The organism is Nocardioides sp. BGA-UO-ETr-FS32, assembly GCF_059567905.1.
Window position 1 is genome coordinate 956723 of the sequence record NZ_JCAQOX010000017.1, and the last position, 112624, is coordinate 1069346.

General features: G+C 73.2%; 106 protein-coding genes and 1 tRNA gene (2 of these 107 cut by a window edge). 56 read left to right on the forward strand and 51 right to left on the reverse strand.

Annotated elements, in window-relative coordinates; all coding sequences use genetic code 11:
* From AC57BS_RS24740 to AC57BS_RS24765, 6 genes are all read left to right on the forward strand, one after another.
* On the forward strand, positions 1-112 hold the final stretch of the coding sequence (locus AC57BS_RS24740) for a coiled-coil domain-containing protein (protein WP_496414100.1). 1367 nt of this gene lie to the left of the window's left edge; the window shows 112 of its 1479 coding nt (coding positions 1368-1479); its start codon lies beyond the left edge, outside the window; the stop codon is at positions 110-112.
* Positions 105-1127, forward strand: coding sequence for a DivIVA domain-containing protein (locus tag AC57BS_RS24745; protein ID WP_496414101.1), 1023 nt, complete (start codon positions 105-107; stop codon positions 1125-1127). Before AC57BS_RS24740 ends, AC57BS_RS24745 begins: the two co-directional genes overlap by 8 nt.
* Before the next feature lie 165 nt (positions 1128-1292).
* The gene (locus tag AC57BS_RS24750) at positions 1293-6221 is read left to right on the forward strand and encodes an nSTAND1 domain-containing NTPase (protein WP_496414102.1); all 4929 of its coding nucleotides are present in this window, start codon (positions 1293-1295) and stop codon (positions 6219-6221) included.
* 169 nt (positions 6222-6390) lie between these two features.
* On the forward strand, positions 6391-6909 hold the full coding sequence (locus AC57BS_RS24755) for a hypothetical protein (RefSeq protein WP_496414103.1): 519 nt from the start codon (positions 6391-6393) through the stop codon (positions 6907-6909).
* 183 nt (positions 6910-7092) lie between these two features.
* Positions 7093-7749, forward strand: coding sequence for a BTAD domain-containing putative transcriptional regulator (locus tag AC57BS_RS24760; RefSeq protein ID WP_496414104.1), 657 nt, complete (start codon positions 7093-7095; stop codon positions 7747-7749).
* Positions 7750-7761: 12 nt separating this feature from the next.
* Positions 7762-9159, forward strand: coding sequence for a hypothetical protein (locus tag AC57BS_RS24765; protein ID WP_496414105.1), 1398 nt, complete (start codon positions 7762-7764; stop codon positions 9157-9159).
* 81 nt (positions 9160-9240) lie between these two features.
* On the opposite strand, the gene AC57BS_RS24770 is transcribed toward AC57BS_RS24765, so the two are convergent.
* From AC57BS_RS24770 to AC57BS_RS24780, 3 genes are read right to left on the reverse strand one after another with little or no spacing between them, the layout of a single operon-like run.
* Positions 9241-10713 carry a carboxyl transferase domain-containing protein gene (locus AC57BS_RS24770; protein WP_496414106.1) on the reverse strand — a complete coding sequence of 491 codons (1473 nt, stop codon included), beginning with the start codon at positions 10711-10713 and terminating at the stop codon, positions 9241-9243.
* Between the two features lie 18 nt (positions 10714-10731).
* Complete coding sequence (locus AC57BS_RS24775; RefSeq protein ID WP_496414107.1) at positions 10732-12246, reverse strand: M1 family metallopeptidase; 1515 nt, start codon at positions 12244-12246, stop codon at positions 10732-10734.
* Entirely contained in the window at positions 12243-12821 is a 579-nt protein-coding gene (locus AC57BS_RS24780; RefSeq protein WP_496414108.1) for an RNA polymerase sigma factor, read from the reverse strand. The genes AC57BS_RS24775 and AC57BS_RS24780 overlap by 4 nt, the downstream gene beginning before the upstream one ends.
* A gap of 20 nt (positions 12822-12841) precedes the next feature.
* On the opposite strand from AC57BS_RS24780, the gene AC57BS_RS24785 reads away from it, so the two are divergent.
* Positions 12842-14338 carry a serine/threonine-protein kinase gene (locus AC57BS_RS24785; RefSeq protein ID WP_496414109.1) on the forward strand — a complete coding sequence of 499 codons (1497 nt, stop codon included), beginning with the start codon at positions 12842-12844 and terminating at the stop codon, positions 14336-14338.
* A gap of 7 nt (positions 14339-14345) precedes the next feature.
* On the opposite strand, the gene AC57BS_RS24790 is transcribed toward AC57BS_RS24785, so the two are convergent.
* Both AC57BS_RS24790 and AC57BS_RS24795 read right to left on the reverse strand, forming a co-directional pair.
* A complete protein-coding gene (locus tag AC57BS_RS24790; protein WP_496414110.1) occupies positions 14346-14969 on the reverse strand; it encodes a hypothetical protein in 624 nt (207 codons plus the stop codon).
* Between the two features lie 59 nt (positions 14970-15028).
* Positions 15029-15679, reverse strand: a complete 651-nt coding sequence (locus AC57BS_RS24795; protein ID WP_496414111.1) for a hypothetical protein — start codon at positions 15677-15679, stop codon at positions 15029-15031.
* 86 nt (positions 15680-15765) lie between these two features.
* Between AC57BS_RS24795 and AC57BS_RS24800 the strand changes: the two genes are divergently transcribed.
* Complete coding sequence (locus AC57BS_RS24800; RefSeq protein WP_496414112.1) at positions 15766-17007, forward strand: amidohydrolase family protein; 1242 nt, start codon at positions 15766-15768, stop codon at positions 17005-17007.
* Between the two features lie 23 nt (positions 17008-17030).
* Complete coding sequence (locus tag AC57BS_RS24805) at positions 17031-18521, forward strand: amidohydrolase (RefSeq protein WP_496414113.1); 1491 nt, start codon at positions 17031-17033, stop codon at positions 18519-18521.
* Between the two features lie 241 nt (positions 18522-18762).
* Here the strand turns inward: AC57BS_RS24805 and AC57BS_RS24810 are convergent, their stop codons facing one another.
* Positions 18763-19941 (reverse strand): RsbRD N-terminal domain-containing protein, encoded by a 1179-nt coding sequence (locus AC57BS_RS24810; protein WP_496414114.1) that lies wholly within the window; start codon positions 19939-19941, stop codon positions 18763-18765.
* Positions 19942-20044: 103 nt separating this feature from the next.
* On the opposite strand from AC57BS_RS24810, the gene AC57BS_RS24815 reads away from it, so the two are divergent.
* From AC57BS_RS24815 to AC57BS_RS24830, 4 genes are all read left to right on the forward strand, one after another.
* Positions 20045-21175: a ferredoxin reductase gene (locus AC57BS_RS24815; protein ID WP_496414115.1), complete on the forward strand. Its 1131-nt coding sequence runs from the start codon at positions 20045-20047 to the stop codon at positions 21173-21175.
* A gap of 35 nt (positions 21176-21210) precedes the next feature.
* A complete protein-coding gene (locus AC57BS_RS24820; protein WP_496414116.1) occupies positions 21211-22440 on the forward strand; it encodes a fatty acid desaturase family protein in 1230 nt (409 codons plus the stop codon).
* Between the two features lie 529 nt (positions 22441-22969).
* On the forward strand, positions 22970-23236 hold the full coding sequence (locus tag AC57BS_RS24825) for a hypothetical protein (RefSeq protein ID WP_496414117.1): 267 nt from the start codon (positions 22970-22972) through the stop codon (positions 23234-23236).
* Between the two features lie 105 nt (positions 23237-23341).
* Positions 23342-24844 carry a hypothetical protein gene (locus tag AC57BS_RS24830; protein WP_496414118.1) on the forward strand — a complete coding sequence of 501 codons (1503 nt, stop codon included), beginning with the start codon at positions 23342-23344 and terminating at the stop codon, positions 24842-24844.
* 1 nt (position 24845) lies between these two features.
* On the opposite strand, the gene AC57BS_RS24835 is transcribed toward AC57BS_RS24830, so the two are convergent.
* Both AC57BS_RS24835 and AC57BS_RS24840 read right to left on the reverse strand, forming a co-directional pair.
* Entirely contained in the window at positions 24846-25790 is a 945-nt protein-coding gene (locus tag AC57BS_RS24835) for an oxidoreductase (RefSeq protein WP_496414119.1), read from the reverse strand.
* A complete protein-coding gene (locus AC57BS_RS24840; protein WP_496414120.1) occupies positions 25787-26605 on the reverse strand; it encodes a maleylpyruvate isomerase family mycothiol-dependent enzyme in 819 nt (272 codons plus the stop codon). The genes AC57BS_RS24835 and AC57BS_RS24840 overlap by 4 nt, the downstream gene beginning before the upstream one ends.
* A gap of 143 nt (positions 26606-26748) precedes the next feature.
* On the opposite strand from AC57BS_RS24840, the gene AC57BS_RS24845 reads away from it, so the two are divergent.
* Positions 26749-26961, forward strand: coding sequence for a DUF6458 family protein (locus AC57BS_RS24845; protein WP_496414121.1), 213 nt, complete (start codon positions 26749-26751; stop codon positions 26959-26961).
* A 182-nt stretch (positions 26962-27143) separates the two neighbouring features.
* Positions 27144-28445: a hypothetical protein gene (locus tag AC57BS_RS24850; protein ID WP_496414122.1), complete on the forward strand. Its 1302-nt coding sequence runs from the start codon at positions 27144-27146 to the stop codon at positions 28443-28445.
* A 19-nt stretch (positions 28446-28464) separates the two neighbouring features.
* On the opposite strand, the gene AC57BS_RS24855 is transcribed toward AC57BS_RS24850, so the two are convergent.
* The 3 genes from AC57BS_RS24855 to AC57BS_RS24865 all read right to left on the reverse strand — a co-directional run bounded on the left by AC57BS_RS24855 (position 28465) and on the right by AC57BS_RS24865 (position 32272).
* The gene (locus AC57BS_RS24855; RefSeq protein WP_496414123.1) at positions 28465-29070 is read right to left on the reverse strand and encodes a response regulator transcription factor; all 606 of its coding nucleotides are present in this window, start codon (positions 29068-29070) and stop codon (positions 28465-28467) included.
* Complete coding sequence (locus AC57BS_RS24860; protein ID WP_496414124.1) at positions 29067-30185, reverse strand: sensor histidine kinase; 1119 nt, start codon at positions 30183-30185, stop codon at positions 29067-29069. Before AC57BS_RS24860 ends, AC57BS_RS24855 begins: the two co-directional genes overlap by 4 nt.
* 212 nt (positions 30186-30397) lie before the next feature.
* The gene (locus AC57BS_RS24865; RefSeq protein ID WP_496414125.1) at positions 30398-32272 is read right to left on the reverse strand and encodes an acyl-CoA dehydrogenase; all 1875 of its coding nucleotides are present in this window, start codon (positions 32270-32272) and stop codon (positions 30398-30400) included.
* A 228-nt stretch (positions 32273-32500) separates the two neighbouring features.
* On the opposite strand from AC57BS_RS24865, the gene AC57BS_RS24870 reads away from it, so the two are divergent.
* Positions 32501-32959: an RrF2 family transcriptional regulator gene (locus AC57BS_RS24870; protein WP_496414126.1), complete on the forward strand. Its 459-nt coding sequence runs from the start codon at positions 32501-32503 to the stop codon at positions 32957-32959.
* Positions 32960-32965: 6 nt separating this feature from the next.
* Here the strand turns inward: AC57BS_RS24870 and AC57BS_RS24875 are convergent, their stop codons facing one another.
* The 6 genes from AC57BS_RS24875 to AC57BS_RS24900 form a co-directional block, all read right to left on the reverse strand.
* The gene (locus AC57BS_RS24875) at positions 32966-33502 is read right to left on the reverse strand and encodes a hypothetical protein (protein ID WP_496414127.1); all 537 of its coding nucleotides are present in this window, start codon (positions 33500-33502) and stop codon (positions 32966-32968) included.
* 73 nt (positions 33503-33575) lie between these two features.
* Complete coding sequence (locus AC57BS_RS24880; RefSeq protein ID WP_496414128.1) at positions 33576-34208, reverse strand: DUF2461 domain-containing protein; 633 nt, start codon at positions 34206-34208, stop codon at positions 33576-33578.
* Position 34209: 1 nt separating this feature from the next.
* The gene (locus AC57BS_RS24885; RefSeq protein ID WP_496414129.1) at positions 34210-35310 is read right to left on the reverse strand and encodes a hypothetical protein; all 1101 of its coding nucleotides are present in this window, start codon (positions 35308-35310) and stop codon (positions 34210-34212) included.
* Position 35311: 1 nt separating this feature from the next.
* Complete coding sequence (locus AC57BS_RS24890; RefSeq protein ID WP_496414130.1) at positions 35312-36553, reverse strand: C39 family peptidase; 1242 nt, start codon at positions 36551-36553, stop codon at positions 35312-35314.
* Between the two features lie 220 nt (positions 36554-36773).
* Positions 36774-36849: transfer RNA gene (locus tag AC57BS_RS24895), tRNA-Gly, on the reverse strand.
* A gap of 43 nt (positions 36850-36892) precedes the next feature.
* Positions 36893-37654: an SGNH/GDSL hydrolase family protein gene (locus AC57BS_RS24900; RefSeq protein WP_496414131.1), complete on the reverse strand. Its 762-nt coding sequence runs from the start codon at positions 37652-37654 to the stop codon at positions 36893-36895.
* 55 nt (positions 37655-37709) lie between these two features.
* Here AC57BS_RS24900 and dcd point away from each other — a divergent pair, with 55 nt between their 5' ends.
* From dcd to AC57BS_RS24930, 6 genes are all read left to right on the forward strand, one after another.
* The gene (gene dcd, locus AC57BS_RS24905) at positions 37710-38285 is read left to right on the forward strand and encodes a dCTP deaminase (RefSeq protein ID WP_496414132.1); all 576 of its coding nucleotides are present in this window, start codon (positions 37710-37712) and stop codon (positions 38283-38285) included.
* 113 nt (positions 38286-38398) lie between these two features.
* On the forward strand, positions 38399-39448 hold the full coding sequence (locus tag AC57BS_RS24910) for an iron-siderophore ABC transporter substrate-binding protein (protein WP_496414133.1): 1050 nt from the start codon (positions 38399-38401) through the stop codon (positions 39446-39448).
* Positions 39448-40482: a FecCD family ABC transporter permease gene (locus tag AC57BS_RS24915; RefSeq protein ID WP_496414134.1), complete on the forward strand. Its 1035-nt coding sequence runs from the start codon at positions 39448-39450 to the stop codon at positions 40480-40482. The genes AC57BS_RS24910 and AC57BS_RS24915 overlap by 1 nt, the downstream gene beginning before the upstream one ends.
* Positions 40479-41555 (forward strand): FecCD family ABC transporter permease, encoded by a 1077-nt coding sequence (locus AC57BS_RS24920; RefSeq protein ID WP_496414135.1) that lies wholly within the window; start codon positions 40479-40481, stop codon positions 41553-41555. Before AC57BS_RS24915 ends, AC57BS_RS24920 begins: the two co-directional genes overlap by 4 nt.
* A complete protein-coding gene (locus AC57BS_RS24925; RefSeq protein WP_496414136.1) occupies positions 41552-42421 on the forward strand; it encodes an ABC transporter ATP-binding protein in 870 nt (289 codons plus the stop codon). The genes AC57BS_RS24920 and AC57BS_RS24925 overlap by 4 nt, the downstream gene beginning before the upstream one ends.
* A complete protein-coding gene (locus AC57BS_RS24930) occupies positions 42418-43383 on the forward strand; it encodes a siderophore-interacting protein (protein WP_496414137.1) in 966 nt (321 codons plus the stop codon). Before AC57BS_RS24925 ends, AC57BS_RS24930 begins: the two co-directional genes overlap by 4 nt.
* 147 nt (positions 43384-43530) lie before the next feature.
* Here AC57BS_RS24930 and AC57BS_RS24935 read toward each other — a convergent pair whose 3' ends face one another.
* From AC57BS_RS24935 to AC57BS_RS24955, 5 genes are all read right to left on the reverse strand, one after another.
* Positions 43531-44364: a DUF4097 family beta strand repeat-containing protein gene (locus AC57BS_RS24935; RefSeq protein ID WP_496414138.1), complete on the reverse strand. Its 834-nt coding sequence runs from the start codon at positions 44362-44364 to the stop codon at positions 43531-43533.
* 192 nt (positions 44365-44556) lie between these two features.
* The gene (locus tag AC57BS_RS24940; protein ID WP_496414139.1) at positions 44557-45099 is read right to left on the reverse strand and encodes a toxin-antitoxin system HicB family antitoxin; all 543 of its coding nucleotides are present in this window, start codon (positions 45097-45099) and stop codon (positions 44557-44559) included.
* A 211-nt stretch (positions 45100-45310) separates the two neighbouring features.
* Positions 45311-48883 (reverse strand): heterodisulfide reductase-related iron-sulfur binding cluster, encoded by a 3573-nt coding sequence (locus AC57BS_RS24945; protein WP_496414140.1) that lies wholly within the window; start codon positions 48881-48883, stop codon positions 45311-45313.
* 128 nt (positions 48884-49011) lie between these two features.
* Positions 49012-49308 carry a WXG100 family type VII secretion target gene (locus tag AC57BS_RS24950; RefSeq protein ID WP_496414141.1) on the reverse strand — a complete coding sequence of 99 codons (297 nt, stop codon included), beginning with the start codon at positions 49306-49308 and terminating at the stop codon, positions 49012-49014.
* Entirely contained in the window at positions 49305-49625 is a 321-nt protein-coding gene (locus AC57BS_RS24955) for a WXG100 family type VII secretion target (protein WP_496414142.1), read from the reverse strand. Before AC57BS_RS24955 ends, AC57BS_RS24950 begins: the two co-directional genes overlap by 4 nt.
* A gap of 121 nt (positions 49626-49746) precedes the next feature.
* Here AC57BS_RS24955 and AC57BS_RS24960 point away from each other — a divergent pair, with 121 nt between their 5' ends.
* From AC57BS_RS24960 to AC57BS_RS24980, 5 genes are read left to right on the forward strand one after another with little or no spacing between them, the layout of a single operon-like run.
* Positions 49747-50070 carry a hypothetical protein gene (locus AC57BS_RS24960; RefSeq protein WP_496414143.1) on the forward strand — a complete coding sequence of 108 codons (324 nt, stop codon included), beginning with the start codon at positions 49747-49749 and terminating at the stop codon, positions 50068-50070.
* Between the two features lies 1 nt (position 50071).
* Positions 50072-51703, forward strand: coding sequence for a putative T7SS-secreted protein (locus tag AC57BS_RS24965; RefSeq protein WP_496414144.1), 1632 nt, complete (start codon positions 50072-50074; stop codon positions 51701-51703).
* On the forward strand, positions 51700-52152 hold the full coding sequence (locus tag AC57BS_RS24970; RefSeq protein WP_496414145.1) for a hypothetical protein: 453 nt from the start codon (positions 51700-51702) through the stop codon (positions 52150-52152). Before AC57BS_RS24965 ends, AC57BS_RS24970 begins: the two co-directional genes overlap by 4 nt.
* Positions 52149-52631, forward strand: a complete 483-nt coding sequence (locus tag AC57BS_RS24975; protein WP_496414146.1) for an ADP-ribosyltransferase domain-containing protein — start codon at positions 52149-52151, stop codon at positions 52629-52631. The genes AC57BS_RS24970 and AC57BS_RS24975 overlap by 4 nt, the downstream gene beginning before the upstream one ends.
* Positions 52628-53647: an ADP-ribosylglycohydrolase family protein gene (locus tag AC57BS_RS24980; protein WP_496414147.1), complete on the forward strand. Its 1020-nt coding sequence runs from the start codon at positions 52628-52630 to the stop codon at positions 53645-53647. The genes AC57BS_RS24975 and AC57BS_RS24980 overlap by 4 nt, the downstream gene beginning before the upstream one ends.
* 4 nt (positions 53648-53651) lie before the next feature.
* Here AC57BS_RS24980 and AC57BS_RS24985 read toward each other — a convergent pair whose 3' ends face one another.
* Positions 53652-56189, reverse strand: coding sequence for an amidohydrolase family protein (locus tag AC57BS_RS24985; protein WP_496414148.1), 2538 nt, complete (start codon positions 56187-56189; stop codon positions 53652-53654).
* Positions 56190-56418: 229 nt separating this feature from the next.
* Between AC57BS_RS24985 and AC57BS_RS24990 the strand changes: the two genes are divergently transcribed.
* Positions 56419-56940, forward strand: coding sequence for a class F sortase (locus AC57BS_RS24990; protein WP_496414149.1), 522 nt, complete (start codon positions 56419-56421; stop codon positions 56938-56940).
* Here AC57BS_RS24990 and AC57BS_RS24995 read toward each other — a convergent pair.
* From AC57BS_RS24995 to AC57BS_RS25015, 5 genes are all read right to left on the reverse strand, one after another.
* Positions 56912-57679 carry an IclR family transcriptional regulator gene (locus AC57BS_RS24995; RefSeq protein WP_496414150.1) on the reverse strand — a complete coding sequence of 256 codons (768 nt, stop codon included), beginning with the start codon at positions 57677-57679 and terminating at the stop codon, positions 56912-56914. The two genes, AC57BS_RS24990 and AC57BS_RS24995, sit on opposite strands and share 29 nt — an antisense overlap.
* Positions 57680-57692: 13 nt before the next feature.
* Positions 57693-58292, reverse strand: a complete 600-nt coding sequence (locus AC57BS_RS25000) for a hypothetical protein (protein ID WP_496414151.1) — start codon at positions 58290-58292, stop codon at positions 57693-57695.
* Between the two features lie 86 nt (positions 58293-58378).
* On the reverse strand, positions 58379-58810 hold the full coding sequence (locus tag AC57BS_RS25005) for a hypothetical protein (protein WP_496414152.1): 432 nt from the start codon (positions 58808-58810) through the stop codon (positions 58379-58381).
* A 356-nt stretch (positions 58811-59166) separates the two neighbouring features.
* Positions 59167-60438 carry a vanadium-dependent haloperoxidase gene (locus tag AC57BS_RS25010; RefSeq protein WP_496414153.1) on the reverse strand — a complete coding sequence of 424 codons (1272 nt, stop codon included), beginning with the start codon at positions 60436-60438 and terminating at the stop codon, positions 59167-59169.
* Between the two features lie 96 nt (positions 60439-60534).
* Positions 60535-61140 carry a response regulator transcription factor gene (locus AC57BS_RS25015; protein ID WP_496414154.1) on the reverse strand — a complete coding sequence of 202 codons (606 nt, stop codon included), beginning with the start codon at positions 61138-61140 and terminating at the stop codon, positions 60535-60537.
* 128 nt (positions 61141-61268) lie between these two features.
* On the opposite strand from AC57BS_RS25015, the gene hutH reads away from it, so the two are divergent.
* The 3 genes from hutH to AC57BS_RS25030 all read left to right on the forward strand — a co-directional run bounded on the left by hutH (position 61269) and on the right by AC57BS_RS25030 (position 65260).
* Positions 61269-62825, forward strand: a complete 1557-nt coding sequence (hutH, locus tag AC57BS_RS25020; RefSeq protein ID WP_496414155.1) for a histidine ammonia-lyase — start codon at positions 61269-61271, stop codon at positions 62823-62825.
* Positions 62826-62890: 65 nt separating this feature from the next.
* Positions 62891-64576, forward strand: a complete 1686-nt coding sequence (gene hutU / locus AC57BS_RS25025; protein ID WP_496414156.1) for a urocanate hydratase — start codon at positions 62891-62893, stop codon at positions 64574-64576.
* A 96-nt stretch (positions 64577-64672) separates the two neighbouring features.
* Positions 64673-65260 (forward strand): DinB family protein, encoded by a 588-nt coding sequence (locus AC57BS_RS25030; protein WP_496414157.1) that lies wholly within the window; start codon positions 64673-64675, stop codon positions 65258-65260.
* A gap of 59 nt (positions 65261-65319) precedes the next feature.
* Here the strand turns inward: AC57BS_RS25030 and AC57BS_RS25035 are convergent, their stop codons facing one another.
* On the reverse strand, positions 65320-66621 hold the full coding sequence (locus AC57BS_RS25035) for a hypothetical protein (protein ID WP_496414158.1): 1302 nt from the start codon (positions 66619-66621) through the stop codon (positions 65320-65322).
* A gap of 100 nt (positions 66622-66721) precedes the next feature.
* Here AC57BS_RS25035 and AC57BS_RS25040 point away from each other — a divergent pair, with 100 nt between their 5' ends.
* The gene (locus tag AC57BS_RS25040; RefSeq protein WP_496414159.1) at positions 66722-67750 is read left to right on the forward strand and encodes a M48 family metallopeptidase; all 1029 of its coding nucleotides are present in this window, start codon (positions 66722-66724) and stop codon (positions 67748-67750) included.
* A gap of 34 nt (positions 67751-67784) precedes the next feature.
* Here AC57BS_RS25040 and AC57BS_RS25045 read toward each other — a convergent pair whose 3' ends face one another.
* From AC57BS_RS25045 to AC57BS_RS25070, 6 genes are all read right to left on the reverse strand, one after another.
* A complete protein-coding gene (locus tag AC57BS_RS25045; RefSeq protein WP_496414160.1) occupies positions 67785-68585 on the reverse strand; it encodes an SGNH/GDSL hydrolase family protein in 801 nt (266 codons plus the stop codon).
* 135 nt (positions 68586-68720) lie between these two features.
* Complete coding sequence (locus tag AC57BS_RS25050; RefSeq protein ID WP_165355940.1) at positions 68721-68864, reverse strand: hypothetical protein; 144 nt, start codon at positions 68862-68864, stop codon at positions 68721-68723.
* 156 nt (positions 68865-69020) lie between these two features.
* On the reverse strand, positions 69021-69905 hold the full coding sequence (locus tag AC57BS_RS25055; protein WP_496414161.1) for an HpcH/HpaI aldolase/citrate lyase family protein: 885 nt from the start codon (positions 69903-69905) through the stop codon (positions 69021-69023).
* Between the two features lies 1 nt (position 69906).
* Positions 69907-70986, reverse strand: coding sequence for an HpcH/HpaI aldolase/citrate lyase family protein (locus AC57BS_RS25060; RefSeq protein ID WP_496414162.1), 1080 nt, complete (start codon positions 70984-70986; stop codon positions 69907-69909).
* Positions 70987-71034: 48 nt separating this feature from the next.
* Entirely contained in the window at positions 71035-71391 is a 357-nt protein-coding gene (locus AC57BS_RS25065; protein WP_496414163.1) for a hypothetical protein, read from the reverse strand.
* Between the two features lie 90 nt (positions 71392-71481).
* The gene (locus tag AC57BS_RS25070) at positions 71482-72054 is read right to left on the reverse strand and encodes a DnaJ family domain-containing protein (protein ID WP_496414164.1); all 573 of its coding nucleotides are present in this window, start codon (positions 72052-72054) and stop codon (positions 71482-71484) included.
* A gap of 66 nt (positions 72055-72120) precedes the next feature.
* Here AC57BS_RS25070 and AC57BS_RS25075 point away from each other — a divergent pair, with 66 nt between their 5' ends.
* Entirely contained in the window at positions 72121-72897 is a 777-nt protein-coding gene (locus AC57BS_RS25075) for a DUF427 domain-containing protein (RefSeq protein WP_496414165.1), read from the forward strand.
* A gap of 117 nt (positions 72898-73014) precedes the next feature.
* On the forward strand, positions 73015-73266 hold the full coding sequence (locus AC57BS_RS25080; RefSeq protein WP_496414166.1) for a PspC domain-containing protein: 252 nt from the start codon (positions 73015-73017) through the stop codon (positions 73264-73266).
* 3 nt (positions 73267-73269) lie between these two features.
* Here the strand turns inward: AC57BS_RS25080 and AC57BS_RS25085 are convergent, their stop codons facing one another.
* Genes AC57BS_RS25085 through AC57BS_RS25105 form a run of 5 tightly spaced genes read right to left on the reverse strand, consistent with a single transcriptional unit; the run spans position 73270 to position 78078 of the window.
* Entirely contained in the window at positions 73270-74211 is a 942-nt protein-coding gene (locus AC57BS_RS25085; RefSeq protein ID WP_496414167.1) for a hypothetical protein, read from the reverse strand.
* A 26-nt stretch (positions 74212-74237) separates the two neighbouring features.
* A complete protein-coding gene (locus AC57BS_RS25090; protein WP_496414168.1) occupies positions 74238-74606 on the reverse strand; it encodes a hypothetical protein in 369 nt (122 codons plus the stop codon).
* A gap of 45 nt (positions 74607-74651) precedes the next feature.
* The gene (locus AC57BS_RS25095) at positions 74652-76124 is read right to left on the reverse strand and encodes an MFS transporter (protein WP_496414169.1); all 1473 of its coding nucleotides are present in this window, start codon (positions 76122-76124) and stop codon (positions 74652-74654) included.
* The gene (locus AC57BS_RS25100; RefSeq protein WP_496414170.1) at positions 76121-77467 is read right to left on the reverse strand and encodes a M20/M25/M40 family metallo-hydrolase; all 1347 of its coding nucleotides are present in this window, start codon (positions 77465-77467) and stop codon (positions 76121-76123) included. Before AC57BS_RS25100 ends, AC57BS_RS25095 begins: the two co-directional genes overlap by 4 nt.
* Entirely contained in the window at positions 77464-78078 is a 615-nt protein-coding gene (locus AC57BS_RS25105) for a nitroreductase family protein (RefSeq protein WP_496414171.1), read from the reverse strand. Before AC57BS_RS25105 ends, AC57BS_RS25100 begins: the two co-directional genes overlap by 4 nt.
* Positions 78079-78278: 200 nt before the next feature.
* Here AC57BS_RS25105 and AC57BS_RS25110 point away from each other — a divergent pair, with 200 nt between their 5' ends.
* The 9 genes from AC57BS_RS25110 (at position 78279) to AC57BS_RS25150 (ending at position 89371) form a co-directional block, all read left to right on the forward strand.
* Entirely contained in the window at positions 78279-79490 is a 1212-nt protein-coding gene (locus AC57BS_RS25110) for an allantoate amidohydrolase (RefSeq protein WP_496414172.1), read from the forward strand.
* Positions 79487-80824 carry a formimidoylglutamate deiminase gene (locus AC57BS_RS25115; RefSeq protein WP_496414173.1) on the forward strand — a complete coding sequence of 446 codons (1338 nt, stop codon included), beginning with the start codon at positions 79487-79489 and terminating at the stop codon, positions 80822-80824. The genes AC57BS_RS25110 and AC57BS_RS25115 overlap by 4 nt, the downstream gene beginning before the upstream one ends.
* Positions 80821-82002, forward strand: coding sequence for an imidazolonepropionase (gene hutI, locus AC57BS_RS25120; RefSeq protein ID WP_496414174.1), 1182 nt, complete (start codon positions 80821-80823; stop codon positions 82000-82002). The genes AC57BS_RS25115 and hutI overlap by 4 nt, the downstream gene beginning before the upstream one ends.
* A gap of 416 nt (positions 82003-82418) precedes the next feature.
* Positions 82419-85346, forward strand: coding sequence for a helix-turn-helix transcriptional regulator (locus AC57BS_RS25125; protein ID WP_496414175.1), 2928 nt, complete (start codon positions 82419-82421; stop codon positions 85344-85346).
* Positions 85347-85383: 37 nt separating this feature from the next.
* Positions 85384-86181 (forward strand): PASTA domain-containing protein, encoded by a 798-nt coding sequence (locus AC57BS_RS25130; RefSeq protein WP_496414176.1) that lies wholly within the window; start codon positions 85384-85386, stop codon positions 86179-86181.
* Between the two features lie 23 nt (positions 86182-86204).
* A complete protein-coding gene (locus AC57BS_RS25135; RefSeq protein ID WP_496414177.1) occupies positions 86205-86972 on the forward strand; it encodes a sucrase ferredoxin in 768 nt (255 codons plus the stop codon).
* A gap of 109 nt (positions 86973-87081) precedes the next feature.
* A complete protein-coding gene (locus tag AC57BS_RS25140; protein ID WP_496414178.1) occupies positions 87082-87342 on the forward strand; it encodes a hypothetical protein in 261 nt (86 codons plus the stop codon).
* 62 nt (positions 87343-87404) lie between these two features.
* Positions 87405-88460 carry a JmjC domain-containing protein gene (locus AC57BS_RS25145; RefSeq protein WP_496414179.1) on the forward strand — a complete coding sequence of 352 codons (1056 nt, stop codon included), beginning with the start codon at positions 87405-87407 and terminating at the stop codon, positions 88458-88460.
* The gene (locus AC57BS_RS25150; protein WP_496414180.1) at positions 88457-89371 is read left to right on the forward strand and encodes a ferredoxin family protein; all 915 of its coding nucleotides are present in this window, start codon (positions 88457-88459) and stop codon (positions 89369-89371) included. Before AC57BS_RS25145 ends, AC57BS_RS25150 begins: the two co-directional genes overlap by 4 nt.
* Here the strand turns inward: AC57BS_RS25150 and AC57BS_RS25155 are convergent.
* From AC57BS_RS25155 to AC57BS_RS25165, 3 genes are all read right to left on the reverse strand, one after another.
* The gene (locus tag AC57BS_RS25155; protein WP_496414181.1) at positions 89352-90302 is read right to left on the reverse strand and encodes a hypothetical protein; all 951 of its coding nucleotides are present in this window, start codon (positions 90300-90302) and stop codon (positions 89352-89354) included. The two genes, AC57BS_RS25150 and AC57BS_RS25155, sit on opposite strands and share 20 nt — an antisense overlap.
* Positions 90299-90598: a hypothetical protein gene (locus AC57BS_RS25160; protein WP_496414182.1), complete on the reverse strand. Its 300-nt coding sequence runs from the start codon at positions 90596-90598 to the stop codon at positions 90299-90301. Before AC57BS_RS25160 ends, AC57BS_RS25155 begins: the two co-directional genes overlap by 4 nt.
* A gap of 178 nt (positions 90599-90776) precedes the next feature.
* Positions 90777-91580: a hypothetical protein gene (locus AC57BS_RS25165; protein WP_496414183.1), complete on the reverse strand. Its 804-nt coding sequence runs from the start codon at positions 91578-91580 to the stop codon at positions 90777-90779.
* Positions 91581-91705: 125 nt separating this feature from the next.
* Here AC57BS_RS25165 and AC57BS_RS25170 point away from each other — a divergent pair, with 125 nt between their 5' ends.
* Entirely contained in the window at positions 91706-92236 is a 531-nt protein-coding gene (locus tag AC57BS_RS25170; RefSeq protein WP_496414184.1) for a hypothetical protein, read from the forward strand.
* Here AC57BS_RS25170 and AC57BS_RS25175 read toward each other — a convergent pair.
* Positions 92223-93437, reverse strand: a complete 1215-nt coding sequence (locus AC57BS_RS25175; RefSeq protein WP_496414185.1) for an MFS transporter — start codon at positions 93435-93437, stop codon at positions 92223-92225. The two genes, AC57BS_RS25170 and AC57BS_RS25175, sit on opposite strands and share 14 nt — an antisense overlap.
* A 155-nt stretch (positions 93438-93592) precedes the next feature.
* The gene (locus AC57BS_RS25180) at positions 93593-94435 is read right to left on the reverse strand and encodes an aldo/keto reductase (protein WP_496414186.1); all 843 of its coding nucleotides are present in this window, start codon (positions 94433-94435) and stop codon (positions 93593-93595) included.
* 78 nt (positions 94436-94513) lie between these two features.
* Between AC57BS_RS25180 and AC57BS_RS25185 the strand changes: the two genes are divergently transcribed.
* Positions 94514-96445: a M3 family metallopeptidase gene (locus AC57BS_RS25185; protein ID WP_496414187.1), complete on the forward strand. Its 1932-nt coding sequence runs from the start codon at positions 94514-94516 to the stop codon at positions 96443-96445.
* Positions 96446-96479: 34 nt separating this feature from the next.
* Here AC57BS_RS25185 and AC57BS_RS25190 read toward each other — a convergent pair whose 3' ends face one another.
* Positions 96480-97190 (reverse strand): SGNH/GDSL hydrolase family protein, encoded by a 711-nt coding sequence (locus AC57BS_RS25190; RefSeq protein ID WP_496414188.1) that lies wholly within the window; start codon positions 97188-97190, stop codon positions 96480-96482.
* Between the two features lie 83 nt (positions 97191-97273).
* Between AC57BS_RS25190 and AC57BS_RS25195 the strand changes: the two genes are divergently transcribed.
* The gene (locus tag AC57BS_RS25195) at positions 97274-98074 is read left to right on the forward strand and encodes a GNAT family N-acetyltransferase (RefSeq protein WP_496414189.1); all 801 of its coding nucleotides are present in this window, start codon (positions 97274-97276) and stop codon (positions 98072-98074) included.
* Positions 98075-98238: 164 nt separating this feature from the next.
* Here AC57BS_RS25195 and AC57BS_RS25200 read toward each other — a convergent pair whose 3' ends face one another.
* Positions 98239-98529 carry a Dabb family protein gene (locus tag AC57BS_RS25200; RefSeq protein ID WP_496414190.1) on the reverse strand — a complete coding sequence of 97 codons (291 nt, stop codon included), beginning with the start codon at positions 98527-98529 and terminating at the stop codon, positions 98239-98241.
* A 198-nt stretch (positions 98530-98727) separates the two neighbouring features.
* Here AC57BS_RS25200 and dnaK point away from each other — a divergent pair, with 198 nt between their 5' ends.
* The 5 genes from dnaK (at position 98728) to AC57BS_RS25225 (ending at position 103232) form a co-directional block, all read left to right on the forward strand.
* Positions 98728-100596 carry a molecular chaperone DnaK gene (dnaK, locus tag AC57BS_RS25205; protein ID WP_496414191.1) on the forward strand — a complete coding sequence of 623 codons (1869 nt, stop codon included), beginning with the start codon at positions 98728-98730 and terminating at the stop codon, positions 100594-100596.
* Positions 100593-101255 (forward strand): nucleotide exchange factor GrpE, encoded by a 663-nt coding sequence (gene grpE / locus AC57BS_RS25210; RefSeq protein ID WP_496414192.1) that lies wholly within the window; start codon positions 100593-100595, stop codon positions 101253-101255. Before dnaK ends, grpE begins: the two co-directional genes overlap by 4 nt.
* A 44-nt stretch (positions 101256-101299) precedes the next feature.
* Positions 101300-102487 (forward strand): molecular chaperone DnaJ, encoded by a 1188-nt coding sequence (gene dnaJ, locus AC57BS_RS25215; protein WP_496414193.1) that lies wholly within the window; start codon positions 101300-101302, stop codon positions 102485-102487.
* Positions 102484-102900 carry a heat shock protein transcriptional repressor HspR gene (locus tag AC57BS_RS25220; protein WP_496414194.1) on the forward strand — a complete coding sequence of 139 codons (417 nt, stop codon included), beginning with the start codon at positions 102484-102486 and terminating at the stop codon, positions 102898-102900. Before dnaJ ends, AC57BS_RS25220 begins: the two co-directional genes overlap by 4 nt.
* Positions 102901-102968: 68 nt before the next feature.
* Positions 102969-103232, forward strand: a complete 264-nt coding sequence (locus AC57BS_RS25225; RefSeq protein WP_496414195.1) for a hypothetical protein — start codon at positions 102969-102971, stop codon at positions 103230-103232.
* A gap of 68 nt (positions 103233-103300) precedes the next feature.
* Here AC57BS_RS25225 and AC57BS_RS25230 read toward each other — a convergent pair whose 3' ends face one another.
* Positions 103301-104065: a lysophospholipid acyltransferase family protein gene (locus AC57BS_RS25230; RefSeq protein ID WP_496414196.1), complete on the reverse strand. Its 765-nt coding sequence runs from the start codon at positions 104063-104065 to the stop codon at positions 103301-103303.
* A 92-nt stretch (positions 104066-104157) separates the two neighbouring features.
* Between AC57BS_RS25230 and AC57BS_RS25235 the strand changes: the two genes are divergently transcribed.
* Both AC57BS_RS25235 and AC57BS_RS25240 read left to right on the forward strand, forming a co-directional pair.
* On the forward strand, positions 104158-106023 hold the full coding sequence (locus AC57BS_RS25235; protein ID WP_496414197.1) for a CRTAC1 family protein: 1866 nt from the start codon (positions 104158-104160) through the stop codon (positions 106021-106023).
* Positions 106024-106061: 38 nt separating this feature from the next.
* Positions 106062-106601 (forward strand): carboxymuconolactone decarboxylase family protein, encoded by a 540-nt coding sequence (locus AC57BS_RS25240; RefSeq protein ID WP_496414198.1) that lies wholly within the window; start codon positions 106062-106064, stop codon positions 106599-106601.
* 12 nt (positions 106602-106613) lie between these two features.
* Here AC57BS_RS25240 and AC57BS_RS25245 read toward each other — a convergent pair whose 3' ends face one another.
* Positions 106614-108083: a hypothetical protein gene (locus AC57BS_RS25245; protein WP_496414199.1), complete on the reverse strand. Its 1470-nt coding sequence runs from the start codon at positions 108081-108083 to the stop codon at positions 106614-106616.
* A 77-nt stretch (positions 108084-108160) separates the two neighbouring features.
* On the reverse strand, positions 108161-108946 hold the full coding sequence (locus AC57BS_RS25250) for a pentapeptide repeat-containing protein (protein ID WP_496414200.1): 786 nt from the start codon (positions 108944-108946) through the stop codon (positions 108161-108163).
* 243 nt (positions 108947-109189) lie between these two features.
* On the opposite strand from AC57BS_RS25250, the gene AC57BS_RS25255 reads away from it, so the two are divergent.
* From AC57BS_RS25255 to AC57BS_RS25265, 3 genes are read left to right on the forward strand one after another with little or no spacing between them, the layout of a single operon-like run.
* Positions 109190-110686 (forward strand): cobyric acid synthase, encoded by a 1497-nt coding sequence (locus tag AC57BS_RS25255; protein WP_496414201.1) that lies wholly within the window; start codon positions 109190-109192, stop codon positions 110684-110686.
* The gene (locus tag AC57BS_RS25260) at positions 110683-111417 is read left to right on the forward strand and encodes a cobalt-precorrin-6A reductase (RefSeq protein WP_496414202.1); all 735 of its coding nucleotides are present in this window, start codon (positions 110683-110685) and stop codon (positions 111415-111417) included. The genes AC57BS_RS25255 and AC57BS_RS25260 overlap by 4 nt, the downstream gene beginning before the upstream one ends.
* A 4-nt stretch (positions 111418-111421) precedes the next feature.
* On the forward strand, positions 111422-111922 hold the full coding sequence (locus AC57BS_RS25265; RefSeq protein ID WP_496414203.1) for a YflT domain-containing protein: 501 nt from the start codon (positions 111422-111424) through the stop codon (positions 111920-111922).
* 120 nt (positions 111923-112042) lie between these two features.
* Here AC57BS_RS25265 and AC57BS_RS25270 read toward each other — a convergent pair whose 3' ends face one another.
* Positions 112043-112624, reverse strand: the 3' portion of a protein-coding gene (locus tag AC57BS_RS25270; protein ID WP_496414204.1) for a cobalamin biosynthesis protein. The gene runs 363 nt beyond the window's last position; the window shows 582 of its 945 coding nt (coding positions 364-945); the start codon falls outside the window, past its right edge; its stop codon occupies positions 112043-112045.

Below are 112624 nucleotides of genomic sequence, written 5' to 3' on the forward strand. Positions count from 1 at the left end.
CGAGCGCCGCCAGGCGACCCCGGACGAGGTCCCCACCGACAGCACCACCCCATCCCCCGCAACCCCCCACCCCCACCACTCCCCGTCACCCCTGGAGAACCCCGATGCCTGAAGACATGTTCACGACCGTGCGCCGCGGCTACGACCCGAGCGAGGTCGAGCGGGCCGTCGGGCAGGCGCAGGCCGAGGTCGCCGAGCTGCGCAGGCGGCTCGAGTCCGCCGAGGCCGCCGCCGAGCAGGCCCGCAACGAGGCCGCCGCCTCCCGCGACGCCCTCGTCTCGCGCGAGGCGCAGGAGCCGGAGCTGCCGACCTACGAGCACCTCGGCGAGCGCGTCGGGCAGATCCTCTCCCTCGCCGAGACGGAGGCCGCCGAGATCCGCGACCGCGTGCTCGGAGAGGTCGAGACCCTGCGCAAGGAGGCCGAGCAGGAGGCAGGGGCGATGCGCGCCGACGCCGACCGCTACGCCGAGGAGACCCGACGCGACGCCGACGCCGACGGTGCCCGGCTGCTCGCCGACGCCCGCAAGGCCGCCGACGGTGAGCGCGACGCCGCCGAGCGCGACGCCTCCGCCCGCCGCGCCGAGGCCGAGGCCCTCCACGAGGACGCCCGCGCCAAGGCCGCCCAGTCCGCGGCCGACTTCGAGACCACGCTGGCCGAGCGGCGCCAGAAGGCGACCGCCGAGTTCCAGGCGCAGCAGGCCGCCACCCAGGCCGAGCTCGACGCGATGGCCGCGCGCAGCAAGGACACCGAGGCCGCGCTCGAGCGCAGCCGCGCCGAGGCCGAGGAGCGCATCGCGCGGATGCTCGCCGACGCCGAGGAGCGCTCCACCACGATGGTGGCCGAGGCGCGCGCCTCCGCCGACCGCGTACGCGCCGAGTCCGACCGGGAGCTCGCCGCGGCCGCCCAGCGCCGCGACAGCATCAACGCCCAGCTCTCCAACGTCCGCCAGATGCTGGCCACCCTGACCGGCACGGTGCCCGGCGTCGCCCTGCCCGGCGAGCCCGCTGCAGACGTACCTGCTGAGGAGCCCGAGGCCGTGACCGAGGCCGAGGTCGTCGAGGCCCAGGACGAGGCGGCCGCCGAGGCCGCCGAGCGCGCGGACGGGAGCGCCCCCGAGGAGCGGTGAGCCACGCAGGTTCTCGGGCTCGAGAACCTGCGTCACCCACCGCCGGGGCACGCGGTGCGGTGCGACCGCACCGCGACCGCCTCGCGACCCGGTCGCGGTCTGCTCGTCGGCAGATACCTGCCGGAAACGAGGACCGCCATGCCGTTGCACGCCTATCGTCGCGCCATGGACTTCCAGGTCCTCGGCCCCTTGCGCGCCGTCGCCAACGGGATGGACCTCGAGGTGCGCGGCCTGAAGGAGCGCATCCTGCTGATGCACCTGGTCGCGTCCGTCGGTCGTGTGGTGCCCTCCGCGGACCTCATCGACTCGCTGTGGCCACAGGACCCGCCCCGCACCGCGGCCAAGTCCCTGCAGACCTACGTCCTGCGGCTGAGGAACACCCTCGAGCCCGACCGGGACGGCGAGCCACGGCTGCTCATGACCGCGGGCGCGGGCTACCGGCTCGCTGCCACCGAGCGCGACACGGACGCCGGCCGCTTCGTCCAGCTGACCGACCTGGCGCGGAGGGCGGTCGACGGTCAGCGCTGGCAGGCGGCGCTGGACGCCGCCGAGGACGGTCTGGCCCTCTGGCGCGGGCCCGCGTACGCCGGCTGCGAGGACACTGCCTTCGGTCCGGCCGAGGCGCGGCGGCTCGGCGAGCTCCGGCTGCTGGCGGAGGAGTGCCGCCTCGAGGCCCTGCTCGCGCTCGGCCGAGAGTCCACTGCGGTCGCCGACCTCGAGCGACTGGTCACCGACCATCCGCTGCGCGAACGGCTCTGGGAGCTGCTGATGCTCGCCAGCTACCGCGCCGGCCGGCAGGGCGATGCGCTCGAGGCGTACGACCGGGTCCGCGCGCTGCTCGCCGACGAGCTCGGCGTCGACCCCGGTCCGGGTCTGCGCCAGCTCCACGCCCGGGTGCTGGCCCAGGACCCCGGCCTTCACCTGGCCCGACCCCGGGTGCAGCTGCCCGACTCGCTGCGTCGCACCGCCGCCGACGTCGTCGGCCGCGACGACGACCTCGGCGTCCTGCGCGGACTCTGGCAGCGCACCCTCGCCGGGTCGGCCACCTCGGCCCTCGTGCGGGGGCCTGCCGGGGCGGGCGCCTCGGCCCTGGCGTCCGCGCTGGCCGAGGAGGTGGCCGGCGGCGGTCACCCGGTGCTGCTCGCCGACGACCCCGTGCCGGCGTCGGGACCCTGGCTCCGGGTCGTCGAGGGCGCCCCCCACACCCCTGAGCCGGGCGCCATGCTCCTGCGGCTCGCCCGGCCCGGCACGGCGGCGCTCGACGGCGAGACCGTGCTGGACCTCGCACCGCTCGGCGCGCAGGACGTGCGTCGACTGGTGGCGGCGTACGCCGCGCCGGACGAGGTCGACGACCTGGCCGAGCAGGTGGTCCGCAGCGGCCCCGCCTGGCCCGGCCGGGTGCACAGCGAGGCGGTGCGCATCACGCGCGAGGCCGCCTCCCGGCGGCTCGGCGCCGCGGTCGGGATCGTCGAGCAGACCAGCGCCCGGCTCGCTGCAGCGCGCGCGGACGTCAGCGACAGCATCGCGCGGCTTGCGGAGTCCGAGGGTGACCGGCCGACCGAGCCGGGCGTGTGCCCCTGGCGAGGGCTGGCGGCGTACGACGTGGGCGACGCACCGTGGTTCGCCGGTCGGGAGCACCTGGTCGCCGAGCTGCTGAGCCGGCTGGCCTCGACCCGGGTGCTGGCACTGGTGGGCGCGTCGGGGTCGGGCAAGTCGTCCGCCCTCCGGGCCGGCGTGCTGGCGGCCCTCGCCGGCGACGCCCTGCCGGGCAGCTCGGCGTGGCGCCAGGTCGTGATGCGGCCGGGTCGGCACCCGATGCGGGAGCTCGCCCGGGCGGCGGTGGGCACCCAGGGAGGCGACGTGGGCGACCTGCTGGCCCGGATGCTCCAGTCCGACGAGGAGCCGCCCCGCACCCTGGTCGTCGTCGACCAGATGGAGGAGGTGTGGACCGCGTGCAGCGACGAGGGCGAGCGGCACGCCTTCCTCGACACGCTCACCGAGCTCGTGTCGGACCCCCGCTCGGCCACGTCGGTGGTCGTGGCGCTGCGGGCGGACTACGTCGGCGATGCCGCCGAGCACGCCGGCCTGGCCGCGCTCCTCGCCGACGGCACCGTGCTCGTGGGATCACCGACGAGCGCCGAGGTGCGGCGTGCGATCACCCGCCCGGCGGCGCGCGCCGGCCTCCACCTCGAGGAGGGGCTCGCCGACACCGTGGTCAGCGACGCCGGCGACGAGCCCGGCCTGCTGCCGCTGCTCTCGGTGGCGCTGACACAGGTCTGGGCGCAACGCGAGGACGACCGGTTGACCTTCTCCGGCTACGTCGCCACGGGCGGCCTGCGCGGCGCCGTCGCCACGCTGGCCGAGGACGTCTGGGCCGGGCTCGACCCCGCAGAGCAGGCGGCCGCGCGGCTCCTGCTGCTGCGACTCTCCGGCCCGGGAGAGGGCGCCGGTGTCGTACGTCGCCGCGTGCCGCTGGCCGAGGTCGAAGCGCTCGGCCAGCCGGGCATGCGGCGGGTGCTCGACCGGCTCGCCGGGGCGAGGCTCCTCTCGGTCGGCGACGGGCACGTGGAGGTCGCCCACGAGGCCCTCTTCCGCGAGTGGCCACGCCTGCGTGGCTGGCTCACCGACGACGCGGCCGGCCGGGCGGTCCAGCGGCGACTCGCGCTCGCCGCGTCCGAGTGGGACGCCGAGGGTCGCGAACCCACCGCCCTGTGGCGCGGCACCCGGCTGCAGTCGGGGCTCGAGGTGGCGGCCACGAGACCCGACGAGCTCACCCACGTCGAGGCCGACTTCCTGGAGGAAGGTCGCCTGGCGCTCGACGCCGAGGAGCAGGCGGCGCAGCTGAGGGCCGCTGCGACGGCCCGGCAGAACAGGCGGCTGCGGTGGCTGCTCGTCGGGGCCGCGGTCTTCCTGGTGCTCGCCCTGGTGGCCGGTGTGGTGGCGCTCGCGGCGCGCACCGAGGCCGAGGACTCCGCCGACGAGGCGCGCGCCTCGGCCCTCGCGGCCGACGCCAAACGGCTCGCCGCCGACGCCCTCAACGAGGACCGCCCCGCCCTTGCCCTCCTGCAGGCGGTGGAGGCGACCCGGCGCGACCAGGGCCCCGAGACCTACGGCGCGCTGCTGACCTTGCTCACCCGCGGGCAGGACGGCTACACCCGGGTCCGGATCGAGGACCGGTTCCTGCGCATCGCCTCCTCGGCCGACGGGGCGACGGTCTACCTGGCGGACAACACCAGCGCGCTCTACGCCGTGGACACGGTCTCCGCAGAGGTGCTGTGGACGGTGGACACCCCGGGCGAGGAGGGTCAGTGGGGAGATCCCGTCGCTGATCCGCGCGGCAGGTGGGTGGCGGTCCCGATGTTCGTCGCCGAACCCGCCGTGGCGATCCTCGACCCGAGCACGGGGAAGATCCTGCGGCAGGTCACGTCCGCGGACCTGAGCACCGCAGAGCCCGACACCTCGCCATGGCTCGACGAGTCCCTCCACCTGCGCGGCGGCGACCTGGTGGTCTCCACCTCGACCCACGTGTTCGTCGTTGACGCGAGGACGGGCGGCGTCGTCCGCTCGCACCCCCTGCCGACCCACGCTCCCTTCAGCCTCGCCCTCGGTGACGGGCGGGTGGCCTTCGCCGACGAGCCGGCCCACTCCCTCGTGGTGGACGCCTGGACGGGACGTACGCAGCGCAGGAACGGGTCGGTCGTCGGTGCTGCCCCTGACGGGCGCCGCGTCCTGACGATCGAGGTGATCACCACCCGGTCCGGCGTCGAGACGTCGCTGCTCCAGGTCCGGGATGCGCGCTGGCAGCCGGTCGGGCGTCCGTGGCGGGTCGTGGGCTACGTCCGTGCCGCGATCTTCCTCCCGGGTGGAGGGGAGGTAGCGGTGGCTCGCGAGGAGGAGCTCGAGATCTACGACCTGGCGACCGGTGCCCTCGTCCGTGGGATGTCGGGGCACAGCGGTGCGCTGCTCCAGATGGAGCTGGCCGGTCCCGACCGCGACCTCGTGTGGACGGCGGGACGCGACGGCAACGCGGTCGCCTTCGACCTGACCGGCACCCGCGGGGTGCTCCGCCGGCTGCCGCGCGACATCGTGGCGGACGTCGGGGCCGCCGCGTCCGGCGTGGGGGTCGTGGTCAACTACTACGACACCGAGCTCAACACGCTCAGCGTGGTCGACCTCGACGCCGGCGACGACAGGTTCGGTGAGCTGCAGCCGATCCGGTCCTGCGTCTGCCAGCCGGCCCACGCCGCGATCACCCCGGACGGACGACTCGGACTGGTCGCGATCGTCGAGTTCACCGACGACTTCGAGCCCGTCACCCACCGCGGGCGGGTGGCGGTGGTCGACACGACCGACGGGCGCGTCGTCCGCACGATCCGGACCCCGTGGGAGGCCTCGGGCCTCGCCGTCACCCCCGACGGGTCGCGGGTGCTGGTCAACGGCAGCGGCGGGTGGGCCCTCCACGAGATCGCCTCGGGAGAGGTCGTGTGGACGGTGGACGCTGCCGCCGACACGTCGTGGTTCCCCGGGGGTCCCCAGGCTGCGGTCGCCCGTGACGGGTCCCGGATGGCGCTGGGTCGGGGGGAGAGCGTGGTGGTCATCGACGCGGAGACCGGCGAGGAGCTCGTACGCCGGGAGCTGCCCGAGTCCGTCGCGCTGAGCCGCCTCGCGTTCGACGCCGGCGCGGCCACGCTAGTCGTCGGCTCGGCGAGCGGACACCTGAGGTTCCTCGACGCGTCCACGCTGGACCCCGTCGCGCCAGACCGGCTCGTGACCGCGAGCTGGGTGTTCGACCTCCAGCTGAGCCCCGACGGACGCATGCTCGCGGTGATGGGTTCCGACGGCGACGTGACGCTCTACGACACCGGCACGTGGCGGCCCTACGGCAAGCCGGTGCTGGACAAGCTCGGCTGGGGCTTCCTCGCCTTCGACGACGACCGCCTGCGGGTGTACGGCGAGCTCGGCGCCGACCACGAGATCGACACCGATCCGCAGGCATGGGTGGAGGCGGGCTGCCGGGCGGCGAACACCACGCTCACGGCCGCCGAGTCCGCGGTCATCCTGCCGGGCGAGCCCGTCGCCCCCACCTGCACCTGAGGGCCGCGGGGGGCGTACGACGGACCGCGCGCCCAGCGGTGCGACCGGGCTGCGACCGCCTGCGCGAGAGTGCGACCGGGCTGCGACCGGGGCGCGACCGGCACCGGTCAGCCTCGGTGCACCGGGGCGATCGGCGCATCCGGAGCACACCAGACCAGGAGTGATTCACATGTCCGCACGACTCGCCCGGCTCTCCGCCGTACCCGCCATCGCCCTGGCAGCGACCGCCGCCCTGGCAGGACCGGCCTCGGCCGCCGACAACACCCGCAGCTCGGTCTCGTGGCCCACGACCGACGAGATCGTGGCCGTGTGCGACGACGGTGCCGAGATCGGGCTCGGGTTCGACCTCGTCCGCAACGTCCACACCTTCGAGGACCGGGACGGCAACACCGTGCGCGAGTCGCGCAACGTCAACTACACGGGCATCTTCGAGAACTTCGCCACCGGTGAGCGCTACGAGTTCCAGGGCACCCGCATCGTCACCTTCGACTTCGTGGCCGGCACGTTCACCAGCCGCGGCAACTACCGCACGGTGACGATGCCCGGCGCGGGGGTCGTCCTGCACACGACCGGGATGTACGTCGCGGACCTGGACGTCGAAGGGCTGTTCCACCGCGAGGCCGGCCCGAGGCTCGACGAGTGGACCGAGGGTGGGACCGAGGCGGTCTGCTCGTTGTTCGGGCTCTGAGGGGCAGGGTCGTCCGGGTCGTGGCACGCAGGGGATGCCACGACCCGGACGTCGGTCAGACGTAGCGTCGCGTCCGCTCCTCCGGCGAGCCCGCGCCGGCCGCCGCCGACGTACCTGCTGGGAAGCCCGAGGCGTCGACCGCCGCGTGACCGGGATGTGACCGGTGCGAAGCACCGTGTCCGCATGGCGTTCGCGCGCGCCCGCGCGGTGCTGGCCGCCGAGCTGGGAGTCGATCCCGGGCCGGAGCTCCAGCAGCTCCACCAGCGGGTCCTGGCCCAGGACCCGCGACTCACCCGGCAACGACACCACGGTGTGCCGCCCGAGCTGCGCCGCACCGACGGCGCACTGGTGGGCCGCGAGGTGGATCTCGCGGTCCTGCGCGACCTCTGGGACGGCGTACGCCGATCCGGGACGACTCGCGTGCTGCTCCGCTCGCCCGCCGGCGGCGGCGCACTCAGGCTGGTGTCCGAGATCGCGCAGGGTGTGGCGGCGAACGGCGGCGAGGTGGTGTTCGTCGGCCGGAGTGACCCGGCCCCCGCGCTGACGACATCGTCGGCCCAGGTCCTCGTCGTCGTCGACCGGGGCGCCGAGGTGCCCGCGCTCGACGACCGTCACGGGCTCGTCCCTCCCTCGGCCGAGGCGGACCCGGGCACCGTCGCGCTCGACCTCGACCCGCTGGATCGTGAGGGCATCCGCCGGGTGAGGGGGACGACCTGGCGCCGAGGTTCGTGGACGGGCCGTAGACGTCGAGCTCGCCCGGACCGCGACCGGACCGCGACCGGGTCGCGACCGGTCGCGGTGACGCTCAGGTCACCGAGGCGATCACCGCCTCCGACCTGAGGAGCGAGGCGCATGGACGTCTTCACACGCACCCGCTGGCTGGGCGCCGTCGGGATCACCGGGGCCCTGGCAGCGTCCACGTTGGCCGTCCTGTCGATCGGCACCCCCGCCGGAGCGACGCCCGCAGACGGGCCCTGCCGCCTGGTGCAGCTGCGGGAGCCGGCACGCAGCCACGACGGCGGTGTCATGGACATCGAGGTCGTCGGCGGACGCACGGTCTACTACGGCAGCACCTACCACCGCGACAAGCAGGGCGTGGAGCGCCAGCGGGCCCTGGTCTGGGACGGCCTCGACGGTGAGCCGGTCCGGGTCGGTCCCCCCGGCTACGACGAGGACATCGCCTTCGAGCTGACCTCGTCGGGACTCGTCAACGGGCAGTCGCTGGACTGGGAGTCGGGCCGGGAGGCCGCCTGGGTCCAGGACCTCCGGACCGGCGACGTGACGATCCTGGCCACCGACTCCGGCCCCGCAGGCGCCGCGCACGGGCGTATGTGGATGAGACGCATCAACGATGGCGGCAGCGTCGTCGGCGTCGTGGGGCGCAACCAGACGGACCCGTGGACCGACGCCGTGACCTTCGACCACCCGGCCGCGTCGATGGAGCTGCTGCCGGGTGTCGCCGAGGCGGCGGACTCCCTCGCCTACGGCATCAACAACCAGTCGCAGAAGGTCGGCTACCTCTCGACCCGTGAGTACGAGGAGGCACCCGGCTGGTACGCCTTCGACCCCGTCATCTGGCAGGGCGACGGCTCGATCACACCGATGGCCGTCACCGGGGGTCTCGAGGCGATCCCGCGGGCGATCAAGGACGACGGCTCCGCTTCGGGGTCGATGCTCTACGGCGAGAGCCTCGACACCGGCCACGTCGAGCCCGCCTACTGGCCCGAGCCGTCCACGGTCGTCCCGCTCGGCGTCCTGCCGGGCGGCGGCTTCGGGGACGTCTATGGCATGGACGAGGGCGGCTGGCTGGTGGGGGCGCTCGACCGGTGGGTCAAGCGCAACGACCGCCTCGGCGAGCGCGGCACGATGAACCACGCGTTCCTCTGGACCCCCTCCGTCGGCGAGGGCAGGGTGCGCCTGCTGCCGTCCCTCTACGCCCACGCCAAGGGCGAGCAGGACTGGCGGCGCTGGCAGGGCAGCGCCGTGCACGCGGTCAACGGCGAGCTCAACCAAGCCGCGTCGGGCTCGCACGTCGAGTTCCGCCACGGCCGGGCGATCCAGGCGCCGACCGTGTGGGTGAACGCCGACAGCTGCGGCACCGAGGTCGCCACCACCCACGACCCGTTCGGCCTCCAGGCGTCCGCAGAGTCCTCGGTCTCCGCGCGCACGAGGGCCGGCACCGGTGCTCGGACGACATCACGCATGGCGGCCCGTGCTGTCCGGGCCTGGAAGCGCTCGGGCCGCCGCTGAAGCAGCGCTGCCGGGCGGTGCGATCCGGACGCCGTGGAGCGTGGCCACAGGGGAGCCACGCTCCGCGGCGTCGCGCGGCGCTCAGACGTAGCGGCGCGTCCGCTGCTCCGGCGAGCCCGGGCCGGAGGCGAGGAGCGAGCTGAGCTCGTGCTCGAGCACGGCCCCCACCCGACGGCAGAAGTCCTCCGGCTCGTCGGCGGCGTCGGGCTTCTCGGCCACGATCCGGTCGACGATCCCGCGGCGGTGGAGGTCGATCGCCCGCACCTGCTGGGCGCGCGCCATCTCCGCGGCGTGGTCGAGGTCGCGGTGCACGATCGCCGACGCGCCCTCGGGCGGCAGCGGCGAGAGCCACGCGTGCTGGGCGGCCACGACGCGGTCGGCCGGCAGGAGCGCGAGCGCCCCGCCGCCGTTGCCCTCGCCGAGCATCAGGCACAGCGTCGGCGCGTCCAGCGTGACGAGGTCGGCGAGCGAGCGGGCGATCTCCCCCGCGAGGCCGCCGTTCTCCGCGTCGGCCGACAGCGCGGCGCCCTGGGTGTCGATGACGGTCACCAGCGGCAGCCCGAGCTCGGAGGCCAGCCGCATCCCGCGCCGGGCCTCGCGCAGCGCCTCAGGCCCCAACGGGTGGTCGGTCGTCTGGCCGCGCCGGTCCTGGCCGAGGAAGACGCACGGCGCCTCGCCGAACCGCGCGAGAGCGATCAGCAGCCCGGGGTCGCGCTCACCCTGGCCGGTGCCGTTGAGAGGCACGACCTCGCTGGCGGCATAGCGCAGGAGCCGGCGTACGCCCGGCCGGTCCGGCCGCCGCGAGCGGGTCACGCAGTCCCAGGCGTCGACGTCGGGCACGTCCTCCTGGCCGGGGTCGGCGACGGGGGCGACGCCCTCCCGCGCCGCCATCAGCGTGGTGAGCGCGCGGTCGAGGATCTCGGCGATCTCCTCGGGCGGGAGGACGGCGTCGATGATGCCGTGGGCGTAGAGGTTCTCCGCGGTCTGCACGCCCTCGGGGAAGGGGCGGTCGTAGAGCGCCTCGTAGACCCGCGGGCCGAGGAAGCCGACCAGCGCGCCCGGCTCGGCGACGGTCACGTGCCCGAGCGAGCCCCACGAGGCCATCACGCCGCCGGTGGTGGGGTGGCGCAGGTAGACGAGGTAGGGCAGGCCCGCCGTACGGTGCGCCGCGACCGCGGCGGAGATGCGCACCATCTGCACGAACGCCGGGGTGCCCTCCTGCATCCGGGTCCCGCCGCTGACCGGTGCCGCGACGAGCGGCAGGCCCTCACGGGTGGCGCGCTCGATGCCGGCGACGATCCGGTCGGCGGACGCGCGCCCGATCGAGCCGGCGAGGAAGCCGAACTCGCCCACCAGGACGCCGATGCGCCGCCCGTGCAGCCGTGCCTCGCCGGTGAGGACGGACTCGTCGACGCCGGACCTCTCCGCCGCGACCGCGAGCTCGGCGGCGTACGCGTCACTGATCCCGTCGCGCGCCGGCGGGGTGTCCCACGAGGACCACGAGCCCTCGTCGAGGATCAGGTCGATCAGGTCCTGTGCGGTGAGGCGGGTCATGGGGCAGGGTAACCGCGGTCAGCCGGCGGAGGGCACGCCCGGCGCGGGGGTCCGTCGACCAGTGATCCAGCGGTCGAAGAACGTCGACAGCTCGCGCCCGGTCCCGGCCTCCCAGTGGTCGTAGATCTGCTCGCGGGAGACGGACGTGTTGTCGTTGTCGGCCAGCCACGACCGGGCGATGCGGTAGAACTCGTCCTCGCCGAGGTCGGTGCGCAGCTCGTTCCACATGAGCGCGGGCGTGTAGTAGATGTTCGAGCTGCCGAACTGGTCCGGGTCGTACGCCCCGGGCGGGCCGTACTGGTCGCGCAGCTGCTGGTCGATGCCGCGGGCGTTGCGCAGGCTCTCGCGCAGCGGCCGGATGTCGTGCTCGTCCTCGTAGATCCACTGCAGCAGCATCGTCATGCCCTCGTTGAGCCACACGTCGCGCCAGTCCGACGGCGAGACCTGGTCGCCGTACCACTGGTGCACGATCTCGTGCGCGACCACCTGCGGCGAGAGGACGTAGTCGTTGTTGCCGAGGGTGACCATCGTCTGGGTCTCCATCGCGCTCTGCGAGTCGGTGACCACGAGGCCGAGGGAGTCGAAGGGGTAGTCGCCGAGCCTGCCCTCGACCCAGTCGACGGTCGCGGCGGCGGTCTGGATCGAGTCGAGCGGTCGGGTCATGCCGCGGGGGGTCCAGTAGTCGACGCGCAGGCCGCCCGCGGAGGTGTTGCTGCTGTGGGTGTAGTCGCCGATGGCGAGGGTGACGAGGTAGGACGACGCGGGCTCGTCGAGCTGCCACGAGGTGGTCGTGCCGTCCTCGTCGGTCGCCAGCGAGGTGAGCTCGCCGTTGGCGATGCCGGTCCACTTCGGCGGCGCGTGGACGGTGATGTCGTAGAGCGCCTTGTCGGCGGGCTGGTCGTTGACGGGGTACCAGGTGTAGGCGCCGTACGGCTCCTGCATCGTCCACACCTCGCCGGCTGAGGTGATGGTGAAGCCCGTCGAGGAGAAGTCGCTGCGGGTGGTCGGTGCAGGTGCTGGCTCGGGCGTGCCGGCGTAGTCGACGGCCAGCTCGTAGCGCTGGTCCTCCTCGATCGGCGCCCGGACGACCAGGTCCTTGCCGAGCCGCGAGACCCGGACGGGCTCGCCGTCCAGCGTGATCTCCCCGATGCTGAGGGGAGCACCGAGGTCGAGCTGGAACCGCGGCGCCGTGCGGGCCGCCCGGAAGGTGAGGACCGCGCGACCGGTGAGGCGCTCGGGGCCGGGCTCCCAGGTCAGGTCGAGGTCGTAGTGCAGGGCGTCGACGCGCGGGTCGCCGACGTCGGGGTAGACGCTGTCCTCGACCGGCGTCGAGACGGCGAGGTCGAGGTCCTGCTCGACCGGCTCGGTCACGACGGGCTCGGACGCGGGCGCCGTCGTGGCGGTGTCAGCGGGCTCGGCGGCGGACGGCGGCGCCCGCAGCTCGTCAGGGCCGATGGTCGCGTCGGAGCAGCCGGCCAGCAGCGCGAGCGACAGGCCCAGGACGAGGGCCGCGGAGGCGGGCCGCGACCTCACCGGTCGCCGCGCAGCAGGGGACGCGCGAGCTTGCGGCCGTGGTGGATCTGCGCCTTGACGGTGCCGAGCGGCGCGCCGACCAGCGCGGCGATCTCGTCGTAGGGCAGGCCGTAGACGTCGCGCAGCAGCAACGGCTCGACGTACTGCGGGTGGTCCTGCTCGATCGTGTCCATCGCCTCGAGCAGGTCGAGCCGGGTCCCGGCGATCACGCTGGTCGTGCGCGGGTCCGGACGGTCGTGGGCACCGTCCTCGAAGTCGGTCGGCGTGGCGAGGTTCTTGAGCCGGCGGTAGGTCGTGCGCGCGCTGTTGACGGACACGATGTGCAGCCAGGTGGTGAACCGTCCGCGCCCGCCCCACGAGCCGATCTTGGTGGCGACGTTGAGCATCGCCTCCTGGCAGGCGTCCTCGGCGTCACCGGAGTAGGGCAGCACGCCGCGGCAGATGTTCAGCACGCGCGGGCGTACGGCGGCAAGCAGCGCCTCGAGCGCGTCGCGGTCCCCGTCGCGCGCCCGGCGCGCGAGGTCGTCGATGTCGTCCGGCGCCAGCGCGGCGCCCGGGTCCCCCGAATAGTTCACGCCTGCACGATAATGCCCGGGTGTCCGCTCCCTCACGTCTCGGTCGTTACCCGGTGCGCCGTCGCATCGGGTCGGGGGCGTTCGCGACCGTCTGGCTTGCCTACGACGAGCACCTCGACTGCCCCGTGGCGATCAAGGTCCTCGCGGACAACTGGACCGACGACCTCCACATCCGGCAGCGGTTCGTCGAGGAGGGCCGCTTCCTGCGCAAGGTCGAGTCACCCCACGTCGTGACCGTCTACGACGCGGGGGAGCTCGACGACGAGCGCCCCTACCTCGTGATGGCGTACGCCGACCAGGGCACGCTCGCCGACCGGCTCGAGCTCACCGGCCTGTCGCGGGCGCAGGCGCTCGCCGTGATCACCCAGGTCGGCCGCGGGCTGAGCGCGCTGCACGACCGCGGCGTGCTGCACCGCGACGTCAAGCCCGCCAACGTGCTGTTCCGCACGATCGAGAACGCCCGCGGCTCGAAGGTCGTGGCGATGCTCGGCGACCTCGGCCTCGGCAAGGCGATGGACATGTCGTCCCGGCTGACGATGGTCGGCGGCACCCCGACGTACGTCGCCCCCGAGCAGGCGCTGGGCGAGGCGCTCGACCCGCGGGCCGACCAGTTCTCGCTGGCCGCGCTGAGCTACTACCTCCTCGCGGGTCGTCAGCCCTTCGACCACCGGAGCCTCGCGGCGGCGGAGGATCCGTCGCCCCCGCCGCCGATGGGGATCGACAACCCCGCCGCGGAGGCGGTGGTCCTCAGGGGTCTCGCCAAGGACCGCGAGGACCGCTTCGAGGACGTCGCGGCCTTCACGGCCGCGCTGGTCGACGCGCTGGGCGGCGACGTCGAGGAGACCCCTGCGGCGTGGATCCCGGTCGACCCCGACCTCGCGACAACCCCCCGACGTCCGGCGGACACGGCCGCGGCCGACACCGCCACGAGCGGCACGGCCGGGTCTGCGGTGGTGTCGGCCGGGGCAACGACCGGGGCGGCAGGCCACCTCCGCCGCTGGCCGTGGGTGGCGGCGGCCGTGCTGACGCTGGCCGCCGGCACCGGTGCGGGCTGGGCGGCGGAGCGGGCGTCGACGGCCGAGCGGGAGGTCGCGGACTCGACGGGCACGATCTCGGTGACGGTGCCGGAGTCGTGGACCGCCCAGGTCGACCCCGAGCCGTGGACGCCGATCGAGGACAGGTCGGAGCAGCCATCCATCGCCTCGGGGAGCCGGGAGGGCTGGAACTCCGCCGACGCCCCGGCGCCGGGCGTCTTCGTCGGGATCCTGCCGGGCGAGAAGCTGCCCTCCCGGGTGCCGAGCCACCCCGAGTGCGGCCCGTCGCGCGGGCCGGTCTTCGACGAGCGCGACGGCGACGACCTCATGACGGTCTTCTTCTACGACTGCCCGGGTCTCGACGTCACGGTGGAGCGGGTCATCCGCCTCAACCAGAACCAGCTGCTGTGGATCCAGATCCGCAGCGACGACCGCGGGACCGCCAACCGCGTCCTCGACTCCGTGACGACCTTCGGCGTCTGAGCCCGGCTCAGCCCTCCCGGTCGCCCAGCTCCACACCGGCGGCGACCCGGGCGATGAGGTCCCGCATGCCGGGTACGTCGGCCTCGCGCCCGGTGACGGCGATCTCGACCTGCGCGTTGTCCGACCCGGTGGGGTCGAGCCACCGGAGGAAGCCGTGGCGCAGGTGGTTGGAGGTCACGAACGAGAAGTGCAGGCTGTCCGCGGTCTCGGTGAGGACGTCGAAGCTGCCCTCGTCCTCGCGCAGCTCGTCGATGCGCCGGTCGAGGGTCCAGTCGATGGAGCGCCGGTTGCTCAGCACCTGCTCGACGCGCAGGACGTAGCCGAAGTCGGGCTGGTCGGACGGGCGCCACTGCCACTCGTTGAGGGAGTTCTCGGAGAACGTCCAGCCCTGCGGCACCGGCACCGACATCCGGAAGCCGCCGGCCCCGACCGTCTGGCGTACGAGCGGGACCGCGCGCGCCAGCGCCGGGGTGGTCGGGTCGGGCAGCAGCTCGGGCACCGGGTCGACCGGGAGGCTCGGCGAGCTCGCCGCCACCGGTGCCGCGGCGCCCTGCCCCGCCGGGTTCTCGCCGAGCACCCAGGACGCACCGAACCCCAGCGCCGCGCCGAGCGCCAGCAGCAGTGCGAGCACGGCTGCGAGCCGCTGGGTCGAGGGACCCGGTCGATCCCGCCCCGGACCCTCGGACAGGGTCACAGGGGTCCGCCGCCCGCGCCGCTCATGCCCTCGGCCACCCGCCTGATCAGGTCACGGGCGCCGGCGACGTCGCGCTCGCGGCCGTGCACCACGATCTCCACGTCGGCCTGCCCGCTGAGGTCGAGGTCGAGCCAGCGCATGAAGCTGTGCCGGGCGTTGCCCTCGTTGCTGCGGTAGGTGTACTCGAGCGACGCGGCGCCACGGTCCAGGATCTCCACGTCCTCCTGCTCGTCGCGCAGGCGCTCGACGCGGATGTCGATCGCGTCCTCGATCGTGATGTCCTGGCTGTCGATCTGCTCGATGCGCATCACGTAGGTGTTGTTGGACGTGCCGGGCTCCTTCCACTTCCACTCGTTGCTGGCGTTGGTGTTGGTGCGCCAGCCGACCGGGGCGGGGAAGGTGATCTCGAACTTGCCCGTGCCGCGGGTGGTCGGTGCCATCTCGAGGTCGGGCTGCAGCGCCGGGTCGTCGGGATCCGGCTCGAAGGGACGCGGCGCCTCGACCGGGATCTCCGGCCGCTGGGCCGGCACCGGTTCCGCGACCCCCGAGCCGGGGCTCGCGTCGCGGCTCTGTGCGGACGCGACGTAGCCGCCCCCGGCGCCGATCGCCAGGAGCACGACCAGCACGACAGGCCCCCGCCACTCCACCTGACCCATTATGTCCGCAGCACGTGTGGTCTGGTCCAGCGGCGCGACGGGGTGCACGGATCGGTCTGCGGGCGCACCATCGGTGGATGGGTCGGGGGATGGGCGGGCGGTGGGCCGTCCGGGCGGGTCGTGCGTTCGACGGGGAGCGGTTCCTGCCGGACGGTGCGACGGTGCTCGTCGAGGGTGATCGCATCGTCGGTGTCGAGCCCGCGGCGTGCGCCCTGCCGCCCGACGTGCCGGTGACGGAGGTCGCCGGGACCCTGCTCCCGGGGCTCGTCGACTGCCACGTGCACCTCGTCGCGTCCGGCGCGTTCCCCGGTACGCCGGGCAGCCTGGAGTGGGCGGGGAACGCCACCCCCGCGGCGGTGGACGAGGTGGTGACCGCGAGCCTGAGGGCCCAGGTCGTGGCCGGCGTGACGACGGTGCGCGACCTCGGCGACGTGGCCTACCGGGTGCTCGCGCACCGGGGTCGCGAGGCCGAGGGGCTACCGCGGGTGGTGGCCGCCGGTCCGCCCGTCACGATCCCGCTCGGGCACTGCCACTTCCTCGGCGGTGAGGTCGACCCCGACGACCCGCCGACGATCGAGCGCGCACTGGCAGAGCGGGTCGAGCGGGGCGTCGACCTGGTGAAGGTGATGGCCAGCGGGGGCTTCCTGACGCCGGGCAGCGACCAGCTCGGCGCCCAGTTCGAGGTCGTCCCGCTGCGGCACATCGTCGACGCCGCCCACGCGGCGGGCCTGCGGGTCGTGGCGCACACGCACTCCGTGGCAGGGGCCGAGGTGGCGGTCGCGGCCGGCGCCGACGGGCTCGAGCACTTCACCTGCCTGGCGGAGGGCGGCGCTGCCCCGCCCCCCGCGCTGCTCGACCGGGTGGCCGCTGCCGGGATGACGGTCGACCCGACGCTGGGCAACGACCCGTCGCGGTTCCCGCCGGTCTCGGCGATGCCGCCGCACGTCCTGGAGATGCTGGAGCGCCTCGGCATCACCGACCGCGACGAGCACTTCGCGCGGGCGGCCCGCAACACCGCCCGGCTCCGCGAGCACGGGATCCGGGTGGTGTCCGGGCTCGACGCCGGGGCGATGCCCGCCAAGCCGCACGGACACCTGTGGCGCTCGGTGGCGGCGCTGGTGGACGGTGGCTGGCCGGTGGCGCAGGCGCTCGCGACCGCCACGTCGGTCGCCGCCGAGGACTGCCGCGTCGCTGCCGGCCGGCTGGCAGTGGGCAGCCTCGCCGACCTGCTCGTCGTCGTCGGCGACCTGGCCGCCGACGTCACCGCCCTCGCCCGCCCCCTCGCGGTGTGGGTGGGCGGGGTCGCGGTCGAGAGGTGAGCGTCACCTCCTACGGTGGCCCCATGCTCATCCGCAACGCCCGCCTCGTGGCCGTCACCGAGGCCGTCCCCGGGCTTGTCGACGTACGGGTGGACGGCGGGCGCGTGGGGGAGGTCGGCGCCGACCTGCCCGCCGGTGGCGACGAGGCGTACGACGCGGGCGGGCGCTGGCTGATGCCCGGCCTCTGGGACCAGCACGTCCACCTCGGCCAGTGGACCCTCGCCTCCGCGCGTCTCGACCTCGGGCCGGCCCGGTCCAGCGCCGAGGCCGTCGCGGCGGTGCGCGAGCGGCTGGCCGAGTGGCCCGACCTCCCCGTCATCGGGTGGGGGCACCGGCCGACCGCCTGGCCCGACAACCCCGCCGTCTCCGACCTCGACGCGATCGACACCGACCAGCCGATCGTGCTGATCGCCGGCGACGGCCACCACGGCTGGCTCAACACCACCGCGCTGCACATGCTCGCCCTGCCCACCCGCGACAGCGTGGTGAGCGAGGCCGAGTGGTTCATGGCCTACGGGCGCCTGGCCACCGTGCTGGGCACCGACGGCACCGGCCCGGACGCCTACCGGCGCTCGATGGAGGCGGCGGCCGCGCAGGGCGTGGTCGGGCTCGTCGACCTCGAGTTCAGCGGCGGTGTCGCCGACTGGGCGGCGCGGTGGGCCGAGGGCGCCGACCTGCTCCGGATCCGCCACGCCTGCTATGCCGACGGCCTCGACGACGTGCTCTCCAGGGGCCTGCGGTCCGGCGACCCGCTGGACGGCGACCCCCGCCTGACGATGGGACCGCTGAAGATCATCAGCGACGGGTCCCTCAACACCCGGACGGCGTGGTGCTGCGAGCCGTACGCCGAGAAGGCCGTGGCGGGTGCCGAGGAGGGCCAGCCCAACCAGACCCCGGAGGAGCTGCGCGCGCTGCTCGCGCGGGCCGCCGCCGGGGGGCTGGACGTCGCCGTGCACGCGATCGGCGACCGCGCCGTGGCCGAGGCGCTGGCCGCGTTCGAGGACACCGGCGCGCGGGGCGGCGTCGAGCACGTGCAGCTCACCACCCGCGACGACGTACGCCGGATGGCGCGCCTCGGCGTACGCGCCAGCGTGCAGCCCGCCCACCTGCTCGACGACCGCGACGTCACGGAGCGGCTCTGGCCGGGGCGAGCCGAGCGCTGCTTCCCGCTGCGGTGGATGCTCGACGACGGCGTCGACGTGGTGCTGGGCTCCGACGCCCCGGTCTCGCCGCTCGACCCGTGGCTGGCGATCGCGTCGGCGGTGCACCGCTCCGGCGACGACCGCGAGCCGTGGCACCCCGAGCAGTCGATCACCGCCCGCGAGGCGCTCGCCGCCTCGACCGACGGCTGGGGCACCGTCGCCGTCGGCCATCCCGCCGACCTCGTCCTGCTCGACGCCGACCCCCTCGAGGGCGGCTCGGACCGCGAGCACGCGGCCCGCCTGCGGGCCTTCGCCGACCAGGTCCTCGCGACCTGGGTCGCCGGCGACGTCGCGCACGCCCGCCACCCCTGAGGAGCCGGGCTCGAGCGGTGAGTGGCGCGCGTTCTGCGGGCTGGAAACCTGTCTCACCCACCGCCGCAGCCCGGGGCCGACCTCGAGCGGTGGCTCACCCACATCTCGGAGGTCAGGAGTGTGGCTGGGACACCGCTCGGGGCGTGTCGCCGTACGCCGCACCCGTCGGCGGTGCGTCAGCCACCTTCGCAGCGCTCGGAATGTGGCTGGGGCACCGCCCTCGCCCGCGCCCAACGCCCGTCTACGCCAGCGCGATCGTCGCGTCGAGCACGAACGCCGGGTCCTCGAGCCGGTCGCCGTAGACCTCGCGCAGCTGCCCCACGCGGTAGCGCACCGTCTGGGCGTGCACGAAGAGCTCCTCGGCCACCGCGTCCCGGCGCCCGTGGTGGAGCAGCCAGCTGCGGAGGGTGTCGGTGAGCTTCTCGGCGGTCGAGGGGCGCAGGTCGGCGAGCGGCGCGAGCACCCGTGCGCGGAGGTCGGCGCGGGCCTCGGCGTCGGCGGCCAGGACGAGCGCGGCGAGGTGGTCGTCGGAGTCGACGAGGCCCTCGACCCCGAGGGCGGCGCAGCGGAGCGTACGCCGGTGCGAGGCGGCTGCCTCGAGCCACGGCGTCGACGGCCCGACCACTGCGTCGGTGTCCCGGAGGGAGCGCAGGAGCGAGCGGCGGGCGCTGGTCGACCCGGTGCCGGGCACCAGCAGGGAGGCGTGGCCCTCGGGCAGGCCCGGCACGTCGTCGGTGGGCTGCAGCGTGCGGGAGTCGAGGGCGGTCAGTGCTGCCGAGACCTGCGACTCGGGCAGGACCACGGCGGTGAGGGTGGCCGGCGGCTCCCAGTCGGCCCGCTCCGCGGCGGCGGTGACCGCGTCGGCCGGCGCGCCGGTGAGCAGCGCCCGCGCGAGGCGCTCGAGGTTGCGCTGCCGGATCCGCCCGCTGCTCTCGAGCTCGTCGGTGTGGCCGGCGACCGAGGCGGCCGACAGCTCGTCGATGTAGGCGAAGACGAGCTCGGCGAACCGGGCGAGCTGGCCGGCGTCGATGCCGGCCTCGACCGCGGCGTCGGCCATGTCGCGCCACGACGTCCGGGCGCCGACACGATAGGCGGCGAGGAGCGCCTCGACCGTACGCCCGCTGCGCGCCTCGCCGCGGCCGAGCTGGTAGGCGCCCTCGATCGCGGGCGCGCGCGGCGCATCGCCCTGGCGGGTGGCGAGGGTGAGGAAGCCGCCGAGGGCGAGCTGCACCGCGTTGCGGATCACCTCGCCCATCCGGCCGGTCAGCGCGCCGGCATAGCTCGGCACCTCGTCGATGATGGCGAGGACCGAGCGGTCGGCGACCTCGGCGAGGCGCGCTCGCAGGGCCTCTGCGACCTCGGGATCGAGCCCGACGATCGTCTGCATTTGTGTGCTCGGGCGCACAGGCCGCTCATCCATCTGGTCTCCTGCCGCCGTGTTTGTTCGCAGCGAACAAGAGGCTAGCGCGGATTCACGTGCGCAGGGCAGGAAGATCCGCCCCCGATCCGCGACATTTGATGACATGAGCACGACTCTGGAGCCACCTGTGCGCGGGACCGCGCGAAGCCGACGCCTGGGCGACCACCTCGTCCGGGTGGCCGAGGCCGCCACCACGCCCTACCTCCCGGCCGACTTCATGGACCTCTTCGCACCCCTGCGCTCGGGTGCCGACCTCCGCGGTCGCATCGAGCAGGTGCTCCCCGAGACGGCCGACGCCGCCACCATCGTGATCCGCCCCGGCGCGGACTGGGCGGGCCACGTGCCCGGCCAGTACCTCCGCATCGGCATCGACGTCGACGGCGTACGCCAGTGGCGGGCCTACTCGCTCACCCACGGCCCGCGCCGCGACGGCCGCATCTCCATCACCGTCAAGGCCGTCCCCGACGGCCTGGTGAGCAACCACCTGGTGCACGAGGCCCGGCCCGGGACGCTCGTCCACCTCGAGCAGGCTGCAGGCGAGTTCGTCCTGCCGCCCGAGGGCGGCAAGTACCTCATGGTCACCGCCGGATCGGGCATCACGCCGGTGATCGGCATGCTGCGCAACCTCTTCCCGAGCACCGATGAGGGCGTCCTGCGACCCGCCCGCACCGCCGACCACGACATCGTTGTCGTCCACGTGGCGCCCAGCCACCCCCACTCGATCTTCATCCGCGACCTCGAGGCGCTCGACGCCGCCGGCGCGATCCGCCTCGTCGCGCGCTACGACGACGAGCACGGCGTCCTCGACGTCGACGACCTCGCCGACCTCGTGCCCGACCTCGCCGAGCGCCGTACGCTCGCCTGCGGTCCGGCCGGCCTGCTGGACGCGCTCGCCGCCCACCACGACACCGCCGGTCTGAGCCTGACCACCGAGCAGTTCCGCACCGCACGCGTCGAGCCCGGCGACGGCGGCACGGTGACCTTCGCCTCGGGCACCAGCCTCGACCTCGACGGCGAGACGCCGATCCTCGACGCCGCCGAGGAGGCCGGGATGCTCATGCCGAGCGGGTGCCGCATGGGCATCTGCATGGGCTGCGTCATCCCGCTGCGCGAGGGCAGCGTCCGCGACCTGCGCAACGGCGCCATCACCACCGCGGTCCCCGGCGAGACGGGCGACATCAAGGTGCAGACCTGCATCAACGCCGCCGCCGGCCCCTGCCACATCGACCACTGACCCAGACCTCCCCGACACCCTCCCAGGAGATCGACATGACCACGATCCAGAAGAAGGCCGTCCTCGGCCAGACCAACCCCATCGCACATCTCACCGACGCCGACATCGAGCAGCTCGGCATCGAGCTCGACGCGATCCGCCAGGACGTCCTCGACTCCCGCGGCGCCAGCGACGCGGCCTACATCCGGCGCGTCATCGACGCGCAGCGCAAGATCGAGCTCGGCTCGCGCGCGGTGCTGCTCTTCAGCGCGTTCCCGCCGGCGTGGATCCTCGGCACCCTCGGCCTGAGCGTCTCCAAGATCCTCGACAACATGGAGATCGGCCACAACATCCTCCACGGCCAGTGGGACTGGATGCGCGACCCCAAGATCCACTCCAGCACGTGGGAGTGGGACATGGCCTCGCCCGCCGAGCAGTGGAAGCACAGCCACAACGAGCTGCACCACACCTACACCAACGTCATCGGCAAGGACAACGACCTCGGCTACGGCATCATGCGCGTCGACGAGGACCAGCCGTGGACGCCGGCCTCGCTCGCCCAGCCGGTGTTCTGCTTCATCAACGCCGTCTTCTTCGAGTACGGCATCGCGGCCTACGACCTCGAGCTCGGCGCGGTCATCGCCAAGAAGCAGACCAAGGACCCCGACTTCCGCCGCCGCGCCAAGCAGGTCCTGAAGAAGATCCGCAAGCAGGCCACCAAGGACTACGTCGTCCACCCGGTGCTGTCGATCCCGACCGGCTCGTTCCTGCCGACCCTCGCGGCCAACTTCACCGCCAACGTCGTGCGCAACCTGTGGTCCAACTCCGTCATCCTCTGCGGCCACTTCCCCGAGGGCGTCGAGACCTTCGAGAAGCGCTCGATCGAGGGCGAGACCAAGGGCGAGTGGTACGTCCGCCAGATGCTCGGCAGCGCCAACATCTCCGGCTCCAAGGCCCTGCACCTGATGACCGGCAACCTGTCGCACCAGATCGAGCACCACCTGTTCCCCGACCTGCCGTCCAACCGCTACGCGGAGATCGCGCCGAAGGTCCAGGCCCTGTTCGACAAGTACGACCTCACCTACTGCGCGCGCCCGATGCCGCAGCAGGTCGCCTCCGCCTGGCACAAGGTCATCCGACTCTCGCTGCCCAACGGCTGGCTCGCGACGACGAACAAGAAGAACGCCCCCGAGCAGCTCGCCATCCTCTACAAGATGGCCACGGGCGACCGTCGTACGCGCCGCCTGCTGGGCCGCAAGCTCGAGAGCGAGGCCCGGGCCGCCTGATACCTCGGTGGTCGAGCAGCCGAGCGAGGGACGAGCGAGGCGTAGAGGCCCGGTGGTCTGGACCTCCGTGGAAACACGGATGTATCAGGACGGGCCCGTCCGCATCCTTCTATTCGTGACCACTCGACACGGGGGAGAAGAGATGAGCACGAGCAACACCAGGGTGAGCGGCACGTCGGGCGTGACCCGATGATCCGCATCGGCTCCGTGGGGGAGTCCGGGCACGACGGCCGCGCTGAGGGAGCGCGGCCGTCGTTGCCCCGGCAGCGTCGCGCCGTGGACGTGGGGTCCATGTCGCAGCCCGCTGCCGGCTGACACACAGACGACAGACCGGCGGCGCAGGGGACCGCCGGTCTGTTGCGTGTCCGCGTCCCGTCAAGGAAGTGCTGTCTCGACGCTCTGGTCTGGACCGTCTCCCGCAGACTTGCCGAAGGGTTCTCCAAGTCCCTGATGCGCTCCCCGGCACGCTCCTAGCCTCGTCACAGGTGGTCCGTGGGGGACCGCCTGTGGGGACAGAAGGAGTCGGCTGATGAAGCACGACCGCAACAACCAGGGGATCGACCTCACCGGGCGCATCAAGTCGCTCGAGCAGTTCACGGGGTCGTTGGTCGCACGCCATCCGGAGGCGGGCGCCGGCCACGAGGAGATCCCGATCAACGAGGCGCCGCGGACGCGCGCGCCCAACCCGCGCCCCTCACGCATCTTCCTGCGCAGCGGCGGGGGGAACGGGGGAGGGCACGGCGTGTTCGCCGACCTCACCCTCACCGCGCCGCACCCGCGCGTCGCCACGGACTGACCCGACCGGTCCGACCGGTCCGACCGGTCGCCGTGTGACGCGGCGCATCGGCCGGCCCCGATGCGCCTCCGCCGGGCGGGCGTGCTGCTCGTCTAGGGTCGCCCGGTGGTCTGGCTCGTCGGCGCGCTCCTGGTGCTGTGGTTCGCCCTGGGCCCGGTCGTCCTGGTCGTCGCCGTGGCGCTCCTGTGCGTCCCGCGCGTGCGCTGGTGGGTGCAGGACCGCACGTACGCGAGCCGTCGCGCGGCCGCCTGGCTGGCCGGTGGCGCGGCACTCGTCGCGCTCGTGGTCGTCGTGGTGCCCGACGGCTGGCTGCCGGTCCCGCCGGCGCCGGGCGCCTGGGCCGGGCCGGGGTACGTCGGGCGCCCCTCGTCGCCGCACCCCGTCGCGGTCGCCGACGTCGCCGCGAACCCCCACCGCGCGGCCGGCGACCCGGCCGACCGCCCCGGCCCGCTCGGCCACCAGCCGGAGGTGGAGACCGCCTGGTTCGGGCTCCAGCGCTGCGGCCGGCTCGAGCTCACCTCGTCCGACGCGGTCGTCGCCCTGTGCAGCAGCGGGTCCGGGCGTACGCTCCGCCTCGTCGACCGCGACTCGCTCCGGCCGGTGGCGACCGAGGACCTGCCCGACGTGCCGGACGGCACCGCCTGCGACGGCGAGGCGGTCTACCTCGACGCCGCGGACCGGGCCGTGGTCGCCACCGGGGACCGCCGGGTGCTCGCCGTCCGGACCGCCACCGACGGTGAGCCCGAGCTGGGGACCGACGCCGAGTGGGACCTCAAGCCCTACGTGCCCCACGGGGACTGCCTCGCCTCGGTCGCGCCCGACTGGTCGGGCCGGATCTGGTGGGCCTCGCACGCCGGCCTCGTCGGCACCGTGGACCCGGCGACCGGGCAGGTCGGCGTGGTCGACCTGGGCGAGGAGGTCGATCGCGACATCGCGACCGACGAGGGTGGTGCCTACGTCGTGACCGACGAGGCGCTGCACCGGCTCGCCGTCGGCGCGGACGGAACCCCGCAGCCGGTGTGGCGCACCGAGCACGCCGGGTCGAGCGGGTCGGCCCCCGTCCTCCTCGACGGCGGCGTCGTGGCGATCGCGGACGAGGTCGACGACCGGCTCGGCGTGGTCCTCCTCGCCCGCGCCGACGGCCGGCGGGTGTGCCGGCAGTCGGTGTTCGAGAAGGGCGACGGCGCCACCGACAGCGACCTGGCCCCGCTCGGGTCCGGCGTCGTCGTCACCAACAACGACGGCTACTCCTCCCCGCGCAGCACGCTGCTCGGCTTCACCTCCCAGCCGGGCATCGCCCGCGTCGACGTCGTCGACGGCGCCTGCGTGCTCGCATGGACCAGCGACGCGGTGTCACCGGCCTCGGGAGCGGTCGCCAGCCGTGCCAACGGGCTGCTCTACGCATGGACCAAGCGGCCCTCCCTGACCGGCGTCAGCGCGTGGTACCTCACCGCGATCGACGCGGACACCGGACGCAACCGGTGGGGCGTACGCACCGGCACCGGCCTGCTGGCCGGGAGCGACGGGTCGCGCATCATGCTCGACCGCGACGGGTCCGCCTGGCTCGGCACCCTGGCCGGGCTGGTCCGGGTCCGGGACCGCCGTTAGGTCACGGCTGCGGCCAGGTGAGCCCGACCGTCGCCTCGCTGGTCTCCCACAGGCGGCGCTGGGCCATCTCGTCGCGCGCGAGCGGGGTGGTGCCCACGATCCGTGGTGGGCCCGAGGTCTGGCCGGGGCCGCCCGGCCCGACGTACGTCCCGCCCGGCAGGTCCGCGGTGGCCGCCATCAGGGTCGGCCACGCGCCGGCCTCGGCCGACTGCGACACCAGCTTGACCGCGGCGTCGAGGATGGCGGCCCGACGGCCCTGCGTGGTGCCGAGCTGGCCGTTGACCGCGAGGTGCGTGCCCGCCAGTCCGGGATGGGCCGCGAGCGCGGTGACCGGGAGCCCGGCCCGGCGCAGCCGGCGGTCGAGCTCGAAGGTGAAGAGCAGGTTGGCGAGCTTGGTCTGGCCGTAGACCCCCCACCGGCTGTAGCGCCTCCGGGCCCGCGGGTCCCCGAGCGGGGCGGTGCGGGCCATCCGGTGCGCCTGCGACGACAGGGTCACGACGCGCCCCCCGCCCGACGCCACGAGCTGGTCGAGCAGCAGCCCGGTCAGCAGGAACGGGCCGAAGTGGTTGGTCGCAATCTGCGACTCCGGGCCGTCGACGGTCGAGCGGAACGGCGTGGCCATGATCCCGGCGTTGTTGACCAGCAGGTCGAGCGGTCCGAGGGCGGCCGCAGCCTCGCCCGCGGCGCGCACCGAGCCGAGGTCGGACAGGTCCACGACCAGGTGCTCCAGCCGGGCACCGGGCACCTCGGCGGTGATGGCACCGGCGGCCGCGTCGAGCTTGTCGGGCGTACGCCCCGCGAGCACCACGCGCGCGCCGTGCCGCGACAGCTCGAGCGCGGTGTGGAACCCCAACCCGCCCAGCGTCGGTCCGGTCACGACGGCAGTGCGGCCGGTCAGGTCGGGGATGTCGGCCGTCGTCCAGGTGTCCGTCGCGTCGGTGCTCACGGCGTCACGCCCATCGCGGCGAGCACGCGCTCGCCCAGCGCGGCGTCGCCGGTGAGCCGTACGTCGTCCGTCCCCGCGGCGCGTCGCCCGCCGGCCAGCACCACGAAGGTCTCCCGGTCCATCGCGAGGGTCGCCGTCGGCTCCCCGTCCTCGTCGGGCGTGGTGAGGCGCCCGCGACCGTCGTCGCCGACGACCGCGGTGACGGGGGCGTGCCCGGCCACCTCGAGGCGTACGACCGACCCGGCCGGCGACCCGGCGCGCTTGGCCACGACGAACGGCAGGCTCTCCATCAGGTAGTCGGCCGAGTGGATCGCCGCCGCCGAGTCGAGGTTGCCCGGCCTCCCGAGCGCGCGACGTACGTCCTGCTCGTGCATCCACACGTCGAGCGGCCGGTTGCGCAGCAGCAGCCCGGTCGTCCAGCCGATGGCGCCGAAGACGCCCGGGGCCGGCGCCGACGGGTCGGTCGGCGGGTCCGCCAGCAGCTGGGTGTGCCGCGCGGTCGTTGCCTCGCGGATCTCCGAGATCAGCGCGTCGCCGGACTCGGCACGCCGCACGACGACGCCCTGCTCGGTGAACTGGCCCATCATCCCGCGCGCGTGGGGCGCGTCGCCGACCTCGACGTCGTCGTGCGGCCTCCCGGCCAGCAGCGCCTCGAGGTGCGCGGTGTGGGCGGCGACGGCGTGGACGTCCCAGCCGGGGAGGTCGGTCGGTGTGGACCACTCGTCGTCACCGACGTGCTCGAGCACCCGTGTGAACGAGTCGACGGCCTCCCACCAGACGCTGACGAGTGCACTGAGTCGCTCCGCTTCGGTCATGAGGGAAGAGTAGGCGGCGACGCGCGCCACCCGCGCGGGTGAGGGTGCTCGGAATCGGGCGGCGACGGTCCTACGCTGCCGTGAAGGACCTGCTCCGAGCCGGTCGTACCCGCCCTGCGGGCCACCTCATCGAAGGAGTCGTCATGGGTATCGGAATCGGCATCCTCCTGCTCGTCATCGGCCTGATCCTGCTCTTCGCCATCAAGGAGTTCCCCGACTCGCTCCAGGAGGTCGTCGAGCCGACCACCGTCGGCTGGATCCTGGTGATCGCCGGCGTCCTCGCGCTCGTGCTCGGCCTCGTGATGAACAACCAGCGCTCGAAGACCACGCACGTGGAGGAGCGCCGCGAGATGTGAGCCGGACAGCCGACGGCGAGGGACGAGCCGTCGGGGTGGGTCCGGCCAGATCGAGTAGGCCCGCGGCTGAGGGACGAAGCCGCGTCAGGCCGTCTCGAGATCCAGCAACTTTCCGGTCGTCGCGCGCGTCACTGTCCGTGACCGGCGCGCGCGGCGCCGGCACCCCCTCCACAGGAGCTCGCGTGGTCTGCCGTCTCGCCCAGGTCGTCCTGGCGCTCACCCTCCTCGCCACCCCGGCGCTCGTCGTCGTGCCACCGGCCGCCGCGGCCGAGGGCCCCGCTGTGCGGATCGGCGCTCCCAGCCGGTTCTCGCCGGACGGTGACGGGATCAAGGACGACCTCCGGATCAGGATCCGGCTGTCGCGCACCATGCACGTCCGGCTGGAGATCGGGCCGGCCCGGCTCCGTACGGTCGACCGGCGCGTCGACCTCGGCCGGCTGCCGCGCGGCACGCACACGTGGACGTGGAACGGCCGCAACCAGTCGGGGAGGACCGTGACGGACCAGGGCTACCGCGTGCGGGTGTACGACGTGCGTGACCCCCACAGCGCCTCGTCCGTCGCGGTGGCCAGGGTCCAGGTCGACACGACCTTCAACCCGAGCCTGTCGACGGCCCGCTTCGGCGCGGACCCCGGTGCACCGGCTCGGGTCTACCCACGCACGACGGTCGTGACGGACACCCTCGACCTCCATGCGCAGGTCCCGGAGGCGAAGATCTCCTCGCTCGGGCTGGTGATCCGCAACGCGAAGGGCCGGGTCGTGCGCCGGGCCGACGTCTCACAACGGCTGGTCACCATCACGGGTGGGACGTACGCTCACGGCCGCACCGTCGAGTGGGCGGCCCTGCGCGGGGGCAAGCCGCTGCCCGCGGGGCGCTACACCGCGGTCGTGGCGGGTGCCGACCTCGCCGGCAACACCGGACGGTCGGAGCGGCTGAGGATCTGGGTGTCGGCCGACCGTCTGGTCTGGAAGGAGGCGACCACCACGGTCAGCCCCGACGCGACCGACTTCGGTCCGTGCGCGTGGACCACGGCCAACGGCTGCGGCGACTACCCCGACTGCGGCACCGTCGTCCCGAGCGCGCTCTTCGCCGGCGGGCTGAGCTATCGCGCTGCACCGTGCGCGGTCCCCGACGCCTACCGGACCGTCGCCAACGGCCGGCACCTGGTCGAGGTCCCCGAGGCGACGGGCGTGCGCGGGCTCGCCGCCGCGCGTGTCTCGTTCGCCGGCGCCCCCACGACGGCCGGTGACCCCGACACCGGCACGCTGTGGGTCTGGGGCGAGGGCGACGACGCCACCGTGACCGGCACCTCCGGGCAGTCGGGCTGGGTCGAGGACCCTTCGTGGGGAGAGGGACACACGGGCGACGAGTTCCTGCCGCAGCGGGATCCGGCCGTCGCGTGGAACTTCCTCACGCGCGGCACCGACTCCGTCGACGTCGCCAGCTTCACCGTGGACGTGCGCTACCTCGCGGTCGCCGACTGACCTGGGCCGGCTCCCCGTCTCACAGCCAGCCGCGGTCCTGGGCGATGCGCGCGGCCTCGCTGCGCGTGGTCGCGCCGGTCTTGCCGATGGCGGCGGACAGGTGGTTGCGGACCGTGCCCTCCGACAGGTGCACCCGTGCGGCGATCGTGGCGACCGGAGACCCGTCCAGGGCGTACGTCAGCAGCTCGCGCTCGCGACCGGTGAGCGGGCTCGGGCCGTCGATCAGCGACTCCGCGGCGAGGTCCGGGTCGATGACCCGCAGCCCGGAGTGGACCTGGCGCACGGCGTCGGCGAGCTGGCGGGCAGGGGTGTCCTTGACCACGAACCCCGACGCCCCGGCCTCGATGGCCCGGCGGACGTAGCCGGGCCGCCCGAACGTCGTCACGACCAGCGACCGCACGCCCGGCAGCTCCCGGCGTACGGCGGCTGCAGCGTCGATGCCGTTGAGGCCCGGCATCTCGATGTCGAGCAGGCACACCTCGGCGCCCGAGGCGCGGGCCGCCTCGACGACCTCGTCGCCGCGACCGACCTGGGCGACGACCTCGAGGTCGGACTCGAGGTCGAGCAGTGCGGCCAGCGCCCCGCGGACGAGGGCCTGGTCGTCGGCGAGCAGCAGCCTGATCACGGGAGCGCCACCTCCACCCGGGTGCCGGGTGAAGCGGCTGCGAGGCTGAGCGTGCCGCCTGCTCCGGTCACCCGCTCCCGCATGCCACGCAGCCCGTTGCCCTCGGGTCCGTCGCAGCCCGCGCCGTCGTCGGTGACGGCGATCCCGTCGGGGCCGAGCTCGATCACCACCGACCGCGCCCGCGCGTGGCGCACGACGTTGGTGACCGACTCGCGCAGCACCCAGGCCAACAAGGTGCGGTGCCGCGGGTCGGTGTCGGCGACGCTGCCCTCCACCCGCGTCGTGACGCCGGCGTCGGCGAGGACCCGGGGCGCGGCCGCGAGCTCGGCCTCGAGGTTGCCCGCGCGCAGGCCGCCGACGGTGGCCCGCACTTCAGCGAGCGCCTGGCGGGCGGTGGCCTGGATCGACTCCAGCTCCTCCTTGGCGCGGGCGGGGTCGAGGTCGATGAGGCGGGCGGCGAGCTCGGCCTTCACCGAGAGCGCCGTGAGGGAGTGCCCGAGCACGTCGTGCACGTCGCGCGCGACCCGCTCGCGCTCGGCGACGATGGCGTGCTCGCCGCGGGCCGCGTAGGCGAGCTGCTCGCGCTCGCCGAAGATGCGCAGCATCACCCCGCCGATCATGATCGGCCAGAGCATCAGGAAGAAGAAGGTCGGGAAGTCGTCGATGCCCAGCAGCGACAGCAGGGGGAACGCCGCCCAGAGACCGACGGCCCACTTCCACGCCGGCGCAGGAAGCCCGAGCGCCGACATGATCGCGAGGTAGGGCGTGAAGGAGATGACGCCGATGCCGATGACCGGAACGGTCGCGAGCCCGAGGACGAGCATGAGGCCGAGCGCCAGCCACGTGTTGCCGCGTCGGGAGTAGCCGTACACGTTGGCGACGGCGAACCCGAGGATGCAGAGTCCGGCGCCCGCCTTGGCCGCGACGGGCACCTCGGACTCCGCGACGGCGATGATCGGGAAGGCCAGGAAGACCAGCCAGATCGCGGCGAAGGTCCAGCCCCACTTCTCCCACGGGTTGTCGGGGAGGGAGGAGGCACCCAGCGCCCCGCTCACGTACGCGCCCGGCTCCGGCGTACGCCCCCCGGCGCCGGCAGCGCAACGATCACCGTCCACGCCAGCACGGTAGCCGCGTACGAGCCGCGGCACCTGACCGACGTGTCACGACCTGCCCGTGACACCTGTCATCCGTCCCCGGCCGCCGCCCTGCCCCCAGAAACGCTGTAACGCCGGGTTGGTGCTTGTTCTACCTCCCGTGGAACATGGGTAGATCAAGGCACAACCCGGCGTTACAGCCGCAGGCCGACGTACGCCGGCCGGCGCTCAGATCAGAAGGACGCCTCGTCGAGGTCCATCAGGTCGAGGGTGGTGGCCTCGGCGATGGCCCGCTCGGCGCTGATCCGCGGCAGGTTGGTCTGGGCGAAGAACTGCGCCGCGTGGACCTTGCCCTCGTAGAACGCCTTGTCCTTGGCGGACACGTCGCCGGCCAGCTTGTCGAGCGCGACCTCGGCCTGGCGCAGCAGCAGCCACGCGCAGACGACGTCGCCGAGCGCCATCAGCAGGCGGGTGGTGTTGAGCCCCACCTTGTAGATGTTGCGCAGCTCCTCGGCCGACGACATCAGGTCGTTGATCATGTGCCCGACGACGGCGTTGGCGTCCTCGAGAGCGGTGGCGAGCAGCGCCCGCTCGTTCTTGAGGCGACCGTTGCCGGCCTCGGAGGCGATGAAGCCCTCGATCTCCTTGGCCAGGTGGCCCAGCGCCCGGCCCTGGTCCTTGACGATCTTGCGGAAGAAGAAGTCCTGGCCCTGGATCGCGGTCGTGCCCTCGTAGAGGGTGTCGATCTTGGCGTCGCGGACGTACTGCTCGATCGGGTACTCCTGCAGGAAGCCGGAGCCGCCGAAGGTCTGCAGCGACTCGGTGCCCAGCAGCACCCACGAGCGCTCGGAGCCGTAGCCCTTGACGATCGGGAGGAGCAGGTCGTTGACCGCGGCGGCGAGGCGGGCCTCGTCCGAGTCGGCGGTGCCCGCGTGCTCGGCGATCATCACCTGGTCCTGCCAGGTAGCGGTGTAGAGCACCAGCGCACGCATCGCCTCGGCGAACGACTTCTGCGTCATCAGCGAGCGGCGTACGTCGGGGTGGTGGGTGATGGTGACGCGCGGGGCGGTCTTGTCGGCCGCCTGGGTGAGGTCGGCGCCCTGGACGCGCTCCTTGGCGTAGTCGAGGGCGTTGAGGTAGCCGGTCGACAGCGTGGCGATGGCCTTGGTGCCGACCATCATGCGGGCGTTCTCGATGACCTGGAACATCTGCGCGATGCCGTCGTGGACCTCGCCGAGCAGCCAGCCCTTCGCCGGCTCGCCCCCGCCGACCTGCGGGTCGCCGAAGGTGACCTCGCAGGTGTTGGAGACCTTGATGCCCATCTTGTGCTCGACGTTGGTGACGTAGACGCCGTTGCGCTCGCCGGTCAGCTCGCCGGTCTCGAGGTCGAAGTGGTGCTCGGGCATCCAGAAGAGCGAGAGGCCCTTCGTGCCCGGGCCGCCCACGCCGTCGACGCCCTCGGGGCGGGCGAGCACGAGGTGCATGATGTTCTCGCTCATGTCGTGCGTGGCGCTGGTGATGAAGCGCTTGACGCCCGTGATGTTCCACGAGCCGTCGTCGTTGGGCGTGGCCTTGGCGCGGCCGGCGCCGACGTCGGAGCCGGCGTCGGGCTCGGTGAGGACCATGGTGCAGCCCCACTGGCGGTCGACCATGAACTGGGCGACCTGCTTGTCGCGGTCGTTGCCGTTGCGGTGGACCACGTTGGCGAAGGCGGGACCCGCGGCGTACATCCAGATCGGCGCGTTGGCGCCGAGCACCATCTCGCCGATGGCCCAGATGAGCGAGGACGGGGCGGGGGTGCCGCCCATCTCCTCGAACACCTGGAGGCGCCAGAACTCGGAGTCCATCCAGGCCTGGTAGCTGGCCTTGAACGACTCGGGCACCGGTGCGGTGTGGGTGGCCGGGTCGAAGACCGGCGGGTTGCGGTCGCTGTCCTCGTAGGAGGAGGCCAGGTCCTCGCGGGAGAGGCGCTCGACCTCGCGCAGGATCTCGCGGGCGCTCTCTCCGTCGACGTCGCCGAACGGGCCGGTGCCGAGCACCTCGTCGCGGCCGAGCACCTCGAAGAGGTTGAACTCGATGTCGCGGAGGTTGGTCTTGTAGTGGCTCACAGCTTCCACCTGTCCATGTCGCGTGCGGGTGTGGATCCGGGTCTGGATCGGGGGACGAGCACATCGGCTACTCGTCGGTAACAAAATCATGCCTCGCGATGGGCCGTCGCGCAACACGAACGCCCGATGTCGCAGGTCACAGGCGCGTACGGGGCGCGCTGAACCCCCCGAAAGGCGGCGGTCGACCAAGCGCAGTGAGTCTGTCGAGTTGTCTGACAAACTGGCCATATGCGCGTCTCCGCCAAAGCCGACTACGCGCTGCGGGCCCTGATCGAGATCGCGGTGCGCAGCGACGGGACGGCCGTGAGCGCCGAGCAGCTCGGCAAGGCCCAGGGCATCCCGCACAACTTCCTGCAGGCCATCCTCGCCGACCTCCGCCGTGCCGACGTCGTGGTGTCGCAGCGCGGCCAGTCCGGCGGGTGGCGGTTCGCTCGCAAGCCCGACACCGTCACCGTCGCCGACGTGATCCGCGCGGTCGACGGCCCCCTCGTCTCCGTCTACGGCCTGCGACCGGAGGCGGTCGAGTACGACGAGTCCGCCCGGGTCCTCCAGCACGTGTGGATAGCCGCCCGCAGCTCGCTGCGCGGCGTCTTCGAGCAGGTCACCATCCAGGACCTCGCCGACGGCACCCTGCCTCCCGGCGTCGCGGCCCTCACCGAGGACGAGGACGCCTGGCAGCCCCACTGAGTGGACTCAGGCGGCCAGCCGCCGGTTGACCTGCCGTCGCCGCTTCGCGACCTTGGTCAGCCGCTTGTCGAGGCGGGCCTCCTCCTCGATCAGCGCGATCCGCGCGACCTGGGCGGCGAGCTGCTCGCCGGAGAGGTGCGCAGGCAGCACGTGCGTACGCCCCTCCCGTACCTGCGACGTCCACGCGGCGGGCGGCTCGGCGGTGAAGCCGGTCGTGACCACGAGCACGACCCGGAAGCCGTCGAGCGCGTCCAGGGCGAGCGCGGCCTGCTCGGGAGTGGCGTCGAAGAAGGCCGGCATGCTGACGAAGCAGTCCGACTTCGCCTTGCGGGCCCGTCGGCAGACCGACGTCCACGCCCCCTCGACCTGCTTGCGCCTGAGCCCCACGGCCTTGTGGGATCTGAGGATCTCGACGCCGGCGTGCGCGTACGCCTCGGCGTCGACCGCCGGCACGCGCACCCCGCCGATTGCGAGGGCCTCGGTCATCGACTCGACGTCCACCGGGTGGGGGCCGACGTGCAGCAGGAACAGTCTCTTGGCCATGGCGCCAGCCTGCTGCTGCCGGGCGTCGCGCGCGTGAACTGCGGTGGTCGTACGCGGGAACGTCGCGCCGCGCTCAGCCGACGTCGACGGCGCGCAGCCAGGTGACCAGCGGGCGCATCGCCCGCCAGTCCGTACGCACCCGGTCGACGAGCCCGGCGTCGATCGCGTCGGCCTCGAAGCCGTACGACCGGCCGAGGAACAGCTGCTTGCGACGCAGCAGGTGGATGCGCGGGTGGTCGGCGTCGTAGCCGCGCGGCGAGGTCTTGAGCTGGTCGCCGCCGACCTCGAAGCCGTCCTTCTCCAGCTTCTTGAGCAGCCGGTCGAGGGCCTTCCCGGTCTTCTCGTCGGCCATCGCCTCGCGGATCGCGGCCAGCTGGGGTCCGTCGGCGTCGTAGAAGCCGGACCCGACCCGGGTGCCGCGCGGGGAGATCTCGAAGTACCAGCCGGTGCGCGGTCCGGCTGCGACGAAGGCGCCCTGGTGGGTCTTGTAGGGCGTCTTGTCCTTGGCGAACCGGACGTCGCGGTAGGGGCGGAACACCTTCGCGGGGCCGAACTCCGGCTCCAGCTCGGCCATCAGCGCCTTCATCGGCGTCTCGACCGACTCCTTCCAGACGTGCTTGTGGCTCTCCCAGAAGGACTTGGTGTTGTCCATCTCGAGGTCGTCGTAGAAGTCGAGGGCGGCGACGGGGAATCCGGTGAAGCTCACGTCACCCGACGCTAGCCCACACCAGCTCGTCACCCTCCTCGCCGAAGGACGAGAGGCTCAGCACACCGCCCCCGCAGGCCGGCTCGCCGAGGAAGGCGTTGCCGACGGACGCGGACTCGTACGCCACCTCGAGCGTGCGGTCGGGCGTCCACCGCATCAGGCGGGCGGGCTCGTCGGGGCCCTGCGGGTCGCGCACGAAGAAGACCGAGCCGCCGCACGGCACGGCACTGCCGGTGGTGCCGGGGCCGAGGTCGAAGTACGTCCCGTCGGCCGAGGCGTGGAACCGTGCCTCCTCCTGCCGGCGCGGCTTCGGCACCGCCGACCAGACGGCTCCGTCGGCGGTGGCCGCGACGTCCCAGCCGGTGCAGTCCTCGGGTCCCTCGAGCGGCTGCGGCACGCCGCCGGGATCGAGCAGGTTGACGGTGCGGCACGCGACGGGGCGGGCGTCGTCGAACGTCATGATCCCGACGCCGTGCTCGCTCGCGGTGAGACCCGAGAAGCCCGAGCGCTCCGGTGCGCACCAGCCGTCCTCGCCGTTGCTGTCGGCGAGGGCGCTGGTGGCCAGGCAGTAGGCCCGGTCGTCGCCGTACGTCGGGAAGCGGAGGTCGCCGTCGGTGAGTGCCCACGACCCTCCGCTGGCCGCGGCGGGGGAGACGACCTCGCCCTGCTTGCCGCTCGACAGGTCGACGGTGACGACCTCGCTGGGCGCGGTCTCGGCCTTGTCCTGGCGCACGACCACGGCCCACGTCTCGCTCATCAGGACCTCGGAGATCGTGCGGCCGGGGCCGGCCTGGACGGTCAGCGCGTCGCCGTCGCCGTCGCGCCCGAGCTCGACCTCGGTGCCGGCCTCGTCGCCGAGCGCCTGCCACTCCGGACCCCTGACGTAGCGGGCGCCGGCCCGGAGGCCGGAGTCCTTCCAGTCGAGGAGGGCGGTCTCCGGCTCGACGACGGTGGGGTCGTCGAGCGTCCCGCCCGCCGGGACCTCACTCGTCGGAGTGTCGCGGGTGGGCTCTTCCGTCGGCTCGCCGGTGCCCGGATCGTCGGTGCCGCAGGCCGTGAGGACGACCAGCAACGCCAGCGCGGCGGGCGTACGGACCCGCACCTCAGACCCCGACGTTGTGCTGGAAGTGGTCGCGGTTGGCGCGGAAGGACCGGTAGGCGTTGCGCCACTGCACGCGCCCGATCGCCGGCTCGCTCGGGTCGAACCTCGACTGGTCCCACGGCTCGAAGTAGCCGATCTGCGGGTTGCCGCCCGGGTTCTGGTCGAAGCCGCGACCGACCTGGAAGTGCCCGCTCGCGTCGTCGTCGAGGTAGGGGTAGTACTGCTTGAGCAGGACCGGGTGCAGGACGACCGGGGCCTGGTAGTCGTGGACGTGCCGCATCATCAGGCGGTACCACTGCTTGAAGGTGAAGTCGCTGATGTCGAGCGCGACGTACGGCCCGGCGTGGTCGGCGTCGTCGTAGTGCGTCAAGTTGTTGACCACGCGGACCATGTCGGTGATCGCGGTGCCGGCGGTGGTGGTCCCGAGCCGGCGCGCCCAGTAGGACTGGTTCTTCCGCTTCTCCTGCGAGCTCCAGCCGATGGCCTGCATCGCGGCGGGGCCGCACCAGTAGGTCGTGTTCTGCGCCTGCGCGACCTTGCTGGTGAGGATCTTGGAGCGCTTCGGGTAGGACCCGCCGAACCCGCCGCGTGCCTGCACGTCCGCAGCGGTGACCTCCGGGTGGCGCTCCGCGAACCCGTCGGGCAACGGCACGCCCTGGATCTCGTGGCGCAGCATCCAGACCTTGCCGACCGCCTGGGCGGCCATCGTGAGCTCGGCTCTCTCGGCCGCGGCGCGCGCGGTCGGCGTACGCCGCTCCGCCCGGGCGAGCAGCCCGTCGGCGTCGAGGTCCCCGGTGCGCTCGCGCTCGAGGTCCGGGCGGGTGTCGAGGCGTGCCGCGAGCGCCTCGGCCGGCTGGTTGGTCCAGCCGAAGCCGAGGCAGTAGCGCTGTCCCTCGAAGGTGGCGCACCGCACGGCCGCGCGCGCCCGCGTCGTACGCCCCTGCGCGCCGTCGAGGGCGGCCCCCTCGGCCACCACGCGCTCGATCTCGGCCCGCATCTCGGCGGTGAGCCGGCTGCGGCCGGGCGCTCCCGGTGCGTCGGTCGACTCGGCCGACGGGGCGATACCGCCCTGGTCGTCCGGTCCGCCGTCGGGCAGGAGCGGAACGGCGCCGAGGGTGAGGGCGAGGGCGGCTGCGGCGATGCTCGCCGGCTGGCGCCAGAGCGGGCGAGGGCGGTCGCCGTCGGCGATCTGGTGGGCGAGCGTACGGCGGGGGGAGCGGGCGAGGAGACGGGGAAGAGCCATGGGGAAGAACCTTCGATCCGAGAAAAGACGGACGCCTCACTGTCCTCTCTGGTCACAGAAGGCGCAAGTCTCACTCCTGCCCCACGGGTTGCGGGGGCGACGCGTACGCCTGTGGACACCCTCGGGTAGTCCGCTGCGTTCGACCGGTCCAAGGGCCTCGACGACCCGCGGAACGCAGCGGACTATCGGGAGGCGCTGTGGAGGGCGCGCGGGGGAGAACTGGAGCGGATGACGAGACTCGAACTCGCGACATCGACCTTGGGAAGGTCGCGCTCTACCAACTGAGCTACATCCGCAGACGCCGTCCGGGGACGGCGGGCCGAACGATACCGGACCGGGTCAGCCGACGCGCGAGAGACCCGGATGCTTCGGCGCAACGGTGTCGCCGGAGGAGCGCCCGGTGATCCGGCGGTGCACCCAGGGGACGAGGAACTCGCGGGTCCAGTGGGCGTTGGCGGCCCACGCCTCGCGGCGCCGGAGCACCGGGAGCGGCTCGACGGTGACCGGGTCGAGGCCGTGCTCGACGCCGATGGCCTCGAGGACGGCGTGCGCCATGTGCGTGTGGCCCGAGCTGTTGAGGTGCATCCGGTCAGTGTCCATGACGCTGCCGATCTCGATGTCGCGCATCCGCCACATGTCGACGATGGTCGCGCCGTGGCGGTCGGCGATCTCTCGGACCCACTCGTTGAAGATCGCCATCCGCCCGCGCACGGGCCCGTAGATCCCGCCGCCGCCCGGGTCGAAGATCGTGAACATCACGACGCGCGCCCCGGTCGAGGACAGGCGCGCGATCGCGTCGTCGTACGTCCGGGCGAGGGCGTCGAGGTCGACGCGGGGCCGCAGCACGTCGTTGCCGCCGCCGTGGATGGTGACCAGGTCGGGCTCGAGGGCGAGGGCGGGCTCGACCTGCTCGGCGACGATGGAGCCGAGCTTGCGGCCGCGGATCGCGAGGTTGGCGTAGCCGAAGTCGTCGGTCTGCTGCGCGAGCACCTCGGCGACGCGGTCGGCCCAGCCGCGCAGGCCGTTGGGGCGCGTCGGGTCGGGGTCGCCGACGCCCTCGGTGAAGGAGTCGCCCAGGGCGACGTAGCGGTGGAAGGTCACCGACCCATTGTGATCAAGCCGCCACGGGACCGGGAACGCGGGCTAGGTTGGCGACGTGCTGCTCTCTGATCGCGACATCACCGCTGAGATCGACGCCGGCCGGATCGCCCTCGAGCCGTGGGACCCCGCGATGATGCAGCCCTCCAGCGTCGACGTACGCCTCGACCGATTCTTCCGCGTCTTCGAGAACCACCGCTACCCCCACATCGACCCCGCTGCCGACCAGTCCGAGCTGACCCGCGAGGTCGAGCCGGAGGGCGACGAGCCGTTCATCCTGCACCCGGGAGAGTTCGTGCTCGGGTCGACGTACGAGGTGGTGTCGCTGCCCGACGACATCGCGGCCCGCGTCGAGGGCAAGTCGTCGCTGGGGCGTCTCGGCCTGCTCACCCACGCCACCGCCGGCTTCGTCGACCCCGGCTTCTCCGGCCACGTCACCCTCGAGCTGGCCAACGTCGCGACGCTGCCGATCAAGCTCTACCCGGGGATGAAGATCGGCCAGTTCTGCTTCTTCCGGCTCTCGTCGCCGAGCGAGCACCCCTACGGCTCCGAGAAGTACGGCTCGCGCTACCAGGGCCAGCGCGGTCCGACGCCGAGCCGCTCGTTCCAGGGCTTCCACCGCACCCCGATCTGAGGCGCGCTCGTCCACTCCGCGGATTAGGTCACACCCCCGTGACGTAATTGGGCGAAGTGTGGTTAGGCTTTCCTAAGTTAGCCCGACCTTCCCACCGCCTGACGGAGTTCTTGATGAAGCGAAGCCTCGCCGCGCCCACTGCGACCAAGGTGGCTGCGGCCACCGTCCTGGTCGCCGCCCTCGTCGGCTGCAGCACCGGGTCCACCAGCGGCGGCACCGACGCCGCCTCGGAGCCCACGTCGACCACCAGCGTCGACCCCGACGCCTTCCCCGTCAGGATCGAGCACGCCCTCGGCGAGACGACCATCGAGTCCGAGCCGACGCGCGTCGCCACCCTCGGCTGGACCGACCACGACCATGCGCTCGCACTCGGGGTCGTGCCCGTCGGCGCCACCAAGATCACGTGGGGCGGCAACGAGGGCGGGTCCACCGACTGGTTCGACGCTGCGGTCGAGGAGGCCGGGGCCGAGGCGCCGGTGCGCTACGACGACGCCGACGGCGCCCCGATCGACGAGGTCGCCGAGCTCGCCCCCGACCTGATCCTGGCGACCAACTCCGGCATCACCGAGGACGAGTACGCCCAGCTCTCCAAGATCGCGCCGGTCGTGGCCTACCCCGAGGCCCCCTGGACGACCGACTGGCAGACCTCGCTCGAGATGGTCGGCCAGGCGCTGGGCCGTACGGCGCTCGCCGGCGAGGTGGCGGCTGACACCGAGGCCACCATCACCGAGGCGGCCGAGGCCAACCCCGAGCTCGAGGGCGCCGAGCTGATCTACGGCTACCTCGCGGCCACCGACCTCTCGACCGTCGGCATGTACGCCCCCGAGGACCCGCGCGTGTCCATCCTGCGCGACTTCGGCATGGTCGACGCCCCGGCCGTGGCCGAGGCCATCAAGCCCGGCGAGTTCTACGGCACCGTGTCGGCTGAGCAGGCCTCCGAGCTCGACTCCGACGTCTTCGTCACGTGGGTCGAGTCGCCCGACGACGTCGAGACCATCGAGAAGGACAAGCTGCTCGGCCAGATCCCCGCGATCGCCGAGGGCCACTGGTACGCCGAGTCGGACAAGCAGGACGCGATGGCGTCCACCAACCCGACGCCGCTGTCGATCCCGGTCATCGTCTCCGACTTCCTGCCGTCGGTCGTCGAGGCGCTCGAGGGCTGATGACCGCCCTCGTCCCGACGCGGGAGGACGTCCTCAGGCCCCCGGGGGGAGGCCGCAGGCGTCGTCCCGCCCTGCCGGTCAGCGTCGCGATCTCGGTCGCGGCGCTGGCCGGTGCCGGCGTGCTCTCCCTGCTGGTGGGGGCGCGCACGGTGCCGCCGGAGGCGGTCTGGGACGCCGCCCATCCGCTCCACGCGGTCGTCGAGGCGCGCCTCGACCGCACCCTCCTGGCCTTCGCCGTCGGTGCCGCGCTCGGCCTCGCGGGCGCGCTGATGCAGGGCCTGACCCGCAACCCGCTGGCCGACCCCGGCATCCTGGGCGTCAACGCCGGTGCGACCTTCGCGATGGTCGTCGGGATCACGACGTTCGGCCTCTCCGGGATGGGCGCCTACCTGCCGCTGGCCTTCGTCGGTGCCGCCGTCGCCGCCGCGGCCGTCCACGGCATCGCCTCCCTCGGCCGCGACGGCGCCACGCCCATCAAGCTCGCGATCACCGGTGCCGCCCTCAGCGCGGGTCTGGCCAGCTGGACCACCGGACTGTTGCTGGCCGACCGCAAGACCATGGAGTCCTTCCGCTTCTGGCAGGTCGGCACCGTCGGGGGACGCGGCATCGACGTCCTGCTCGCGGGGCTGCCCTTCCTCCTCCTCGGCGCGCTGCTCGCCCTGGCCGGCGCCCGCCTGCTCAACACCCTCGCCCTCGGCGACGACCTCGCCCGCGGCCTCGGGCGTCACACGACCCGGGACCGCCTCGTCATCGCCCTCGCGATCGTCCTGCTGGCCGGCACTGCGACCGCCCTGGCCGGGCCGATCGCCTTCGTCGGTCTCGTCGTGCCCCACGTCGTACGCGGCCTCGTCGGTCCCGACCACCGACGCGTCCTGCCCTTCTCGCTGCTCGGCGGTGCGGTCCTCGTCGTGGTCGCCGACACCCTCGGCCGCGTCGTGCTGCCGCCCTCGGAGGTGCAGGTCGGCATCATGGCCGCCATCGTCGGCGTGCCGTTCTTCATCGCCCTCATCCGCCGCACGGGGAGGGCGTTGTGACCGTGACCCTCGCCCGCCCCGTCGCCGCCACGCCCCCCGCCACGTCGCCGGACGCCGACGCGGCCGAGCTCGTACGCCGGGCGCGCCGCGCACCCCGACGCCACCACCGGCGCCTCGTGGCAGGTCTCGTGCTCGTCCTGGCCGGCGCCTTCGCCGCGCGGGTGCTGCTCGGCGACTACACCGTCACCATCCCCGACCTCGTGCGCATCCTCGGCGGCGAGCAGATCCCCGGCGCGACCTACATCGTGATGGAGTCCAAGCTCCCGCGGGCCGTGCTCGCGGTGCTCGTCGGCATCGCCTTCGGCGTGGGCGGGACGATCTTCCAGACCACGCTGCGCAACCCCCTCGCGAGCCCCGACATCGTCGGCGTCAGCCTGGGCGCGAGCGCCGCCGCCGTGTCGGCCATCGCGCTCGGCGGGTGGTCCGGCTGGCCGGTCTCGGCCGTCGCGATCCTCGGTGCCCTCGCGGTCGCCCTCGCCGTGCGAGCCGTCGCCGGCGACCACGGTGGCTTCCGGCTCGTCCTGGCCGGCATCGGCCTCGCCGCCGCGATGCAGTCGGTCATCCAGTACGTCTTCACTCGCGTCGACGAGTACGACGTCCAGCTGGTGCTGCGCTGGCTGACGGGCAGCGTCAACGGGGTGGCCTGGCCGACCATCGGGCTGCTCGCCGTCGCGCTGGCGGTGCTGCTGCCCGCCACCGCGTGGGCCGCCCGGTCGCTGCGTGCGACCGAGCTCGGTGACGACACCGCCGCCGGGCTCGGCGTCGCACGGCGCCGGACCGACGTGCTGATGCTCCTCGGGGTGCTGCTCGTCGCGGTCGGTGTCGCCGCAGCGGGACCGGTCGCGTTCGTCGCGTTCCTGTCCGGTCCGATCGCGCGCGCGCTCAATCGCGGGCGCACCACCCTCCTCGCCGCCGGCCTCGTCGGCGCGGTGATCGTACTGGCGGGCGACTACGCCGGCGCGTACGCCTTCGACGACCTCAACCTGCCGGTCGGCGTCGTCACCGGTGCTTGCGGCGCACCGTTCCTGCTCTGGCTGCTCGCCCGCGGCCGCACCGGAAGGAGGGCGGCATGACCACCGCCACCCCCACTGCCCCTGCGCCGTACGCCCGGCTGGAGGCGAGCGCCCTGACGCTGGCCTACGCCGACGCCGCCGTCGTGCGTGACCTCGACCTGGCCGTGCCCCACGGCCGGATCACCGTCATCGTCGGGGCCAACGCCTGCGGCAAGTCGACGCTGCTGCGCGGCCTCGCCCGGCTCATGCGACCCCGGTCGGGCTCGGTGCTGCTCGACGGCGACGTCATCCACCGGCTGCCGACCAAGCAGGTCGCCCGCACGCTGGGGCTGCTCCCGCAGAACCCGGTCGCGCCCGAGGGCGTGACCGTCGCCGACCTGGTCGGTCGCGGCCGCCACCCCCACCACGGCCCATTCGGCCGGTGGACCACCGCCGACGACGAGGCCGTCGCCGAGGCGCTGGCACTCACCGACACGCTCGAGCTCGCCGACCGGGTCGTCGACGAGCTGTCGGGCGGGCAGCGCCAGCGGGTGTGGATCGCGATGGCGCTCGCGCAGGGCACCGACCTGCTCCTGCTCGACGAGCCGACCACCTATCTCGACGTCGCCCACCAGGTCGAGATGCTCGACCTGCTCGCTGAGCTCAACGCGCGCCGCGGCACCACGATCGTGATGGTGCTCCACGACCTCAACCTGTCCGCTCGGTACGCCGACCACCTCGTCGCGCTCCACACCGGGCGCATCGTCGCCGAGGGCACCCCGCGCGAGGTCGTCACCGAGGACGTCGTGCGCACGGTCTTCGGCCTCGACAACCGGGTCATCGACGACCCGGTGTCGCGCACCCCCCTCGTCGTGCCCGTCGGACGGCACCAGCCGCGCTCCAGCACGCCCAGCCCGTCCAGCTCGTCCAGTCAGGAGAACCGATGACCGTGACCGCCAGCCCGAACCAGACCGTCCTGCCCATGCTCTTCACCGAGGTCGAGGTGGTCTCCGTCGAGCGGCTCACCCCGACGTTCGTGCGGGTCGAGCTCGGCAGTCCCGAGCTCGCCGACCTCGGCGTCGACGGCCCGCGCTACGACCAGCGCATCAAGCTGGTCTTCCCCGACCCGGAGACCGGCGGGATCACCTCGACCGAGGGTGCGGACGACACCTGGTTCTCGACCTGGATGGAGCGCTCCGCGGCCGAGCGCGGGCACATGCGCACGTACACGATCCGCGACGTGCGCGGCTCGGGGCAGCAGACCACCCTCGTCGTCGACATGGTCCTCCACCTCGAGGGAGACCTCGTCGGCCCGGGCTCGACCTGGGCGTCGCGGGCCACGGTGGGGGACCGGCTCGTGCTGATGGCCCCGCGGCGGGGGTTCCCCTACGGCGGGATCGAGTTCGCCCCGCCCCCGGGTGCGGACCTGCTGCTGGTGGGTGACGAGACGGCCGTGCCGGCGATCTGCACGGTGCTCGAGCAGCTGCCCGACGACGCGACCGGCACGGCGTTCCTCGAGGTGCCGGTGGCCGGTGACGTCCAGTCCGTACGCGGCCCGGCGGGCGTGGAGGTCGTGTGGCTGGCCCGCGAGGGCGAGGAGCTCGGCGTCGGCCTCCACCAGGCGGTGGTGGCCCACCTCGGCCCACTCTCGATCAGCTTGGCGGGCGCCCGGGGAGAGGTCGCAGCCGACGAGGTGGACCCGGACCTGTGGGAGACGCCGTTCTACTCCTCCTCCGGCGAGGAGGTCCCCGGCGACGTCCATGGGGTGGGCGGGACGTACGCCTGGATCGCGGGGGAGTCGAAGGTGGTCACCGGCCTGCGCCGGCACCTGGTCAAGGAGCTCGGATTCGACCGCAGCCAGGTCGCCTTCATGGGCTACTGGCGACGCGGCGTGGCGATGAAGTCCTGACGTCCGCGGAGGGGCCGGCTGCCTCCCCTTCGGCGGGTGGTCAGCGGCGCTTCGGGGCGCGAGGGGAGTAGCGCACGCGCTCGGCGATGCGGTGACGGGCGATGAGCTCGATGTCGGTGAACGACTCGTACATGGTCGGTGCTCCTTTCAGCTCTCGTGGAGGGTGACGTCGCCCGAGGCCGTGGTGGCGCGCACCTCGAGGTAGGGCTGGTCGGGGGCGGGCTCGCCGGTGCCGGCGAGGGTGGAGGTGAGGCGGCCGCTGGCGGTGCGGACGTCGGTCCACACGGGCGTGCCGGCGACGACCCCGATCCGTACGTCGCCGCTGGCGGTCTTGGCGGTGATGCGTCCGGCGGCGACCTCGTCGACCACGAGGTCGCCCGAGCCGGTGGTGAAGACCGCCTCGCTGCCCAGGGACAGCACCCGGGCGTCGCCCGAGCCGGTCTTGACCGCGAGGTCGTCGCGGGCGGAGTCGACGCGTACGTCGCCGCTGCCCGTCGTGACCACGAGGGCCGACTCGGCGCGGCGGACGAGGACGTCGCCGGACCCCGACTTGAGGTGGGCCTCGCCGACGAGGTGCTCCACGACGAGGTCGCCCGACCCGGACTGGAGGACCGCGTCGCCCTCCACGATGTCGAGGGTGACGTCGCCGGAACCGCTGTCGACGCGGGTGTCGGCGAAGCGGCCGTGAGCTGCCACGTCGCTGCTCCCGACCTTGGCGTGGAGGGCGCTGGCGACGGGGACCTCGACGACGATCTCGGCGCGGGGGTCCTTGCCGAGGAAGCCGCCGGATCGGGTCGGGGCGATGATCGCGATCCGGTCGCCGAGGTCGCGGACGTCGAACTCGTCGGCGCGGTCGCCGGTGATCCGGACGGTCGTCTCGATGGTGTTGGTGGCGGTGACGTCGACCAGGCCGCGGCCGTTCTCGACGTAGAGGTCGATCGGCTCGGGGGTGTCGAAGGTGAGGTCGAGCTGGTTGCTCATGCGCGTACTCGTTTCGCTCCGTGCGCACATGAGGCACATGTGGCGCTGTGCTTGTCGGTGATCTCGCTTCGCTCGTTCACTGTGGTCTCCAGTCCGGGTCGGGGGTGTGCTCGTCCGACGGGCCGGCCGGGTGCCGGTCCGCTGTGTGCGGTGGGTGGGTGGGTGCGGCCGGTCAGGCCGTCGGGGGTCTGGTCAGAGCCAGCCGGTCATCCGGCGGTTGCCCTGCTTGCGGTGACCCGCGAACGGGTCGTAGCCCACGAAGGGGACGCTGCTCAGGTCGACGTCGATGTTGATCGCGTGCTCGTTGGTCGCCGACCGGACCACGCCGACCATCCAGGTGTTGAGGCTCTGGCCGGCGGCGGCAGCCCGCTCCTCGGCCCGGGCCTTGACGGCCTCCGGGATCCGGAGCGTGATCCGGGCCAGGTCGCCGTCCTCCTCCTCGGGCGGGGCCGGGGGAGCCGGCGGCGGGGGCGGGGCCGGGATCGCCGCGGGCGGGGCCACCTCGACGACGAAGTCGAGCTCGCGACCGACCAGGCGTACGTCGACGCTGCCGTCGGGGAGCTCTGCGGTGATCTCGGCCGCCGCGTGGGAGATGGCCTCCATCAGCGCGAGTCGCGCGCTCGGGTCCAGGGCGTACGCCAGGCGCTCGGCCGCCTGCTTGAGCTCGTCGCTGCCGGCCTCGGCCGCGGCGACGAGGTCGCGCCGGAGGCTGTCGACGTACGGGGTGATGTCCATGTGCACCACTCTGACATCATCGTGATGTCACGTCAAGGGGGAAGTGATGTCATCTGGCGTCAGTCTGACGTCAGGCGGTGCGGTGACAGTGCTCCCTCCACAGCCCAATGTCGTAGTCCGCTGCGAAAAGCCGGTCCCGAGCAGGCGTCGGGCGGCTTTCCGCAGCGGACTATTCGACGGGGTGTGGACAGGCACTCCCCGGACGCTGGGATCAGAGGTCGAAGAGCGAGTCCGAGCCGCTGATGTCCACGTCCGTACGCGGGGTGTGGGCGGGGCCGTCCGAGGACGCGGCCGGCTTGGCGGTCGGCTGCTCGTCGGACTGCTCGGCGTCGTCGGAGTCGAGGATCGTGTCGGGGTCCTCGTCCGGCTCGGCCGCGGCCTCCGGCTCGGCCGCGGTCTCCTGCTGCGGCGCCCCGTCCGGGTCGGCGAACGTCGCAGCCCGACTGAGGTCGGCACCGCTGGGCGGTGCACCGGGGGCAGACGCCTCCGCGGGCTCGGGCTCCGCGGGCTCGGGCTCGGCGGGTACGGCCTCCGCTGCCGGCGCGGCCTCGGCCACCGGGGCTGCAGGAACCGCCGGCGCCGAGCTGGTCGCGGGCGCCTCGATGTCGAACAGCGAGCCCATGCTGCTGATGTCGACGTCGGTGTTCGGCGTGGACGTCGTGCCGGCGCTGGCGACCGGCGTCGGCTCGGCTTCTGGCTCGGAGGCTGCCTCCGGCTCCGGCTCCGGCTCCGGCTCCGGCTCCGGCACGGCCTCAGGCTCGGGCGCGGACGCAGGCTCCGGCGTCGCCGCAGGCGCGGGCGCCGCCTCGGGGGCGGGAGCCTCCAGGTCGAACAGCGAGCCGAGGCTCGACAGGTCGGCGTCGGTCGCCGGGGTCGAGGTCGTGGTGCTCGAGGCAGGCGCAGCGGCTGCGGGCGCCGGCTCGGGCTCGGGCTCGGGCGCCGGCTCGGGCTCGGGCTCGGGCGCCGGCTCCGGCTCAGGTGCCGGCTCGACAGCAGCTTCCGACTCGGGTGCCGCCTCCGGTGAGGGAGCAGGCTCCGCGGCTGGCGTCGGCTCGGGGGCCGCGATGTCGAACAGCGACCCGCCGGTCCCGAGGTCGGTCGCCGGCGCGGGCGCCGACTCCGTCGCAGGCTCCGCGGCGGGGGCGGGCGACTCGGAGGCGGGCTCCGGTGCCGACACCGGCTCCGGCGCGGCCTCCGGCTCCGGCGTACCGAGGTCGAAGAGCGAGCCACCGGCGCCCAGGTCAGTGGACGCGGCGGCGGGCTTCTCCTCCGCGGCGGGCGCGGCGGGCGCGGACGGCGGCTCCGGCTTCGAGGCCGGCTCGGGGGCCGCCTCCGGCGCCGGGGTGTCGAACAGCGAGCCGGACTCGGCCGGCTTCGCAGGGGCGGCGGGCTCCTCGGGCGCGGGCGTGTCGAAGAGCGACGTGCCGCCGGACGCCTTGGCGGCGGGGCCGACGTCGGCGGTCTCGGTGACCGTGTCCTCGGTGACGGTGACGTCGCCGGCCTCCGGCTCGTCCTTCGTCGCCACGTCCGTCGTGGCAGTGGCAGTCGAGGACGAGGTGGAAGGCGCGGCAGCAGCGGCCGGGGCCGCGGCGGGGGACGACCCGGGCGCGGCCTTGGTGGCCTGCTCGCCCTTGACTGACGCGAGCAGCATCTGCGCGACGTCGAGGACCTCGACCTCCTCGCGGGCCTCGCCCTTGCTCTGCTGCATGGTGAGCCCGTCGGAGAGCATCACCCGGCAGAAGGGGCAGCCGACGGCGATCTGGTCGGCGCCGGTGCCGACGGCCTCCTTGGTGCGGTTCATGTTGATCCGCTCGCCGAGGTTCTCCTCCATCCACATGCGCGCGCCGCCGGCGCCGCAGCAGAACGACTTCTCGGAGTTGCGCTCCATCTCGACGAACTCGGCGCCCGGCAGCACCTGCAGCAGCTCGCGCGGGGGCTCGTACACCTGGTTGTGGCGACCGAGGTAGCACGGGTCGTGGTAGGTGATCGAGCGCTTCGCCGCGCCCGCTCCGTCCTTGACCGGCGTGAGCTTGCCCTCGCGCACCAGACGGTTGAGCAGCTGGGTGTGGTGCACGACCTCGAGCTCGATGCCGAAGTCCTTGTACTCGTTCTTGAGGGTGTTGAAGCAGTGGGCGCAGGTCGAGACGACCTTCTTGACCTTGTACTCCTGGAAGGTCTCGACGTTCTGCTGCGCGAGACCCTGGAAGACGAACTCGTTGCCGGCGCGCCGGGCGGGGTCACCGGTGCAGGTCTCGCCGTTGCCCAGCACGCCGAAGGTGACGCCAGCCATGTCGAGCAGCTCGGCGACGGCGCGCGTGGTCTTCTTGGCGCGGTCCTCGTACGCTCCCGCGCACCCGACCCAGAACAGCCAGTCGACCGACTCGAGGGACTCCAGGTCCTCACCGACGACGGGCACCTCGAAGTCGAGGCCCTTGGTCCAGTCCATGCGGGCCGAGGCCGACATGTTCCACGGGTTGCCCTTGTTCTCGAGGCCCTTGAAGAGCTGGTTGAGCTCGGCGGGGAAGTTCGACTCGACCAGCAGCTGGTAGCGCCGCATGTCCATGATGTGGTCGACGTGCTCGATGTCGACGGGGCACTGCTGGACGCACGCGCCGCACGAGGTGCAGCTCCAGAGCACGTCCTCGTCGATGACGAAGTCGCCGTCGGCGGGGTTGTAGAAGTAGTCGAGGACGTCCGTGCCCGCCCCGGCGCTCTCGCCCTTCGACCCCACTCCGACCAGCTCGCGATCGGCGTGCGCCGCGTCACCGTCGTGCTTGGCGTACGCGTGGTCGCGCAGGCTGGTGATCAGCAGCTTGGGCGACAGGGGCTTCTCGGTGTTCCACGCGGGGCACTGCGACTGGCAGCGACCGCACTCGGTGCAGGTGGTGAAGTCGAGGATGCCCTTCCAGGAGAAGTCCTCGACCTTGCCGACGCCGAGCACCGAGTCCTCGTCGAGGTCGTCGATGTCGTCGAGCGTGATCGCCTTGCCGTCCGAGGTCAGCGGCTTCATCGCGCCGAGCGCGGTCGTGCCGTCGTCCTCGCGCTTGAAGTAGATGTTGAACCAGGCGGTGAAGCGGTGCCACGCGATGCCCATGGTGATGTTGCGGGCGATGACCATCAGCCAGATCATCGCCAGCGCGATCTTGAACATCGCGATGAAGTAGATGAGGTTGTTCAGCGACGACTCGTCGACGGGGTAGAGGGCGTCGCCGATCCACGACGAGATCGGGTAGTGCGAGCGGCCGGCCGACTCGTCGAGCTTCCACTCCGCCGCACGCACGAACAGGATCGCCGAGCCCTCGAGCAGCGCGAGCGCCTCGACGAAGTAGGCCTGCCAGAAGTTCGAGCCGAAGAACCGGCTGCGCCGGCCCTCGGAGCGCGGGTGGTGCTTCTGGCGGTAGACGATCAGGAAGACGATGCCCACCGTGCTGAGCAGGCCGATGACCTCGCTGAACCACTCGTAGGGGTACCAGTGGCCGATGAGGGGCCAGGCGAAGTCGGGCTTGAAGAGCTGGAAGTACGCCGCCAGCACGGCCGTGCTGAGGAAGAGGAACGCCGCGTAGACGAACCAGTGCATGATGCCGACCCAGTGCCACTGGAGCATCCGGGTGTGGAGGAACGTCTCCTTGAGCATCGTCGCGGCGCGTCCGCCCGGGTTGCCGGAGCGGCCGGGCGCCGGCTGGCCGGACCGGATCACGCCCAGCATGCGTCGTACGGCCGGCACCAGCAGGGCGACGGCGGCGACGGTCAGTGCGAACGAGACGACGATCGCGAACATCTGCATGTGGGGCTGCTCCTCGGTAGGGGCGTACAGAGCCGCAGCCTAGGGCCGCCGAACGCGCCGACGGCAGGGCCCTGCAGGGTGAGAAAGATCCTACCCGCAGGTAACTTGAACGACGAAGCCGTCGTGGGTCAGTTCACGATCGCGACGTTCTCGACCTCGATCTCCCTGGCGTCCTCGCGGTGGGTGGCGAGCGTCGCCCTGACCTGGTCGAGCGCCTCGGTGAGCCGCGCGACCCCGTCGCGCAGCTTCTGCTGGTGCTCGAGGTGGGCGAGGTGGGACTCGCTCGTCTCGTCCCAGCCGGGGGTGAGCGTCTCGACCTGGTCGAGGAGCTCGTCGATCTGGGTGGTGATCTGCTCGGTGGCGTCGGCGAGGGCTGACTCCAGCGTCGAGAGCGAGCCCTGGTGCACGATCAGCCCGCGGGTCATCGGGGACCACCCCCGAGCCGGTCGGCGAGCTGCCCCGCGCGCTCGGTCTGGGCCACGTCGTTGGTGGCGTGCTCCTGGGCGACGTACATCAGGCTCTGCGAGTAGCCGTCGAGGATCGGGCCGAGCGCGATCGCGACGTCGAACCAGGCGTTGATCGCCTCGCCGAAGCCCGCGGCCGCCTGGCCGCTGAAGCCCTTGCCGGCCTCGGTCTCGATGGTGGCGCCCAGCGCCTGCAGGGTCTGCTGCAACGGCTCCACCGCGTCGGCCACGGCCTGCGCCGCCGCCTGCATCTCGGAGTAGACAAGTCCGACGGCCACGGCCGCCCCCTCTCGCTCGGGTCGATCGGCTCCTTCCTACCCCCTGCGCGGCCTCCTCACACACCGACCGGGCTGGATATCCGCCGGTTTGAGCGGGCCGCCCGGTGGGAATCGGAGAGCCATGCCGTCGTACGACTACGAGGTCGACCTCGAGAGCATGGGCAAGGCCGCCCAGGGGCTCAACGAGACCGTCCAGCTCTTCAAGGACAAGGACGTCGAGGACCTCGTGCCCGCCCGGGGCGACGTCGGCAGCGACGTGGTCTGGGACGCGCTCGACGAGTTCAAGGGCCGCTGGGAGGAGGGCGTCAACAACCTCTGCCAGGACGTCGAGGAGATGGCCGGTCGCCTCGGCAAGATCGCGATGAACTACTTCGAGACCGACAAGGCCGGCTACGACGCCCTGTCCGCCCTCAAGGGCACCATCGCCGGCATCAAGGTGATGTGACGTGCCGGACTTCGAGGTCGAGGGCAACCCCGGCGCCATCCGGTCCAGGGCCGTGCTCATGGAGCAGAAGGGCCAGCTCTTCTACGACACCGGCGACGCGCTGTCGAAGATCGACGTGTCGGGCTGGACCGGCCGCGCCGCCGACGAGTTCCGCGAGGCGCACGACCTCGAGCCGGACCGCTGGATCAAGGCCGGCAACGGCTTCAAGAAGGCCGCGTCCGGCCTCACCACGTACGCCGGCGCGCTCGAGGACGCTCAGCGGCGCGCCGCGGAGGCCAAGGCGGAGTACGAGCGCGGCCAGCGCGAGTCGGAGAGCGCCCGCACCCAGTACGACTCCTACCTGGGCCGGATGCGCGCCTACTGGAGCAGTGGCGGCACCGACCAGGCCGAGCCGTTCGTCGACTGGGGCGACCCGATCCAGCAGGACGCGCTGCGCGCCCTGCAGTCGGCCCGCACCGACCTCGACAACGCGGCCGCGATCTGCGCGGGCGAGGTCCGCGCCGGCTGCGCCGACGCCCCCGAGGAGCCCAACTGGCTGGAGTCCGGCCTCAAGTTCGTCGGCGGCATCTTCGAGGGAGCCGGCGAGGCCGTGTGGGACCTGCTGACGATGGTCCCCTTCAGCCCGGTCAACCTGGTGATCGACGCCTACAAGCTCGCTACGGGCGACCTCACGCCCGAGGAGCTGGCCAAGACCTACGAGCTCGACGTCGAGAACGGCTGGGCGATGGCGCAGGGCATCTACACCGGGCTGACGACCGACCCTGTCGGTTTCGGCAGGGAGCTCGGCAAGAGCCTGCTCGACTGGGACACGTGGGCCGACGACCCGGCGCGCGCGATCGGGCACCTCGTGCCGGACGCGATCGCGGCCGTCGCCACAGCCGGCACCGGCGCGCTCGCCACCCGCGGCGCGAAGGGCGGCGTGGACCTGCTCGACGGGTTGTCCGACCTGTCGAGGCTCGACGAGCTCGCCGACCTCAACCGGCTCGACAACCTCGACAACCTCGACGACCTCGACGACCTGACACGGCTCAACCGCTTCGACGACCTCGCCGACCTCCACCGCTACGACGACGTCACCCCGGCCCCGCAGGGAGTGGATCGCACCCTCGACGACCCGGCGCTCGAGCCGTGGCTGGACGAGGTCACGCGGGCGCACCCGGAGCTCGACCGCGACGGCATCCGCGGCATCTGGGACTACACGACCAACGACGGCTACGACGTGATGAACAACAACATGCGCGAGATCGGGCCCAACGAGGCGCACGTGCAGGCCCGGATCGACGCCACCAACCGTGGCCTGGACCAGCTGCCCAGCTACGAGGGCACCACCTACCGAGCGACCAACCTGCCGGACTCGGTGGTGGACCACATCGACAACGGCGGCAACTACTCCGACCCGGCCTTCACCAGCAGCTCGACCAACCCCAACGTCGCCGAGGGGTTCATGAACCCCGGCCGGGACAACCCGACCCGCATCACCATCGACGGCCACTCCGGGAGCAACGTGGGACCGTTCTCCGCGGCCCGCTCCGAGGCTGAGATCCTGTTCCGTGGAGGCACCGAGTTCGAGGTGCTCAGCAACACGGTGGGTCCGGACGGGGTCCGCCAGCTCGTGGTGAGGGAGGTCCGATGAGTGGTCACAAGGACTTCGACGCGATGACGCCCGAGGAGATCGCCGCGTGGGCCGCCCGCGACTGGGCAGCCGCCAAGGAGGCGCACAAGGACGATCCGCTGCCGGAGCTCAACCGTGCCAAGCGTGACGACTACCCGCACTGGAAGCCGGTCGCCTGGATGTTCCACACCCGAGCCGGCGACCGGGTGCTCGTCGACCGCGGTGACGGGTCGAAGGCCGAGGGCACGCTGGGCGGCGTACGCCCCGGGCGTGGGCACGACGAGCTGCTCGTCGAGCTCGACGGCGAGGCCTGGACGTGCACGCGGGCCGACCAGCAGGACTGGGCCCCCGACCGCAACGGCCGGGTGCGAGTCACCACCCTCGAGGTGCCCGTCCTCGCCCGCCGTGCGGAGGCTGCCACGCGGCCGGAGCGGTGGACGCTCCAGACCAACATGGAGGGACAGCCGTGACGCAGACCCCGGACCTCGAGAAGCTGCTGTCCACCCTCGAGCAGCTCCCGCCCCACGTCGGGCTGGTCTTCCGCGGGTGCGAGGCGCGCAGCCACGAGCGGTGGTCGGGTCGCGCCCACGTCACCGAGCGGCTCCTGTCGACCTCCCGCGACCCTCGCGTCGCGACCGAGAACTTCACCACCGACGCGGTCTACGCCGTGCTCAGCAGGACGGGTCGCTCCATCGAGCCGTTCTCCGCGGCTCGTCACGAACGTGAGGTCGTCCTGCTCCCCGGCACCGTCCTGACCCTCGTGACCCGCGTGCGCGTGAAGGACCTCGGCGTCACCATCGTCGAGGAGTTCGACCCCTCCGCCGAGGAGGAGCCGGACGTCGACCTCGCCGCGCTGCAGGTGGAGATCGGCCGCGCCATCCTCGAGGCGGAGCTGCGCGAACCGGTGCCGGACCCCATCGAGGGCAAGTTCGCCGGCGACATCGCGTGAGCCGCCCCGCGCCTAATCCCGATCGCGTCGAGGGCGTCCTGCTCGGCGGCGCGTGCGGTGACGCGATCGGTGTGCCGTACGAGTTCGGGTCCGCGCCGCTGGATGCCGGTGAGCGGCCGCGGATGATCGGTGGCGGGCTCGGCCCCTATGCGCCGGGCGAGTGGAGCGACGACACCCAGATGGCCGTGGTGGTCGCCCGGGTCGCGGCGGACCAGGGGCTCCGCAGCGCGGCCGCGCTCGACGCGGTGGTGCGTGGGTGGGTCGACTGGCTGGACCGCGGAGCCACTGACGTCGGGACCCAGACCCGACAGGTCCTGGGGACCGTCGCGGTCGAGGGTCGCACGCGGCTGTGGGGCACGTCGTCGGCCGCGGCGGCTGCGCTGCATAACCGGACGGGACGGACCGCCGGCAACGGCTCGCTGATGCGGACGGCGCCGGTCGCCCTCGCCTTCCTCGACGACCCCGCGACGCTGACGCTCGCGGCGCGGTGGGTGTCCGAGGCGACCCACGCCGACGACCTCGCGGGGGACGCGTGCGTGCTGTGGTGCCACGCGATCCGCCGAGCCGTCCTGGACGGCACGATGCCCGACCTCTCGACGCTGGTCGCCGAGCTGCCGGTCGAGCGGCGCGAGCAGTGGGCGGGGTGGATCGCCGATGCCGAGCGTCGTCCGCCCGCTGCCTTCGCCCCCAACGGCTACGTCGTCGCCGCCCTGCAGGCGGCCTGGTCGGCGATCCGCCACCCCGCCGTCGACGGATCGCCGGTCGTCGCCTCCCTCACGGCCGCGGTCCACGCGGGTGACGACACCGACACCGTCGCCGCCATCGCCGGCTCGCTGCTCGGTGCCGCCCACGGCGCCTCGGCCCTGCCCGGCGAGTGGCTGGCCGACGTGCACGGCTGGCCCGGGCTCCGGGCGGACGACCTGCGCGACCTGGCCCGCCGCGTGGTGGCGCGCGGCGAGCAGGACGCGGCCACCCACCTTCCTGCCGGCGAGCCCGGCCCGAGGCGCCCGGGCTGAGGCCTCAGCCCCGGCGTACGGCCTGCACCTTCCCGCCTCGTGAGAGCCGCACGGTCATCAGGACCCGCTGCTTCCCGGGTGCCTTCGCGCAGTAGGTGAACCCACGGCCCAGCCGCTGCCACGGCTGGCCCACGCGCCGCATCAGGGCACGGGCGCGGATGCCGGGCTCGACGGCCTGCGTGAAGGATCGCACCGAGCGCCGCAGCCCCGGGTTGCGGCACGAGTCGGGCGCCAGGCCCCAGGCGCGCTCCCACGTCTGGAGGTACGCCTCGGCGCCGCGCGCGAGGTCGGCGCCGAGGGCAGCCCCGTCGGCACCCGCGACGTGCTGGGCGTCCTCGACCCAGTCGGCGTACAGGCCGTAGTGGGCGACGCCGTCGGTGTTGACGTCGTAGACCCGCTCGCCGCTGCGCTGCCGGTCGATGGTGACCCCGCCCAGTCCGGTGAAGGGGTACGTCACCGGGTCGGGCGCGTCGGCACCGCGCGGGTCGCCCTGGGCGCCGAAGCCGTTCATGTCCGAGCCGAACCCGAAGCCGAAGTAGTAGCGCCGGTCGGTCCAGCCGAGGTGCTGGCGCCACTTCTCCACGAAGCCGGTGGAGTCGCCGGCGTAGGGAGCGACGAAACCGCCGAGGCGGTAGATCCGCGGGTAGGCGTCGGGGGTCGACCACGAGTGGGACGACACCACGCCGGGGGTGCGGCCGGCGGCTTGCTGCCGCTCGAGGTAGTCCAGTGCTGCGGTGCGGCCCGCGACGCTCATGTGGTCGGGGTCGACGAGGATCCTGTGGTCGATCATCGCCGACAGCAGCCGCTCGCCCATGGGGCTCAGCCCGAGCTGGTTGCAGTGCGGGCCGGCCGGGTAGAGCGGCGCCGGCTGCACGCCGGCCTGGATCCCGGTGTCGCCGTACAGCTTCCAGATCGCGCCGAAGATCGCGTCCTGCTCCGGCGTCGACTGCTCGCCCCCGCTCAGGTCGCCGAGGTTGGGTGACTGCAGCCGGTCCTCCACGCCGGGGGCGTTGGTCGACGGGCAGGTCCGCATCCGCAGGAACGACCCGGTGCTGAGGAAGTTGGCGCTGTTGGTCAGCGTGCCCGTGGTGCCCGCGTCGCCGGCCACGCCGGTGAAGGCGTTGTCGAACTTGTTGGTGAGCTCCATCTGGCTCACGCCGAGGCGCCTCATCTCGGCGAGCTCGGCGAGCATCTGCTGCTCGGTGCAGGTGGGCCGGCCGAGCTGGACGTTGCACCCCAGCGGCACCGAGGTCTCCATGCCCATCACCACGGCGAGCTTGCCCTGGTTGATGACCCGGCGGGCCTCGAAGGGGTCGGTGACGATGCGGTACCAGCCGCGGCCGGGACCGCCGTGCTGCGCGTCGATGTAGTCCTGCATCTCCCGCATCCGCTTCGCCTGCAGCCGTACGGCGTCGCGGTCGTCGCACGAGTTCTTCTTCAGCGGGTAGACGGTGCACAGGACGTGGTTCTCGGTGAGCAGGCTCGTGTGGATCCGCAGCCCGGCGCGCCACGAGCGCTCGAGCCACTTGTAGTAGACCTGCTGGTGCGTCAGCGAGTGCGGGTTGGGCCAGTAGGAGAACGTCGGCCACCCGACGGGGTCGTGCCCGGTGCCGGGCGCCTGCTCGGCGAGGACGTCCTCGAGCAGCGCGCCGCGACCGTCGGCGACCCGGTGGTCAGGGCAGTCGACGAGCGCTGCGGGAGCGCCGTACGGGTGGAAGGGCGGGCTGCAGATCACCCGTCCGCCGAGGAACTCGTGGGTCTGGCCGTGGACGTGCGGGTCGACCCAGCCGCGGACCTCCTGGTAGCTCGTGACACCACCGAACGGCCGGCCGCGCACGTTGGTCCCGACCTCGGGGAAGGCGACGCACCCGGACCTACGACGCAGCGCGAAGGCCTGCGGCGTGCCGGTGCCGAAGCCCGCGCCCGTACGCCGGAGCGAGCGCCCGTCGGCGAGCGTGAAGGTGAACCGTCCCGGCCCCGCCTTGCGCGCCGTCCAGTCCGCCAGCGGCGACGGCTCGGCCGCCCAGGTCGTGCCGTCCGCGCCCGATGCGGCCAGGAACGTGCGGTCGGGGGCGTGGAGGAGGTAGGTGCCCAGCCCCGTCGCCTGGAACGTCAGCGACTGCCCGCCGAGCCGGTAGCAGCCGCCCGCCATCGCGTACACGCTCTCCGGGACCTCGCGGCGCGGGCTGCGCAGCGGCACCCCGGTCAGCCGCGGCTCGCGCTGGGTGCGCTGCGACGCGACCCGGGCCCGGCTCGCCTGTCGCTGCCGCGGGGTGGTGCGGGCGGGGTTGGCCGCTGCCTCGCCGCTGCGGCTCAGCGCGTTCTTGGTCGCGGGGTCGTGGACGTGCCCGTGCCCGTCGAGCACGGCCGTCGCGGTGCTGCCGGAGGTGTGCGGGTGGGGCTCGCGCTCCGCGGTCGCCGCCGCACGCTCGCGGGACTGCGCGTCGTACGTCGTGGGCAGGCTGGCGGCCCCGCTGCCGGTCGGCGCGGCGGTCAGGACGGCCCCGACCACCAACCCGCCTGCGGCCAGGAGGGAGGTCACGATGCGATGCACGGGGCGTGGGGTGGGCGGCACGGCGGGCTCCTTCTCGTCCGAGGTTGAACGAGAGCCACCCGCTGCGGGTCACGTGGCAACCGTCAGGGAGCGGACTGCTCTGCTCGAAGGCTTCCCCCATGTTGGTCGAAGACCGGGAACTGGACGCGCGCCTCGGCGTAGCCTCCGAGGGCGGGCGTGGGGCCCGCGGTTCGAGTGCGGATCGAGGGGTGTGGGGATGCGCAGGTGGGTCGTGGTCGTCCTGGCGATCGCCGCGGTGCTGGTCGCCGCGCCGGCCGGTGCCGGCCCGGGGGGGAGCACCGACCGGGAGGCCGCGCTCGGGCGGCTCTCGATCCCGGCCATCGGGGTCAACGCCGGGATCATCCCCGTCGGGGTGACGAAGGCCGGGCATCTTGCGATCGGCCGCAGCGTCCGCGACGTCTACCGCTGGCGGCACGGGGTGCTCCCCGGCCAGCGGGGCAGCGCGGTGCTCGCCGGGCACACCTGGTCCAAGGGGCCCGGGGTCTTCGACAACCTCGGCAGGCTGGACCCCGGCAACGTGGTCGTGGTGGGGAAGAACCGCTTCCGGGTGACCCGCGTGCGCAAGGTGACGGGGATGACCCGCAAGGCCGTGGCCGGGCTCTTCAGCGACCGCGGAAAGCCCCGGCTGGTGCTCATCACGTGCGGCGACCGCAACGACCTCACCGGCGTCTACCGCACCCGCATCATCGTCAACGCGAAGCTCGTGCCCAACCGCTGACCCGCCGCGTCAGCCGCTCGGCCGTGGCCGTCACGGCCGCGGCCGCTCCCGGGTCGTCGGCCCCGGCCTCGCCGGGAAACGTGACGGCCACGCCCGCCACCGGGTGCCCGTTGTGGTCGAGCACCGCCGCGGCGACGCTGCACAGGCCCGGGGTGACCTCGCCGTCCTCGGTGGCGTGGCCGCGCTGACGCGTCGCGGACAGGACCGTACGCAACGCGCTGAGCGAGGTGGGACCCTTGCCGTGGCGGTCGACGAACGCCGCCCGGTCGGGATAGAGCGCGCGGACCTGGCTGGCGGGGAGCGCCGCGAGGATGGCCCGGCCCGACGCGGTGAGGTGGGCGGGGAGGCGTACGCCCACGTCCGTGACCAGCGGCGGGCGGCCCGGCGCGCGCTCCTCCACCACGTAGAGGACGTCGCGGCCGTGCAGCACCGCCAGGTGGGCGCCGTGGCCGGTGCGGTCGACCAGCTCGGCGAGCGGCCGACGGGCGAGCCGGGCCAGCGGCTCCTGCCGTGTGAAGCCGCTGCCCACCTCGAACGCCGCCACCCCGAGGCCGTAGCGGTGCTCCTCGGGCAGGTGCACCACGAAGCCCTCGTCGATCATCGTGTTGAGCAGGTGGTACGCCGTGCTGCGCGGCAGGTCGCAGGCCCGCACGATGCGGTCGAGCGGGACGGGGTCGGCCTGGGTGGCGAGGAACCGCAGCACGCGCAGCGTGCGCGTCGCTGCCGGGACCTGGCTCACCGTCGTCCGCGGCTCAGGACTTGTCGGAGTCCTTGGTGAACCAGCCGCCGCCACTGTCGGTCTGCTCGATGGGCTTGCCGGGCATCTCGTTGGCGCCCGGGGTGCGGCGCGGGAGGAGCGGGGGCTGGCCCTCGTCGGTGCCCTGCGCGGTGGTCGGCTGCGCTGTGGTCGGCTGCTCGGTGCTCGGCTCGGTGGCGGTCGGCTCGGCGTTCACCTCCGCCGGCGGCGTCGGGGTCTGGTCGGCCGTGCCCGGCACCTGCGGGGCGTAGTCGTCGGCCTTGTGGTCGACGCGCGGGTCGAGCCGGTCGGCCGCGCGGACCTGTCCCTCGTGCGTCGCCTCGAGCTGCTGGGCCGCCACGCGCGCCTCCTCGGCCTCCGCCTCGGCCCTCGCCGCCACGGCGCGGGCCTGCTCGGCCTCGGCCTCCGCTGCCGCCGCGCGCTCCTGGGCCGGCGCGATCGTGGACTGCGCCTGCGTCGCGGCCTGGGAGCGGAGCTGGTCGGCGCGGGCGAGGTTGGCCTCCCGGTTCTTCTTCCGGACGAGGAACGCCGCCGCGGCGATCGCGAGGGCGATGATGACCAGGGCGAGGACGAGGACGATGTTGAGCGTGGGCACGGGCTTCCTCTTTCACGAGACAGGGACGGCCAGTCTTCCAGCACTGGCCGTCGCTGTCCCGTGAAGGAGCGGTGCGGCGGCGCGGATCAGGAGCGGTGCGTGCCGTCGGTCCCGTCGGTCCGGCGCGGGTCGTCAGCGTCGAGCACCGTGTCAGGGTCGTGCGCCGTCGTGCCCGGGGCGTAGTCGTCGGACGACGTGTCGACCCGCGGGTCGACCTGGTCGGCCGTGCGCAGCCGGTCCTCGCGCACCGCCTGCTGCTGGGTGGCCGCGACCTGGGCCTCTCGGGCCTTCTCCTGGGCACGCTCGGCCTCGAGCCGGGCGCGCTCGGCCTCGGCCTCGGCCTCCTTGGCGCGGACGTTTGTCTCCGGGATCTCGCTCGCGTGCTCGTGAGCCTCGTGACGCAGTCGCTCGGCGTGCTCCTGCTGCTTCTTCTTGCGCTGCTGCATGACCAGCCAGGCGACGAGTGCCGCCACGACCAGCACCACGACCAGGATGATGATCCATGTCGTCGTGTCCATGAGGACCTCCTCCTCCGCGACCCGGGAGGGTCGCGATCCTCTTCACGGTGCCACATGGAGGCCGCGCTCGCCCCCGGCCACCATCCGTTGGGGTGGGACCGGGGCGGGCTGCAGCGCCGCCAACTGATCAGTTGGTCCGCCAACTCACCGGTTGGCAAGTTGGGGGCGCAGAGCCGGCGCTCACCGCCACCCATGTCGCCAACTCACCAGTTGGCGACTTGGGGGAGCAATTCGGACGCAGACCCCACCCAACTCGCCAACTGACCAGTTGGTCCGCCAACCCGTCAGTTGACTGGTCCGGCCGCCGCGCGCCGCTCCCATCGCCCCTGCGCCGGACCTGCCCGACGGGCTGCAGATCAGCGGATCGCCGCCATCACCCTCTGGGCTGTCGTGTGGCCGAGGTGGTAGCCGTCGTCCATCGCGTCGCGGAAGTGCAGGCCGCCCCAGATGCGGGCGTGCAGCGCGTCGTGCTCGAGCCCGGAGATCGTGGCGTAGCTGCGCGTCTGGGTCCCGACGCGGATCACGAGCGGGGTGTCGTCGCCCAGGGTCTGGCGCACCACCTCTGCCCACGGTGACGTCGCCGCTGCATGGCCGCTGGTGTACTCGGAGTAGGCCGGGTTCGTGTTGAGCGCTGTCCATCCGGGGATCGGGGCGGTCGCCGGGTTGCCGTCGGTGTCCGCACCGGCGATCGCCTCGTACGGCCTCCAGAAGCCGAGGTCGAACTTCAGCCGGAAGGTCCGGATGAAGCTCGTCAGGACGGCCGCGTCCATCCGCGCGAACATCCGGGTGGTGGGCAGCAGCCCCATCGGCCCAGCATCGAGCACGTCGCACACGGCCAGCCGGTAGGCGCCGTTGACGTTGTTGGCGAAGAACTGCGAGATCGCGGTCTGCTCCGCCGTACGTGTCGTCGAGGTCGTCGACCCGATCGCCGCGACCTCGTTGTAGTCGGCGGCGTAGGCGGCGCTGCCGAGCGGGTCGGGTCCGTCGAGCGCCACTGGCTCGACGTCCACGACCGGCTTGAGGAAGCCGAGCCAGGCCAGGGCCATACCGCCACCGGTCGTCGGGGCACCCGGGCCGGGCTGCCACACGCCCACGCCGGGGGCCTTGGAGTAGACCCGAGAGAGGTCGAACCGTCCGTCGCCGACCCGGGAGGCGATCATCGCGTCCGCAGCGGCCGCGCCGATGGCGGCACCCGCGTCGGCCTTCTTCCCGTCCGGGACCCGCGCCATCGTCGCCGCGAGGTCGGCATCGAGGTTGGCCCGCGACGCCGGGAAGTACTCCCACAGCACGTCGTGCGCCGCGGTGGCCACGGCGGCGGTCGCGGCCACCCGTCCTCGGCGCTGGGCCTCGCTGGCGGCGTCGTGCACCGCGAGGGAGGTGAACGTGAGGTACATCGACCCGACGGGCGGTGCCGGCGTCGGCACCGTCTCGGACCAGATGGTGCGCACGGCGATCCGCTGCCACAGCACGGCGGCCTCGGCCGCCTTGACGTGGTCGTCCTGCGGGCCGGCCGACGCGCGCGCGGAGCGTCCGCCTCCCGCGGGGACGGCGTCCGCGACGGTCGCGAAGAGTGGGAGCACGAGGACGCTGGTGCAGAGCAGGACGAAGGAGCGGCGGAGCGAGGTCATGGCGTACGCCTTTCGCGACGGGGGAGCCTGCTGCGAGTCTCGGCGTCGCGCAGACGCCGCACCATTCGCGTTGCGGCGAACCTTTGCGGTCGGCGTCTAGACCATCCGGGCGATCCGCTCCTTGAGGTCCAGGCCGGGCAGGTCCCGCTCCTGGAGCCGCGCGACCGCCGCGAGACGTCCGCTCACCCCGAGCTTGCGATAGATGTGCTCCAGGTGCTTGCGGACGGTCGACTCGGCGATGCAGAGCTCGTGGGCGATCTGCGCGTTCGTCGCACCAGCCGCGACGCGGCCCAGCACCGTGCGCTCCTGGGTCGTGAGGCAGGCGAGCGCGGGTGCCGGTCGCTCGTGGACGAGCCTCGCCAGGGCCGGCACGATGAGTCGGGCCATGGCGCGGTCGCGGTCGGTGAAGACGGTCCGGTGCCTGACGAACAGCACGCGGACGACGTCGTCCTCGCCGTTGCCGAACTCGATCTCCAGCCGGTCGTCCCCGTGTCGTGCGGGCGCCGGGTGTCCGATGCTGACCTCCTCGGTGACGCACCGCAGGTGGTCGTGGAAGATCGCCGTGACGCGACCGCAGGGGATCAGCACGGCCAGCCACCCGAGGACCCGAGCACTGGGGAGCGGCATCCCCGGGCAGGGCAGGGCCCCCAGCAGGTGGCGCATCGCCTGCTGCTCCTCTGCGTTGAGCACAAGGTCCGTCATCGTTCTCTTCTCGCCGGCCTCGACGCTAGACCCGCGACGGCGTGACCGCATCCCATATTCAAGGGGTCTGGGATCCGAGACAGAGGAACGCCTTCGCGGGTGGAGCGGGACACCCGTGGAGGAGTTTGATGGATCTCATGCAGAACATCCAGGCCATCGAGGTGGGCGTCGGCCCCGTCCCGTTCGACGACCTCGTCCGCGTCGCCCGCGAGGGCGCCCCGGTCGTCCTCACCCAGGAGGCGCTGGCGGCGATCGACCACGCCCGCGGGGTGGTCGAGGCGCTGGCCGCCGCCGAGACCCCGACCTACGGCGTCAGCACCGGCTTCGGCGCCCTCGCCACCCGGCACATCCCGACCGAGATGCGCGCCCAGCTCCAGCGCTCCCTCGTACGCTCGCACGCCGCCGGCTCGGGTCCCGAGGTCGAGCGCGAGGTGGTCCGCGCGCTGATGCTGCTGCGGCTCTCGACGCTGGCGACGGGGCGCACCGGCGTACGCCGCGAGACCGCGCAGCTCATGGCCGACCTGCTCTCGCACGGCATCACCCCGGTGGTGCGCGAGTACGGCTCGCTCGGCTGCTCGGGCGACCTCGCGCCGCTGTCGCACTGCGCTCTCGCACTGATGGGGGAGGGCGACGTGCGCGACGCCTCCGACCGTCTCGTGCCCGCTGCCGAGGCACTCGCTGCCGCCGGCCTCGAGCCGGTCGAGCTCGTTGCCAAGGAGGGCCTCGCCCTGATCAACGGCACCGACGGGATGCTCGGCATGCTCGTGATGGCGATCGCCGACCTGCGGATGCTGCTGCGCACCGCCGACGTCGCGGCCGCGATGAGCGTCGAGGCCCAGCTCGGCACCGACCGCGTGTTCGCCCCCGAGCTCCAGGCGATCCGCCCGCACCCCGGGCAGGCGCTGTCCGCGGCCAACCTCACCGCGATGATGGCCGGCTCCGCGATCGTCGCCTCGCATCGCACCGGCGACTGCAACCGCGTGCAGGACGCGTACTCGCTGCGCTGCTCGCCGCAGGTCCACGGCGCCGCCCGCGACACCGTCGAGCACGCCGCCACGGTCGCCGGACGCGAGCTCGCCAGCGCCGTCGACAACCCGGTCGTGATGGGCGACGCCGTCGAGTCCAACGGCAACTTCCACGGTGCCCCGGTGGCCTACGTCCTCGACTTCCTCGCCATCGTCGCGGCCGACGTGGCCTCGATCAGCGAGCGGCGCACCGACCGGTTCCTCGACAAGGCGCGCAACCACGGGTTGCCGCCGTTCCTGGCCGACGACCCCGGTGTCGACAGCGGCCACATGATCGCCCAGTACACCCAGGCCGCGATCGTGTCCGAGCTCAAGCGGCTCGCGGTCCCGGCATCGGTCGACTCGATCCCCTCCAGCGCCATGCAGGAGGACCACGTGTCGATGGGCTGGAGCGCCGCGCGCAAGCTGCGTCGGTCGGTCGACGGCCTCTCCCGCGTGGTCGCTGTCGAGGTGCTCACCGCGGCCCGCGCGCTCGACCTGCGGGCGCCGCTCACCCCGTCGCCCGCCACCGGCGCGGTCGTCGACCTGCTCCGCAGCAACGGCATCGCGGGTCCCGGCCCCGACCGCCACCTCTCGCCCGAGATCGAGGCCGCCGTCGGCCTCGTCCAGTCCGGCGCGGTCCTCGCCGCCGCCGAGTCCGTGATCGGAGAACTCCAGTGAACGAAGGTCTCGATACACCCCGCTCGTCCCTCGCGGGGCACTCGACCACCGAGGGGAATCCACGGTTGCCCATCCACGCCGCCACCGGCACCGAGCTGACCGCGAAGTCGTGGCAGACCGAGGCGCCGCTGCGGATGCTGATGAACAACCTCGACCCCGACAACGCCGAGAACCCTGCGGACCTCGTCGTCTACGGCGGCACCGGCAAGGCCGCGCGCAGCTGGGAGGCGTACGACGCCATCGTCCGCACCCTGCGCGACCTCGAGGACGACGAGACGCTGCTCGTGCAGTCCGGCAAGCCGGTCGGCGTGATGCGCACCCACGCGTGGGCGCCACGGGTGCTGATCGCCAACTCCAACCTCGTCGGCGACTGGGCCGACTGGGAGGAGTTCCGCCGGCTCGAGGACCTCGGGCTCACGATGTACGGCCAGATGACCGCCGGGTCGTGGATCTACATCGGCACGCAGGGGATCCTGCAGGGCACCTTCGAGACCTTCGCCGCGATCGCGGACAAGAAGTTCGACGGGACCCTGGCCGGCACCATCACCGTCACCGCCGGCCTCGGCGGGATGGGTGGCGCGCAGCCGCTCGCCGTGACGATGAACGACGGCGTCGCGATCTGCGTCGAGTGCGACCAGCACCGCATCGACCGCCGCCTCGAGACGCGCTACCTCGACGTCCAGGCCCGCGACCTCGACCACGCGATCGAGCTCGCCCTCGAGGCACGCGACGATCGCCGCGGCCTGTCGATCGGCCTGCTCGGCAACGCCGCCGAGGTCCTGCCCGAGCTGCTAGAGCGCCACCTCGCGCGGGCCGAGCAGGGGGAGGGTCCGCTGGTCGACATCGTCACCGACCAGACGTCCGCCCACGACCCCCTCTTCTACCTGCCGGCCGGGACGGCGTACGACGACTGGGAGCGCGAGCGCACCGAGGACCCGCGCGGCTTCACCAAGCGCGCGCAGGAGTCCATGGCTACGCACGTGCGGGCGATGGTGGAGTTCCAGGACGCCGGCGCCGAGGTCTTCGACTACGGCAACTCGATCCGCGACGAGGCCCGCAAGGGCGGCTACGACCGGGCGTTCGAGTTCCCCGGCTTCGTCCCGGCCTACATCCGCCCGCTCTTCTGCGAGGGCAAGGGCCCGTTCCGGTGGGCCGCGCTGTCGGGCGACCCCGTGGACATCGCCGCCACCGACCGTGCCATCAAGGAGCTGTTCCCGGCGGACGAGAAGCCGGAGTACGCCCGGCTGCACAAGTGGCTCGACATGGCGGCCGAGCGGGTGCAGTTCCAGGGACTGCCGGCCCGGATCTGCTGGCTCGGCTACGGCGACCGCCACCGGGCGGGGCTGAAGTTCAACGAAATGGTGGCCAGCGGCGAGCTGAAGGCGCCGATCGTCATCGGCCGCGACCACCTCGACTGCGGCTCGGTCGCCTCGCCCTACCGCGAGACCGAGGCGATGCTCGACGGCTCCGACGCCATCGCCGACTGGGCCATCCTCAACGCGCTGGTCAACACCGCGTCCGGCGCGACGTGGGTCTCCTTCCACCACGGCGGCGGCGTCGGCATCGGCCGCTCGCTCCACGCCGGCCAGGTCACGGTCGCCGACGGCACCGACCTCGCGGCGGAGAAGATCGAGCGGGTGCTCACCAACGACCCCGGCATGGGCGTCATCCGCCACGTCGACGCGGGCTACGACCGCGCGATCGAGGTGGCCGACGAGCGGGGCGTACGGATCCCCATGTCGGAGGGCTGACGCAGCTCCGGTCGGGGAACCGACGGCACCTCCTGAGGCCCGATCGAGGTGCAGACCGTTCCCCAACGGGGTGGCGCGGCTGGCAGGGTGCTGCCCATGGACGCCGACGCCGCGAAGGCCAACCTCCACACCTACCTCCGGCACGAGCGCGAGGCGGTGCTCGCCAAGCTCGACGGGCTCTCGGAGTACGACGTACGGCGCCCCCTGACCGTCACCGGGACCAACCTCCTCGGGCTGGTCAAGCACCTCGCGACCTGGGAGGCGCGCTACCTCGGCGAGGTCTTCGACCGTCCCTTCCCCGAGCCGCTGCCCCGGTGGGACGTCGAGGCCGACCGGCTGGCCGACATGTGGGTGACCGAGGACGAGTCGCGTGCGGAGGTCGTCGACCGCTACCGCCGGGTGTGGGCGCACGGCGACGCGACGGTGGATGCCCTGGACCTCGACGCCACCGGCCGCGTGGCCTGGTGGGGCGATGCCGAGGTGCCGCTCTTCAACGTCCTCGTGCACCTGCTGGCCGAGACCAGCCGGCACGCTGGCCATGCAGACGTCCTGCGCGAGAGCCTCGACGGAGCGGTCGGGACCGATGCGGAGGCGATGGCTGCTGAGGGGCACGACGCCGCGTTCTGGGCGGAGCGGCGCGCGGAGATCGAGACCGCCGCACGTGCTGCGCACGTGGTCCTCTGATCGACGTTTCGAGGGCCACGCCCGCCGCACGTGCGCGGCGGGTGGACTGACCGAGGGCCTCAGTCGTCCTCGGCGGTCACCCACTCGACGACCTTGCGCGTCAGCATGGCCACGACGCCGTCGAAGTCGCCGGAGCCGTCCTCGGCCCCCGCCGCGATCTGGGCGAAGGTGACCGTCTGGAAGACGAGGTCCGCCAGCGGAGCGAGCTCGAGCGCCCGGTCGACGTCGGCGTCGGGGAAGGCGTCGCGCCACGGCCCCGCGTACGCCTGCATCACCCGCTCCGCCTCGCCCTCGCCGGTCCCGTACCAGTCGAGCACGCGGGCGAGGTGGCTGCCGTCGAGGAACGGGTGGGTCACGCAGCCGTCGGTCCAGTCGAAGATCCGCACCTCACGCCCGTCGTAGGCGACGTTGCCGGGGTGCAGGTCGCCGTGGGAGAGGGTGTCGGGGAGCCCGCACGCCCAGAACTCGCGCACCAGCACCTCGGCGGCCGCGCTGGCGATCGTCAGCTCCTGCCGTTCGGACTCGGTGAGCTGGGTCAGCTCCGGGCTGGTGGCCAGGACGACGCGCCACGTCGCGAGCGTGGCCTCCAGGCCCCGCTCGGGGCAGCCTGCGGAGCGGAGCTCGTCGAGCCAGTCGAGTGCCGCGACCTGCGCCTGCGCCCACTGGGGCGCCGCCGCGTCGGCGGCGCCTTCGGCGCGGTCGCGGTCGGAGGCGCCCTGCAGGGGCTCCATCAGCAGCCAGCCGGCTCGGTCGTCCCCCGCCACCAGCAGCGGCACCAGGTGGCCGATCCGCTGGGCGAGGCGGCGCACGATGGCCGCCTCGGCGATGAAGTGGTCGCAGCACGCCTTGAACCACAGCGTGCCGCGGTCGGTCGGCACCTCGAACACGGCTGAGATGCTCCAGACCCGGTGGGTGCGCAGCGCGCCCGTGCGCCGACTCCCGGTCGCGGACAGCTGGTCGTCCACCCACCCCTCGACGCGGTCGTGCCACCCGGGACGGAACCAGTCCGGTCGTCGCGGAGGGGCGGAGCCGGCGTACTGCTCGAGGGCCGCTCGCACCGGTGCCCGCCACTGCTCGTCGAGGTCGTCGACCCGTCGCCAGTCGGCGCCGGTGGGCGCTCCGTCGCGCAGCGCGAGGACGTGCAGCCGGTCGGGCGGGCTGTCGGCGTCCTCCTGGGGCAACCTCACGACCGGCGCCAGGTGCACCCCGTGGCCGGCGACGGTGGTGGCGTACGCCGTGGGATCGGGCGCGTCGTCGTCCTCGGGGTCCTGCACGAAGCTCGGCAGCGACCCGTCGCCGGTGACCCGGACGGTGTCGTCGCGGACGAGGGCGACGTGGTGCGTGCGCTGCGAGGCGGCCATGCGGAGATGATGACCGGGCGGCCGCCCGTCCGACACCCGATTTCGACGGGGTCGGCTCGAATCCGCGACATTCGGTGCCGCCGTACGTCAGGATCCCTCCATGGCATCGGGGGAGAAGAAGCCGGCGCGCTCGCGCGTCGTGCTCACGGACATCAGCTCGCGGGCGTGGGAGCACCCCGCCGACAAGGGCGCACTGGTCGCGCTGCGCAAGCTCAAGGGCTTCGACGTGCTGCTCAAGACCATGTCGGGGGTCTTCCGGGAGCGGGCCTGGCGGCTGACGCTGCTCGGCTCGGCCGTACGGGTCGACGAGCGGCAGTTCGCCCGGCTGCACCGGCTGCTGGCCGAGGTCGGGCAGAGCCTCGACGCCACGGACCTGCCGGAGATGTACGTCCAGGCGGACCCCACGCTCAGCGCGCTGACGATCGGCATGGACCGGCCGATCATCGTGCTGTCGTCGGGTCTCGTGCACCACCTCGACGACGACGAGCTGCGCTTCATCATCGGCCACGAGCTCGGCCACGCGGTCAGCGGCCACGCGATCTACCGCACGCTGCTGATGCGTCTGCTCGGTCTCGGCGGCCTGCTCAACGCGATTCCGGGTGGCGCCATCGGTATCCGGATGGTCACCGTCGGCCTGCTCGAGTGGTCGCGCAAGGCCGAGCTGTCGGCCGACCGCGCCGGACTGCTCGCCAGCCAGGACCCGACGGCGGCCCTGCGCACCCACATGAAGATCGCCAGCGGCGGCACGCTCGAGGAGCTCGACGTCACCTCGTTCCTCTCGCAGGGGGCGGAGTACGACGAGGGCGGCGACGTGCGCGAGTCGCTGATCAAGCTCTCGCTGCTCCAGCAGCAGAGCCACCCGTTCGCGGTCGTGCGCGCCACCGAGCTGCGGCGCTGGATCGACACCGGCGCCTACACGACGATCCTCGGCGGCGACTACCCGCGCCGCTCGGACGACGACACCGCCTCGGTGAGCGAGGCTGCCCAGGAGGCGGCCGCGAGCTATGCCCTCGCCTTCGAGCGGACCCAGGACACCCTGGGTCGCCTGGTCCACGACCTGGCCGGCTGGATGGGCTCGGCCAGCACCTGGATCAACGACCGGTTCCGGCGCGGCAACGAGAGCGCCTGACGATCTCGATACGCCTCGCCGGCGACTGCCGGTCTCACAGGTCGGCCGGCCGGATCGCTGCCGTCACCGCCGCGGCGTACGCCCGGTAGCCGGGCACGTTGGGGTGGAACGACCCCGGGTCGGTCGGCCAGACGATCCATGGCTCGGGAGCGTTGACCCCGTGGTCGACGAAGCGCTCGGTGACGTCCACGAACGTGTAGCCGTGCGCCTCGGCGACGCTGCGGATGGTGGCGTTGAGCAGGTCGGCGCCGTCGTTGAGGGCGTCCTGCTCGACAGCCGAGGCGCCGAGCACCGGACCGTACGCGGGGGAGAACAGCCGGGGGTAGCCGGTGACGTAGACGGTGGCGTCCGGGGCGGCCGCGTCGACCGCGTCGTAGACGCCGTCGAGCAGGCCCGGCAACAGGGTCGTGATCCGTCCCCTGGTCAGGCCGACCGCGGCCTCGCACTGGGCGTCGGCGAGCGCGAGGCACGCGCCGACGGCCTGCGACCAGCCGATGTCGTTGCCGCCGATGGAGAGCGTCACCACGTCGGTGTCGGGGCCGAGGGCGGCGATCTGTCCCTGGGGGACCAGGTCGGTCGTCCGTGCGCCGCCGCAGGCGACGAAGTCGTCGAGGGCCAGCCGCATCCGGCCGTCGATCGCGGGCGCCGGCGCCGCGTCGGAGCGTCCGCACGGGGTCGTGAACGACTGCGCGACGCCGTACCCCGAGGCGTAGGAGTCACCGAGGCCGTCGAGCACCAGGGTGCTGGCGGCGGGGGCGGGGCCGGCGAGGCCGGTCGTGACGAGCGCTACGGCCGCGAGTGCGGAGCCGATCAGGGTCAGTGGGCGGGTGTCCATCCAGCGACCGTAGGACCGAAGCACGGCCGGGGACCAGAGGGATGTCGCTGCAGAACGGGTGGGAACCCGGGCTGGGGACGCGGTCGGGCCCCGGACACCAGTGGTGTCCGGGGCCCGACGAAAGACGGCGTGCTGCTACCAGACCCGGCGGCTGGAGCCCCCGATCGGCACGAAGTTCAGCACCAGGCCGACGACGATCAGGATGATGCCGATGGTGGTGAGGATGCTCTGGGGCAGCAGGAGCCCGAGGATGAGCAGGATCAGTCCGAGGACAATCATGGGGTTTGCCTCCTTGGTGATGCGACCGGCCCACGGTGGGTGGCCGCCGGGTCACTCTGCCGCCCCGTGAGGCCTTTGAAAAGTCGGGATCCCCCCTGCGGGTGAGGATTTGTCCATCGTCTGTCCAAGGGGTCCGGCCCCGGTGCGGCGACCAGGTCAGTCGGTGCCGAGGGCCTGGATCGACTCGTGGATGGCCAGGGTGCGGCGGGCCGACTCGACGTGGAGGTTCTCGACCATCCTGCCGTTGTGGGTGACCACGCCGGCGTCTCCCCCCGAATCCCGACGCGCGTCCTCCCACGCCGCGATGAGTCCGCGTGCGTCCTCGACCGCCTGCTCGCTCGGGGCGAAGGCCGCGTTGGCGCCGTCGACCTGGCCGGGGTGGATGAGGGTCTTGCCGTCGAAGCCCATCTGGCGGCCCTGCTCGCACTCGGCGAGGAAGCCCGCGGTGTCCTTGACGTCGTTGTAGACGCCGTCGATCACCGCGATGCCGGCGGCGCGTCCGGCGAGCACCGCGGTGTGCAGGCTCGGCAGGATCGGGCCGCGACCCGGGACGTGCTCGGCGTACAGCTCCTTGACGAGGTCGTTGGTGCCGAGCACGAACGCGCCGAGGCGCTGCGACGCGCGCGCGATCTCGAGCGCGGACAGGATCGCAACGGGCGTCTCGACCATCGCCCAGAGCAGGGTGTGGTCCGGCGCGCCGGCCTTCTCCATGGCGGCGACGAGCTGGGCCACCTCGTCGGCGCTGTCGACCTTGGGCACCACGATCGCGGCCGGGCCGGCCTGGCTCGCGGCGACGATGTCGTCGTCGTGCCACTGGGTGCCGATGCCGTTGACGCGGATGGTGACCGTACGCCGGCCGTACTCGCCGCTGGCGGCCGCGGCGGCTGCCGCCTCGCGCGCGGCGGGCTTGGCGTCGGGGGCGACGGCGTCCTCGAGGTCGAGGATCAGGCCGTCGCAGGCGATGGTCTTCGCCTTCTCCAGCGCCCGCTCGTTGGAGGAGGGCATGTAGAGGACGGAGCGGAGGGGGGTGAACTCGGTCATCTCAGGCCTCCAGGTCGATCTGGTCGTACTGCTCCTTGAGCTCGGGGTCGATGGCGGCGAGCTCGTCGGCGAGGGCGACCATCACCTGGCACTGCTTCACCGAGGCGTCGTCCTCCATCTTGCCGTCGATCATCACCGCGCCGGTGCCGTCGCCCATCGCGGCGATGACCCGACGGGCGTGCGCGACGTCCTCGACGCTGGGGGAGAACACCTTGTTGGCGATCTTGATCTGGACCGGGTGCAGGCTCCACGCGCCGACGCAGCCGAGCAGGAACGCGTTGCGGAACTGGTCCTCGCACGCGACCGTGTCCTTGATGTCGCCGAACGGGCCGTAGTAGGGGTAGATGCCGTGCATCGCGCACGCGTCGACCATGCGGGCGATCGTGTAGTGCCACAGGTCCTGCTGGTAGGTCGTGCGCTGGGCGTCGTACTGCGGCACGCCGAGGTCGTCGCGCTGGGGGTCCTGGCGCACGAGGTAGCCGGGATGTCCGCCACCGACGCGGGTGGTCTTCATCCGGCGGTCGGCGGCGAGGTCGGCCGGGCCGAGGGAGAGGCCCTGCATGCGCGGGCTGGCACCGCAGATCTCCTCGATGTTGGCCACGCCGCGCGCGGTCTCGAGGATGGCGTGGACCTGCAGCGGCTTCGTCAGACCGGCCTTGGCCTCGAGCTGGGCGAGCAGCCGGTCGACGTAGTGGATGTCCTCGGCGCCCTGCACCTTCGGCACCATGATCACGTCGAGCTTGTCGCCGATCTCTGGGACGAGCGTGGTGAGGTCGTCGAGCACCCACGGGCTGTCGAGGGAGTTGATCCGCGTCCAGAACTGCGTGGGCCCGAAGTCGGTCGCCTTGCCGATGTCGACCAGGCCCTGGCGGGACTTCTCCTTGTTCTCCGCCTTGACCGCGTCCTCGAGGTTGCCGAGCAGCACGTCGACGGTGCCGACCATGTCGGGGACCTTGGCGGCCATCTTCTCGTTGCCCGGGTCGAAGAAGTGGATCGCGCGGCTCGGGCGGGCCGGGATCTCGCGCAGCGGCGCGGGGGCGCCGACGGCGAGCGGGGCGAAGAAGTCCTTGGCTGGGCGCATGCGCGCGAACTTATCGCGGGCCGGCCACCCGCGGGTATGGCGCAGGTCTCAGCCGAACTCCCCCGCGGCGTCGCCGAAGTGCCCGAGCTGGGTGAGCACCGCGTCGTCCACCCACGCGTCGATGATGCCGAGGTCCTCCACGATCATCCCGGCCCGTACGTGGAGGCGCTGGAACTCCTCGCTGGCCTTCATCGTGGCGAGGCCCTGGGCCGAGCCCTTGATCAGGAAGAACCCTTGGAGGTCGCCACCGTGAGGATTGAGCAGAACCGGCTCGAAGCTCTCGATCGAGCCGTCCGCCACGCGTTCGCCGTAGTAGGTCGCGGCGTCGCTGAACACGTCGAGCGATCGCTTCTCGCGCCCGCGCACCGGTTGGCCCCACCCGACGAACAACGCTGACTCGGACATCTGAACCACCTCGTCCCTCCGACGGCCTTCGCCTACGACCACGGTAGGCACGCGGGCCGGTCGTGGTCATCGCCCAATCGTGGGAACCGGTCAGGGGCGGCGGCGCCACCAGCGCCGGGACCGGCCCTCCTCGGGCCCACGGGCCTCCCGCGCCGCGCGCTGGGCCTCGATCCGCGCCGTACGCCGCTCCGTCCACGCCGCGACCTCGGCGTCGACGTCGCGCTCCGGGGTGATGACCGGCGGCCCGCCCTGCAGCTGGCGCCGGGTCTCCACCACCCGTCTGTTGAAGTCGGCGAGCTCGCGGCGCACCTCGCGCTCGACCGTGATCGCGTCGAGCCGGTCGTCGAGCTCGGCGTCCTCCTTGCGCAGCGCGATGGCCGGCGGCAGGAGGGCGATGTTCTCGCGCTCGACGAGCTTCTTCACCCACCAGTCGGGGTCGTGCTCGACGCCGAGGTCCGCGATCGGCTTGCCCTGGCCGGGCAGGTCGTCGAACTCCCCGCGCTCCATCGCCTGCCGCACCTGCAGGTCGACCCACGTGGCCTGCTGCGCGATCCGGGCGGCTGCGGCGGAGCGGCCGGTGCGGTCGTCGCGCTCGCGCTCGCGGCGTACGGGCTCGACGACGGTCGGGTCGGTGGTCGGTTCACGGTCGGACAGGGGGATCACCTCCGGTGCTCCCACCCTAGGACGCGGGCGGTGGCCTGCGCGCTGGAGCAGGAGCACACTGGACGGATGCTGCGGACCGAGCCGATCGACAAGTGGGTGCGGGGCCGCCTCGGCGACCGGCTGGTCGTCGAGTCGCGCGAGCCGCTGCTGGTGTGGCAGGGCTGGTTCCCACCGGTCTACGCGTTCCTCCGCGGCGAGGTCGCCGACGACGTCCTGAGCGCCGCCGGGGAGCCGGCGCGCGACGGCTTCTCCTTCTTCGGACCGCAGCTCCCGGTGGCGCAGTGGTACGACCTCCGCGCGGGTGACCGGGTGCTGCGCGGCGGCGCCTGGACCCTGGACGCCGAGCCGGTGCGGGACCGCGTCGTGCTGACGTGGGAGCCGGGCCTGCTCGACTGGACCGAGGAGGACGAGCGGGTCAGCGGGCATCCGCGCGACCCGCACAAGAGGGTGGAGGCGCTGCCGAGCTCGCGTCACGTCGAGGTCGCGATCGACGGCGTGACGCTCGCGAGCAGCGACCGCCCGGTGCTGCTGTTCGAGACGGACCTGCCGACGCGCTACTACCTGCCCGAGGAGGACGTCCGTCTCGACCTGCTCGAGCCGACCGACAACTCCTCCGTGTGTCCCTACAAGGGTCGCGCCGACGGCTACTGGACGTGGCCGGGGCCCCCGGCACTGCGCAACGTCGCCTGGTCCTACTCGTCGCCCGCGCCGGCGGTCGGCGCCGTCGTCGGACGCGTCGCGTTCTACAACGAGCTGGTCGACATCTCGGTCGACGGCGTGCTGCAGGAGCGGCCGGAGTCGCCCTTCAGCGCTCCCGCCCAGCGCCCGGGCGCCGAGGGCTGACCAGGCGGCCCCGGGGCACGCCTCGGGGTGGGACAGGGGGAGATCCCGATGGTGCGGCGCCCTCCGGCGAGGCACGGTGGGAGCACACCACCCACCGCATCCTCCGGAGGACCACCCATGGACGACGTCCGCGCCACCCTCGCCCGCAACGGGTTCGTACGCTCCTCGGACCGGGGCATCCTGGGCGGTGTCTGCTCAGGTCTGGGGCGTCGCTTCGGCCTCGGCCCGTGGGTGTCGCGCCTGCTCTTCGTGGTGCTGCTCATGGTCCTGCCGGGCAGCCAGTTCCTGGTCTACCCGCTGCTGTGGTTCCTGATGCCGAGCGACGACAGCGTCATCGCCGCCTCGCACGCGCCGCGTCCGCTGCCCTGACGCCTACTGGTAGGACACGAACCGGACGTCCGGCAGGGCACGACGCACCTGCTTCGGTCGCATCAGCGGGACGTCCTCGTCGTAGAAGACCTTGAAGCCCATCGTGAACTTCCGCGGCACGGCGACGTTGCCGTAGGTCGCGAGCTTGTCGGCCGGGCTGCCGAAGCCGTCGACGTGCTGCACCATCGCCAGGCCCTCGCGCCGGCGCACCTTGCGGATGTCGGGGACCATCCCGGTCGTGAACTGGTGGATGACGAAGAGCTTCTCCGGCAGGTCGTTGGCGCGGGTCAGCCGCGACAGCCAGCCGGCCGTGCGGTTGATCTCGCGCGCGGAGACCGACCCGATCGTCCGGCCGGGGAACTCGCTCGGACCGACCCGCCACTCGGGGTCGAGCGCCAGGCCGACCCACGGGTCCTCGAGCGCCCACTCCCACCGCTTGGCGGTGGCGAGGAAGTCGGTGCGGCCCGGCTGGAGGTCGAGCAGGAGCAGCACGCCGTGGCGCCGGGCGGCGTCGATGTAGGACTGCACCCGGCTGTGCAGGACGTCGTGGGCGTGGTCGCCGTCGGTGCCGGGGAAGTCCGCCCCGTCGGCCACGGTGACGATGAGCTCGTAGACCGGCAGCAGTCGCTCGCCGCGCTGGAGGAACGGCTTGCCGGCTCGCACGATCCGGCTGAACGCACGGTCGGGGTCGGTCTCCCCGAGGACACCCAGCGAGCCGGTGCCCGCGGTGCCGTAGTAGGCGGTGAGGAACCGCCTGTTGCCGAAGACCGTCTTCCCGCCGCCCGGCAGCCGGGAGGGCGTACGGGCCGTGGCCCGGTCGTCCGTCGCCGCCACCTCGGCGGTCGGCGTACGGTCCGCGGCCAGGGCCGGCGGGCCGGCGAGCAGCGGAAGGGTGAGCAGTGCCGTCGTGAGCGCGGCCAGGCGCGCCCGATTCCCCCGAGTCATGGGCAGGAACCTAGTGCACGAAGGTCTCAGGGAGTGTCGACCGTGACCGCCAGCAGCAGGGCGGCACCCAGGACAGCGAGCCCGGCGACCACGCCCGTCGCGCGGGCAAGCGGTCGGACGAGCGGGTCGTCCGAGTCCAGCGAGGCGGCGGCCAACGCCAGGGCGGCCAGCGCGATTACGAGGGGGCTCCCGGCAATGGCGGTGAAGTAGAGCCGGTCGCTCTCGGCCTGGTCGACGAGCTTCATCGCCAGCCACTGGAACGCGGGGGCGTAGACCCCGCCGCCGAGCAGTGCCGTGAGGGCGAGGCCGAAGCCGGCGAAGACCCGGAACCTGCCTGCTTCGTCCGTCGCCGTCATCGTGCTGGTCGTGCCGGTCGTGCCAGCTGTCTCGCTCATGGTCGCCCCCGCTCCCGGCCGGATCCGCACCGGCTCGAGGTGAGACTAGTGGCCGGTGGCGGGCGCGTCGCTGAAGGCGTGCTTCGGCGCGGCCAGCAGCGCGAGCGCGGCGAGGAAGGACGCGCCGGAGCAGACCGCCCACACCGTGAGGTAGCCGCCGAACGGCGCGACCTGCTCCGACGTCGCGTCGAGCGAGCCGGTGGCGGTGAGGGCGATGGCGAAGATCGCGGACGCGATGGCCCCGCCGACCGTCTTGGTGCCGTTGGTCATGCCGGTCGCGATACCGGTGCGCTCGGGAGGCGCGGCCGCCGCGGCGGCCGCGGGGAGGGCGGCGACGAGCGCGCCCGACCCGAGACCGGCGATGCCCATGTTGACCAGTGCCTGCCAGGTCTCGGTGTTGAACGGCAGCCACAGCAGGTAGCCCAGTCCGACGAGGCAGCACGCGACGACCAGCGCCCGGCGTACGCCTCCCAGCAGGCGCGTCGTCAGCGGCAGCGTGAACGCGCCGATCGCCAGCGTCACGACGTAGAGCCCGATCAGGGTGGAGATGAAGGCCGGGTCTGCACCGAGACCGTAGCCGCGCTCGGCCGGGTCGGCCTGGGCGTACGTCGACAGCGGGATCTGGCCGCCGAGCACCGGGATGCCGAACAGGAAGGCGGTGAGCTGCACCGGCCACTGGGCCGGGCTCGAGAGCAGCCGTACGTCGACGATGGGCTCGGGGTGCGCGAGCTCGAAGCGCCAGAAGGCGGCGAAGAGCACGACGGACAGCAGGATCGTCGACCAGCCGAGCAGCGAGCCCGCGCCGTCGAGGCGCAGCCACACCAGCCCGCCCATCAGCACGCCGAGGGCGACCGTCACGAGCGCGAGGCCGGTCCAGTCGATGCCGTCGGTGTCGTCCCCGGGCGCCTGCTCGATGCCGACGAGGATGACGAAGAAGACGGCGGTCACCACGACGGCTGGCAGGGCGAGGAGGAGGTTCATGTCCATCGTCTCGACGAGGAGTCCGCTGGTGACCGCGCCGATGATCACCGCGAGCTCGAGCGAGCCGACGAGGACCGCGGCGCCGCGCCGGGTCAGCAGTTCCTGGCGGCCCGAGGACCGGGTGCGACGGTGGATGATCGCGATCTCCAGCGGCAGCCACACGACGTACGCGCCCTGGATCGCCCACCCCACGAGGAAGGTCGTGAAGGTCGGGGCGAACGCAAGCCACCACGAGCCGAGCGCGGTCACGGCCGTCGAGATCAGCAGCACCCGCTTGTGGCCGACGAGGTCGCCGAGCCTCGCCAGCAGCGGGATGCACAGCGCGCTGACGATCAGCTGCGCCGCCTCGAACCAGTTGATGTCGCCCTCGCTGATCGAGAGGTGCTCGGCGATCTGCGGGTAGATCGGCGTGTAGTAGCCCTGGAGGACGCCGCTCGCGACCTCCACCAGCACCAGGAAGCCGACGACCGCGGCGAGGCCCTTGACCGCGGAGTGGGTCGGCGGCGCCTGCAGCTGGGTGGGCGGAATCTCCGTCATCGGGGCAGCCTCTCGATGAGCCGCGCGTACCAGCGGGCGCCGTCGACGAGGTCGGCGACGCCGAGGTGCTCGTCGTAGGAGTGGATGGCCTGGCGTTGGGCCTTGGTCATCCGGAAGGGGGCGAAGCGGTAGACGTGCTCGCTGATCGCGGTGAAGTGGCGCGAGTCGGTGGCCGCCATCATCACGTAGGGCGTGGCGACCGCGTCGGGGAACACCTCGGCGATGCACGCCTCGAGGAGCTCGAAGGGCTCGTCCATCGGCGAGATCGGGGACGGCTCGCCCGACTCGACGACGTCGATGCGGATCGACTCGTCGTCGACCGCCGTGCGGACGTGCTCGACCACGCCGGCCACGGTGTCGCCCACCATCACCCGGATGTTGAGCCCGGCCTTGGCGGTCGAGGCGATCACGTTGAGGGCCGGCGACCCGCTGAGGGTGGTGGTCGCGACCGTCGTACGCGTCATGGCCGCGGCCTCGGGGCCGGCCGCGAGCAGGGCCCGCGTGACCACGGGCGCCAGCCGGTCGGCGCGCCCGAGCAGGGGCTTGAGGACCGGGCGCAGGGGCAGGGGGACATGCGGGGCGAGGCGGCGCATCAGCTCCAGCGTCGGAGCGGGTGCCGAGGCCGGGAACGGGGACTTCTCGATCCGCAGGATCGCGCGGGCGATGCGCGCCGTCGGCCCGTTGCGCGCCGGAGTGGACGCATGGCCGCCGCGGCCCTCGGCGACGAGCTCGAGCGAGGTGGTGCCCTTCTCGGTGACGCCGATGACGCCGAGGGGTGCCTTGACGCCCGGGAAGGCGCCGCTCGCGATGGCGCCGCCCTCGTCGAGCACCAGCCACGGCGTCACCCCGCGCTCGCGCAGCACCTCGACCGCCTCGAGTGCAGCCGTGCCGCTGACCTCCTCGTCGCAGCCGAACGAGAGCCACACGTCCTGCGCGGGCACGTGCCCGGCCTCGAGCAGCGACTCGACCGCGTCGCAGATCGCCGCCACGCAGCCCTTGTCGTCGAGGGTGCCGCGACCCCAGATCGCGGGTCCGGTGTCGGAGTCGTGGACCTCGCCGCCGAAGGGGTCGTGCCGCCACGGCGCGTCCGCGTCGACGGGCACGACGTCGAGGTGGGCCATCAGCACGACCGGCCGCTCGGTGCTCGCGCCCGCCCAGTGGAAGAGCAGCCCGTGCGACCCGACCCGGGTGAGGTCGAGGCGCTCGTGCAGCAGCGGGAACTGCGCCGCGAGCTCGACCAGCAGCCGGTCGAAGGCATCGGTGTCGACGCGCGCGGGGTCGCGGTCGGAGACGGTCGGGATGCGTACGAGGGCCTGCAGCGCGGCGACCACACGGTCGGTCATGGGCTGACCGTAGTGCTCCAGCGGCCGCGGTGGACGAGATTCGTACGCCGCTCCCGACGCGCCGCTGACCCGGCCGGGTCGGTGTCGGGCAGCCGGTGGCCGACGGTGATCGCGCCGACCGGGACGTGGCTGTCGGGGACGCCGAACGCCCGCCGGAAGGTCGCGACGTGCTCGCCGGGAATGCCGAAGAAGCAGGCGCCGAGGCCCTCGTCGACGGCAGTCTGGAGGACCAGCAGCGCGGCCATGCCCGCGTCGACGAACCAGTAGGGCACCGGCCAGCGGTCCTCGCTCCGGTCGGTCCACCCCTTGTCGGGCTGCGCATATCGCTCGAGGTAGGCCGCCTTGCTCGTCAGCGGGACGATGACGACCGGAGCCGTACGCATCCCGTCGAGCCAGGCGTTGTGGTCGTCGGGGCCGGCGCCGGTGGACTCCCAGAACAGGGCGACGTCCTCGGGGGTGTCGAGCACCAGGAACGCCCACCCCTGCGTGAAGCCCGCGTTGGGCGCGCGCTGGGCGTGCTCGAGCATCCGGTCGACGACCGCTCGGTCGACGGGTGCGTCGGCGTAGCGGCGCACCATCCGCCGGCGGCGTACGACCTCACGGAACTCCATGGAGGCAGGCTCTCACCCATCGGTGGTCGAGTAGCTCGCGAGCGCCAGCGAGCGGCGTATCGAGACCACAGCTGCATCGGGTCTCGATACGCCTCGCTCGTTCCTCCCTCGGCTACTCGACCGCGGATGCGTCTCGGATCCGAGACGACTTGCCGCGGGCGCTCGTTGACCCCGCGCGGCGATCCCGGTGGACTGACCGCATGGCCGAGACCCCCGACTTCGAGCAGATGTGGCGCGACCTCGCGCCGGTCGGACGGTCGGCGTCCTCGGGCGGCTACTTCCGCCAACCCTGGGCGTCCGCCGAGGCGGAGCTGCGGGCGTGGTTCGCCGAGGCCTGCGCTGCGCGTGGGCTCGCCGTCGAGACCGACGGCATCGGCAACCAGGTCGCGTGGTGGTCACCGGAAGCCGCGTCCGACGCACCGGGCGTGCTGACCGGCTCCCACCTCGACTCCGTCCTCGACGGCGGGGCGTACGACGGGCCGCTGGGCGTGGTGTCGGCGCTGGCGGCGGTCGACCGCCTGCGGGGGCGCGGCTTCGAGCCGAGCCGTCCCCTCGGGATCGGCGTCTTCGTCGAGGAGGAGGGGTCGCGCTTCGGCCGCGCCTGCCTCGGCTCCCGGCTGGTCACCGGTGCGACCACCTGGGACGCCGCCCGCGAGCTGCGCGACCGCGACGGGGTCTTCCTCGCCGACGCCGTCGAGGCGGCCGGGCTCGACCCGTCGGCCGGGCTGCTGTCGCTCGACCGGGTCGGCACCTTCGTCGAGCTGCACGTCGAGCAGGGCCGCGACCTCGTCGACCGCGAGGTCGCCGTCGGCCTCGCCAGCGAGATCTGGCCCCACGGCCGCTGGCGCTTCGACTTCGCCGGCCAGGCCAACCACGCGGGCAGCACGCGCATGGAGGACCGCCGCGACCCGATGCTCACCTATGCGATGACCGCGCTCGCCGCCAACGAGCAGGCCCGGCTCGCCGGGCAGCGCGCCACCTTCGGGCGGATCGCGGTCGAGCCCAACGGCACCAACGCGGTCCCGTCCCTCGTCACCGCCTGGCTCGACGCCCGCGCCTCCTCCGACGATGCCCTCGCCGAGCTGGTCGCGGCGATCGAGCGGCAGGCCGAGGACCGCGCGGGTCGCGACGGCACCGCGCTCACCGTCACCGCGGAGTCCGTCTCCGGGTCGGTCGCCTTCGACCTCGCCCTGGCCGCGCGGCTGGCCGGGCTCGGCGACTGGCCCGTCATCCCGACCCAGGCCGGCCACGACGCCGGCATCCTGTCCGACGCGGGCATCCCCACGGCCATGGTCTTCGTCCGCAACCCGACCGGCGTCTCCCACTCGCCCGACGAGCACGCCGAGACCGCCGACTGCCTGGCCGGGGTCGAGGCACTCGCCGACGTGCTGGCCGAGCTGGCGGGCGCATGACGGCGTACCTCCTCGAGCGCGCCTGGCTGGGGGACCGGTTCGCCGACGACGTGCTCGTCGAGGTCGAGGGCGGCCGCTTCACCTCGGTCACGCCCGACTCCGACCCTCCGCGCGCGATCCCGGTCCGCGGCCTGGTCGTCCCGGGCCTCGCCAACACCCACAGCCACGCCTTCCACCGCGCGCTCCGCGGCCGCACCCAGCGTGAGCGCGGCTCGTTCTGGACCTGGCGCGACCAGATGTACGCCGTCGCCGCGCAGCTCGACCCCGACACCTATCTCGCCCTCGCCCGGGCGACGTACCGCGAGATGGCCGCCGCCGGGATCACCTGCGTCGGGGAGTTCCACTACCTCCACCACCAGCCCGACGGGACGCCGTACGCCGACCCCGACGAGATGGGCGGGGCCCTCGTCGAGGCGGCCCGGCAGGCCGGGATCCGGATCACCCTGCTCGACACGCTCTACCTCTCCTCGGGCTTCGGGGCGCCGCCGGAGGGCGCGCAGGTGCGCTACAGCGACGGCTCGGTGGACCGCTGGGTCGAGCGGGTGGATGGTCTCGAGGCCGGCTTCGCTCGCCCCTCGACCGGCGGGAGCCACGCCGTGGTCGGCGCGGCGGTCCACTCCGTGCGGGCAGTCCCTACGGACGACCTCGGGACCGTGGCGGCGTGGGTCGGCGAGCGGCCGTTCCACGTGCACCTCTCCGAGCAGGTCGCCGAGAACACCGCCTGCCTCGAGGCGTACGGCGTCACGCCCGCGCAGCTGCTCGCCGACCACGGCCTGCTGCGCCCGTCCACCAGCCTCGTGCACGCCACCCACCTGACCGACGACGACGTCGCGCTGATCGGGCAGGCCGGCTCCTACGCGAGCTTCTGCCCGACCACCGAGCGCGACCTCGGCGACGGCATCGGACCGTCGCGGCGCCTGCACGACGCAGGGGCCCGGCTGACCCTCGGCTCCGACAGCCACGCGGTCATCGATCTCTTCGAGGAGATGCGCGCCGTGGAGCTCGACGAACGCCTCGCCACGCAGCAGCGCGGGCACTGGGCCGCCGCCGAGCTCCTCGCCGCCGCCACGACCGACGGGCACGCCTCGCTCGGCTGGGCCGACGCGGGCGCGATCGCGGTCGGGCAGCGCGCGGACCTGGTCGTGCTCGACCCCGCCTCGCCCCGCACCGCCGGGACCGGACGCGACGAGAACGCCGTGGTCTTCGCCGCCGTCGCCGAGGACGTGCGCCGCGTGATGGTCGACGGCCGGTGGGTCGTCGAGGCCGGCGACCGCGCCGAGATCGGCCGTGGGCTCGACGACGCCATCACCCGGATCTGGGAGGACCTGGCATGAACACCACCGTCATCACCGGCATCGGGGAGCTGGTCACCAACGACCCCGCCCGCGCCGAGCAGGGCGGGATCCTCGGCCTGCTGACCGACGCCGCGATCGTGGTCGAGGGCAGCCGCATCGCCTGGGTCGGCCCGGCCGCGGACGCCCCCGCCGCCGACCTGCAGGTCGACGCCGGCGGTCGCGCGGTCATCCCCGGCTTCGTCGACTCCCACAGCCACCTCGTCTTCGCCGGCGACCGGGCGGGCGAGTTCGAGGCGCGGATGACCGGCCAGCCCTACACGGCCGGCGGCATCCGCACGACGGTCGCGAGGACCCGCGCGGCCACCGACGAGCAGCTCACCTCCCACGTCGCCCGTCTCGTCGCCGAGATGCGGGCCCAGGGCACCACCTCCGTCGAGATCAAGAGCGGCTACGGGTTGTCGGTCCACGACGAGGCACGCAGTCTCGCGGTGGCCCGCCAGTTCACCGACGAGACCACGTTCCTCGGCGCCCACGTCGTCCCCGCCGACACCACCCCCGAGGACTACGTCGCTCTCGTCACCGGCCCCATGCTCGCGGCGGCTGCACCGCACGCGCGGTGGATCGACGTGTTCTGCGAGGACGGCGCCTTCGACGTCGACCAGGCACGCGCCATCCTGCAGGCCGGCACCGACAGCGGCCTGCGCGGACGCCTCCACGCCAACCAGCTGACCTACGGAGGCGGCGTACGGCTGGCCTGCGAGCTCGGCCTCGTCGCCGTCGACCACTGCACGTTCCTCTCCGACGCCGACGTGGACGCGCTCGCGTCGAGCGGAACCATCGCGACCCTGCTGCCGGGCGTGGAGTTCTCCACCCGGCAGCCCTACCCCGACGCGCGCGGCCTGCTCGACGCGGGCGTACGGGTGGCCCTGGCGAGCGACTGCAACCCGGGCTCGTGCTTCACCTCCTCGATGGCGCTGTGCATCGCGCTCGCCGTGCGCGAGATGCGGATGAGCCCCGCCGAGGCGCTGCACGCCGCCACCGCGATGGGTGCTGCCGCCCTCGACCGTGACGACGTCGGCGTGCTCGCCCCCGGCAAGACCGCCGACCTGGTCCTCCTCGACGCGCCGTCCTACGTCCACCTCGCCTACCGCCCCGGTGTCCCGCTCGTGGCCGGGGTCTGGCAGGCCGGGCGCCCCGTCGTGTCCACACCCCTCTGACCTAGTCCGCTGCGAACGACCGGCGCTGGGGGCCCGCGCAGCGGCATTCCGCAGCGGACTACCGGGGCGGCTGTGGACGGACAGGGCCGGCAGCTACCTCAGACCCCGCCGTACGCCGCCACGCGCCACATCTGAGGTAGCCGGGGCCCCGCGAATAGGGCACGCGCCCGATGTCCGTGCCTACCTCAGCGACGGAATCTCTCCTCACGGTCCCACCGAGGGGCCGGACGAGAAGAGGAGCACCACATGTACACCACCGACAACTTCCTGAGTGCCGAGATCGCCTACCGACAGGCCAAGGTGAGGAAGGACTACAGCCAGCGCCGCTGGACCCGTGTCCGTCCCGACGACACCCGGAAGTGAGCCACACCGCGATCGACCCGCGCGTGTCGGACCGGCAGGACACAATGTCGTCCGTGCCGGCCCTGCGGACCACCGATCTCATCGGACGCGATGCCGAGCTGGAGCAGCTGACTGCCCAGCTCGGCATTCGCACGTCCGCAGGAGGGCAGGTCGACCAGCGCGCCCGGGCGATGCTCCTCGGCGGTGACGCCGGCGTCGGCAAGACCCGCGTCCTGATGGCGCTGCGCGACTCTGCGCTCGAGGCCGGCTGGCAGGTCGTCGCGGGCCACTGCCTCGACCTCGCGGACTCCTCCCTTCCCTACCTCCCCTTCTCCGAGGTCCTCGGCATCGCGATGACGGAGCACCCCGAGGTCGCGTCCCGGGTCCTCGAGCAGCACCCCACGCTCGCCCGCCTCCAGCCCGGTCGCCGTGTCCGCAGCAGCGAGACCGCGTCCGGCGACCAGGCCCTCGACCGGGGCAACGTCTACGACGCGTTCGGCGACCTCCTCTCCGCCGTCGCCGAGCAGGCACCGCTCCTCGTCGTGGTCGAGGACGCCCACTGGGCCGACGAGTCCACCCGCGACATGCTGAGCTTCCTGTTCTCCCGCCCGGTCCCGGGAGTCTCCCTCGTCGTGTCCTACCGCGCCGACGACCTCCACCGCCGCCACCCGCTGCGGCGCCAGGTCGCGGAGTGGCTGCGCCTGCGCGGCGTCGACCGGCTCCATCTCGAGCCGCTGACCGACGACGCCGTACGCCGCCTCGTCCGCGCGCTGCACCCGGCCACGATGTCGGAGGCGGAGTACGTCTCCATCGTCGACCGCGCCGAGGGCAACCCGTTCTTCGTCGAGGAGCTCGTCGGTGCCGCGTGGTCCGGCCAGGTGCCGGGCGAGCTCGCCGACCTGCTCCTCGTCCGCCTCGACCGCCTCGACGAGCCCACCCGCCGGGTCGTGCGGATCGTCTCGGTCGCCGGCCGACAGGTGAGCCACGGCCTGCTGGCCGCCGTCTCCGACCTCGGTCCCGCCGAGCTCGAGGCGGCCCTGCGCACCGCTGTCGAGGCCAACGTCCTCGTCGCCTCGCGCGGCGGCACGTACGCCTTCCGGCACGCGCTGCTCGGCGAGGCGGTCTACGACGACCTGCTCCCGGGTGAGCGGATGCGGCTGCACGCCGACTTCGTGTCGGCGCTGGGGGAGGGACGCGCGGTCGGCACCGCGGCCGAGCTCGCCCAGCACGCCCGCCGAGCCGACGACCGCGCGGTCGCGATCCGCGCCTCGATCGAGGCGGGCGAGGAGGCCCTCGCCGTCGGTGGACCGTCCGAGGCGGCGACCCACTTCCTCGACGCGCTGGAGCTGATCGACACCACCCGAGACCTGGTTCCCGACGTGGACGCCTCCGCCCTCGCCCGCCGGTGCGCCGACGCGCTCGTCGCCTCCGGACGGGTCCCCAAGGCGGTCAAGGTGCTGCGCGCCCGCCTGGCCACCCTGCCCGAGGAGGGTGCCGATCTCGACCGGAGCCAGCTGATGACCGCGCTGGCGTCGGCGCTGATGCTCACCGACACCACCGACTCCCCGCGCGAGATCGCCGCCGCCGCGGTCGAGCTGGTACGCGGCGGTCCGCCCAAGCTGGTGGCCCGCGCCCTGCTCGTGCACGCCCAGAGCCTCCTCGGGTGGGAGGCCGACGACGCGCGTGCCGTGGCCCTGCAGGCCCTCGAGATCGCGGAGCGCCACGACCTCACCAACCTGGCCGTCGAGCTGCACGCGACGGTCGCCGGCCTCGACCCCGCCGGCGGGTCGAGCCCCAGCGCCGGGTGGCGCGCCGCTGCGGACAGGGCCCGGCAGGCCGGGCTCATCGAGCCCGAGCTGCGCGCCCTCTACCTCCTCGGCCGGCTCCACCTCGACGAGGGCGAGCTCGACACCGCCATCGACGTCTACCGCGAGGTGATCGCCCGCAGCGAGGTGGGCGGGCTCATCTGGTCGCCCTACCCCGCCGAGTCCCGGCTGCTGCTCGCCGTGGCCCTCACCCACCAGGGGCGGCTCGACGAAGCCTGGCAGCTGCTCGACGTCAGCGGCCAGAACCCGCCGATGGTCTTCGAGTGGCTCTACTTCGCCCACCAGATGCTCATCACCATCGGGATCCGGGGAGAACCCAGGCCGAGGGCGCTGGAGAGGCTCCGCGACTACTGGGGCACCGACGGCCTCACCGCCCTGTCCGCCGCGAGCGCCGAGCTGATGGCCGCTGCCGCGGTGGGCGACGCGGTGCGAGCCCTCGCGGTCTACGACGACGTGGTCGCCGTCGTCGTACCTCTCTGGCACGAGTGGTTCCAGGCCCGGCTCAGGCTCGCCACCCTTGCCGTGGCGGCGCTCGCCTCGGCCGCCCCTCGCCAGAGCGCCGAGGAACGTCAGTCCGCGGCCGCGGACGTCGAGCGCCTGATGGGTGACGGTGCGCGCGTCATCGACTTCTACGCCCCCTACGACGGCAGCCACGGCCCGGAGTACCGCATGTGGGTCGCCCGGCGCGCCGCCGAGCACCTGCGGTGGCGGTGGCTCGCGCAGGTCGACCCGCCGTCGGCCGAGGAGCTCGTCGAGGCCTGGCGCGCCGCGGAGGAGACCGCCGTCGCCTTCGGCAGCGTCCCCGAGAGCGCCCAGGCCCGCGTACGCCTGGCCGGGGTCCTGCGCGCCACCGGTGACGCGGCCGGTGCCCGCCAGGTCGCCGACCTGGCCCGGGAGGCCGCGCACGCCGTCGGAGCCCGGGCCCTGCTGGCCGAGCTCACCGCGCAGGGCTCGAGCCCGTCGACGGCTGCCCCGACCGAGGTCGCCGCGCTCACCCCGCGCGAGTCGGAGATCCTCGCCCTCGTCGCCGAGGGCCGCAGCAACGGTGAGATCGGCAAGCAGCTGTTCATCAGCACCAAGACCGTCTCGGTCCACGTCTCCAACGTGCTCGCCAAGCTCGACGCCGCCTCGCGCACCGAGGCGGTCGCGGTGGCACGGCGACGCGGGCTGCTCTGACGTGCAACGCAGCGGACATGCGGGGCGTCCCACCCCTGTGAAGCACCTCGCGGCGATCGCCCTCCTGCTCCTCGCCGGATGCTCGACCCGCACCGACTCCGATCGCGACGTCGAGCGCGACACCGATCCGGGTGCGGGCGCCAGTGCTGCGACGCCGGTCGCTCCGGAGGACGAGGCCGCCGGCGCCGGGGACGATGCCAGCGGTTCGGCCCCGATCGGAGTCCTCGTCGGTGCGCGAGCTCGCGACGTGCGCGAAGCCCTGGTCGGGCAGGGGCTCCGACTCGACGTGACGCTGCGGACCCGCTGCGGAGCCGGCGTCGTCCTCGCCCAGGACCCCGCGCCCGACACGGAGGTGGACCCCGGCGCGACCGTCGAGCTCGTGGTGGCCAGAGCACCGGCTGCAGCGACCTGCACCTTCCCGTCGGCGGCGAGCGCCGTGCGTGGGCTCGAGGCCTGGGCGCGCGGGAAGGAGCCTGTCCCCGAGCTCGCCGACCGCGTGCGGTTCCTGGTGGCCAACCGTCCCGTCCGCACCCTCACCGCAGCCCGGGCCAGCGACCGCGCCGCGTGGACGCTCGACGTGGCCTACGCGGAGCGCGCCGACGTACGCATCCTCGACCTCCTGTCCTCCGGGCCGATGGCCGACCGCGACGTGCCACCCTTCTTCTGCCCGGTCAGGAGCGTCGCGCTGCCGGCCGACCTGGTGCGCCGGTTGCCGTCGTCGTGGAGCCTGGTCACCCGACGCCCGCGGGCCTGCCTGGAGGAGGCCACCGTCCAGGTGTGGACCGACGGCGCGGGCCGGATCACCGACGTCAACGTCCTGCTGGGCAGCCCCTGACACCCGTCCGTCAGACTTCCTCCGTGCCCGACTTCCGCTGCTCGCTCGCCAGCCTCACCGACGACGAGCCGATCGTCGGCACCGCGCCCACCGATCCCGAGATCCTGCTCGTCGAGTCCCCCGGACCGTGGGGACGCGACGCGATCAGCGACAACCGGCTGCCCGAGGTCGTGCGGGATCACCTGGCCTCGCTCGACCTCAAGGTCTTCCTGCTGCGTCGCTACGACGGGCACGCCGGTCCCGGCACCCGCGTCTTCCACGCCCGCGCCACCGATGACCGGTACGCCGTCCGCGGCGCGGTGCTCGACCGGCCGGAGGACCTCGTCGACCTCGACCTCGCCGATCCGACGGCCCTGCCGGCGTACGACGAGCCGCTCTGGCTGGTGTGCACCAACGGCAAGCGCGACCGGTGCTGCGCCGAGGTCGGCCGCCCCATCGCGGGGCTGCTCACCGACCGCTGGCCCGAGGGGACGTGGGAGACCACCCACCTCGGTGGCCACCGGTTCTCGGGCACCCTGCTCGCCCTGCCCAGCGGGCTGACCCTCGGCCGCCTCGACACCGACAACGCCCTGGCTGCGTGCGAGACCGTCGCGCGCGGCGAGGTCCCGCTGGACGTCACCCGCGGACGCGCCGGCCGGTCGGGCGAGGAACAGGTGCGCGAGCTGCACGTCCTCGGCGGCGGCGACGCGCGAGACGAGGTCGTGGCGGTGCCCGGGCCCGTACGCCGCCAGTCCTGCGGCGACGACAAGGTCAAGGGGACGACCCGCTACGAGGTACGCCCCGCGCGCTGAGCGACCCCTGTCCCCGTCCCCAGGGGTGTGGGACGGTGGTGCCGGCGACATCAGACTCGACACCACTTCCCGGGGCGGACCGTCCGTCGCGGCACATCGAGGAGGAACCATGACGACTCCCGGCAACCCGCTCGGCGACGACGAGATCACGACCGAGGGCGGCGTCGACCCGACCGGCGTCGCGGCCGGCCCCGGCACGGACGCGGACGGCACGGACGCGGACGCCACCGACGGCGACTCCACCGACGCGACCGACGGCGACTCCACTGACGCGGACGGCACGGACGCGGACAGCACCGACGGCGACTCGACCGACGCGACCGACGGCGACTCCACCGACGCCGACGGCACCGACGGGACCGCGCGCTGAGCGCTCTCGACCGGCTGACCGGTGACGCCCAGACCTTCCTCGACAAGGTCTGGGCGTCGTCGGTGCACGTCCACCGCACCGACCCGGCGTACGGCACCGAGGTCCTCTCCCTCGCCCACGTCGATCACCTGCTGACCGAGACCGCGATCCGCGCTCCCGCGGTACGCGTCGCCCGCAACGGGTCCGTCCTGCCGGAGTCGTCCTTCACCCGCGGCGGCAGTCTCGCCGGCAAGCCGCTGACCGGGCTGGTCGACCCGGTCAGGTTGATGCGCCTGCACGACGAGGGCGCCACGATCGTGCTCCAGGGCCTCCAGCGCTACTGGTCGCCCGTCGGCGACCTCGTCGCGGAGCTCGAGCTCGAGCTCGGCCACCCCTGCCAGGCCAACGCCTACCTGACCCCGCCCGGCGCCCAGGGCTTCGCGGTCCACTCCGACTCCCACGACGTCTTCGTCCTCCAGACCCACGGCACCAAGATGTGGGAGGTCCACGGCGAGGGCGGGCCCGGCGACCTGCTCCTCGAGCCCGGCGTCGTGGCCTACCTCCCGACCGGCACCCCGCACGCCGCTCGCGCGCAGGAGTCGGTGTCGCTGCACCTCACCATCGGCATCAACCAGCTCACGTGGCGCAGCCTGCTGACCCGCGAGGTCGGACGGCTGCTCGCCGAGGTGCCCGACGAGCACCTCCCCGCGGGCTACCTCACCGACCCGGCCCGGCTCGCCGACGGGATCGGCGAGCACCTCGGCGCGCTCGCCGACGCCGTACGCCGCCTCGACCCGGCCGCGCTCGCGGCGGGGCAGGCCGAGGGGTTCCTCGCCGGACGGCCCCCGCGCCTCGCCGGTGCGCTGCTCGACCGCGACGCGCTGGCCCGGGGCATCACCGAGGACACCCGGCTCCGGCGCCGCCGCGGCCACCCCTGCGAGCTGGTCGACGACGGCGACGCCGTCCGGGTGCTGATCGGCGACCGCGCCCTGCGGGTCCCCGCCCGGATCCGCCCGGCGCTCGAGCACGTCGCGACCCACCACGAGCTCACGCCCGCCGACCTCCCGCTCGACGTCGGGAGCGCCCTCGTGCTCTGCCGCCGCCTGGTCCGGGAGGGGCTGCTCGAGGTCGCGAGGTGACCGGCTTCCGCTGCGCGGTCGCGAGCCGTGAGCGCGGGGACGAGCTCGCCGGCACGGCCTCGACGGTCCGCAGCTTCCTGCTCCTCGAGCACGCCGGGCCGTGGGGCGCCGATGCGCTGCGCGACGCGCGGCTGCCCGTTGGCCTGGGCGAGCACCTGCGCGCGAGTGCCCGCCGTAACCGCGTGCGGGTCCTGCTCGTACGCCGGCCCGGACGTCGCGCCGCCGCGGGACCCGTGCGCGTGGTCGCCGCCCGGGCGGCAGGTCCAGCGTCGTGGCTGGAGTCCACGCTGCTGGACGACGTCGAGGACGTGCGGTCGCTCGACCTGGCCGCGCTGGGAGCAGGGCGCACCCTGGGCCTCGACCGGTCGACCGCGCCGCTGCTCGCCGTGTGCACCCACGGCCGCCACGACGCCTGCTGCGCCGAGCGCGGGCGTCCCGTGGCGCTGGCCCTCGCCGCCGGGGCCCACGCCGACGCGACGTGGGAGACCTCGCACGTCGGCGGCGACCGTTTCGCCGGCAACCTCGTCGTGCTGCCCCGCGGGCTCTACTACGGCGGCCTCGACCCCGACTCGGCTCGCGCCGTCGCGGACGCGACGGCCGCCGGCGAGGTGCTGCTCGAGCACTTCCGCGGCCGCTCCGACCTGCCGATGGCCGCCCAGGCCGCCGACGTGGCGCTGCGCCGCGAGCACCGCCTCGCCGGGCTCGACGACCTGCAGGTCCGGGGCGTACGCGTCGACGACGACCTGACCACGGTGAGGTGCGAGGTGCGCGGGCTCGGCGTCCGCGACGTCGTCGTACGCCGGGTGCCGGGCGAGGACGCCCACCAGCTGACGTGCTCGGCGCGCCGCGCGAGCACGATCCCGCGCCACGAGGTGGTCGAGGTCCGCGAGGTCAGCCCAGACGGGTCCTGATGTCGGCCGCGTCGAGGTTGCGGGCGGCGCGGTTGGCCTGTTGCTGCTCGCGCTCGGCGACGGTCGCGGCGTCCTGCGCCTCGACCCGCGCCTCGACGAGCTCGCGGTGCAGTGCCTGGACCCTGGCGGCCTGTGCCGAGATCTCCTCGTGCGGAGCCTCGGCCAGCACGAGCTCCTCGAGGCTGTCGAGTGCGGCCTGCTCACGGCGCTTGAGCGCCTCGACGGTGCCACGGGCGGCCTCCGCGGCGTCGCCGGCCTCGACCGCCTCCATCGCCTCCTCGGCCGCCTCGCGGCGCAGCTCGCCGAACCGCACCTGGTTGGCAGTGGCGGCGACGAGCTTCTGCCGGTCCTCGTCAGGGTGCACCCCGGCGTGGTCGGCGAGCGCCTTGACCAGCTCGCGGGTGCCGGCCCGGCGGGCGTCGCGCAGCTCGATCTTGGCGTCGAAGCACGCCTGGTAGGCCTTCCAGTCGGCCTCCCACCCGTCGGCCTGCTGCTGCGTGGCGTCGCCCGGGAGCGTCTCGACGGGCGGCCAGATCCGGTGGTCGCGGACCTCGAGACCCTGGCTGGTGGCGAAGGCGCGCAGCTGCTCGAGCCCCTCGCGGTGCCGGCGCAGCACGTCGGAGTAGGCGTTGATCGCGCGGCCGAGGCCGCGCAGGCCGTCGCGGACGCTTGCCGACTCCTCGTGGCGGCGGCCGGCCCGCTCGCGCAGCGTGTCGGCGGCCTCGCCGGCGAAGACGTCCTCCGAGAGGGTGGACGTGCGCTCGAACGCATCGACGGCGAGCTCGACCTTGGCGGCCAGGCGGCGTACGGAGTCGCCGTAGGCGTCGACCTTGCCGGGCTCGAGCCAGTGGTAGTGGCAGCCGATCGGGTCGCCGAACCGGAGCCCTTCCCGCTGGGTCTCGACCAGGGTCTCGGCCGCGACCCGCGTCATGGCTTCACCTCGGCGAGCCTGGCGGCGACCGTGGCCGCCTCGCCGACCATGAGGTCGAGCTCGTCGAAGTCACGGACCGAGTCGTCGATGGCACCCGCGATGCTGCGGCAGCGCCTGGCGACCTGCTCGGCGTCGTCGACGAGGCTGCGGACCCCCTCGACCACGAGGTCGCGCCACGGGAAGTCGTCGGCGGGGTGGTCGATGTCGCCGAGCGCTGCCGTCAGGTCCTCACGGGCGGAGTCGAGCTCCTCCTTGGCGCCCCGCAGCGCCCGCTGGTTGATCGCGATCGGCCTCATGGCGGGCTTCTGCCCGCCCGAGCGGGGTCGAAACCCGAGGTCGTCAATTTGTGAACCACCGGTGTCGGCGGTCTGGACCGCCGGGGTGCGCCCCGTGGGTATCTAGGGACGTTGTGGTGGGTCAGGCCGGGCAAACGCCTCTAGATACCCGCGAGCTGGCGGGCGGGCGGGGGACCGCTCAGACGTGGCCGCTGAGCTGCGCCATCCGCAGCTCGAGCTTGTTGAGCAGGTCGCTGCAGGCCTTGTCGGGCAGCCTGGACCCGGCGCCCTTCCTGCCCGCTCCCTGCGCGCACACCGGGAGCACGTCGATCGAGAGCCGGGCGCCACCGGCGAGGGCCCGGAGCTCGTCCAGCTTGTCGCCGAACGGCGAGCCGCTGCCGGGGGAGTAGTAGTGCACGGCCGCGTCGATGTCGTCGGCGAAGAGGTCGGCCTTCGTGACCGCGACGACCAGCCACGTCGGGCGCTCGCGGCGTACGGCCATGCTGGCGATCCGGTGAGCGGTGATCGCCCAGTCCTCGAGCTCGGCGGCGAGCTGCTCCTCGCGGGAGGCGAGCGCGGCGCCGGTGGTGCCGGCCGTACGCCGGGGCGTGGCGTGGCCGTTGGCGACCACGTGCAGCACGCCGTCGACCGGCTCGTCGTGGAAGACCTCGTCGAGCGCGCCGAGGCGGGTGGCCGCGTTCTCGCCGGGGACCACGCGGAAGCGGTAGCCGCGCAGCCGCGCGTTGCGACGCGTACGCCGCTCCATCACCGCGGAGCCCACCTCGGACCCCTCGGTGGCCGCGGCCTCGGCGCTCGCCCGGCGGGAGAGACGGTCGGCCAGGCGGGTCTTGCCGACGCCGGTCATGCCCGTCACCGCCACCGTCGGGTAGCGGTGCCGGAGCAGGCGGGAGGCGCGTTCGGGGGCCTGGGAGAGTGCGGCGAGGGCGCCCCCGGCGATGGTCGTGCCGATGGCTGCCTTGCCGTGTCGCAACGGTGACTGCATGCCCCCATCCTGTCCGACGACGGGTGGCGGGCCACGCCCGGAGGGAGGGCGACTTGGCCCGCAACCATCGGTCTTGGACAATGACCGTGCCCGACCCATCCGCCCGGAAGGCCCACCCCACCCTCATGGACACCGAGAACCGCCCCGTCCTGACGGGGCTCGTCGCCCTGGTCGGCGTCGCCGTGGCCCTCGGCCTGCTGGGTGGCCTCGCCGTGCTCGCGGGGGTCCAGGCCACCGGCATCGGCGACACGTCGTCGTCCAGCGACGACTCGACCGCGTCGGCGACCTTCCGGCTGCCCAAGCCGAGCGAGACCGCCACCGAGACCGTTCCCGAACAGCCCGCCGAACCGGATCCCGGGACCGAGACCTCGTCGGAGGCGCCTGCGACTGCCATCTCGCTGTCCGCGACCCAGCAGTCGGTCAGCCCGATGCAGCAGATCGACCTCACCGGGACCTACCAGGGCGGCGAGGGCGCGATCCTGCAGGTGCAGCGGCTGGAGAACGGCGCCTGGTCGGACTTCCCGGTGACCATGTCGGTCAGCGGCGGCACCTTCGCGACCTACGTCCAGACCAGCCGCACCGGGCCCAACAAGTTCCGCGTGGTCGACACCGACTCCGACGTCGTCTCCAACGAGATCACCGTCACCGTCGGCTGAGCGCCAGCCGCGCCCGGTCCACCCGGTGCGTCCAGAGGCCCACCCAGCCCGCGCCGGCAAGACCCAGTACGCCGACCACGAGGCACGCGGTCGCCAGCGGGGCCGTCGCGGCGATGGCGCTCACCAGGAGCGGGCCGCCGGTGTTGCCGATGTCGCCGCAGAGCCGCCAGGCACCGAGGAACTGGGGACGCCCCTCGTCGGGGGCCGCGTCCGCGCCGAGCGTCATCACGATGCCCGACCCGAGGCCGTTGCCGCAGGCGATGAGCGCCATGACCAGGGCGACCGACACCGCGGTGGTGGCGAGCGGCAGCAGCAGGCAGGCCACGGCCATCGAGAGGACCACCGGCACCGCGACGACCATCCGGCCGCGGGTGTCCATCAGCCAGCCGCCGGGCCACATGAACGCGACGTCGAGGGCGGCCGCGCCGGCGAAGATCAGTGAGGTCGTCGAGGCCGACAGCCCGATGTGGTCGGCCCAGAGCGGCAGCAGGCTCAGCCGCAGGGAGCGGCTCATGCCGAGGATCACGACGGCTGTGCCCAGCGTCGCCAGCAACCGGCGGTGCGAGGCGATCACCGTCCACACGCGCAGGTGCCCGCTCGCCCGTGCCGCGGCGCGCTTCTCCTCGCCGAGGTCGGGCATGGTGGCGGCGAGGAGGGAGGCGAGGACGGACATCGCCGCCCCGAGCCAGAACACGCTGGTGAGGTCGGTGAGGGCGATCAGCCCGGCGCCGATCAGCGGCCCGATGAGCACGCCGACGCGGTAGGACCCGCCGAGCAGCGACATCGCCCGTGCCCGGTGGGTGATCGGGACGACGTCGATCATGAAGCCCTGGCGCGCGATGAGGAACAGCGTCCAGCACACCCCGCTCAGCAGCACGCCGACCGCGAGGCCGAGCACCGAGTCGGTGAGCGCGACGAGGGTCATCGCGGCGGCGTCAACGAACCCCGCCCCCACGAGCGCGCGCCGCTCCCCGATCCGGGCGACGAGTGCACCGGCGGGCAGGCTCGCCAGCAGCATGCCGACGCCCGTCAGCGCGACGATCGCGGCCGCGGTGCTGACGTCGGCCCCGAGGTCGCGGGCCCGCAGCGCGAGCACCGGCATGATCGCGCCGTGCCCGATCGCGGAGACGATCGAGGGGCCGTACGCCACGAGCCAGATGTCGCGGAAGCGGAACTCCGCCTCGCTCGCCCCGATGCTCACTCCGCCACGCTACGGGGCCGGGTCGGCGGTGAGTGAGACAGGTTCTGAGGTCCGGAAAGGTGTCTCACTCACCGCTGGAGCGGCGAGCCTCGTACTGGCGGTGAGTGAGGCAGGTTCTCGGCGGTCGAAACCTGCCTCACGCACCGCTCGACCGCTCAGGGGATCCAGTCGAAGGCGTCGGGGTTCGGGCCCAACCGCCCGGCCTCGCCCCGGTCGAGCTCGTCGAGCGCGGACATGTGGTGCGGCTCGAGCTCGAAGTCGAAGATCTCGAAGTTCTGCCGCATGCGCTCGGGGTTCATCGACTTCGGGAAGACGATGTCGCCCCGCTGCACGTGCCAGCGCAGGGCGACCTGCGCGGGCGTACGACCCACGAGCGAGGCGATCTCGCCGATGGTGTCGTCGTCGACGACCGTGCCCTTGGCGATCGGCGACCAAGCCTCGGTGAGGACGCCGTGGCGCTTGTTGGCCGCGCGGACGTCCTCGTTGGCGAAGAACGGGTGCACCTCGACCTGGTTGACCACCGGCACGAGGCCGGTCTCCTCGACGATCCGGTCGAGGTGGGCGGGCTGGAAGTTGGAGACGCCGATGCTGCGGGTCTTCCCGGCCTCCTGCGCCTCGATGAGCGCCCGCCAGGTCTGCACGAAGTCGCCGTCGTACCGGGTCGGCAGCGGCCAGTGGATGAGGAACAGGTCGACCTGGTCGAGGCCGAGGCGCTCCAGCGAGGCGTCGATCTCGCGGCGCGCGTCGTCGGGGCGGTGGAAGCCGTTGTTGAGCTTGGTGGTCACGTAGAGCTCGTCGCGGGCGATGCCGGAGGCCCTGATCGCCTCGCCGACGCCCGCCTCGTTGCCGTACATCTGGGCGGTGTCGACGTGGCGGTAGCCCGCCTCGAGGGCGGCGGTCACGGTCGCCGCGGTCTCCGCCGGCGGCACCTGGAAGACGCCGAAGCCGAGCTGGGGGATGGACGTGCCGTCGTGGAGCGGGAGGTCAGGGACAGTCATACCTGTCCCTACGCCCGGTGGCCGCCAGGTATTCCGAAGGCGGTGGAGGTTGTCGGGGCCCGCCCGTAGGCTCCGGGCGTGCCCGACAGCGACGACATCAATCCCGCACCCCTCGACCTCCCCGGCTCCGGCGACTGGCTCGCCTGGGTCACGCAGCGCTGCGAGGACCAGCTCGCCGAGGCGCAGCAGCAGGTGGGGCTGGTCAAGGCCGGATCCTCCGACGCCCCCGTGGTGCTCACCGCGTGGAACAAGGCCGAGACCGCCCTGGCCAACGCCGGGTCCGTCTCGCTGTGGGCCGAGGTCCACCCCGACGCCGCCGTGCGCGACCGGGCCGACGAGCTCAGCCAGCAGGTCCAGAAGTACGTCACCGAGCTCGGTCTCGACCGCGACCTCTACGCCGTCCTCGACGCGCTGTCGCCCGACGGGCTCGACGACGACGGGCGCCGGGTGCTCGACCACACGCTGCGTGACTTCCGCCGCGCCGGCGTTGACCGCGACGACGCCACCCGCGACCGGCTCCGCGAGCTCAGCGAGCAGGGCGTGAAGCTCTCCCAGGACTTCGGCCGCAACATCCGCGACGACGTCCGTTCGATCCGGATCGCGCCCGAGCGGCTGGCCGGGCTGCCCGACGACTACCGCGAGGCGCACGCGCCCGACGAGGACGGGCTGGTGACCATCACCACCGACTACCCCGACCTGGTCCCGTTCACCACCTTCGGCGCCGACGCCGAGGCGCGCCACGAGCTCGCCCTCGCCCAGAACACCGTCGCCTGGCCGGCCAACGACCAGGTCCTCCAGGACCTCCTCGCCGTGCGCCGCGAGACCGCGGCCCTGCTCGGCCACGCGTCGTGGCCCGACTACGACACCGAGGTCAAGATGATCGGCAGCGGCCAGGCGGTCGCCGACTTCATCGACCGCGTCGGCGACGCCGCCAAGCAGCGCGCCGGCGAGGAGCTGGCCGTCCTGCTGGAGCGCAAGCGCGTCGACGACCCGTCCGCCGACTCCGTCGCGACCTACGACTCCCGCTACTACGCCGAGCTGGTCCGCCGCGAGCAGTACGACGTCGACGGCCAGGTCGTGCGCACCTACTTCCCCTTCGAGCAGGTCCGCCAGGGGCTGCTCGAGGTGACCGGAAGGCTCTTCGGCCTGGAGTGGACGCCGGTGCCCCGCGAGGAGGCCGGCACCTGGCACGACGAGGTCGCCAGCTACGACGTACGCCTCGACGGCGCGCGCATCGGCCGGATCCACCTCGACCTGCACCCCCGCGACGGCAAGTTCAAGCACGCCGCGCAGTTCGACATGGTCACCGGCGTCGCCGGCGAGCAGCTCCCCGAGGGTGTCCTGGTCTGCAACTTCGCTCGCGGGCTGATGGAGCACGACGAGGTCGTCACCCTGTTCCACGAGTTCGGCCACCTGGTCCACCACGTGCTCGGCGGGCAGACCCCTTGGGCGCGCTTCTCCGGCGTCGCCACCGAGTGGGACTTCGTCGAGGCGCCGAGCCAGATGCTGGAGGAGTGGGCCTGGGACGCCGACGTCCTTGCCACCTTCGCCCGCAACGCCGACGGCGAGACGATCCCGCGCGAGCTGGTCGCCGCGATGCGTCGCGCCGAGCAGTTCGGCAAGGGCCTCTACGCCGTGCAGCAGATGTCCTACGCCGCCCGGTCCTACTGGTTCCACGCCCAGCAGCACGACGACCTCACGGCCTTCGGCGACGAGCTCCAGCGCCGCTACTCGGTGTTCCCGCCGCTCGAGGGCGCCCACATGCACTGCGCCTTCGGCCACCTCGACGGCTACTCCTCGGGCTACTACACCTACATGTGGTCGCTGGTGATCGCCAAGGACCTGTTCTCCGCCTTCGACCGCGACGACATGTTCGCGCCCGACGTCGCCCGCGCCTACCGCGACAAGGTGCTCGCGATGGGCGGGCGCAAGGACGCCGCCGACCTCGTCGCCGACTTCCTCGGCCGCCCCTACTCCTTCGACAGCTGGGCGGCCTGGCTGGCCGAGTAGGTCTCGACACGCCCGCTGCTCGACCACCGAGTGGTCAGCGGCGTACGACCGCCGGCCGGGTCGGCTCGACGTCGGCGATCCGGTCGGCGACCGCGACGCCGAAGTCCCGGTGCCCGTCCTCGGTGAGGTGCAGCCGGTCGTCGAGGTAGTCGAGGTCGAGGTCGCTGGTGCGGACGTACGGCACGCCGTACGCCTCCGAGAGCTCCTCGAGCCGGGCGTCGACGCGCGGCACGGCGCGGGAGCGCGACGGTGCGTCGGCGGGACCGACGACCACCACGCGGTGGCCCGCCAGGTCTGCCATCAGGTCACGGAAGCCCCGCTCGATCGCCGCGGCGGGCTGGTCGAAGTCGTTGAGCCCGCCCGCGACCACCACGAGCGCGGGACGTACACCGAGCGCGGTCGCGGCCCGGTCGTGGAACGAGACACGCCCGCAGTGGCTGGCTCGGGCGCTGAAGCCGGAGCCGGAGAACCCGCGAACGTGGACCTCCCCGGGCAGGTCGGCCGCCCAGGAGCGGCGCAGGTCGTCCTGGCCGAGGCCGACCGACCACGAGTCGCCGATGACGAGGACGCGCTCGCCCTCGCCGGTGACGACCGCTGCGCGCTCGCGTGCGTCCAGGCGGTGCTGCTGGCAGCGGGCCGGACCGGCGCCCGCGCGATCGGCGACGTAGAACGCCATCAGGGCAGCGAGCAGCACGACGACGACTGAGGCGCCGGCGACGCGGCGCGGGATCCCCCGGTGGAGCACGAGAGAAGTGTGCGGCCTGCCGGGCGTTCGCGCAGTCGAAAATGCCTGAGATTCCCCTGACTTCGCCACCTAGTGTTCCGCCCATGACGACCGACGCCCTCCTGGCGGCCTACGACGACCAGCTGCGCACCGATGCCGAGATGGCCCGCGCCCTCGACGTGCAGCGCGCGGGGCCGGTGCTGTGGGGCGTCTTCGACCACGGCGGCTTCGTGTCCTACCGCGACCTCGGCGGCCTCTCCGGGTCCGCGCTCGACGAGCTGATCGAGCGTACGGTCGCGCACTTCCGCGACGACACGGACGTCGCGTCCTTCGAGTGGAAGTCACGCGGGCACGACGAGCCCGCCGACCTCGGCGAGCGCCTCGTCGCACACGGCCTCGTCGCCGAGCCGGCCGAGACGGTGATGGTCGGGGAGGCGTCGCTGCTCGCCGTCGACGTGCCCCTCGCGGACACGCCGGAGGGCCCCGTCGTCGTACGCCGCATCGAGCCGGGACCGGACGCAGTGCCCGACCTGACCCGCATGCTCGAGGCGCAGGAGTCGGTCTTCGGCGGCGGCCGCGGACCGTCGGTGGGCTCGGCGGTGCGCGAGCTCGCCGCCGGTGCGTCGGAGTTCTGGATCGCCGAGGTCGGCGACCGGGTGGTGTGCGGCGGCCGGCTCACCCCGGTCGAGGGCACCGACTTCGCCGGGATCTGGGGCGGCTCGACGCTCCCGGACTACCGCGGCCGCGGGATCTACCGCGCGCTGGTCGCCGCCCGCGCCCGCTCCGCCGTCGCCCGCGGCATCCGGTTGATCCACTCCGACTGCACCGACATGTCGCGCCCGATCCTCGAGCGCTCGGGCCTGCGCGCGATCGCGACGACGACGCCGTACGTCTGGACCCGCTGAGGGTCCCACCGCTCGTCGGTGGGGGATTTCGGGCCCCGCCCTCTCGGGGAGTCCCCGCCTCAGCGGGGAGTCCGTCACTCAGAGGCCCGTACAACCCCCTCCAGGTGTCGGACTACCCCATCAAGTCCCGCTTGCGCGGCCCGAGCCACCTCGGCCACCTCGGGTCAGAGCGGCGTGTAGTCGATCTCCAGGAAGTCCGCGACCTCGGGCACCCACCGGTCGGCGACGAACGCCCGGTGGACCGGGTGCTCGTCGTAGCCGTCGTACGCCGCCTGGTCGGCGAACTCCATCGAGAAGCCGAAGGTGAAGTCGTTCTTCGCGCTGGTCTGGCGCAGCTGCTCGTACGCCTCCACGCCGGGGATGTCGGCCAGCGCGCGGGCCGCGGCCAGGAAGTCGGCCTCCTCCGCGGAGCCGGGTGCGTGGTGGAGGCGGAAGGCGACGGTGTGCCGGATCATGCCCCAAGGCTAGGGCGATCCAGGTCACAGGGACTTCGTGTCCGGATCCGGGAACATCGCGAGCCAGCCTGCGTTGTACCTCATGAACAGACTTGAGTGAGATCGGCTCAACTGTTTTGCCTCCTCCGCCGACGCGCGGCAGGATGGCAGCAGACTCACGTCATCCAGGCAAGACCCCACAGCAGGAGGTAACACACCATGGCTCGAGCGGTCGGCATCGACCTGGGCACGACGAACTCCGTCGTGTCCGTACTTGAGGGTGGCGAGCCCACCGTCATCGCCAACGCCGAGGGCGCCCGGACCACCCCGTCCGTCGTCGCCTTCACCAAGTCCGGCGAGGTCCTCGTCGGCGAGGTCGCCAAGCGACAGGCGGTCACCAACGTCGACCGCACCATCCGGTCCGTCAAGCGCCACATGGGCGAGGACTGGAAGGTCGAGATCGACGACAAGACCTTCACCCCCCAGCAGATCAGCGCCTTCGTGCTGCAGAAGCTCAAGCGCGACGCCGAGGCCTACCTCGGCGAGACCGTGACCGACGCGGTCATCACCGTCCCGGCCTACTTCTCCGACGCCCAGCGCCAGGCCACCAAGGAGGCCGGCGAGATCGCGGGCCTCAACGTCAGCCGCATCGTCAACGAGCCCACCGCGGCCGCCCTGGCCTACGGCCTCGACAAGGGCGAGGACCAGACGATCCTCGTCTTCGACCTCGGTGGCGGCACGTTCGACGTGTCCCTGCTCGAGATCGGTGAGGGCGTCGTCGAGGTCAAGGCGACCTCCGGTGACAACCACCTCGGTGGCGACGACTGGGACAACCGCGTCGTGGAGTGGATGGTCAAGAAGTTCAAGGACAACAACGGTGTCGACCTCGGCGCCGACAAGATCGCCAAGCAGCGCCTCCAGGAGGCCGCTGAGAAGGCGAAGATCGAGCTGTCCTCGAGCTCCGAGACCACGATCCACCTGCCCTACATCACCCACGGCGAGGGCGGCCCGCTCCACTTCGAGGAGAAGCTGACCCGCAGCGAGTTCCAGAAGCTCACCGCCGACCTGCTCGAGCGCACCAAGGCGCCGTTCCAGTCGGTGCTCAAGGACGGTGGCGTCGCGATCGCCAACATCGACCACGTGGTCCTCGTCGGCGGCTCGACCCGCATGCCGGCCGTGACCGAGGTCGTCAAGGAGCTGCTCGGCGGCAAGGAGCCCAACAAGGGCGTCAACCCCGACGAGGTCGTCGCCGTCGGCGCCGCGCTCCAGGCCGGCGTCCTCAAGGGCGAGGTCAAGGACGTCCTCCTGCTCGACGTCACCCCGCTGTCGCTGGGCATCGAGACCAAGGGCGGCGTGATGACCACGCTCATCGAGCGCAACACCACCATCCCCACCAAGCGGTCGGAGATCTTCACGACCGCCGACGACAACCAGCCGTCGGTGGAGATCAAGGTCGCGCAGGGCGAGCGCCAGATGTGGAGCCAGAACCAGCCCCTCGGCAACTTCGAGCTCACCGGCCTCCCGCCGGCCCCGCGCGGCGTGCCGAAGATCGAGGTCACCTTCGACATCGACGCCAACGGCATCGTGCACGTCTCGGCCAAGGACCAGGCGTCCGGCCGCGAGCAGTCGATGACCATCTCCGGTGGCTCGGCGCTGAGCAAGGACGAGATCGACCGCATGGTCAAGGAGGCCGAGCAGTACGCCGAGGAGGACGCCAAGCGTCGCGAGGCCGTCGAGGCCCGCAACCAGGGCGACCAGCTCGTCTACACGACCGAGAAGTTCCTCACCGACAACGCGGACAAGCTCCCCGACGACGTGAAGACCGAGGTCCAGGCCGACGTCGACGCGCTCAAGGAGACCCTCGCCAAGGAGGACGCGTCGTCGGAGGAGATCACCGCCGGCATCACCAAGCTCGGTGAGTCCAGCCAGAAGATGGGTGCCGCGATGTACGCCGCCGCGGAGGCCGACCAGGCCGCTGCGGGCGGTGCCACCGGGGCGACGGGCGAGTCCGACGACGACGTCGTCGACGCCGAGATCGTCGACGAGCCCGCCGAGGGCACGGACAGCAGCGAGGGTGAGTCCAAGTGACCGAGCCCGGCAGCGGATCCTTCGGTGACGCGGCCGGCGAGATGGCCAACGAGACCGAGGTCGAGGTGCCCGAGGAGGGCGCCTCGGCCTCGGCCGGCCAGCCGGACGCTGCGTCCGACACCACCACCGACCCGGGGGCCGACGACAGCACCAGCGGCGTCGACAACTGGCTCGAGGAGGGCGGCCCGCTGGAGCCCCAGGACTTCGTCGACGAGTCGGGCGTCGCGGCGTCCGCGGACGTCCAGCTCGCCGAGCGCACCGCCGACCTGCAGCGCCTGCAGGCCGAGTACGCCAACTACCGCAAGCGCGTCGACCGCGACCGCCAGCTGATCGCCGAGAACGCGACCTACCGCGTCCTCGCCCCGATCATCGAGGTGCTCGACACGATCGACCGGGCGCGCGAGCACGAGGAGGTCGAGGGCGGCTTCAAGGCCGTCGCCGACCAGCTCGAGGGCGTCGTGGCCAACCTGGGCCTGACCCGCTTCGGGCAGCCCGGCGACGAGTTCGACCCCAACCTCCACGAGGCGCTCAGCCACCTGGGCACCGACCCGGAGGTCAGCGTCGTGACGTGCAAGCACATCGCCAAGGCGGGCTACAAGATCGGCGACCGGGTCGTACGAGCCGCCCAGGTGCTGGTGGTCGACCCTGTCGACGCCTGAGCCCGACCACTCGATGACTGAGCCGATGGAGAGGAGGTTCACCCGTGGCTGACAACGAGACCTTCCGGAACGACTGGGCGACCAAGGACTTCTACCAGGTCCTCGGCGTCAACAAGGACGCCAGCGCGGCCGACATCAAGAAGGCCTACCGCAAGCTGGCCCGGGAGAACCACCCCGACTCCAACCCCGGCGACGACGCCAAGCACGAGAAGTTCAAGGCGGTCGCCGAGGCGTACGACGTGGTCGGCGACGAGGCCAAGCGCGCCAAGTACGACGAGTTCCGCTCGCTGCAGGCGCGCGGCGGCTTCGGCCCCGGCATGGGCGGCGGCATGGGCGGCACGGGCGGCTTCGGCGGCGGCGGGTTCAACCTCGACGACCTGCTGCGCGACCGCGGTGGCGCCGGTGGGGGGATCGGCGACATGTTCGGCGACCTCTTCGGCGGTGGCGCCCAGCGCACCCGTACGCACCAGCCGCGGCCGCGCCGCGGCGCCGACGTGGAGAGCACGGCCACCATCGGCTTCACCGACGCCCTCGACGGGGTCACGGTGTCGCTGCGGCTGACCTCCGACACGGCGTGCGCGACGTGCCAGGGCACGGGCGGCAAGCCCGGCACCCGGCCGCATATCTGCCCGGAGTGCGAGGGCGCCGGGTTCGTGGTGGCCGGCACGGGCGGCGCGTTCTCGATCAACGAGACCTGCCCCGCCTGCGGTGGTCGCCAGCTCGTCTACGACGAGGCGTGCCCGACCTGCCACGGCTCCGGTCGCGGCACGTCGGCGCGCTCGATCCAGGCCCGCATCCCGGCCGGGGTCAAGGACGGCGCGCGGATCCGCCTCAAGGGCAAGGGCGCTCCGGGTGAGAACGGCGGCCCGGCCGGCGACCTGTTCGTCAAGGTCAAGGTCACCCCGCACCGCGTCTTCGGCCGCAAGGACGACAACCTCACCATCGAGGTGCCCGTGTCGTTCGACGAGGCGGCCCTCGGCGCCGAGGTGAAGATCCCGACCCTCGGTGGGGCGCCGGTGACGCTCAAGCTGCCCCCCGGGACGCCCAACGGGCGCACCTTCCGGGTGCGCGGCAAGGGCGCGACCAAGCGCGACGGCACCAAGGGCGACCTGCTCGCGACCGTCGAGGTCCAGGTGCCGGCGTCGCTCGACCCCACCGCGCGCGAGGCCCTCGAGGCCTACCGCGCGGCGACCGCCGGCAAGCCACTGCGCGCAGGACTGTTCGACTCATGAGCGGCTTCGGTGCGCCCAACCCGGACGCCGCCGTCTACGTCATCAGCGTGGCGGCGGAGCTGACCGGGCTGCACCCCCAGACGCTGCGTGCCTACGAGCGGATGGGGTTGATCCAGCCCGGGCGCACCGGGGGCGGCGGCCGTCGCTACTCCCACCGCGACCTCGAGCGGCTGCGCCAGATCGCCGACCTCACCAGCGCCGGCATCGGCATCGAGGGCGTGCGCCGCATCATGGAGCTCGAGCTCCAGGTCGACGCCCTGCGCGCCCGCAACGAGGAGCTGCTCGCCGAGCTCGAGGCCGTACGCCACGGGCTGGCCGCGCGGGCGGCTGCCGCCCAGGCCGCACCCAACAAGCTGCCGGTGCTGCACCGGGGTCCCGGGCAGTCCGTCGTGGTGTGGCGGCGCCAGCCCTAGCCCGCCCCGCAACCGCTGAGGGCGCGACTGTCCGCCCCGCCGCGTAGGGTCGGCCTCGTGAGTGAGCGATGAGCAAGATGGACAACCTGCGGGCGATGCGCGAGGCGAAGTATGCCGCCGCCCAGAAGCGAGCGGCCGACGCGCCGGCCCGACCGGCCGCCGCGCGGCCTCCGGTCGCGCCACCGGCGCCCGCCCCCACGTCGGCGGCGGCCACGACCTCGGCCGAGCCGGCTGCCGATGCTGCCGACGACCTGTGTGGCCACCGCAACATGAGCGGTCGCACCTGCACCCGCGAGCGCGGTCACGCGGCCAAGAGCCACCGCTACTCCTGACCCTCTCCCGCGTGAGTGAAAGTTTTCACTCATCGGTTCGCCCGGGGTGAGCGCGGCTGCGGCACCGCTCAGGCGCCGAGCGCCTCCGCCGGCACACCCGTCGGGTGCGGGGCCGGCTCCCCGCGGAGCTCGGCCACCTGCGCGACCAGCGCGGCCATGACCTCGGCGGCCACCCGGCGTACGGTCGCCTCGTCGACGGGCTGCCCGGCACCGACGCCCGCGAGGCGGCGTACGTCGATCGGCTCGCCCACGGCGACCGCCACCCGCGGCCGCAGGAGCGTGTTGCGCAGCAGCCTGGCCACGATGCCCGTCGTGCCCACGACCTGCTGGGCGCCGACGAGGGCGACCGGGACGACCGGCGCGCCCGTGCGCAGCGCGAGGCGTACGGCTCCGGTCTTCGAGCGCTCCGGCCAGTGCTGCGGGTCGCGGGTGATGCGGCCCTCCGGGAACAGCCCGACGGCCTCGCCCGCGTCGAGCGCGGTGGCCGCCGCGTCGAGCGACCCCGCGGCGGCGGAGGTCCCGCGCTGCACGGGGATGAAGCCGAGCCGGCGGACGAACGGTCCGACCAGGCCGGAGCGGAAGACGCCGCCGGTCGCCATCAGTCGCAGCGAGCGACCCAGGCGCCGACCGACGAGGGCGAGCAGGATGCCGTCGGCGAAGCTGGTGTGGTTGGCGACCACGATGACCGGGCCGCCGGGCAGCTGCGCGCGGGGCACGGAGCGGCGGGTGAGCTCGACGCGGCTGACGGTCGAGACGAGGGCCCCGAGGAGGCTGGCGGCGACGGCGTAGAGGAGGGCGGCCCGGAGACCGGGGCGCTGCCACGAGGTGTCCATGCGCCGAGTCTCGGTGATGCCGGGGGTGCCCCGCCCCCGTATCGGCACTCAGGTCGCAACCCGGATCCGCGCCCTGTGCGAGGATCGGCGAGGTGGGGAACAGCCCGGATCCAGCCGCGCGGTCCCGCGCGGTCGCGCTGGTGCTGGTCGTCCTGCTCGTCGGCGTGCTCGTCGCGGTGCGGGTGTTCTCCGACGGCGAGGCCCAGGCGCCCGTCGCCACCCCGGCCGGCGAGGAGCCCGGTGACGCCGGCTCGGCGCCCGGCCGCCCGGTCGTCCGGCCGGTCGAGCCCAACCGGGCCCCGGTGGCCGAGGAGGCCCTGGCCGGCATCCGCTTCGAGGACGTGACCGAGCAGGTCGGGCTCACGGGCAGTGGCCCCGACGGTCCCGAGCCGACCGCCGCCGACATGGACGCCGGCGCCGCCGTGGCCGACATCGACGACGACGGCGACCTCGACCTCCTGCTCACCTCGTCGGGCCGGGCCAGCGGCCTGCACCGCAACGATGACGGCGTCTTCACCGACGTCACCGACGAGGCGGGCCTCCCGTCGCTCGTCGGCGTGACGTCTGCAGCCTTCGCCGACGTCGACGCCGACGGCCACCTCGACCTCTTCCTCGGCGGGCCCGGAGCTGAGTTCGGGCGGCTGTTCCTCGGCGCCGCCTCCGGCCGGTTCCGCGACCGGACCGAGGCCTGGGGCGTCACCGTTCCCGGCACCGGCCAGCGCGCGATCCGGGGCGTGGACTTCGGCGACGTCGACCGCGACGGTGACCTCGACCTCGTGGTCACCGACTGGAACCTCGGCTCCTTCGTCGCCGTCGAGGCCGCCCGCGGTGACGCGTCCGACCGGTTCACGAACCAGTGCCAGTACGCCGCGACCGTACGCCGGCTGCACGCCGCCGGGGCGTTGGAGGTGACCGGGGCGACGCGGGCCTTCCGCAACGACGGTGAGCGCTTCACCGACGCGACGCAGGCGTGGGGCCTGGCCGACCTCGGCATCGAGCGACCGTTCACCCCGCAGCTCGTCGACCTCGACGACGACGGCTGGCTCGACCTCGCGGTCGCCGGCGACTCGTGCTCCTCCCGGCTCTACCGCAACGAGCGCGGCACCGGCTTCGTCGACGTCACCGAGCGCGCCGGCGTCGGCACCGACGAGAACGGGATGGGCTCTGTCGTGCGCGACCTCGACGGCGACGGCAGGCCCGACTGGCTCGTCACCTCGATCGCCTATCCCACGGCCGACGGCACCTGCCCGCCTGTCGGGCTCTTCGCCGGCTGCTCGGGCAACCGGGTCTACCTCAACCGCGGCCGGATGCGGTTCGAGGAGGCAGGCGACGAGCTGGGCCTGCGCGACACCGGCTGGGGCTGGGGCGCGGTGGCCGCGGACTTCGCCAACGACGGCCGGCTGCAGGTCGCGGTCACCAACGGCCGCATCGGCAAGGCCGACCCCGACCCGACGTCGCAGGCCGAGGTCTACTACGCCGCATTCGTCGACGACCCCACGTCGTTCTGGGCGCGCGCGGACGACGGGCCGTACGCCGAGGCCGCCGCCCAGGTCGGCATCGACGACGACCGCGTCTCCCACGCGCTGGTCGCCTTCGACCACGACCGCGACGGCCGCCTCGACCTGCTGGTGGCCCACGCCGGGGAGCCGCCGACGCTCTACCGCAACGTCACCCCGCCGCGGCGCTGGATCGGCGTCCGGCTCCGCGACCCGTCCACGCCCGGCAACCCGTCCGGGCTCGGGTCGCGGGTCGAGGTCACCGCCACCTCCGGCGAGACGACCACGCAGTGGCTGCACACGTCCGGGTCGTACGAGGCGCAGCACCCCGCCGAGCTGCACGTCGGGCTGGGCGACGCCGGGGTGGCCCGCATCCGGGTCTGGTGGCCGGGCGAGCGGAGGCCGCAGGTGGTGACCGGGCCGCAGGCCGACCGGTTGATCACCGTCACCCGGGACCGTTGATCGACTACTCTCCCGGCACCGGACCAAGGAGCGACCCCATGGCGCACATCGACCTCCCGACCAACTCCCCGGGCATCCGCGGGCTCTTCGAGTTCCGGCCCGAGACGGCGGCGCCGCTCGGCCAGCTCGCCGAGGTGCTGCTGCGCGGCGACAACACGCTGGAGCGCGGCGAGCGCGAGCTGATCGCGGCGTACGTGTCCTCGCTCAACGACTGCCACTTCTGCATGAGCTCGCACGCGGCGTTCGCGGCGCTGCAGCTGCCCGACGGCTGGGAGGTCGTCGACGGCGTGCTGCACGACCCCGCCTCGGCCCCGGTCAGCGACAAGATGCGCGGCCTCCTCGCGATCGCGGGGGAGGTGCAGCAGTCCGGGCGGGCGGTCACGCCGGAGACGATCGCCGCCGCCCGCGAGGTCGGCGCCACCGACGTGGAGATCCACGACGCCGTGCTGATCGCGGCGGCGTTCTGCATGTTCAACCGCTACGTCGACGGGCTCGGCACCTTCGCCCCGCCCGACCGTGCCGACTACGTCCCGATGGCCGAGCAGGTCGTGGCCGCCGGCTACGTCAGGCCGCGCTGACCCGACCGGGGCTCAGGCCTCGCCGCTCGCGTGCTCGCCGGTGAGCAGCCACGTGCCGCCGGCGTCCTCGAGGACGTAGATGCTGTCGACCGGCGTCGCGCCGCGCGTGCCGGTGGCGTGGATGCCGAACCGCGGCACGGCCTGCGGGTCCTCGGGGTCGCGGACGAGCACGACCTCCATCGTCGCGAACTCGATCGGCTCGTCGGCTGACGACGCGGCGAACTCCTCGAGCCGCTGGCCCGCGATCGCCGACGCGGCCAGCTCGCTGTCGCCCGCCTCCCGGGCATCCGCCTCGATCATCAGCGCGGCCACGAGGTCGTGAGCCATCGCGTCTGCCTGCGAGCTGGCCGCGTCGCCCACGACCGTCGTGACGTCTCCGGAGACCGTGACGTCCGGGATCGCCCCGGCGGGGACGTCCACGTCGGGGCGCTCCGCCAGCGCACCGGACGCGACGGCCGGCCCGGTCGACGCCGCCGTACGCGCGGGCATGCCGGCGACGACCAGCGCGGCGAGGGCGACGGGCACCACGGCCGCGAGGCGTACGGGTGCCGACAGCGCGAGCGGCCGGTCGAGGCGCTCGGTGACGAGGGTGAGAGCCGGACGCAGCGCGCACACCGCCACGAGGCCGCCCAGCACGGCGACCTTGGCGCCGTACTCGGTCTGCATCGGGGCGAGCAGCAGCGCGCTGGCCAGCCCGACCGCGGCGCCGAAGACCATGCGCGGTCGGCGCCCGGTCGGCGACGTCATCGGGTCGGTGATCATGAAGAGCATGAAGATGACGACCTCCGGCGAGGTCGCCACGATCCACCAGAAGTCGGCGCCGCACACCGGGTTGACGCTCCACCGTGCCGAGATGCAGTGGCCCGACAGGCTCAGCACGGCGAGGCTGGTGGCGAAGACCCCCCAGAAGGCCAGCGACATCGGGAGCAGGCCCAGGCGCCGGGTCACGGTCAGGGCACCGGTCGCGAGGATCAGGTAGACCGCGACCATCTCGACCGACAGCGGTCCCCACCAGAAGTCGAGCGGGTTGACCACCGTCGTGCCGAGCAGCAGGAAGCACGCCACCAGCCCGAGGTTGGACGGGTTCACCACGGGGCGGCCGCGGAACCGCAGCACGTGCTTGGACAGCAGCGCGAGGCCGGCGGTGGCGGCGAAGATGTACCAGCCGTTCATGCTCCACCAGTCGCCGTGCTCGGTGCCGTTGACGCGGAGCACGAGCGCGACGCCGTTGCCGGTGAGCAGCGCGCTGGCCGGCCAGACGATCTCCTTGCGCTCCCAGAAGACCATCGGCACCTCGATCAGGGCACACGTGCCCAGGCACACCAGGATCTGCGCGATCGACAGCTCCCAGCCGAGGAACGCCTGCCCCATCACCTGGATCGACGTGATCGTGGCAGCCAGGTGCAGCCGCGGGTCGCGGATCGAGGGGAGGCGCACGGGGTAGGAGGTGCCCCGGATGCGTACGGATCGGGCGGCTGGCATGGCCCGCACCATCCTGCCCGACGCCCGCGGGCGTTGTCCCGGGTCGCGGGACATTCCCCAGACCTGGGGCGTGCGCGTCAGGCCGGCCAGTGACCGGGCCGGGACAGGCCCGCCGGCAGCGTCGTCCCCGCGTCGCCGCGAGCCGCGTTGACCTGCGGCTGGGTGAGGAACAGCGCGGAGGAGAGGTCGCACCCGCGGACGTCGGCGTCGCGGAGGTCGGCGCCCAGCACGTCGACGTCGTCGAGGTCCGCGCCGCGGAGGTCGGCGGCGATCAGCAGCGCGCCGCGGAAGGTCCAGCCGCGCAGGTCGCCCGAGAGGCGTCGGCCAGCGAGGTCGGCGCGGGTCCGGTCCGCGGCTGCCGGCCACCGACGGCGTACGCGGTCGCTGGCGTCGGCGAGCAGCCCGCCGACGCGCTGGTGCAGGTCGTCGACGTCGACGAGCAGGAGCGGCTCGGGCTCGGCTGCGGTGAGGAGCTCGATCTCCTTGCGGACCGGGCCGGTGGCCGGGTCGGAGGAGCGGCGGTCGACCTCGCCGAGGTGGACGAGCATCTCGTGGAGCTGGCGCATCACCGACAGGACGGCAGCCATCTCACCGAGGTTGTCCTGCTCGCGCCAGGAGACCCCGCCGTAGGTGACCTGGGAGACCTGCTGGCCGGCGCCGAAGCACTCGAAGACGGTGCACCCTGGCCAGCCGTCCTGGCGGAGGCTGTCGTGGATGCCACACCGGTCGTCGGACAGCAGGTTGAGGCAGGGGGTGCCGCTCGGCTTGTCGACGCCGAAGCCCGACTCGGCGGCGAAGGGGAGGAGCACGCAGCACAGCCCGAAGCAGCGGGAGCAGTCAGAGCTCAGCCCGGGGGAAGCCACCCGGGGATCGTCGCACGGGCGTGGTGAGGCCGGACGATCAGGCGCCGTACCAGCCGTACTGGATCGCGAAGGCGTTGACGAAGAGCAGGGCGATGAACAGCACCGCGATGAACCGGTTGTCGAAGATCAGCTTGCCCATAACATCCAGCATGACCGCTTGTTCGCGGAATCAAACAGTTGAAAGGTAAAGATTGCCCGCGGCGCGTCGATTTACCCCATTCGCGACACCCCTAGGCTGACTCCGTGAGTGCGCTGCTGGTCGCCGGGACGACGTCGGACGCCGGCAAGACGATCGTGACGACCGCCCTGTGCCGGGCGTACGCGCGCCGGGGCGTGAAGGTCGCTCCGTTCAAGGCGCAGAACATGTCCAACAACTCGATGGTCTGCGCCACTCCTGACGGCCGGGGCGCCGAGATCGGCCGCGCGCAGTGGATCCAGGCGGTCGCGGCGGGAGTCGAGCCCGAGGCGGCGATGAACCCGGTGCTCCTCAAGCCGGGCGGCGACCGGCGCAGCCACGTCGTGGTGATGGGCCGACCCGGCGGGACGATCGACTCGAAGGACTTCGTCGGCGGGCGCACCCACCTGCGCGACGCGGCGTACGACGCCTTCGACGACCTCGCGTCCCGCTACGACCTGGTCGTGGCGGAGGGCGCGGGCAGCCCGGCCGAGATCAACCTGCGGGCGGGTGACTACGTCAACATGGGGCTGGCGCAGCACGGCTCGATCCCGACGGTGGTGGTCGGCGACATCGATCGCGGCGGCGTCTTCGCGGCGATGTTCGGCACGGTGGCGCTGCTGGACGCCGCCGATCAGGCGCTGGTCGCGGGCTTCGTGGTCAACAAGTTCCGCGGCGACGTCGACCTGCTGCGACCGGGGCTCTCGGAGCTGAGGGAGCTGACCGGGCGCGAGGTCTACGGCGTGCTGCCGTGGCACCCGGACCTCTGGCTCGACTCCGAGGACGCGCTCGACCTGGCCGGTCGGCGGGCGAGCGAGGAGGAGGCGCGGCTGCGGGTCGCGGTCGTACGGCTGCCGCGGATCTCGAACTTCACCGACGTCGACGCGCTGGGCGTCGAGCCGGGCGTCGACGTGGTGTTCGCCTCCGACCCGCGGGCGCTCGCCGGTGCAGACCTCGTCGTGCTGCCCGGCACCCGCGCGACGCTCAAGGACCTCGCCTGGCTGCGCTCGCGCGGGCTCGACCGGGCCGTGCTCGAGCACGCCGCGGCAGGCAGGCCGGTGCTCGGGATCTGCGGCGGCTTCCAGATGCTCGGGCGGCGGATCCTCGACCCGGCCGGTGTCGAGGGGGTCGCCGGCGCGGACGAGCCGGGCCTGGGGCTGCTCGAGGTGACGACGACCTTCCGGGCCGACAAGGTGCTGCGGCTGCCGACCGGCTCGGCGCTGGGCGCCGACGCCCACGGCTACGAGATCCACCACGGCCGGATCACCCGGCACGGCGGCGAGGAGTTCCTCGGCGGGGCGCGGTCGGGCGCAGTCCTCGGGACGATGTGGCACGGCAGCCTGGAGGGCGACGACCTGCGCCGGGCGCTGCTCGCCGAGGTCGCCGCGGCGGCGGGGGCGGCGTACGAGCCCTCGGACGTGAGCTTCGCCGAGCAGCGCGAGCGACGGCTGGACCTGCTCGGCGACCTGGCCGAGGAGCACCTCGACCTCGACGCGCTGCTCTCGCTCGCGACGTCCGGCGCGCCGGCGGGGCTCCCGGCGCTGGAGCCGGGGGCGTCGCGATGACGGTCCTGCTGCTCGGCGGGACGAGCGAGGCGCGCGAGCTGGCGGTGCTGCTGGACGAGGCGGGGGTGGACTTCGTGTCGTCCCTGGCCGGTCGGGTCGAGCGGCCGCGGCTGCCGGTGGGCGAGGTGCGGATGGGCGGCTTCGGCGGGGTCGAGGGGCTCCGCTCGTGGCTCGCCGAGCACGGCGCGACCGCGGTCGTGGACGCGACCCACCCGTTCGCCGAGGGCATGTCGGCCAACGCCGTCGCGGCCTGCAGGGCGTCGGGCGTGCCGCTGCTCAGGCTGGCCCGTCCGGGGTGGGGCGCGGCGCCGGGCGCGGACGGGTGGCACTGGGTGGACGACCACGCCGAGGCGGCCGCGCTGGCCGCGTCGCTCGGTCGGCGCCCGCTGCTCACTGTCGGGCGCCAGCCGCTCGACCACTTCGTCGGGCCGCTCGCCGGGCACCGTGCCGTGGTGCGCGTCGTCGACCCGCCCGAGATCGAGGTGCCGGAGCCGTGGCTGGTGATGCTGGACCGCGGCCCGTACGACCTCGCCGGCGAGCTCGAGCTCCTCGCCGAGCATGCGGTCGACGTGCTCGTCACCAAGGACTCCGGCGGCACCTACACCTGGCCCAAGATGGAGGCCGCCGGTCAGCTCGGCGTGCCGGTCGTCGTCGTACGCCGGCGCGCGGAGGTGGACCGCGTCGAGACGGTGCCGGACGCGGCCGCGGCGCTGGCCTGGGTCGTATCGTGAAGGCATGTCGACCCCGGGCCTGAACCCCGCCTCGCCCCTCAAGCTCCAGTTCCCGCAGTCGCTGGCGGTCTACGACGACTACGCCAGGGCGCAGAAGAGCGTGGACTTCCTCGCCGACGCGGACTTCCCCGTCGACCAGCTGATGATCGTGGGCACGGACCTCAAGCGCATCGAGCGCGTCACGGGCCGGCTCACCTGGTCGAAGATCGCCGTCGGCGGCATCGCGTCCGGGCTGTGGTTCGGCGTCTTCATCGGGCTGATCTTCGCGCTGTTCACCGAGGAGGGCCTCTGGCAGGTGCTGCTCAGCACGGCGTTCATCGGTGCGACCTTCGGCCTGGTCTGGGCGCTCATCGGCTATGCCTTCACCCGCGGCCAGCGCGACTTCTCCTCGGTCACCCAGGTCGTGGCGACGAAGTACGAGGTGCTGGTGGAGCACAAGGAGGCCGCGCGGGCGCGCGAGCTGCTGGCCGGGCTGCCGGGGGCGCTGCCCGACCCGTTCGCCTGACCGGTCCTGCGCCGTCGTCCAAGGCCCCCGGCCGCGCACCATGCAGGCAGTTCGGGGATATGCCGGCGTCGTCCACGCTCGAGCCGGCCGGTTCGAGCGCGAACTGCCTGCATGGTGTCGTCAGCAGGGTCGGCGCGTCGCGACGAACGCGGCGACCACGACGGCCCCAGTGCCGACCGCGTCGGCCAGGCGTACGGCGCGGCCGATGTCCGCGCGGGTCGGCGGCGGGCCGTCGCCGAGGACCACCCGGTCCTCGGTGCCGTGGGCGTAGTGGTTGCGACCCCCGAGGCGTACGCCGAGCGCGCCGGCGAAGGCGGCCTCGACGACACCCGCGTTGGGGCTGGGGTGGCGGCGCGCGTCGCGCCGCCAGACGTCGAGCGCCGCTGAGGGACGGCCGCCGACGGTGGGCGCGACGGCCGCGGCGAGCAGGCCGCTGAGCCTCGCCCCGGGCAAGTTGAGCAGGTCGTCGAAGCGCGCGGACGCCCAGCCGAACAGGCCGTACCGCTCGCCGCGGTGGCCGACCATCGCGTCGAGGGTGTTGGCCGCGCGATAGCCCAGAAGGCCGGGGACGCCGAGCAGCGCGCCCCAGACGAGCGGGGCGACGACGGCGTCGGAGGTGTTCTCCGCGACCGACTCGACGGTGGCGCGGCTGACCTCCGTCTCGTCGAGCGCGGAGGTGTCGCGGCCGACGAGGTGGGTGAG

What these genes read in the sequence shown, in the direction of transcription:
- AC57BS_RS24745 (WP_496414101.1), top strand. Translation starts at nt 105, where the DNA reads ATGCCTGAAGACATGTTCACGACCGTGCGCCGCGGCTACGACCCGAGC.
- AC57BS_RS24750 (WP_496414102.1), top strand. Translation starts at nt 1,293, where the DNA reads ATGGACTTCCAGGTCCTCGGCCCCTTGCGCGCCGTCGCCAACGGGATG.
- AC57BS_RS24755 (WP_496414103.1), top strand. Translation starts at nt 6,391, where the DNA reads ATGTCCGCACGACTCGCCCGGCTCTCCGCCGTACCCGCCATCGCCCTG.
- AC57BS_RS24760 (WP_496414104.1), top strand. Translation starts at nt 7,093, where the DNA reads ATGGCGTTCGCGCGCGCCCGCGCGGTGCTGGCCGCCGAGCTGGGAGTC.
- AC57BS_RS24765 (WP_496414105.1), top strand. Translation starts at nt 7,762, where the DNA reads ATGGACGTCTTCACACGCACCCGCTGGCTGGGCGCCGTCGGGATCACC.
- AC57BS_RS24770 (WP_496414106.1), bottom strand. Translation starts at nt 10,713, where the DNA reads ATGACCCGCCTCACCGCACAGGACCTGATCGACCTGATCCTCGACGAG.
- AC57BS_RS24800 (WP_496414112.1), top strand. Translation starts at nt 15,766, where the DNA reads ATGGGTCGGGGGATGGGCGGGCGGTGGGCCGTCCGGGCGGGTCGTGCG.
- AC57BS_RS24805 (WP_496414113.1), top strand. Translation starts at nt 17,031, where the DNA reads ATGCTCATCCGCAACGCCCGCCTCGTGGCCGTCACCGAGGCCGTCCCC.
- AC57BS_RS24810 (WP_496414114.1), bottom strand. Translation starts at nt 19,941, where the DNA reads ATGGATGAGCGGCCTGTGCGCCCGAGCACACAAATGCAGACGATCGTC.
- AC57BS_RS24815 (WP_496414115.1), top strand. Translation starts at nt 20,045, where the DNA reads ATGAGCACGACTCTGGAGCCACCTGTGCGCGGGACCGCGCGAAGCCGA.
- AC57BS_RS24820 (WP_496414116.1), top strand. Translation starts at nt 21,211, where the DNA reads ATGACCACGATCCAGAAGAAGGCCGTCCTCGGCCAGACCAACCCCATC.
- AC57BS_RS24825 (WP_496414117.1), top strand. Translation starts at nt 22,970, where the DNA reads ATGAAGCACGACCGCAACAACCAGGGGATCGACCTCACCGGGCGCATC.
- AC57BS_RS24840 (WP_496414120.1), bottom strand. Translation starts at nt 26,605, where the DNA reads ATGACCGAAGCGGAGCGACTCAGTGCACTCGTCAGCGTCTGGTGGGAG.
- AC57BS_RS24845 (WP_496414121.1), top strand. Translation starts at nt 26,749, where the DNA reads ATGGGTATCGGAATCGGCATCCTCCTGCTCGTCATCGGCCTGATCCTG.
- AC57BS_RS24870 (WP_496414126.1), top strand. Translation starts at nt 32,501, where the DNA reads ATGCGCGTCTCCGCCAAAGCCGACTACGCGCTGCGGGCCCTGATCGAG.
- AC57BS_RS24875 (WP_496414127.1), bottom strand. Translation starts at nt 33,502, where the DNA reads ATGGCCAAGAGACTGTTCCTGCTGCACGTCGGCCCCCACCCGGTGGAC.
- AC57BS_RS24890 (WP_496414130.1), bottom strand. Translation starts at nt 36,553, where the DNA reads ATGGCTCTTCCCCGTCTCCTCGCCCGCTCCCCCCGCCGTACGCTCGCC.
- AC57BS_RS24910 (WP_496414133.1), top strand. Translation starts at nt 38,399, where the DNA reads ATGAAGCGAAGCCTCGCCGCGCCCACTGCGACCAAGGTGGCTGCGGCC.
- AC57BS_RS24915 (WP_496414134.1), top strand. Translation starts at nt 39,448, where the DNA reads ATGACCGCCCTCGTCCCGACGCGGGAGGACGTCCTCAGGCCCCCGGGG.
- AC57BS_RS24925 (WP_496414136.1), top strand. Translation starts at nt 41,552, where the DNA reads ATGACCACCGCCACCCCCACTGCCCCTGCGCCGTACGCCCGGCTGGAG.
- AC57BS_RS24930 (WP_496414137.1), top strand. Translation starts at nt 42,418, where the DNA reads ATGACCGTGACCGCCAGCCCGAACCAGACCGTCCTGCCCATGCTCTTC.
- AC57BS_RS24935 (WP_496414138.1), bottom strand. Translation starts at nt 44,364, where the DNA reads ATGAGCAACCAGCTCGACCTCACCTTCGACACCCCCGAGCCGATCGAC.
- AC57BS_RS24940 (WP_496414139.1), bottom strand. Translation starts at nt 45,099, where the DNA reads ATGGACATCACCCCGTACGTCGACAGCCTCCGGCGCGACCTCGTCGCC.
- AC57BS_RS24945 (WP_496414140.1), bottom strand. Translation starts at nt 48,883, where the DNA reads ATGCAGATGTTCGCGATCGTCGTCTCGTTCGCACTGACCGTCGCCGCC.
- AC57BS_RS24950 (WP_496414141.1), bottom strand. Translation starts at nt 49,308, where the DNA reads ATGACCCGCGGGCTGATCGTGCACCAGGGCTCGCTCTCGACGCTGGAG.
- AC57BS_RS24960 (WP_496414143.1), top strand. Translation starts at nt 49,747, where the DNA reads ATGCCGTCGTACGACTACGAGGTCGACCTCGAGAGCATGGGCAAGGCC.
- AC57BS_RS24970 (WP_496414145.1), top strand. Translation starts at nt 51,700, where the DNA reads ATGAGTGGTCACAAGGACTTCGACGCGATGACGCCCGAGGAGATCGCC.
- AC57BS_RS24990 (WP_496414149.1), top strand. Translation starts at nt 56,419, where the DNA reads ATGCGCAGGTGGGTCGTGGTCGTCCTGGCGATCGCCGCGGTGCTGGTC.
- AC57BS_RS25005 (WP_496414152.1), bottom strand. Translation starts at nt 58,810, where the DNA reads ATGGACACGACGACATGGATCATCATCCTGGTCGTGGTGCTGGTCGTG.
- AC57BS_RS25010 (WP_496414153.1), bottom strand. Translation starts at nt 60,438, where the DNA reads ATGACCTCGCTCCGCCGCTCCTTCGTCCTGCTCTGCACCAGCGTCCTC.
- AC57BS_RS25015 (WP_496414154.1), bottom strand. Translation starts at nt 61,140, where the DNA reads ATGACGGACCTTGTGCTCAACGCAGAGGAGCAGCAGGCGATGCGCCAC.
- hutH (WP_496414155.1), top strand. Translation starts at nt 61,269, where the DNA reads ATGGATCTCATGCAGAACATCCAGGCCATCGAGGTGGGCGTCGGCCCC.
- AC57BS_RS25030 (WP_496414157.1), top strand. Translation starts at nt 64,673, where the DNA reads ATGGACGCCGACGCCGCGAAGGCCAACCTCCACACCTACCTCCGGCAC.
- AC57BS_RS25035 (WP_496414158.1), bottom strand. Translation starts at nt 66,621, where the DNA reads ATGGCCGCCTCGCAGCGCACGCACCACGTCGCCCTCGTCCGCGACGAC.
- AC57BS_RS25040 (WP_496414159.1), top strand. Translation starts at nt 66,722, where the DNA reads ATGGCATCGGGGGAGAAGAAGCCGGCGCGCTCGCGCGTCGTGCTCACG.
- AC57BS_RS25045 (WP_496414160.1), bottom strand. Translation starts at nt 68,585, where the DNA reads ATGGACACCCGCCCACTGACCCTGATCGGCTCCGCACTCGCGGCCGTA.
- AC57BS_RS25050 (WP_165355940.1), bottom strand. Translation starts at nt 68,864, where the DNA reads ATGATTGTCCTCGGACTGATCCTGCTCATCCTCGGGCTCCTGCTGCCC.
- AC57BS_RS25055 (WP_496414161.1), bottom strand. Translation starts at nt 69,905, where the DNA reads ATGACCGAGTTCACCCCCCTCCGCTCCGTCCTCTACATGCCCTCCTCC.
- AC57BS_RS25060 (WP_496414162.1), bottom strand. Translation starts at nt 70,986, where the DNA reads ATGCGCCCAGCCAAGGACTTCTTCGCCCCGCTCGCCGTCGGCGCCCCC.
- AC57BS_RS25065 (WP_496414163.1), bottom strand. Translation starts at nt 71,391, where the DNA reads ATGTCCGAGTCAGCGTTGTTCGTCGGGTGGGGCCAACCGGTGCGCGGG.
- AC57BS_RS25075 (WP_496414165.1), top strand. Translation starts at nt 72,121, where the DNA reads ATGCTGCGGACCGAGCCGATCGACAAGTGGGTGCGGGGCCGCCTCGGC.
- AC57BS_RS25080 (WP_496414166.1), top strand. Translation starts at nt 73,015, where the DNA reads ATGGACGACGTCCGCGCCACCCTCGCCCGCAACGGGTTCGTACGCTCC.
- AC57BS_RS25085 (WP_496414167.1), bottom strand. Translation starts at nt 74,211, where the DNA reads ATGACTCGGGGGAATCGGGCGCGCCTGGCCGCGCTCACGACGGCACTG.
- AC57BS_RS25090 (WP_496414168.1), bottom strand. Translation starts at nt 74,606, where the DNA reads ATGAGCGAGACAGCTGGCACGACCGGCACGACCAGCACGATGACGGCG.
- AC57BS_RS25095 (WP_496414169.1), bottom strand. Translation starts at nt 76,124, where the DNA reads ATGACGGAGATTCCGCCCACCCAGCTGCAGGCGCCGCCGACCCACTCC.
- AC57BS_RS25100 (WP_496414170.1), bottom strand. Translation starts at nt 77,467, where the DNA reads ATGACCGACCGTGTGGTCGCCGCGCTGCAGGCCCTCGTACGCATCCCG.
- AC57BS_RS25105 (WP_496414171.1), bottom strand. Translation starts at nt 78,078, where the DNA reads ATGGAGTTCCGTGAGGTCGTACGCCGCCGGCGGATGGTGCGCCGCTAC.
- AC57BS_RS25110 (WP_496414172.1), top strand. Translation starts at nt 78,279, where the DNA reads ATGGCCGAGACCCCCGACTTCGAGCAGATGTGGCGCGACCTCGCGCCG.
- AC57BS_RS25115 (WP_496414173.1), top strand. Translation starts at nt 79,487, where the DNA reads ATGACGGCGTACCTCCTCGAGCGCGCCTGGCTGGGGGACCGGTTCGCC.
- hutI (WP_496414174.1), top strand. Translation starts at nt 80,821, where the DNA reads ATGAACACCACCGTCATCACCGGCATCGGGGAGCTGGTCACCAACGAC.
- AC57BS_RS25140 (WP_496414178.1), top strand. Translation starts at nt 87,082, where the DNA reads ATGACGACTCCCGGCAACCCGCTCGGCGACGACGAGATCACGACCGAG.
- AC57BS_RS25155 (WP_496414181.1), bottom strand. Translation starts at nt 90,302, where the DNA reads ATGACGCGGGTCGCGGCCGAGACCCTGGTCGAGACCCAGCGGGAAGGG.
- AC57BS_RS25160 (WP_496414182.1), bottom strand. Translation starts at nt 90,598, where the DNA reads ATGAGGCCGATCGCGATCAACCAGCGGGCGCTGCGGGGCGCCAAGGAG.
- AC57BS_RS25165 (WP_496414183.1), bottom strand. Translation starts at nt 91,580, where the DNA reads ATGCAGTCACCGTTGCGACACGGCAAGGCAGCCATCGGCACGACCATC.
- AC57BS_RS25170 (WP_496414184.1), top strand. Translation starts at nt 91,706, where the DNA reads ATGGACACCGAGAACCGCCCCGTCCTGACGGGGCTCGTCGCCCTGGTC.
- AC57BS_RS25180 (WP_496414186.1), bottom strand. Translation starts at nt 94,435, where the DNA reads ATGACTGTCCCTGACCTCCCGCTCCACGACGGCACGTCCATCCCCCAG.
- AC57BS_RS25195 (WP_496414189.1), top strand. Translation starts at nt 97,274, where the DNA reads ATGACGACCGACGCCCTCCTGGCGGCCTACGACGACCAGCTGCGCACC.
- AC57BS_RS25200 (WP_496414190.1), bottom strand. Translation starts at nt 98,529, where the DNA reads ATGATCCGGCACACCGTCGCCTTCCGCCTCCACCACGCACCCGGCTCC.
- dnaK (WP_496414191.1), top strand. Translation starts at nt 98,728, where the DNA reads ATGGCTCGAGCGGTCGGCATCGACCTGGGCACGACGAACTCCGTCGTG.
- AC57BS_RS25220 (WP_496414194.1), top strand. Translation starts at nt 102,484, where the DNA reads ATGAGCGGCTTCGGTGCGCCCAACCCGGACGCCGCCGTCTACGTCATC.
- AC57BS_RS25225 (WP_496414195.1), top strand. Translation starts at nt 102,969, where the DNA reads ATGAGCAAGATGGACAACCTGCGGGCGATGCGCGAGGCGAAGTATGCC.
- AC57BS_RS25230 (WP_496414196.1), bottom strand. Translation starts at nt 104,065, where the DNA reads ATGGACACCTCGTGGCAGCGCCCCGGTCTCCGGGCCGCCCTCCTCTAC.
- AC57BS_RS25240 (WP_496414198.1), top strand. Translation starts at nt 106,062, where the DNA reads ATGGCGCACATCGACCTCCCGACCAACTCCCCGGGCATCCGCGGGCTC.
- AC57BS_RS25245 (WP_496414199.1), bottom strand. Translation starts at nt 108,083, where the DNA reads ATGCCAGCCGCCCGATCCGTACGCATCCGGGGCACCTCCTACCCCGTG.
- AC57BS_RS25260 (WP_496414202.1), top strand. Translation starts at nt 110,683, where the DNA reads ATGACGGTCCTGCTGCTCGGCGGGACGAGCGAGGCGCGCGAGCTGGCG.
- AC57BS_RS25265 (WP_496414203.1), top strand. Translation starts at nt 111,422, where the DNA reads ATGTCGACCCCGGGCCTGAACCCCGCCTCGCCCCTCAAGCTCCAGTTC.